Origin of the sequence: Croceitalea sp. P059 (assembly GCF_031846365.1) — a bacterium.
Taxonomy (GTDB): Bacteria; Bacteroidota; Bacteroidia; order Flavobacteriales; family Flavobacteriaceae; genus Croceitalea; species Croceitalea vernalis.
In genome coordinates, this window is the sequence record NZ_JAVRHW010000002.1 from 403,701 (window position 1) to 519,043 (window position 115,343).

Here is a 115,343-nt window from a genome sequence, read left to right on the forward strand (position 1 = left end):
GTAGTTCGTAGAACCATCTAATTCAATAACACCAACAGTACTCAATATATCATCCTCTTCTTCTGCCAAACCAAGGCCAGCACCTCCATTAGCCATTAAAATAACACCTTCATTATAGGCAGTAGCATTAGTGACTATATCACTTTCGATAACATCAGCAGGGTTAATAGTAATTGGAATATATTCTTGAAATGCACCAGTATTGATATTGTATACACCCGCACCATTTCTTCCTTCAGCTACAATAACCTTATCACCCATAATATCTAGCGTTCTTTTATCGGCTTCTCTAAAATCAGAATCTATTTGAATTTGAGAAGTTTCTTGTAAATCGGAATTTAAAATTCTAACTCCAGCACTCGCATCCAAGACTAAATACGTACCATCTTTAATAACGACTGAGCGTAAATCTTGAAAAGGAACTTCATTTACTATTTCTAAACTACTAGTATCAAATTCAGTAACATAACCGTCTCGACCACTAGTCACATAAAGACTACCATTGGCCACAAGCACATCATTAGCATTAAATCCTTCTTGATAATTATATGTCAAATCAGAAGTATCAAACCTACCATTGCTAGCTGCAACTTTAATTACTACTGAATTTGCAGAGGCTAAAGCAGATTGCTCTGCGTCTACACCACCTACAACATAGATATAGCCATTACTATAATGTATTGCATTTAAATCTTTATCATAAGAATAGGCTCTACCTGTTAACCTTGGTGCAGCAGGATCACTTACATTGACAATATCTACAGCTCCCTTATAATCGGCACCAGCAGTGTTATATGATATATAAGCGTAATCTCCATCAATATGGATATCAGTTGCCGTTAAATTTTCGGCACCACTAAACGATGGTGGGGTAACCTGAGCCACTAAAGCTAATGGATAATTACCTGCCTGTTCATTAGCAAAAATGGATTGTGCTCCGTTTTGAAAATTCTCTTCATAAATTTCCATGGCTCCACTTTTATCATAAACAATACTATTGGTTAAAACTGTGGCATTAGTTTCATTTCCAAAGCTAGCTTCTTCTTGCTCAAAAATAGTTGTGCTATCTGTACATGAGGTAATAACTATAGAAACCAAAAAGGCATAAAGTAGAACTTTTTTCATAAGAGTTGGGCTTTAATTCGTTTGGTAAATGTTAAACGATGTAAAAACCTACATCTTATGTAAAGTGTACAATAAATTCGATGAAATACACCAATTCTTTGAAATATTCTTAATAAATAAGAATATTCTTACATAAATTGATAATATATTTTAAATTTTACCTAATTTTTCTAAAACAAAAAGGATAATAATGGGCAAAGCCAACAATACTACAACTAGCGTATCCGTTGCTAATAAACTGGGATTGAATAGCAATGTAATCAAATACCCCCCAATTGCACCACCAAAATGAGCCGTATGTCCAATATTACCCAATCTCTTCTTCATTCCATAAATAGAATATAGAAGATATCCAATACCCAATACATAAGCCGGTAAGGGTATAGGAATAAAGAAAAAACCTAAGGTCATATCTGGATATAATAGTATCGCAGAATATAAAACCCCTGTAACCGCTCCACTAGCCCCAACTGCGCTATAGTAAGGTTCGTCTTTATGAAAGAACAATGCCAAAAGACTGCCCGCTAATAGGCTAATTAAGTAAATGATTAAAAACTTCGTCGGACCAAATGAAGAAATAACTACATCTGCAAAAAAATATAAGGTAAACATGTTAAAAAGTAGGTGTGAAAAATCAACATGTAAAAAGCCAGAAGTAATGGTTCTTTCTTTCTGACCAGCCTTAATACCTCCAATACTAAACTTGTAACGTTCAAAAAAACCAATGTCGTTGAACCCTCTAATAGAGACCAAAATATTTGCAGCGATTATAGCAATTGTTGCTATGTGTAAATTGTACATTACAAATAAAGTTAAGTGTCAAATATAGCTATATTTGCGCATACGTTTTTTACATGCAACTACTGGCTTTTCTATTAATTTATCCACTAATTTGGATTATTTCACGTTTACCATTTACACTTCTTTATTTTATCTCTGATGGTCTTTATTTGTTGATGTATCATGTTATTGGCTACCGGAAAAAATTAGTAAATAAAAATCTGCATTTAGCTTTTCCCAATAAGTCGGAAGAAGAAATTCTTCATATTCAAAAGAAGTTTTATGCTCATATGTGTGATAACATGTTAGAAATTATCAAAACAATGGGCATGACAGTAGCCCAGATGGATAAACGTTTTATTTTGACCAATGAGCATATCATTAATGAATATGCTGCTCAAAATAGGAGTACGGTTTTATTGGCAGGACATTATGCGAGTTGGGAATGGCTTCTAGCACTGAATACAAGGCTTAAACCCAAAGCCTTTGGTATCTATCAGAAAATTAGCAATCAATATTTTGAGAAACTCCTCAAAAAAATTCGTGGAAGATTTGGTACTACTTTAATACGAACCGTAGAATCAAGACAAATAATAGCCGACCTTGTAAAAAACAAGCAGAACTTTGTTTTAGGCATAGCAAGTGACCAGTCTCCTATGCTCAACAGACCTAGACATTGGAAAGAATTTTTAGGGGTTAACGTTCCTATTCATGTTGGTGGAGAACGTTTGTGTAAAGAACACAATCTAGTGCCTATTTTTTTACAAGTACGAAAAGTAAAACGAGGATACTATTCTGCTACTTTCAATGTCATAACTGAAAGTCCAAGAGAATTGCCGGATTATGAAATATCAGAACGTTTTATGAGCGGTCTTGAAGCGTCTATTCGTGAGGCTCCTGAATACTATTTATGGACGCACAACAGGTTTAAACATATGGGCAAAGAGCATAAAAAGTTCGATTAGTATTTTCTAGTTGCTAATTCGTTTATTTAGTATCTTCAAATCATATAACCAGCTGAAATGAATGACTTAGATATTGCTCGTAAAGTTACCCTAAAACCCATCTCAGAAATCGCTCAAAGAACAGGCATACCTCTTGATTCCATTGAGCCATACGGGAAGTATAAAGCAAAGCTTCCAATTTCACTAATTAACAAAGAAAAGGCTTCAAAAGCTAATCTGATTTTAGTGTCGGCCATATCGCCTACCCCAGCAGGTGAAGGAAAAACCACAATGTCCATAGGTTTGACTGAAGGATTAAATAGATTAGGTAAAAAGACCACGGTTGTTTTACGCGAACCTTCTTTAGGTCCTGTTTTTGGTATTAAAGGTGGGGCTACTGGAGGCGGATACTCACAGGTTTTACCAATGGAAGATATCAATCTCCATTTTACTGGAGATTTTGCGGCAATTGAAAAAGCTCATAACCTATTGTCTGCTTTGATTGATAATAATATTCAGAGTAAAACCAATTCTTTAAATTTAGACCCAAGAACCATTTCATGGAAACGTGTCGTTGATATGAATGATAGGTCTTTACGGCATATTATTGTTGGATTGGGCGGCACTGGTTCGGGTATTCCAAGAGAAACTGGTTTTGATATTACTGCAGCTTCTGAAATAATGGCCATATTATGCCTTGCGGAAAATCTTTCTGACCTTAAAAAAAGACTGGGAAACATATTTATCGGCTACACTTTCGATAAATCACCAATATATGCCAGAGATTTGAAAGCTGAAGGCGCAATGACAGCCTTATTAAAAGATGCAATACAACCAAATCTAGTTCAAACTATTGAGGGAAATGCTGCTATAATCCACGGTGGACCATTTGCAAATATTGCGCAAGGAACGAATTCAGTAATCGCTACAAGAATGGGGATGACGTTTTCAGACTATGTAGTTACTGAGGCCGGTTTCGGTTTTGATTTAGGAGCGGAAAAGTTCTTTGACATCAAGTGTCAAAGCGCAGGTTTGTCTCCGAAAGCTGTAGTATTAACTACAACCGTTCGTGCTTTAAAATATCATGGTGGCGCTCCTTTAAGCGACTTGAAAACCACGAATACCGAGGCGCTTTTAAAAGGCATTCCGAATTTAGAAAAGCACGTAGAAAATATTAAACAATTTAATGTAAGTCCGGTAATTTCAATTAATAGGTTTCTAAGTGATGCTGATGAAGAAATTGAAATCATTAAAAACACTGCTAAAAAGCTCGGTGTACAAGTAGCTATCGCCAATGTCTGGGAAAAAGGCGGTGAAGGCGCTTTAGATTTAGCAGAGAAAGTAATTGCTATTGCTGAAAAGACTACTTCTGATTTTACTCCAATGTATCAATGGAAATCTTCCGTTACGGATAAAATTGAAACTATTGCGACAAAAATTTATGGTGCAAAACATGTGGATTATTCTGCACAAGCAAAAAGAGATCTGAAAAAGATTAGTGATTTAGGTCTAGATCACTTAGCTATTTGTATTGCAAAAACGCAAAAATCATTATCAGACAACCCTAAACTTTTAGGTAGGCCGAAAGACTTTATTATTACAGTTCGGGAGATTGAAATAGCTGCCGGTGCCGGATTTTTAGTCCCAATTACCGGTAACATTATGCGTATGCCTGGGCTACCGACTCATCCTTCTTCAGAAAATATTGATATCGATGAAAACGGGGTTATTAGCGGCCTTTTTTGATTAATGTTTAAAGTGTATAGTTCATCTAAGTTGTTATTAAACTTATCATATTTGTGCACAGAGCAAATTTATGTGGGATTCTTCACTAAGGTCAAAATGAAAAAAGAAATTAAACCGAATTAATACCATGCTAAGGCACAAAGCATCTCATGTAAAAGGGAATAAAATTCTACTTGAATATTTGGGTTATAATCCAGCAACAGCTTTAATCTCTGCAATAATTTTATCGGCCAAAGCATTAGCATCGTCTTGGCTTTTAGCTTCGGTATAGATTCTAATGATAGGCTCCGTATTTGATTTACGAAGATGAACCCAGTTTTCAGCAAAGTCTACTTTTACACCATCAATGGTAGATAAATCTTCATTTTCATATTTTTTAGCCATTGTACTTAAAATACCATCCACATCTAATTCAGGAGTGAGTTGAATTTTCTTTTTGCTCATAAAATAACTTGGATAGCTTGCTCGTAATTCAGCAACAGTACCTCCTTTTTCAGCCATCAGCATTAAAAACAAAGCAGTACCGACTAAAGAATCTCTTCCATAATGACTTTCAGGATATATAATTCCTCCATTTCCTTCTCCACCAATAACTGCGTTGTTAGCCTTCATCTTTGTCACCACATTGACTTCACCAACGGCTGCTGCCTCATAAGTACCACCGTGTTTTTGGGTAATATCTCTTAAGGCTCTAGATGATGATAAATTTGAAACTGTGTTGCCTTTTGTTTTACTCAAAACATAATCTGCACAAGCGACAAGCGTATATTCCTCTCCAAACATTTCGCCATCATTGCTTATAAAAGCCAAACGGTCCACGTCTGGGTCAACTACAATACCAAAATCCGCTTTCTCTTTTACCACCAAATCACATATATCACCCAAATGTTCTTTTAAAGGTTCTGGATTATGCGGAAAATGCCCTGTTGGGTCACAATACAATTCTACCACTTCAACACCAAGCTCTTTTAATAATTTAGGGATAGCAATACCTCCCGTAGAATTTACGCCATCTACTACCACCTTAAATTTCTTTGCTCTTATAATGTCGGCGTCAACTAGTGATAAATTAAGTACTTCATCAATATGAACATCGATATAAGCGTCATTCTTTGTTATATTACCTAAATCATCAACTTCTGCAAAATCAAAATCTTCTTTTTCGGCTAATTCTAAAATGATAGCTCCCTGAGCAGCATCTAAAAACTCACCTTTCTCGTTCAATAATTTTAGCGCATTCCATTGCTTGGGATTGTGACTTGCAGTTAAGATAATACCTCCATCAGCTTGCTCTAATGGAACAGCAATTTCAACAGTAGGAGTGGTCGACAAGTCTAAATCAACAACATCAATACCTAATCCAACTAGAGTAGAAACTACTAAATTCTGTATCATTTCACCAGATAATCTAGCGTCACGTCCGATCACAACTTTTAGGTCGTCTTTACCAGCATAGCTTCTAAGCCAAGTACCGTATGAGGCTGCAAACTTTACTGCATCAATTGGTGTTAAGTTATCACCAGTGTTACCTCCTATTGTACCTCGAATCCCTGATATTGATTTGATTAGTGTCATATTGTTTAAAAAGTTTTTGCAAATATAAATTGATGGTTCTTAAATCGTGTTTCGAATTTGTAAATTCAACCAATGAATTTTTTAGCTCATATTTATCTTTCTTTTGATAATCCAGAAATTACGCTCGGTAATTTTTTTGCAGATCATATAAGAGCGAATAAATACAAGCATTTACCTAATACCGTTCAAAAAGGCATTTTATTGCATCGTGAGATTGATACTTTTACAGATTCACATGCCATTCCTAAAATAAGTAGTAAAAGGCTTCATAAAAACTATAGTCATTATAGCCGCGTGATTGTTGATATTTTCTATGATCATTTTTTAGCTAAGAACTGGAAAAACTACTCCAAAACGCCTTTAGATAGTTATGTAGAGTCTTTTTATGATTTACTTGAAGATAACTTTGATATACTTCCCTTGGGCACCCAGCGCATGATGCCTTATATGATTGCCGATAATTGGTTATACAATTACTCGAATTTAACTGGTATTTCAAGGGTGTTAGATGGGATGAATAGGCGCACCAAGAATAAATCTAAAATGAACTTTGCCATTTTAGACCTTGAAGAGCATTATTCAGATTTTGAAACCGAGTTTACTTCTTTTTTTGAAGAATTGATTACCTTTTCCAAACATAAATACAACTCACTATGCGAAAATTAATACTGTTTTTATTCCTACTCCCCTTAATCAACTGTAAAAAGGCACCAGTACTGCCAACCGGTGAAATTGCGGAAAAGGCCATGGTGGTTTCGGCAAGAGAAGAAGCATCTAAAATTGGTGTTGAGATTATGAAAAAAGGAGGTAACGCTTTTGACGCTATGGTTGCTACAGAAATGGCGTTAGCAGTTTCTTTTCCTTTTGCTGGTAACCTTGGTGGTGGTGGTTTTATGGTATATCGTAAAGCTGAGGGAGATATTGGCGGATTGGATTATCGTGAAAAAGCGCCGTTAGCCGCACATCGAGATATGTATCTGGATTCATTGGGTAATGTAATTCCTAATATGAGTACAGTTGGTGCTACTGCTGTTGGAGTTCCTGGCACCGTGGCTGGAATTATAGAAGTACATAAAAAATATGGTTCTCTTTCACTAGAAGAGACTTTACAACCCGTGATAGATTTAGCCTATAGAGGTGTTGTTGTGACGGAGAAGCAAGCAAAAAGATTGGAAGGCTACAAAGAACGATTTATCGAGGTGAACGGAGATAGCACTAAGTTTGCGCAAGGTTTCAAAGCTGGAGATACGATTAAATACCCTCAATTAGCCAAGACCCTAACCAAAATAATGAATGAAGGTCGAGACGGGTTTTATAAAGGAGAAACAGCACGAAAATTAGCTTCTTTTATTCAGGAAAATGGAGGCTTTATTACTGAAGAAGATTTAGAAAAGTATGAAGCAAAATGGCGTTACCCTGTAACTTTTAATTATAAAGATTTAAAAATTATATCTATGAGCCCGCCAAGTAGCGGTGGGGTAACAATGAATCAGATATTTAAAATGATGGAGCCTTATGATTTGGCGTCCTTTGGACATAATTCTGAAAAAACAATCCAATTATTTACTGAAGCTGCTCGCCGTGCCTATGCGGATAGAAACTATTTTCTTGGTGATCCGGACTTTACAGATATACCTTTAGACGTGATTTTAACTGACGATTACTTACTGCAACGAATGGAAGGCTTTTCTTTTGACAAAGCCACACCATCTTCAGAAGTGAGCCATGGTGAAGTAGAAATCGTTGAAAGTATGCAAACTACCCACTACTCTATTGTTGATAGTCAAGGTAATGCAATTTCAGCAACGACAACACTTAATGGTGGTTATGGGTCTAAATTATATTCTGAAGAATTAGGTATCTTTTTGAACAATGAAATGGATGATTTTAGCTCTAAAATGGGTGTTCCGAATATGTTTGGATTAATTGGTGCTGAAGCCAATAGTATTGAGCCAGAAAAAAGAATGTTAAGCTCCATGACTCCTACCATTGTAGAAAAGGATGGAACGCTCTATATGGTCGTTGGAACCCCTGGTGGATCAACAATAATCAACTTTGTAGCACAAACAATTTTAAATGTTTATGAATTTGACTTTAGCATGCAAGATGCTGTCAACGCTCCTCGATTTCATCATCAATGGCTACCAGATATGATATTGTTTGAAGAGGAAGGATTTTCTGATGAGTTAAAGACCAATCTTAAAGACAAGGGTTATAATCTTTTTGAAGGACCTGCTAGAATTGGAGGCAAAGTAGATGCCATTAAAATATTGCCAGATGGTCGCTTAGAAGGTGGTGCTGATAAACGTGGTGATGATAAAGCGGTTGGATATTAACATTTAACTGTAGTCATCATTAATATGTTTGACATCACCCTTCTTACTGAATCTCGATACATTAATCCAACGAAAATTAATGCTTTTAATAAGAATATTCTTTTAGAAGATGAAATCGTATTAAAAGCTCTTGAGGCGTTAAATCTTAAGGTTAATCTTGTTGCTTGGAATGATACTAGTTTTGATTGGAGCTCAACAAAAAACGCATTATTCAGAACTACATGGGATTATTTTGAACATTTTGAAACCTTTAAGCAATGGATTACAGAAACTGCGGTTAAGACTAGGTTTATCAACTCTGCATCACTTATTACTTGGAATATTGATAAACATTACCTTAAAGCGTTAAGTTTAAAAGGAATTCAAATTCCAAAAACACTATTTATTGAACCTGGTGAGAATGTAAACCTTCTTCAAGCAATTCAAAAGGCAAAAAACAACTTCAATTTTAATTCAGATGAGTTTGTTTTAAAACCATGTGTTGCTGCTGGCGCTCATCATACCTACAAATTTCATTTTTCAGAATGGGAAAAACATGATGCAGTTTTTAAAGAATTAATAACTAATGAAGCTTTGATGCTTCAAGAATTTCAAAAGAGTATTGTTCAAGATGGTGAAATTTCTATGGTGCTTTTCAATGGCCGATTCACACATGCTGTTGTTAAGAAAGCCAAACAAGGTGACTTTAGAGTTCAAGACGACTATGGCGGCACTGTTGCTTTATATGAGGCTTCCAATGAGCAAATTAAATTTGCAGAAGCTGTTATTGATGCTTGTCATGAACAACCCATCTATGCACGGGTAGATATTTTTGAAGATAATGAAGGTGAACTTGCCTTAGCTGAGCTTGAAATTTTTGAACCTGAACTTTGGTTTAGATTATACCCAAAAGCATTGCCGATAATGGCATCAGCCATAAAAGAAAAAATGAGCTTATGAAAAAATTCTTAAAAGTTACCGGTATCATTATAGGTCTTGGCTTGTTACTTCTCATACTGTTTGGATGGATAAAAAGTGAGTCTTTGCCTGAAGGAAGTAAAAGTCAAGAAGCTGATTTGTTAGCAAACAAGATGCTAACAGCACTTAATATAGAAGCCTATAAAAACACTCGTTTTTTAGAATGGACTTTTAGAAATGGAGCCAATCAGTTTGTTTGGGATAAAGAACTAGGGATTTGCGTTGTAAAATGGGATACTTATGAAGTTCGTCTTAATCTCAATAATACAAGTCAAAATAAAGTGATTGAAAATGGAGTAGCCATAAATACAAATGATAAACAAAAACTAATTAAAAAGGCCTTAAGTTATTTTAATAATGATTCCTTTTGGTTGGTGGCCCCCTATAAGATTTTCGATAAAGGAACAGAGAGAAGCATAGTTGATTTGGAAGATGGTAGTAAAGGCTTATTAATTACCTATACCACCGGAGGAGATACACCTGGTGATAGTTATTTATGGCTTTTGAATAAAAATGGTTTTCCAAACAGCTATAAAATGTGGGTCTCTGTAATTCCGATTGGTGGGTTGAAAGCAAGTTGGGATGATTGGATAATCACTGAAAGTGGTGCCTTTCTTCCAAAAACGCATGAATTTGGTCCATTGACAATGGATATGGGATCAGTAAAAGGCTATAATGAATAAAATTAGAATTACTTCAGAAGCATTAGAAGGAACTGAAATATCATGGTTCGCTCCTATTTGCAACGGGGATTTTGAATATTTAGGTCAATTTGATGACCATTTAAAAAGTGATTGGAAAAACACCTCTACTATTGTTCAAACCGCTGATCAATTGGGCTATAGAAATGTATTATGTCCAAGTTCATATCAGGTTGGACAAGATACTTTGACTTTTGCTGCCGCACTCGCACCACTAACAAAATCAATTAATCTGCTGGCTGCAATACGTTGTGGTGAAGTTCACCCCCCTATGTTAGCAAGAGCATTAGCCACTTTAGATCATATTCTTAATGGACGTTTAACCATTAACATTATCTCCTCAAACTTACCTGGTGAAGATTTGGATTCTGAGAACAGATATCAGCGCTCCAGAGAAGTGATTCAAATATTAAAACAAGCATGGACCCGAGACGAAATTGACTTTGAAGGTGAATTCTATAAAATAAAAGGCTTAAAAACAGAACCTGTACAGCCCTATCAGCAAAATGGTGGTCCCCTGCTCTACTTTGGGGGATATTCCCCAGCGGGGGTGGCACTTTGTGCAGAATATTGTGATGTTTATCTTATGTGGCCAGAGACGAAGTCTAGACTGCTAGAATTAATGCATAATATGAGTGCAAAAGCCGCTGAAAAAGGAAGAACTGTTGATTTTGGTTTGCGAATTCACATGATAGTTCGCGAGACAGAAGAGGAGGCTCGAGCACATGCAAAAAAAATAATGTCTAAGATTGATATTCAGCAGGGTGATGAAATTCGAGAAAGGGCGCAAGACGCTAAATCTTTAGGAGTTTCAAGGCAAAGTGAAATGCGAGAATTAGCAGATATGGATGGTTTTGTGGAGCCCAGCTTATGGACAGGAATTGGAAGAGCGCGATCAGGTTGTGGAGCTGCATTGGTCGGTAATCCAGATCAGATATATCATAAAATTCAAGAGTATATTGATATGGGCATACGTAGCTTTATTTTCTCTGGTTATCCGCATCATGAAGAGTGTAAGCTATTTGCTAAATATGTATTACCTAGATTAAAAACAGTCTCTTTACCTGAAGCATATGGTCGAAGACCAAAAAACCAGCCCTTAACACCTTTGGCAAAAGGGAAACGAAAATAAGCATGGACTTAATTGTAGTAGGAATCTATTTTGTTTTAGTAATGGTTATTGCTTTGCGTGGTCGACAAGATAAAGATGCCACTATTGATGATTATTTTTTGGGTTCCCGCAAATTAAAATGGTATTCCATAGCTTTTTCAACAATTGCAACAAATGTTCATGGATATCAGTTTTTAGGCATGATGGGGTCTGCATATCTATTCGGTTTGGCGCAAGCAAATTTTGAAATCAATGCCATACAAGGCCTTTGGATGGCTGCCTTCATTTTTGTTCCCTTATATCTAAAAGACCGTGTAGTTACCATCTCTCAATTCATAAAAAACAGACTTGGTAAAACGGTCTCGCTTACCTACTCTATTGCTAATATTATAATGTTCGCATTTTTAGGTATAGGTATCGCTTTAATGTGGGGAGCTTATGTTGCAGAATTGGTCTTTCAAGATGAATTACTTTTTATTAGTGAAAATCGTTTAACAAGATTAATCGTTCTAATTATTTTTTTAGGAGTGTTCTCGGCTATATATACCTATTTTGGTGGGTTAGCGGCCGTAGTACGAACTGATATTCTTCAGTTTGGTATTTTAACTCTTGGCGGAATATTGATACTTTGGGTTTCTATTAAAAAATTAGGAGGTTTCGAGCAACTCTATGAAAAAACACCAGAATTAATGCACTTGCATTTACCTATTGATCATCCACAATTACCGTGGTTAGGTATGTTAGGTCTATTTTTTTTAAATATAAATTATTGGTGTGCTAATCAATCTGTCATTCAAAGAAGTTTGGCCGCTAGGACCCTTAAAGATGCTCAAACAGGACTTATGGTTGGTGGTGTTATGAAATACTTAATGGCATTAATAGTAATTATTCCAGGTATTGCTCTTGCTGGTATTTTGGGACCCGAAGCACTGGTAGACGAACCGGATAAAGCGTTCTCGTATATTGTTACTAATTTTCTCCCCACGGGATTACGAGGTATCATGCTCTGTGCAATTTTTGCTTCTTTGATGAGTACTATCGATTCCGTTTTCAATTCTTTAGCCACATTATTTTCTATAGATATTTATAAAGGTATTTTAAGAAAAGAGGCAACCGATCAACAAGTAGTAGCTACGGGTCGTAAAACAATTTTAGTAGGTTTGATTACAGGAATTATAACCGCTATTTTTCTTATTTCATATAAAATAGCCAACGCAGAATCAGCCTTTACTCATGCTTTGAACGATTTGCGCTATATTTTTAATACAGGTTTTGTAGTTATTATATGCGTGGCCGTTTTCTTAGTCTTTCCAAAAAATAAGCTGGCATTACTGGGTTTTATAGCAACTCTTCCAATTAATTTGCTCACAAGATGGCTTTATCCTGATATGAATTATCTAATCCGAGCATTAGTTATTATAAGTGTTGCACTGTTGATTGTAGCCATACCCACAATTATTCAAAATGGTAATAAACCTGTCAAAGAATATGTTCAGTTTGGCAATAAAGGTGTGAAATGGTTTGGTTTTGGTTTGTTGATTTCTTTGTTACTGTGTCATATGATTTGGCATTAATACCATTTATAATATTTTTAAAATTTCTAAAAATGCGTAAGTTCTATATAATTTCTTTCATTGTTTTAGGCTTCATATCTAATAATGCAATGTCTCAAAAACTTAAAGTGAGTGACAACAAAAGGTTTTTGGTCACGGAAGATAACAAACCCTTCTTTTGGTTAGCGGATACGGCTTGGGAACTTTTCCATCGCTGTGATAGAAACGAGGTACAAATGTATCTTGACAAAAGAAAATCACAAGGCTTTAATGTTATACAGGCCGTTGCATTAGCTGAAATTGACGGTTTAAATACTCCTAATTCTTATGGTGAGAAACCCTTGCTAAATAATGACCCAACAACCCCGAACCAAAAATACTTTGAACATGTAGACTGGGTTATAAAAGAAGCAAAAAAGCGTGATATATATATAGCCCTACTACCAACATGGGGAGATAAGTTAGACACAAAAAGTTGGGGAGTTGGTCCTGAAATATTCACAGAAGAAAATTCCATTGTTTTTGGAGAATGGATGTCAAATCGGTATAAAGATTTTGACAATATTGTATGGGTGCTTGGAGGTGACCGTAATCCAAGGGCAAATTCAAAGGATATTGATGTCTGGAATGCCATGGCCAAGGGCATTTTATCGTCTTATAATGCCTCAAATAAAGTCTTAATCACCTATCATCCGCAACCTAAGGAAGACGGTGGTTCATCAACATGGTTTCATAATGAAGAGTGGCTCGATTTTAATATGCACCAAACAGGGCATTGTGCAAACCAAGGAACTTACAAGCATATAACACATGATTACGAACTTCAACCCACAAAACCTGTTTTAGACGCAGAACCTTTATATGAAGATCATCCTAATTGTTTTAATGCAAAAGAACTAGGGCACTCTTCTGCAAGAGATATTAGAAGAATAATGTATTGGAATGTTTTTGCTGGTGCATTCGGTCAAACTTATGGTTGTCATGCTGTTTGGCAGATGTTTGATTTAGATAAAGAGGGTATTAATCAGCCATTACGCCCATGGAAACAGGCCCTAGATTTACCTATGGCCAATCAAGTTAAACATCTTAAAAATCTTATGCTCTCGAGACCTTTTTTAAATAGAATACCAGACCAATCAATGATTATCGATAATCAAATAGATGATAACAATTACACTATAGCAACACGAGATAGTGATGGAAACTATGCTATGATCTACTTTCCAATGGGGGAGGCAATAAGTATTACTTTAAAAAATTTAAAAGGCGACAGTTTTACAACATGGTGGTACGATACAAGGACAGGGACTAGTTTTAAAGGAGAAAACATTCAAGTAAAAGAATTAAAAATCGCACCCCCATCTTCTGGCTTAGGTAATGACTGGGTTTTAATAGTAGATAATCCTTCTCGCAACTATACAAAACCTAGCCCAACAAAGTGAAATTACCTTCTTTAAAAAGACTAATTATTGAACCGTTCACTGCTAAAGACGGTGAATTTATGTTTGAACTGATGAATAGCCCAGGCTGGTTGAAATATATTGGCGATAGAACAATTAAGAATGAAACAGATGCTGAAAAGTATTTAGTAGCTAATATCATTCCTTCTTATAATAAACACGGTTTTGGACTTTATAAAATTAGTTTACGCAATAATTCAAAAGTTATTGGCATATGTGGTCTATTACAACGAAATTACTTGAAAAGCCCTGATTTAGGTTTTGCAATCCTACCAGATCATTCGGGACATGGATATACACACGAAGCTTCAAAGGCTATATTGGATTACGCTAAAAAAGACTTACTGATTGAAATCATTGAGGCTATAACTGTTGAAGATAATCATGCCTCTATTGGACTTCTTAAAAAATTAGGTTTTCAAAGACAAGAGCTTATTACAAGAGGTAATGAGCAATTACTACTGTTTAGAAAGTATTTATAGCTCGGTTAAACCAAATTCTGATAACACAACCTCCCACTCTTGTGTTTCAATTATTTCGAGTATTCGTTGTGAAATGGCCTGTTCTAGTAATACAGAATCCTTCTTTATACCAAAAGCATAAAACTGAACATCAAATTTAATTGGTAATAACTCGAGCTTGCGTAAAGAAGAATCTTTTCGAATACGGTATTGTAAAATGGGTTCGTCATAAATAAAAGCATCTATTTTTTGCGCATTTAAATCTTGTAAACCCGGTACAACCCCCTTATATAAATTAATATCTCTAAAAAAATGTGTTTTCAAAAAATCATCAGCTTCAGAACTTTTAACTGTGCCCACTGCCCTTTTCTTAAATGAATTAAAATCTTCACTGCTATTGGCTAATTGATTCACTGTTAAGCTCGAGGCAATACTTGCTGTTAATCCTGATACGAAAAGTAAACCACTAAACATCAATCCCAAGGCGGCGACCTTTCCCATTCTTGTTTTAGGCGCCTTATCTCCATAACCAACTGTTGATAGGGTCACCATTGACCACCAAAGTCCATCCCATAAACCCCGCCAGCCCGGTCGAAAATGTTCCGGATTTCCTTTATGCTCTGCCAACCAAGTTATGCAACCAAAAAATAACAACATCACTAATAAAAAAAGGAATCCACGTAAAAAATTAATGTGAAAGAACGCACTAAAAAAATGTTTTACACGCTGTAAAGAGGATTGTTGTGCTACCGCAATGGTGGAATGCGATGCAAAAAATGAGTGGGTAAACTCCATTTCTTTACTACGATCACCTGTTATGGTCAAAGGGTTAATACTAACATCTAAATTGCCTTGCTTTAATGAATCAAGCATATCAGCAAAATCTAGTTGTACCAACTCATAATTCAGTTCTAAATCATCCGCTACCTGCTTCCATAGCCATACGTTTATACCTTCTAACAATCCATCTTCTTGAATAATAAAAGGAGGTGCCGTAGTAAAACCAACCTTTAAAGTGTCTTTGGTTACCTGAGCAAATTGCGGTTGAAAGGTGCATAAAAGAAATAGAATCGTGAAAAATCTAGACATTAGATAAAAATGATTGATTTATGTCTTAAAGATAGCCTATCACTGTCAATTCTTAACCTGCCCTACCTGTCTTTTTAATTCTTCCATGGACGCTTGAAGCTGTCTTAATAGCCCTGTTTCAGTAGTAGCATCAACATTAAAGGTTAATTTACTACTAACCTCCCAAATTTCTTGAATTTGAAAAGGCTTGATATCATATGGTGGATAAGTTTCGTTTAAAGATACTAAGGTGATATTATTAGAATTGGGTGGTCTTTCAATTTTTTTGACCATTACAGAATCTTGTAAAACAACAACATACATTTTATTGGCACTTACGTGGTCAATATGTTCGATGGCTCGGGCAAGTACCCATTCTCCTGAATGTAGATTTGGTAGCATGCTATCTCCTTCTACTTGAAAACCTCGGTACGTAGCATTTCGAAATTCAGGAATCGGCATATCAAAAGCTGGTAATTGTTGGTACCAACTTGTGTCAGCAATATTTTGTGGATAACCTGCCGCAGCCTTTGCATTAACTAAAACCATATTGTCTTGATCTGAGCTATCTACAGTAACCACTTTTGGGATGACACTTGTATTCGAAGTTTCTAAATGTTTTGCTTCATTTTCACCAAAGAGCCAAAGTGGATTAATTTTAAATTGCTTCAATAACTCCATCACTACTTTACCAGAAAGTTTGGTTCTACCTCGCTCAATATCTGCCGTAGTATTTGAAACTCCTAAAAGCTCAGCAAATTCAGTTTGAGTATACCCCAAATCTCGCCTTACTTCTATAAATCGTTTTAAAGTGAGTTCATTTTCCATATTCAAATATAACTAATTTGGATTATTTCCAAAATATATTTGGATAATTTCCATTAATTGGATTATTTCCATATTTTTGATAGGAATTTATCCAAGTATGAATTTTGAAAGAGTAAAAGAAAAACTAAATATCCTTGCAGACGCCGCTAAATATGACGTATCATGTTCAAGTAGTGGTAGTGATCGTAAGAATAAAAATAAAGGCCTAGGTGATGCATCTAAAATGGGAATATGTCATAGTTATACCGAGGATGGACGCTGTGTGTCTCTTTTAAAAATATTATTGACTAATCATTGCATTTTTGATTGTGCTTATTGTGTAACACGAAAGAGTAATGACGTAAAACGAGCTGCCTTCAAAATTCAAGAGGTGGTTGATTTAACCATCAACTTTTATCGTAGAAACTATATTGAAGGGTTGTTTTTAAGTTCAGGCATATTTAAAAGTCCTGACCATACCATGGAACGGTTAATAGCTGTTGCGAAAAAATTACGTGAAGAAGAAAACTTCAATGGATATATTCATTTAAAATCCATCCCTGGTTGCAGTGATGATTTAATGTATGAGGCCGGATTGTATGCTGACCGTCTTTCGGTTAATATAGAAGTACCCACCATATCTGGCCTTAAATTACTAGCTCCTGACAAAAAGCATGAAGATTTTACCAAACCTATGCTAAAAGTTAAAAATGAGTTGATACGCTATAAAAATGAGCGTAAGATTATTAAAAGCACCCCTAAGTATGCTCCTGCCGGACAAAGCACTCAAATGATTATTGGTGCCACTGGTGAAAGTGATAAGGATATTATGTTTTCCGCTACCCACTATTATAAGAACTATAACATGAAGCGGGTTTATTATTCAGGCTATGTGCCAGTGGCTGAAGACAATAGATTACCCGCAATTGGTTCTCAAGTACCTATGCTTAGAGAAAATAGATTGTATCAGACAGATTGGCTTTTACGGTTTTATGGCTTTGCAGTTAATGAAATTGTGAATGATACACATCCAAATCTTGATGTGGATATAGACCCAAAATTATCATGGGCTTTAAGAAACATGCAATACTTTCCTGTGGATGTAAATAAAGCCGATAAGCGAATGCTAGTCAGAATACCAGGTTTGGGCCTGCGTTCTGTTGGTAAAATTTTACAAGCACGAAAATTTAGAAAACTGAACTGGGACCACCTTAAAAAAATTGGAGTGGCTCTCAACCGAGCTAAATACTTTATGATTTGTGATTCTACAAATTGGCAAGCCAAAGATTTAGAAGCGGATAAGATTAAAGGAATGATTCTGCAAACCTCGAGTGGAAAGTTTAGGAATCAGTATAGTAATCAGTTATCACTATTCACAAGCAATTAGAATACGATGAAAAGAACACTTGAAAAACAAAGCTATTTGGAGCGCAAACGCCAAGCAATTTTAGACTTAGGCTATGATTACATCAAATTCAGAAGTAGATCAAAAAAATCACTTAGAACTTTAAAGAAAATAATACAAAACAACACCTACCATTTTGAAGAGGCATACGATTAAGTAAAGTGCCTATCAAAATAATATTAAAAAAGAAGAATTATGAAAAATTTCAAAACACTTATTTACGACGGTAGCTTTAATGGCTTTTTAACTGCAGTATTCATAGCCTTTGAAGAAAAGATTGAAGTAGCCGATATTCAAAAGAATGGACAGGCCCAAAATGGATTATTTTCAGAATCTGAAACTATTTTTACCAATGTTACCAAGGCTAAAAGGGTCTGGAATGGTGTACGATCTAAAAGCCATAATGCCATCTCTAACATTTATTTTGCTTTTTTAAGTGAGGCGGAAGGTATAGAACATATGCTCTTTAACTACATTAAAATGATAATGGCTACCGCTACCAGAAAACAGTTAGACTTTTCAGATGAAACTGTTCTTTATATTTCACAATTAGCAAGAAAGGTTGGTCGAGAAAAGCATCGTATGGAGGCCTTTATACGCTTTCAGTTAACCAAAGATGACATATACTTTGCGAACATTGAACCCGATTTTGATGTGCTACCACTAGTTTCTAAGCACTTTCGTAATAGGTATGCTGACCAGCAATGGTTAATTTATGATGTTAAGCGTAAATACGGTATCTATTATAATGTAGAACGGGTTGAATTGATTTCGCTAGACCTATCTGAAATACATTTTAATAGAACTAATAAAAGTAAAACCTTTACTGAAGGAGAGTATGATTATCAAGCACTATGGAATAACTATTTTCAAAGTACCAATATTAAATCTCGAATTAATAGAAAACTACATACCCAACATGTTCCCAAGCGCTATTGGAAGTATCTTAGTGAAAAGAAAGAAGCGGTTTAGTTAATGATAGTAAGTAGGTAATAGCTTCTTATATGACTTGAAACTAATTTAATAATAAACGAACTCCTGAATTGGATTTTACAATATTTTTGCTGAATTCATCGAATTGCGTTAAGAATGTCGTTATAGTGTATACACGAATCGAAAAGTCAAAAACCGGGGCTGTATAAATTTTTAGTTGGTCACAATAATCCATTTTTTTAAACTTTCATCAATTTCAGATGAAAGTTCTAGGGTAAGTGAACGCGACATATAAATACCAGCGGCAGAACTTACACTTCCAGCTGCAAGGCAAAGATTTGTATTTTCTTCTGGATTAAACTCTCCGTTTTCAGCATTGTAAACAAACTTCTGATTAGGTGTTTCCGTATCACTTTCAACAAGGCTTAAGCTTGCCCCTTCTAGAACGCCTTCAGACATTTCTACGCAGAAACCAGTAAATTCTACTGAGCAAATTTGAAGGGTTTCTTCATTGTATGTAAACTGAACATCACCACCACTTGGCTTACAAGAATGGGTGTGCAGTACTTCATTAAATCCATTACCTCGAGTGTCAATACACCATCCAAGTTGGTCTTGTTCATCTAAATTGTCTTCAAGATGAATTAATGGTGTTGGAGTTTGAATAATTGGTGTGACCAATTCCATATCCTCAGATTCTATAATTATAATAGGTTCCTCTTCTTGACTAGAACCACAGCTCGAGATAAAAGTGAGAATAATTGCTACGAACAATCGCATATCTGTTATTTGGTTATTATTGATAGCTTTTACCTTTTGACTAACTTCTTTCATATGCTTCTTTTTGACTAATTATATTGCTAAGACTACGCTTTAGTAAAATGGTTTAATCGAAAAAAAAGAAGGTTTGCTAAACTAAACTACAATTAAGAAGATCTCTGATTAAACCTTTTACGATAAATAAAGTCATACAGCCAATTACATTAAACTAAAATTGATGAATAATAAGAAAAACAGTTTCTTTAAGAGGTTTAGAATTTGTATAAATTTCAAAATTATATTTGGTTTTTTAATTACCCTGGTTTTATTTTCATGTGATTCTGAATCCCTTGAAGATAACACTATAGTAGATGAAGTCGTGGATGATGTGGATTCCATCTATCCCATAAGTCTAGCTTATAAAGAATCTCCAGGAGAAACAATTGTACATTATGTAGGTGGTGAATTGGTTTCGAATAGTCTTGAAGATTTTAATTCAATTTTTGATGGGACTGATGGTTTAGAAATTTTTAACGAAGAAACAGATGTGTATTGTGAAAGCGCGAAAGTTACTTTTAATACTGATGATGAACTTACTTTTGAATATAATAATCTGTCTTTTGATTACAATTACTTTTTTCAAAATGACACTTTAAAACTCAACCTAAATAACCAAATAGTTGATTTGGCTATTGGTGATAAACAAACTTTAACCATATATGGCAGTTTGTACCACTTTATTACCGCTAACGAATCAGTTGGAAGTAGTGAGGCATTCCTAAAATTTAACTTTAATGATCAGTTTTTTTTTAATGCACGCGAAGATCGCTATATTCCAATAACAAACCCTCAGTTCATGGGTCCTCAGGATGAAGCAACGTTCTTCAACAAAGCCTATCGTTTAGAAGAAGTTGATTAATGTTTATTTATTTGAGATGGACTCTATTTTAGCATAGTCAATATGGCTTTTTTACACCAGTTTAAGGTAACAACTACATAAAATATTATTGACTTATTAAAGCAAATAGATACTCTTTAATTAGGTCTAAAAAACAGTGTATACAGTGACCCTGTTCCGCCAAGCCCAACTCCACCACCAAAATTTATTGCAATAGAGCCGTCTCCTTTTAAATCGCCTACATAAGATATAGAACGTGCAAAACGGTCATCGGGACCAAGAACCAAGTCAAAACCACCTTCCGTTGCACTAATTTTATCAAATGTTTTTACGGTTTTATCTTCATTTAGATAGAGGATATACCCGTTACCTTCATTTTGCTGATTGGCTCCCGTAACTAAATCTGCTATTCCATCACCATCAATATCTCCAGCTGCGCACATAGCATGCCCAAACTGCGCACCAAAAGTACCATTGGGGTTCTCTTCTAAATCAAGTGTTTCCGTAAAACCATTTAATCCTTCAGTAATTTTAAGTTTAGATTCCACATTGAACGTGGTATTATTTAGAGAAAGCATCCAAATCGCTCCTTTGCCACCATCAGAAGTGAAAGCTCCTACTGCCATTTCTAATGTTCCGTCATTATCTATGTCTCCTAGCATAGCTACTTCTCTACCTCCAAATTGATCATTGTCCTCAAGCCCTTCTCCAAAACCACTAGTACCAGATCCGATATTTACAGTGCTTCCAGGTACAACCTGTGAATCATCGTCTAAAAATAATATGTTGATAGCACCACGACTAATTCCACCCAAATCTGAACTAGGTTCACATGCCACCAAATCAATTCTACCATCATTGTTGATGTCACCAATAGCGGAAAGTCCTTGTGCAATAATGTTTGAGTTTTTTACGAAATTCTTAACTGTTCCATCGCTATTTAGATGAATAATGTACAATGCTCTGTTGGTTGAATTTGTAGCTGAAGCTGCAATATCTGGTATTCCGTCATTATCATAATCACCAATGCCTGCAACTCCATAGCCAAAGAAATTGCCTTCAAGCAGTGTTTCATTAAATCCGCCTGCTAGGTTAGATATTTTTTGATTAGATGAAACAGAACCATCACTATTCATAAACAAGATATATACCGCTCCGGCATCAATCTCTCCATCATCATCTGATCGCGCGCCTATAACGTAATCTATTACCCCATCTCCATCCACATCTCCTATCGCATCATGATCTCTCGCAAACCTGTCTCCAGCATCCAAATCAGCATCAAGTCCTCCCAAACCATTCTCTATTTTAATAAACCCTTCAACTTCATAATTGTATTCCAAAACGGGATCAATTACTTCATCATCAACTTCTTCCAATGAGTCTATTTCTGGGTCATCATTGGTATTTACAACAACATCATCACTGCTACAATTAAGGAATGTAAATGCAGATAAAACTATACTTAAAAACGAATTGAATTTTCTGAGGTTTTTAGGCTTATTTATCATGTATATATGGTTAGTTTAGAGTAAGACCTCGATAAAGACAAAAGGTTTAATTTGGAATTAAAGAAAACAGAAAGATTGATCTTAAACCTACTATTAAAAAGGAAAACAAAGCATAATGCAATAATGAATTAAGATTCTCACAGCTACAGGGTGTAGACAAATCGAAAAGTCAAAAACCGGGGCTGTATAAAAGTTTCAGAAGAGAAAACGGATAAATTATTAGCTGAATTACGTACTTGAGAATCAATATCCAAAATATTCGTTGCTTTTAATTCATACTCCCATTTAGCTTCTCGGTTTTTGCGATAACTTAAGGTAGCATCCCAATTTTGAAACGATTGCGAATTACCGTCGCCTAAGTCTTGGTTGGTATACGTATAATTAGTTCTAAACGTAACTGCTTTCCAGATATAAGCATCAAACTCTACAGAAGGTGCATTGGTCGTAAAAGTAGTTTCTCGCCCTCCTTGGTCATTATTAGTAACGCTATAACGATACCTCAGGTTAATGTTTGGCGCTACTTTAAAATTAGTTCTTAGTCCTGGAGTATAGGTTTGTGTAAAACCTTCATTTAACGACTGATTTCCTTGAATAAACTGGTTTATTTTACTGTAGTTAAAACTGGCATTAAGTGTAGCTCGTATTTTACCAAAAGTGCGTTGTACGCGACCAAAAAGGCTGGCATTTTCATCAGCAAAACTAGAGTTGAAAAAGGTACTTGTTCTAATAACATTATCAAAACTGGTTAGGCTACGTACTTGGTCGATATTACTTGAATAAGCTGCCCTAGCAAAAACGTTGGTGTAATTAAACAAGTTGAAACTACTATACAACAAGCTAAAGTTATTTGATAGGGCATTTTGTAAGTCTGGCGTACCAAATTGAATATCATTAAAATTATTTAAAACCAAACCTTCTGCAAGTCTTGTAACGTCGGTAAACTGATTTTGCATGTCATACCTGAATGTAAGTGACTCACTTTTTTTCAATTGAATTCGGGTTTCAAAATCTGGTAAAATTCTAAAGAAGTTATCTTCAAAGGTTTCACCAAACTGTATATTCTTATTACCATAAGCGTGTACTGAAAAACCTGGAGTTATAGTAAACTTACCAGTCTTTACGCGATAATGTACGCCTAAATAAACATCACTAAAGTTATACTCTGTGTCATTGACTGCAAGGCCGTCATTTATCGTAGGTGTTGGTTCAAAGCTCGAACCATCTTCTAAAAACTGAAAAATATTGGAATTGAAAACTTGTCTACTTAAAATTGTACCAAGCGTAAAGTTGATATTACTCTTAGTATTCAGAATATTGTAGTAATCTAATTTAGCGTCTACTTGATTACTCTTTATTCTTCTGTTTTGAGCTAGGTTGTAGGTATTTAGGGTGTTGTCCAAACCTAAGGCATCTGCAGTATCATCAAAAGCATCATTACCAGCCGGATCATTAGCTAGAATAGCATTGTAAAAAGGATCTTCATTCTTCAATAAGTGTTGCGCTTCAAAGGCAAAAATATTATCCTCGTTTAAGGTATAATAGTAATTAATATTTTGATTAATACTATATGGTGTAACTTCATCTAACTGTGTGGTATTGCCTATCACTGAAGAAAACAAATTTTGATTTTGTCTATCATTAGAAACACGGGCCAGTACATCATAATCTAATTGATTGCTAAAATTTGGTTGGAATGAAGCGCTTAGTTTAAGTAGTGCTTGATTAGAACGTTCTCTACTTGATTGTTCTGTAAGCTCATCTGGTATGCCCAAACTAGAGTCAGTATACTGTATAAAACTCGTTTCTCTAGACAATATTCGACTACTATTGTAGATTAAAAAACCACTAAAATCAATAGTTTCTTTTGGTGAATAGCTAAAGTTTCCTGTTGCTAATTTGTTTTCAATTTCAAGGGCATTTGCCTGCGTCGTTAAAAAGTTAAGACTATTATCACCTAAATTAATATTAGTACCACTATTTCTGCTTGGCGACCGAAAACCGCCTCCAAAACTTCTAATATCTCTTCTTGTTAAGGCAGCTTCTCCGGTATTATTTAAGTCACCTATAAAATTTAAACTGTATTTGGGAGTGTAATAGAATAATTTTGGTTGTAGAATATAAAGTTCTTTATCCGGCGCAACTCCTCCCCCAGCAGTGATATTTCCGAACCAAAAATTTTCTTTTCCTTCTTTCAATTTAATATTCAATGCAAAGTTATCTTGATTATTAGTAACCCCACTTAATTGACCAACTTCTGAGTAATTTCTAAGCACTTGAATTTTATCAACTGCTTTAGATGGAATGTTCTTAGTTGCGAGTTTTGTATCACCATCAAAAAAGTCTTTTCCATTGACCATCAACTTATTAACAACCTTGCCTTCTACTTCTACCTGACCATCTTCATTAATCTCAACACCAGGTAACTTCTCTAAAACATCTTCTAATTTTCGTTCGCTTCCGTTCTGAAAAGAATCAGCATTATAACTAATGGTATCACCCTTAATAGTAACAGGCATTTCATAAATCAACTCAACTTCATCAAGCTGATTTTCTGACTGCATGGTATAGTTTTTAAATATATCAGCCTCCTGTGTTGTTAATACTTCTTTCAGCATTTTCATGCCGACATAACTGATTTGTATTTCGTAGTTACCGTTCTTGCCTAGCTCTAATTTAAACTTACCTTCATCATTTGTTATTCCGTAAGATTCTAAGCCGCTAGTTTCTTGGTTTATAGCGATAACATTAGCCAGTTCGAGAACACCACCAAGACTATCTTTTACAACACCTTCAAATTTAATTTGGCCACTAGTTGTTGTAGCCACTAATAGCAGCACTATAAAAAATACGTTCTTCATATTATTTGGAATACTTGGCGCTTAGTAATTGCAAAAAAAACTTACCTACTTCTTCTTCTACCTCTATTATCGCGCATTTCTTTCATTTTGCCAGTGATGGTTTCTTGATAGGCCATTTTAGTAATCTCCTTACCCTTACTTGGTGCTTCAAGGTCTAGATTTCCTTTCGGATTCATTACTATTTTGGTACAAAGCATTGTGGTGTTGCCTGCGTTTACTTCTAGAATCAAACCTGGAAGTCCCCAATATTCTGCAGGACCATGTGAAACAGGTATTTGCGGTGTATACCAAGCTTCTATAGTGGTCATCTGAATTTCAGGTGTAGTTCCATCTTCTTTAGGGGCAGCATTTCTAAGGCTTCCCCATGAAAAATCATACCAATTTAACTCTGTTGTTGGGACTATCGTTGAGGCTTTAAAACACATGTACTGTCCTATCTGCTTGGACTCTTTTCCCATTACCCAATTGAATTTTTGTAGCTCGTCCTTCACTAAAAATTGTTTGCCATAAAATTCTTGGTTTTGCACTAAGGCATTATCCTTTACATTCTTATATTGTTCGCCACGAGCGAAATTCTTTCCCCAAGAATCAGTAGCTCCAGACATGGCGTCTAATTTGTCTTCTTCATTAAATAAAGATTCTTCTTTATTAAAGTTTAACACGTAGGTTTTTTCAAGTCTATTCTTTAGTCTAGCTGCAACTTGCTTTTTTTGAGCTTCACTCATTCGCGCGCCCCAGCTTCCTAACTCCATTGATGACTTACTTGAATAAAATGCTTGTCCTTGAAATTCCTGAACATCAGGTTTGTTTGAAAGCAACAGAAAGACAGCTAAAAAGCAAATTTTAAAGAGAATAGATTTCATGATTGGCTGTTTAAGATATTAATGTTTAACGAATTTAAATAAACATTGAACATTCATATCGTGTTTATCAAAACATTAACACGCGATTGAAGTGGTATAACCACTTCAGCTACATATTAGACTTCCTATTTTATGAATGGTTTAATATGAGATGAAGTTATTTGCTACGCTCGCCTACAAAATGGTCACTTTTAGCTTTAAATAATACGTTAAAACTAGTTAGAGAGCCATAAATTCGTGTAATATATTGCTGTAAGTCTATTTTTTCTTGGTCATCCAAGTTTTTGCTGCTGTTTATTTTTTGTTCCATTACACGGATACGGTCACGGACCATTACTATTTTATGGAAAAAAGTATCAATGGGCATTTCTTTATTTGCCGTAGTATCTCCAGGTTCTAAAATCAGTTTGCCCTTACGCCATTTATCGGCTATAGCAACCTTTTCATGGGTGTCGCTCCACTTTTCCAATATTTTGACCAATGAGCTTTCAACATCAAAAAAGCTTACGGCATCAACATCATCTTCTAAGGCCTCAATTACTTCAAAATCATCGTCAATTTCTATAGTTTCTAATCCCTTATCCATGAAAGTAACCCAGTAATGAATAGACGTTACATTGGTTATTACTCCTTTTCCAAATTCAGGATGATCAATTCTTGAACCTATACCTAGTATTTTCATATCGCATCTTATTAATAATTATGAAATCAAAAATAAAGCTTCACTTAACAAAAATGCAACAAAACCTAGCTTCATTTTTAAAGTCCAATTGCGTACTTTAGCAGCTTGTGCTATGATTAACTACGAAGAAAATATTGAGGTGCGTGGAGCGCGTGTTCACAACCTTAAAGACATTGATGTTACTATACCAAGAGAGAAACTTGTTGTAATAACTGGCTTATCAGGTAGTGGTAAATCGTCTTTAGCTTTTGACACAATTTATGCTGAAGGACAACGACGTTACATTGAAACCTTTTCAGCATATGCACGACAGTTTTTAGGCGGATTAGAACGACCAGATGTTGATAAAATTGATGGATTATCGCCAGTAATTGCCATTGAACAAAAAACCACTTCAAAATCTCCTCGTTCTACGGTTGGTACCATTACAGAGGTCTATGATTTTCTGCGCTTACTGTTTGCAAGAGCAGGAGATGCATACAGTTATAATACTGGTGAAAAAATGGTCAGTTATAGCGATGAACAAATCAAAGCTCTAATTGTTGATTCATATGACGGTAAAAAAATCAATGTTTTAGCTCCAGTTATTAAATCAAGAAAAGGCCATTACAGAGAACTATTTGAACAAATAGGTAAACAAGGTTTTGTAAAAGTTCGCGTTGACGGAGTGGTAGTTGATATTACTAAAGGTATGAAGGTAGATCGGTACAAGGTTCATGATATAGAAATTGTGATCGATCGTCTTAAAGTAGGCTCAGGTGAAGATTTTGATAAAAGACTAAGCGAAACCATTAATACAGCGATGTATAGCGGTAATAATGTGTTAATGGTATTAGAAGAAGGTGAAAAAACCCCACGTTATTTCAGCAGAGATTTAATGTGTCCTTCCTCTGGTATCTCCTATCCTACTCCAGAGCCCAATACCTTTTCTTTTAATTCTCCGAAAGGAATGTGTCCTAATTGTAATGGCCTTGGGCATGTTTATGAAGTAAACGAAGATAAAATATTCCCAAATAAAAAGTTATCCATTAAAACAGGCGGTATTGCTCCTCTAGGTGAACATAAAAAATCTTGGGCTTTTAAACAATTAGAAACCATAGGGCAACGCTATAATTTTACCATTGAAACCCCAATTGATAAAATCTCTAAAGAAGCAATAGAGGTCATACTTAAAGGTGGGAAAGATAGCTTTACCGTTGATTCTAAGACCTTAGGGGTTAAACGCGAATATCGCATTGATTACGAAGGGATAGCAAACTTTATCAAATCACAATTTGAAGAAGCCAATTCAACCTCCATCAAACGATGGGCTAAAGAATATATGGACAAGATTGAATGTCCGGAATGTGATGGAGCACGTTTAAGAAAAGAGTCACTTTACTTTAAAATTGACGAAAAGAATATTGCTGAACTTGCCCATATAGATATTGGTGAACTTGCTGAGTTTTTTAATGAGCTTAATGAGAAGTTGGAAGGGAATCAAAAGAAAATTGCTGAAGAAATAGTAAAAGAAATAAGTACAAGAGTTCAATTTCTATTAGATGTTGGTCTTGATTACCTATCGCTTAATAGGAGTTCAAAATCATTATCAGGTGGTGAAGCACAACGCATTCGTCTAGCGACGCAAATTGGATCACAATTGGTTGGAGTGCTTTACATATTAGATGAGCCAAGTATAGGTCTACATCAACGTGACAATGAGCGGTTAATTAATTCCTTATCGTCTCTTCGCGATATTGGTAATTCAGTGATAGTTGTGGAACATGACCGCGATATGATTGAAGCCGCAGACCATGTAATTGATATTGGTCCTAAAGCTGGTAAACATGGTGGCACTATTATTTCAGAAGGTCATCCATCTTTATTAAAAGACTTTGATACGCTCACAGCGGACTATATTACTGGAGATAGAGAAATCGAAGTTCCAAAAACAAGACGAAAAGGAACTGGTAAAAAAATAGTTTTGTCAGGGTGCGAGGGAAACAATCTTAAACAAATTACAGCTGAATTTCCTCTTGGTAAAATGATTGGGGTTACAGGCGTTTCTGGTAGTGGAAAGTCCACTTTAATAAATGAAACATTATATCCTATAATGAATGCTCATTATTTTAATGGTGTTAAAAAGCCAATGCCTTATAGAAAGATAAAAGGCTTAGAACATATTGATAAGGTGATTGATATCAACCAATCCCCTATTGGGCGTACTCCTAGATCCAATCCGGCTACCTATACTGGTGCCTTCAGCGAAATTCGCTCTTTATTTTCAAAAACTACTGAAGCGACCATCCGTGGTTATAAACCTGGTCGTTTTAGTTTCAATGTACAAGGTGGAAGATGTGAAACTTGCCAAGGTGGTGGTTTAAAAGTTATTGAAATGAACTTTTTACCGGATGTTTATGTAGAGTGTGAAACTTGCAACGGAAAACGTTTTAATAGAGAAACCTTAGAAATAAGATATAAAGGTAAATCCATTGCTGACGTTTTGGAAATGACGATGAATGAAGCCGTTGATTTTTTTGAGAATATTCCTAAAATTCATCGTAAGCTTAAAACAATTGTAGATGTTGGTTTAGGCTATATATCGCTCGGACAACAATCTACTACCCTATCTGGTGGCGAAGCCCAGCGCGTTAAGTTGGCAACTGAACTTTCAAAAAGAGATACTGGTAACACCTTTTATATTTTAGATGAACCTACAACTGGGCTTCATTTTGAAGATATTCGAGTTTTGATGGAAGTATTGAACAAATTAGTTGACAAAGGCAATACCGTATTAGTGATAGAGCACAATATGGACGTTATTAAAATGGTAGACTATATTATCGATATTGGCTATGAGGGTGGTCGTGGTGGAGGTATGATTGTAGCTAAGGGCACACCAGAGCAAGTAGCGAAAGACGTTAAAAGTTATACGGCTAAATTTTTAAAGAAAGAATTAACCCCAAGAGCAAAAAACATAGCCAAAGCAGTTTAAATTTAAATTATGGGCAAAAAGCAACATCACAAAGGCTGGAACGAGATTAAAACAAATGATTCATGGGCCATATTTAAAATCATGGGTGAGTTTGTTAATGGTTTTGAAAGAATGAGTCAAATTGGACCTTGCGTGTCCATTTTTGGTTCGGCTAGAACAAAACCCGGTGAGAAGTATTATGATTTGGCAGTAGCAGTAGCTGAAGCAATTGCAAAAGCTGGTTATGGTGTCATTACAGGTGGTGGACCCGGTATTATGGAAGCAGGTAATAAGGGAGCGAACCTCGCTGGTGGAACCTCCGTAGGTTTAAATATAGAATTACCTTTTGAGCAGCATGACAATCCATATATAGATCCAGATAAAAGTCTTGATTTTGATTATTTCTTTGTGAGAAAAGTAATGTTTGTTAAATACTCACAAGGTTTTGTGGTTATGCCTGGGGGTTTTGGTACGCTTGACGAACTATTTGAAGCAATAACATTAATTCAGACCAATAAAATTGGAACTTTTCCGATAATACTAGTAGGTTCGGAGTTTTGGGGTGGATTATTTGATTGGATTAAGAATACCATGCTAGATGCTGGTAATATTAGTCCTGAAGATCTTGACCTAATTAAACTGGTTGATTCAGAAGATGAAGTAGTTGAAATTATTGATGCGTTCTACAAAGGACGCATTATGAGTCCGAATTTTTAAATTAAGTTAAAAGTATTGAGAAAAGCCCAACTTCTTTTTTTATGTACCAATCTCGCATTGGTTTTATTTGCATTTTCTAGTTATGGGCAGCATATTAATGAGCTTACAGCAACTCTCGATAGTACATCACACCAAATTGAAATTAAACAACGGTTTGTTTATGTAAACAATTCAAAGACAAACTTGAGTACTTTGTATTTCAATGACTGGAACAATGCTTATGCAAACAATACCACACCGCTATCTAAGCATTTTAGTGAAGATTTTGATCGGAGTTTACATCTTGCTAAAAATAAAGAAAGAGGTTTTACAATTATAAAAAGTATTGTAAATAAAGAATATCAAGGGCTTGATTGGGAAAGAACCAATATGCAAGACCTGATTAAGATTACCTTAGAAGAACCACTCTTAGCTGGTGAAAGTATTGAGTTATTTTTATCATATACAGTACAATTGCCAGATGCAAAATTCACAAAATACGGCCATCGTTCAGATGGTAGTTACAATCTAAAAGATTGGTATTTAAGTCCAGCTGTTTTTGATAATGAATGGAAATTATATTCCAATAAAGGCTTGGATGATATATATACAGGTATCGCCAATACGAAAATCAATTTTATTTTTCCAGAAGGGTTCTTCCTTGCTTCAAACTTTGACTACAATTTGGTGACAAGTTTTCCTGATGGACAACAAATAAGTTTGAGTGGTTCAAATAGAAAAAATTGCGACATACTTTTAACTATTGAAAAACAATTTACGAAGCACGTGACTGGTGTTCTTACCGTTACAACTGATATCGAATCGTCTAAATATAATGAAATTTCCCAAGGTATTTCTATTAACAAAGTTGCTCACTTCTTAGATGAGAATCTGGGTAGGTATCCTCATCAAAACTTATTAGTTAGTGAATTAGAATATAGTAAGAATCCGCTTTACGGTTTAAATCAGCTACCCTCTTTCGTAAGGCCTTATCAAGAAAAATTTCAGTTTGAAATGATGTTTTTGAAGACTACCTTAAATAGTTTTTTACAAGAGACCCTATTTTTAAACCCAAGAAAAGAACGTTGGGTAAATGATGCCATTGCAAACTATTTAATGATTAAATATGTTGAAATTAACTATCCAAATCAAAAGCTAATAGGCAAACTTGCCAATGTTTGGGGTGTTCGTGGATTTCATTTGGCAAAAATGGATTTTAATGAGCAGTATAACCTTTTACAAATGTTACCTGCCAGAAGAAATATTGATCAATCACTAATAACATCTAATGATTCTTTAACACGGTTGAATCAAAAAATAGCCAATAGATACAAAGCCGGTCTTGGGTTAGCCTATCTAGCAGATTATATTGGAGAGGAAAGAGTAGACAGTACTATTATAGATTTTTACGATGTTCATAAATTACAAGCAAAAACTAAGGTTTCTGATTTTAAACAAGTTTTAAAACAATGTTCTGATGATGAGATAGATTGGTTTTTTAATGAATATGTTAGTACACGTAAAAAAATTGATTTTAAAATCAAAAAACTAGAAAAGACTGAAGATTCAATCACTTTTACCTTAAAGAATAAGCGAAAAACTAATGTGCCAATTTCGCTATTCGGGCTTAAAAAAGATTCCGTTGTATCGAAATATTGGTTCTCTGATATAGATAGCTCTAAAACCTTTACAATTCCAAGATTAGGAGAAGATAGATTGGTTTTGAACTATGATCAAAAAATACCTGAGTTCAATCAAAGAGACAATTGGAAAACCCTTAATGGTTTTTTCTCAAGTAATAAAAAACTGCAGTTCCGATTTTTTAAAGATACCGAAGACCCCTACTATACCCAGGTTTTTTATGTTCCAATAGCCAATTTTAATATCTATGATGGAATTACACCAGGTTTAAGAATTTATAATAAAACTTTTTTAGAGCGACAATTCACTTATGATATTGCTCCGCAATACTCTTTTTTAGAGCGTACTATGGTTGGTAATGCCAGTTTAAGGTATCGAAAATATCATGGCGATAGTAAACTTTTTGTTTCAAATTACTCTATAAGCGGTGGTACAAATCATTTTCAAACAAATTCAAGATTTACAACTATTACACCTGCTATTAGTTTTGGTTGGCGACCGAGTGATTTGAGGTCTAATAGAAGACAATCATTACTTTTTAGGCATCGCAATGTATTCAGAAGTATTGATGAAGGTGTGCTTTTAGATGATGGTATCGATTTGGACTTAGAAAATAATCCTGATTACAGTGTTTTTAATATTCGGTACAGAAACCTGGACAATAACATCGTCAATTATAAATCTTCTTTAATCGATTTTCAGCATTCTAGCGAATTTACCAAGTTGGCAGTTGAATTAGAATATAGAAAGCTATATGAAAGTAACAGGCAGTTAAATTTAAGATTCTATGCCGGTAAGTTTTTAAGAAATAAATCAGACTCTGATTTTTTTAGTTTTGCTCTAGATAGACCTACAGATTATATGTTTGATTTAGGCTATTTAGGTCGTTCAGAAGATAGTGGACTAACGAGTCAGCAAATAATTATTGCTGAAGGTGGGTTTAAATCACAGTTTGAAGATCAATTTGGGAGTGATTGGATAGCTACTACAAATGCAAGTTTTAATTTATGGCGCTGGATTGAATTATATGGAGACGTTGGTTTCATCGGAGATAAAGACGAACGTGCTCGATTTGTTTATGACTCAGGGGTAAGGTTAAATCTTGTTACTGATTATTTTGAATTATACTTTCCTATTTATTCAAATAATGGTTGGGAAATTGCACAACCAAATTATGCAAATACGATAAGATTCGTTGTAACTATTAGCCCAAGAACACTTACAGGGCTTTTTACCAGACGTTGGTTTTAATTGTTGAATTGATAAAATACCTCTCATTTTTAGGTATTATTTTTTAATATTCTCGTTATTTATAACAATATTTTGTGATTTTATGAATAAAATGGATTGAACTTGATTAGCATAAAAGCACTCTTTTTTGTAATTTTGCACAAATTCTTCAAAGTTTAATGAAAACTGACCCAAATACAAGTACCGACATTTCGTTTGATGACTTTCAAGCTCAAATCTTAGGTGATTATAGGCTTGCTGTTTTAAGCAGAGAATGTAGCATATTGGGAAGAAGAGAAGTACTCACTGGGAAAGCTAAATTTGGAATTTTTGGTGATGGAAAAGAGTTGCCGCAACTAGCTATGGCTAAGGCATTTCAAAAGGGCGACTTTAGAAGTGGTTACTATCGGGACCAGACTTTTATGATGGCATTAGGACATTTGAACCCAAAAGCATTTTTTCATGGACTTTACGCCACTACGGATATCAGTAAAGAACCAATGAGTGCCGGTAGACAAATGGGCGGGCATTTTATGACTCATAGTATCAATGAAGACGGTACTTGGAAGAACTTAACCAAACAAAAAAATAGCAGTGCCGATATTTCCTGTACCGCTGGTCAAATGCCTAGATTATTGGGCTTAGCTCAAGCTTCTCAATTCTATCGTAATGTTGAGGGTATTGATCAAGATAAATTTTCAAATAAAGGAAATGAAGTAGCTTGGGGTACCATAGGTAATGCTAGCACAAGTGAAGGTCATTTCTTTGAAACCTTTAATGCTGCTGGTGTTATGCAGGTTCCAATGGTTATAAGTATTTGGGATGATGCATATGGGATATCAGTACCTGCTAAGTTTCATACAACCAAAAGCGATATTTCTGAAATTCTAAAAGGTTTTCAACGTGATGAAGAAAACAAAGGGTTTGAAATATTAAAGGTACCAGGATGGGATTATACCGCACTTATTCATGCTTATGAAAACGCATCAGATATTGCTCGTGAAGAGCATGTTCCAGTAATGATACATGTTACTGAACTTACCCAGCCACAAGGGCATTCTACTTCTGGATCTCATGAAAGATATAAAGATGCTGAAAGATTAGAATGGGAACGCGAAAATGATTGTAATAAACGCTTTAGGGAGTGGATATTAGATAAAAACATAGCTACTGAAGAACAATTAAATGAGATTGAAAAATCTTGTAAACAAGAAGTCCGAAATGCAAAACAAGAAGCTTGGTCAGAGTTTCTTATTCCTCATAGGGAAAACAAAAAAGCTTTAGTTCAGCTCCTAAATAATGCTGCAAGTAAAAGCCCGAATAGAGTATTTATTACTAAAATACTTAATGATTTAATTGCACTAAAAGAACCTTTAAAAAAGGATTTAGCTTCACATGCGCGAAAGGCATTACGCTATTTAATAGGGGAAAGTACGAATGCCAAATTAGAGTTACAAAATTGGATTAATCAGTTTGTTAATCAAAGTCAGATAAAATTCAGTTCAGAACTTTTTAGTGAATTACCTAATAAGGCAACCAATATCAAGGAAGTTAAGGCCATATATGATTCAGAACCTGAAAAGATAGATGGCCGAATGGTATTAAGGGATAATTTTGATGCGTTGTTTTCAAAATACCCAGAAGCCTTAGTTTTTGGTGAAGACACCGGAAATATTGGTGATGTTAATCAAGGTCTTGAAGGATTGCAAAAAAAATATGGCAAATACAGAATTGCCGATACTGGTATTAGAGAAACAACGATAATTGGTCAAGGTATTGGTTTAGCGATGCGGGGTCTAAGACCAATTGCTGAAATACAATACCTAGATTATATCTTATACGCTATCCAAACTTTAAGTGATGATTTGGCTACCTTACGATATAGAACGGTTGGAAAACAAATAGCACCACTTATTATTAGAACTAGAGGGCACAGATTAGAGGGTATTTGGCATTCTGGATCGCAGATGGGTGGTTTAATACACTTATTAAGAGGTATTTATATTCTTACCCCTCGTAACATGACACAAGCAGCAGGTTTTTATAACACTTTAATGAAAAGTAATGAGCCTGCAATAGTTATTGAAAGTCTTAACGGTTATCGTTTAAAAGAGCCTAAACCAAATAACCTAGGTGAGTTTTGTACTCCAATTGGCGTTGTAGAAACAATGAAGGAAGGTACAGATATCACTATATTATCATATGGTTCTACCTTGCGTATTGTTCAAAAGGTCGCTAAGGATTTACAGGAGGTTGGTATTGATTCTGAGGTAATTGATGCGCAATCTTTACTCCCTTTCGATTTGAATCATGATGTCGTCAAAAGCTTACAAAAAACAAATCGTTTGTTGGTTGTTGATGAAGATGTACCAGGCGGGTGTTCTGCTTATTTAGTGCAGCACATTATGGAAAATCAAAAAGGTTATCAATATTTGGATAGTGCTCCACAAACCTTAACAGCTAAAGCACATAGACCGGCCTATGCAACGGATGGTGATTATTTTTCTAAACCTAATGAAGAAGATATTTTCGAAAAGGTTTATGAAATTATGAATGAGTCAGATCCGAATAATTATCCCAAACTTCGATAAAAAAAGCGGGGCAAATGCCCCGCATATATTTTAATTTTTTATCTCAGTATCTGTTTTTACTGCTGGCACAATTGGTTTGCCATCTGCATCAATTTCTATGATATTATCAAAGCCTAATTGATCAAGTTTACTTGCGATTTTAGCTCTATCACCTACCATAAACCAATTTACAGCTTCAGGTTTTATAACTTGTTTACTGACTTTTCTAACATCTTCTACAGAAAGTTCCCGTACATTTTTATCATAGTTTTGATAATAATCATCAGGTAGATTATAACGAATCATATTCCTAACCGAAGCATTGACAGAGCTGTTCGTTTCCCATTGTCCAGGTAATTTCAAAACTTGATTTGTTTTTACCTTCTCAACTTCTTCCATGGTAGCCGGTCGTGTACTAACAAATTCAGAAACTTCCTTTCTGATTTCAGTTACCGATTCTGCCGTTTTATCAGTTTGAACTGAGGTATATACAATAAACGGTCTTTCTTCCTTAGAGCCCAGGACAAGTCCTCCAGCTCCGTAAGACCAGTGCTTATCTTCTCTTAAATTCATATTTATTCTGGAAGTAAAGTCTCCCCCAATAATACTAACCATTTGATCCATTGCAACTTCAGAAAGTCCACCGTATTTTTCGGTTAAATGACCTGCAATAATAATGGATTGCTCCGATTCAGGTCTATTCATTAAATACAAAGTATTTTTTGAATTAGTCTGGGGGGCTTCAAAAGAAACAGAAGGAACGGCTCCTTTCTTCCATTTACCAAAAGCCTTCTGTAACATTGGTTTTAAATCATTCATATCGATATCACCAGTAACTAAAATGGTAGCATTGTTTGGTTTAATCCAAGTATCATAAAACTTAACGGCATCTTCCCTAGTCAGTTTTTCTACCGTTTCTTCATAACCTGTACCTGTATATGGGTTGCTATATGGATGATTTTCACCATACATATATTTGTTCATTACTCGTAAGGCCATTGAAAAGGGTTGTGATTTTTCTCTTTTTATATTATTAATCTGTTCAGCACGTAAACGACTAAATTCACTTTCTGGAAAAATAGGATTTAAAATTACATCTGCAAATAAGTCTAAACTTGAATTAAAACTTTGTTTTAAAGTCGTCATGTCGACATTTGATAAATCTTGATTCGAAAACGTACTTAATGATGCACCTAGCAATTGTAATTTCTCATTAATCTGCAAAGAAGACATGGATTTAGTGCCTTCATCTAATAAATTCATTGCTAAAGCAGCACTACCTGGACTAGACAAATAGTCTGTTTTATATCCTGCATCAACAATAAGACTCATTACTACTGTTGGCACCCCTGTTCTTTTTGCAAGAACAATATCTAAACCGTTCGACAATTCAGCTCTTTGTAGCTCTGGAAATCTTGAATTTTTCTGTGGTCCTAGTTCAGGTAGTTTTGAGCGGTCAACAGTCGTTTTCTCCACAGTGAATTCTGGAAAAGGATTACAAACTAATATATGTTTACCTCTAGTTAACCATTTTTTAGCAGTATTCTTTAGATCTTCAGCTGTTGCTTCTTCAATAAACTTTAGTTGTGTTTTATAATAAGCGGCATCACCATGATATGTAGCGTTAGAGGCCAGAATATCAGAAACACCACCAAAGCCACCGATTCGCTCAAGCCCTTTAATAAATCCTGAAAAATAAGCTGCTTTGACCCTTTTTAATTCTTGCTCTGTTGGTCCATTAGCAATGAACTTATTGATTTCGGCCTCTAACTCAGTTTTTAATTTATCGGCATCTTGGCCAGGTTTGACATTTAAATAAGTGACAAAATTACTAGCTATTTCAGATGAAGCCTGAAAAGCTACTGCACTACTTGCAGTTTGATCTTCGTATACAAACTTCTTATAAAGTCTAGAATTCTTGCCACTTGAAAGTACCGAAGAAATTAAATCAAAATGTAAATCTTCTTTAGCTCCAAATTCTGGTGTATTCCAAGCAAACAATACCCTAGTTTCTGGCACTCTATCTTGGTATACTTGATATGTATCGCCATTATGGATGGGAATATTCACTTCTTGTCTTTCAATGGTTGGCCCGGCAGGTATATCACCAAAATAATTTAAAACCTTTTGATATACTTCATCTGGATTGATGTCTCCAGCGACAGCTACCACAGCATTTGCCGCACCATAATAGGCTTTAAACCACTCTTGAACATCTTCTAAAGAAGCAGCATTCAAATCTTCCATTTCACCAATTACTGTCCAAGAGTATGGATGTCCTTTAGGGTACATGGCTTTCGTAAGATAATCCCATTGCATTCCATAAGGCTGATTTTCACCTTGCCTTTTCTCATTTTGCACGACTCCGCGCTGTTCATCTAAACGTTCTTGGTCTATAGCACCTAGTAAATGCCCCATTCTATCAGATTCTAGAAACAAAACTTGATCCAAAGCAGATACAGGTACGTTTTGAAAATAGTTCGTACGGTCATTATTGGTTGTTCCGTTTAAATCCGTACCACCAATACTTTCTAAGGCTTGAAAATAATCTTTATTATAATTTTCACTTCCATTAAACATCAAATGCTCAAATAAATGAGCAAACCCACTTTTACCAGGCTTTTCATTCTTAGAACCAACATGATACCATACATTCACAGCCGCAATAGGTGCTTTATGATCTTCATGAACCAATAAGGTTAACCCATTTGGTAAAATAAATTTTTCATAAGCAATTTCAATGTCACTGGCTTTAAACTCAAAGTCTTGACTTAAACCTAATTGAACAATCGATAGAAGGACTATCGAAAAGGAAATAATTTTTTTCATTTTTAAAATATTTGATTGATAATTATGATTTCTACAAGATAACTAATTGTTCAGTTCTTAGCAAAGCTTACATTTCACAGTATTTTCTATTGTAAAAAGAAATGGAATTATTACATTAGAAATAAGTCAACAAATTATTGTGTTTTTAGCTTTTCCAGATTTTAATATTCGTAGTACTCCTCTACTAATTCTATCGCTTCAGGGCTTAATATTTGCCTTTCTTCTATTGAATAGATATTTCAAAAAGAGGAATCTGTCTGACTTCTTTTTATTTTTAATTCTGTTTATCACTTGCTATCAACAAACCTGCTATACTGTTGGATTTATGGGATGGTATAATACTTTTAGAAATACTAAAATCAATTATTTTTTAATACCTATGTCGGTAGCTATATTGCCATTAATATATCTATACTTGAAATCAATAACGATGACTGCTTTCAAGTTTCGGAAAAAAGATTGGCTCCACTTTACACCAGCAATAGCTATCATAATTTACCGGCTTGTTATTTATGTTTATGATTCAAGTTTATCAGGATTTAATGATACTCAAAATGGCTATTTAAAAATTAATTTAGATGAGCTTTATGTTCAATCCATTTATGGCATATTTAGTTATTTTCAAAATCTCTTGTATTTGGCGTTTACATTTCAATTATTTTATATCTACCGGAAAAAAATTAAAGAGTTCTTTTCTAATACCTATAAGCTTGAATTAAACTGGATTTTGAGCTTCTTGATTTTATATGCGATCCTCTTTTTGTATGATTTTATACAAACAATCATTAATGAGTATATTGTTGAATTAAGTTATTTGCAGCAATGGTGGATGAATTTTTACATGGCACTTATAATAATTTATGTCGGCGTAAAAGGTTTTTTTACAGATACCACTAAGCTTCAAAAGCTTAACTTTTCTTTTGCGCCTAATAGAGTTAGTATTCCTGAAATATCTGATAAGGAAAAACCCTTTTCAAAGGAGGCCATAACCGATCTTCATACGTTGATGATTGATCAAAAGCCATACTTAAACCCCGATTTAAATCTTGCCGATTTAGCAAAGCAGACAAATATGACCAGAGCTCAGTTATCAGAAACTATCAATTCTGGCTTTGGCATTAATTTTAATGACTTCATTAATAAATACCGCGTAGATGAGTTTAAGCAATTATTAAAAGAAGATAAACATCAAAAGCTTTCATTATTAGGTTTGGCTTTTGAATGTGGTTTTAATAGTAAGGCTACATTTAATAGGGTGTTTAAAAAAATAACTGACTTCTCTCCAACCGATTATTTGAAAAGCAAAAATGTAGTCTAAAAAAATAATTTAAGACGTCTCAAATCGTATTTGAGACCTACTATTTTTATTTGAGTCGCAAGACTCCCTTTCAATCATGACATTTGACTCATCAAAATAATAATAGTCATGAAAAATATTCTTAAAACTTTAATCACCCCTATTTTACAAAAGCATTGGTTTGCAGATTTAACATTTGGCATCATCAGATTCATATCTGGCATTTTACTTGCCATAGATTTTGGAGCAAGTAAATTTGGGATGCCGTGGACTCCAGATGGTCAAAATCTGAACTTATTTGAAGTTGCAGCTTGGTTTCCTAAAGACGTAGCAGCCTATGGGGGTATATTCGCTTTAATGCCAGTTTTCTTTGCATGGATGGGAGCCTTTAGTGAAGCCGTTGGAGGATTGTTCTTGGCATTCGGATTAAAAACTAGATTAGCTTCGTTTCTAATTATGTGCACAATGCTGGTAGCTATTTTTATGCAAAAATGGGGACAAGGAACATGGAGCATGTTACCAGCCATGAGCTTTTTATGGCTCGCTATTTACAATCTGTACTTTGGTTCTGGCCGCTTTGGTTTTGATTATTTAATTGCTAAAAAAATTAATAAGTCTTAACTCATGAAAAAACTAATAATTCTAAGTATTTGGGCTTTAAGCAATGTTCTTTTATCACAATCAAATATACTTACCATTCAAGATTTCAACTTTTTAAATAACAGTAATTGGCAGGGTAGTTTAATGTATGTAAACTATAGTGACAATAAAGAAGTTTTTATACCAACTTCGCTTACTATTTCAATCAAAAACAACACTGTAAATCTACTCACAACTTACCCAAACGAACCTAAAGCCAATAGTAAGAGTGTAATCAAATTACGCAAAAAAGGAACCTATTTTGGTAACGAAAAGGTTGATAATATAGAAAGAAGACAAGACGGAAGCCTTCTAGTGAAAACGAGTTATAATGGAAGGGATAATGGACAGAAAGCTATTTTTTACAAATTTTACGAACTGGGGGTATCGTCAGTAATAATAACTAAAGAAGTTCAATTAATTGGAACCCATCAAACTTTTATAAGAAACAAAATAACATTAAAAAAGATTAAACTATGAAAACAAAAATTGCAATTTTGAAGATATTCTTAATAGTCTTAATGCTCACCAGTTGTGTTCAGAAAGAGCACTTAAAAGAAGTCACATTTGAGGTTGACATGAATGAAACTACTCATAATAATCAAGTTGGGTTAAAAGGTGAATTCACGAGTCCACCTTGGTCAGAAGTTGTACCTATGGAAGACAACAATGGAGATGGTATTTTTGAAGTTACACTATCACAAAAAACTGCTCAAAATAGTGTAGAATTCAAGTTTGTGAATAATGGCGAAGAGATTGAATTAAATGGTCAACCCAACCGAAGAATACGCTTTGAATATAAACCAGAACGTATTACTTACTCGGGTATTTTTAACAAGGAAAATGGAAAGCAAATTATAAATTAAACTATCATGAAAGCAATCACATATTTACTTTTTTTTATTTCAATAAGTGGCCTTGGTCAAGTAAAAGGAAACAAAAAAATTGATACAAGATTTTTTCATGTAGAGAATCTTGAAGAACTTGAGATAGGTTTATACGCCAACATTATAGTGGATGTTGCAGGCAAAGAAGGAATGACCATTACGGCAGACAATAACCTTTTTAAACATATTGATGCTGAAGTTGTAGATGGAAAACTAAACTTAAGCCAACTAAAATGGATTCAGCCTTCGGTAGAAATGATTATTAAAATAGGTGCCCCAAATCTAAATTGGATTCAAAATGGCACCAATAACGACATCGAAATAAATAATGTATCAAAAAATAATTTTGCTGTTTCGGCATTAAACGGAACGATACGCCTAAATGGTAAAGTTGAAACATTAAATGTAAATGCTGAAAATGGAACTGTTGATGCTTCAAAAGTAAAGTGTAATACTGTTAATTTAAATATCTGGGGAGATGGAAAAGGTATAGTAGCCCCTATAGAATTACTAAATGCCAAATTAAGTAACTCCGCCGTTCTTGAATTAAAAAGTAAACCAAATAAAATTAAAGGAAACATTAAAGAAGCTCTTAGCAATAATTCAGCTGTTTCGGAGATCCGATACATTAATTTTAAAATTAAAAACAATAGTAATAATCGTTATAATTTTTATGTGGTTGGCCCTAAACCCAATGGGAGAAAATTTAGCTACGGATTTCCGATGATGCCTGGTAGTACACGAAAAGAGAGCTGGACCACCGGAACTAAAATTTATAAAGTTGGAACGCTAGGCATGAAAACACTCATCAGAAAGATTAAATTTTCTGATGAAAATAAAATAGTAAACCTTTTTTAACGCTTTTAATTCCTTAGAATATCTATAATGCAATGAATTTCTAGGGTTTAATAAAAAAAAATATATTTGTAACATCAAATCCCCCCGATTAGATGAAATCAAAAGATTTACAGCACATAGGTTTTGCACTCTTAAGAATTGTTCCTTCAGCTATGATGCTGTTCGTTCACGGTATTGGTAAGTTTCAAAAATTAATAGCAGGAGATTTTGCTTTTGCAGATCCAATAGGCATTGGACAGGCTCCTTCTCTGTTCTTAGCAGTGATTGGAGAGGTGGTTGCACCAATTTTAATTATTGTTGGATTTAAAACAAGATTTGCTGCGATACCAGCCTTTATAACCATGTTTGTGGCAGCTTTTGTACAACATGGTGCAGATCCTTTTACAAAAAAAGAATTAGCTATTTTATATGCGGTGATTTTTCTTGTAATTGGATTGATAGGTCCAGGAAAATATAGCCTAGACAGAAAATAATTAAAATAAAACAGTCAAGAGTTCTTTCAATAAATCTTGCTGCGACATATTTTGTGAACCTACCCCTTTGCCTTTTAAATCAAGCTTTCTTAAACCAGATACGATACCGCTTACACTTCGCATGGGATAATTCTTTGCAGCCGTTTGATATTCTCCAACAAAATAAGGACTCACTCTAAGCACTTGAGCAACAGCTTTGGGTGAATGGTCATTCATTCCATGATATTGCAATAATTGGGTGAAAAAACTATTTAAAAGAGTAATAGTTACAACAAAAGGATTGTCTTTCGGGTTTTGGGCAAAATAATTAATGATTCGAGTTGCTTTTTTTATATCTTTTTTCCCAACTGCTTTTTTTAATTCAAAATTATTAAAGTCTTTACTTATTCCAATATGTTGTTCAATATGGCTTGGCGTAATTTCTGTTTGTTTTTCAATAACCAAGAATAGTTTTTCAAGTTCATTGCTGATTTTACTTAAGTCTGTTCCCAAAAACTCAACTAATAATGCTGCTGCTTTGGGTGTTATTTGATAGCCTTTAGCAGTTAATAATCGCTTTATCCAATCAGCCACTTGATTCTCATATAATTTTTTGCTTTCAAAAACAACTCCGTTCTTTGATAAAATCTTATACGCGGCTTTTCTCTTATCTAACTTTTTATATTTGTAACACATCACCAAGATAGTAGTTGCTTGAGGTTTTTCAGCGTAACTAGCCAGTTGCTCAATGGTTCTTGACAAGTGCTGTGCTTCTTTAATAATTAAAACCTGATAATCTGCCATCATTGGGTAGCGCTTTGCATTTGAAACGATTTCATTTACACTTGTATCTTTCCCATATAAAACCATTTGATTAAAACCTTGTTCAGCTTCAGTCAATACTTTTTTAGCGATAAAATTTGAAATTGCATCAATATAAAAGGGCTCATCACCCATCAAAAAATATATTGGTTTTAGATTTCTATTTTTAATATCGTTTAGAATGCGCTTAGCTTCTTCCATTTAAAAAAAATCATCAATTTTGTGATATGCAGGGGCTCAATTTTCCATCATATCATTTCCGCCTTAAAAATACCGAAAATAGCACCTATATTTTTGATGTTATCCGTAAAAAATTTGTGGTACTGCAACCCGAAGAATGGGTCAGACAACATGTTATTCATTTCTTAATAGAAACCAAAAGGTATCCAAGGAGCTTAATAAATATTGAAAAGCAGCTTACTATCAATGGATTAAAAAAAAGATACGATGTAATAGTATTCCATGCCCAAGGTGATATAAATATACTTATTGAATGCAAAGCTCCTGAAGTTGAAATTTCTCAAAAGGTTTTTGATCAAATTGCAATTTATAATGTAAAATTAAAGGCAGACTATTTAATGGTTACTAATGGTCTGAATCATTATTATTGCCAAATGAATCATGAAGAAGAAAAATATACATTTCTAAAGGAATTTCCTGATTTTAGCCGTTAATTTGCTCACGTTTTGAGACTAGCAATTGTTATATTGAATTGGAACGGTGTAGAGCTGTTAAAAGAATATCTTCCTAAAGTATTGGAATATTCTTCTAATGCTTCAATTTATGTGATTGATAATGCTTCCACTGATACTTCTGTGAAACTTCTCTCAAACAATTTTCCTGAGGTATCAATTATTCAGAACAAAGAAAATCTAGGTTTTGCAGGAGGTTACAATGAAGGCCTTAAACATGTAGATAGCGATATCTTTTGTTTATTGAATTCAGATGTAGAGGTTTCCGAAGATTGGACTCAAGCTGTTATGGAACTCTTTACAACCAATAAGAAAGTCGCAATTGCCCAACCTAAGATTTTAGATTTAAAAAATAGAGAATATTTTGAGTATGCGGGAGCTGCCGGAGGATTCATAGATAAACTCGGCTACCCTTTTTGTAGGGGGCGTATTTTTCAATCCTTAGAAAAAGACACTGGACAATACGATGATATTACTGAAGTGTTTTGGGCAACAGGTGCTTGCATGTTCATTAGAAAAAATGTTTTTGAGGCATTAAATGGTTTTGATGCATCCTACTTTGCTCATCAAGAAGAGATAGATTTATGTTGGAGGGCTAAAAATATAGGTCATAAGATCTATTACACGGGTAAAAGTCATGTTTATCATTTAGGAGGATCAACTCTAAAAAACTCAAACCCTAATAAAACCTTTTTAAATTTTAGAAATTCTTTGTACTCTATTACTAAAAATTTACCCACAAAGAATGCTTTTAAGCTCATTTTCATTCGTTTATTGCTTGACGGAGTAGCAGCATTACATTTTGCTTTTCAACTAAAACCAAGGCATAGTTTTGCGATTTTAAGAGCCCACTTCAGCTTTTATAGAAATTTCTCTAGAGTCTTTAAGCAACGTGAAAAAGCTAATTTTGTATTAAATTATCATGTTACGAAGTCCATTGTGTGGTCTCATTTCGTACATCAAGTGAAGAATTTTAACATTTTAGTAAAAGATTAACGGTGTTGAAAACTTGACAATTTGCAATTGTTATAATTTTGAACCTTATTGAAATTAAAGTGTATTTAATTAACCAGTATAATATTATTCATTTATGAAAAAATTAGTTTTAGGTACTCTAGGTGCAGCAGTCTTACTGACATCTTGTGTGTCACAGAAAAAATATGCAGAACTAGAAGCTCAGCATAAAGAAGCTCAAGATTTGTTAAATTCAGCAACAGTAAAACTGAATGATTGTTTAGAAGAAAAGGCATCAGCAACTTCGAAAATGGAAGCATTAGAAGATCAAAATGCATTCTTACGTGCTAACAATCAAGAGTTGATTAATAACATGGGAGATTTAACTACCTTAACAGCAAAAGGTGCTGAAAACTTAGAAAAATCTTTAGAAAGTCTTCAAGAGAAAGATTTGACCATACGTAGATTACAAGATGCGGTAACGAGAAGAGATTCAGTAAACCTTTCTTTAGTTCAAAGTTTAAAAGGTGTTTTAGGAAATCTTGATGACGAAGACATTGAAGTAAGCGTTGAAAAGGGTGTTGTTTTTGTTTCTATCTCAGATAAATTATTGTTTAGTAGTGGTAGTTATAACATCACAGCTGCTGCAAAAAATGTCTTAGGAAAAGTGGCTAAGGTAGTTAACAATAAGCCTGATTTTGAGTTCATGGTTGAAGGCCATACTGATGATGTACCTTACAGAAAAGGTGTGTTACTAGACAACTGGGATTTAAGTGCAAAAAGAGCAACTGCCATCGTTCGTATTTTACAAAATGATTATGGTGTTGACCCTAAGCGTATGACCGCTGCTGGTCGTGCAGAATTTGTTCCTGTTTCAACTACAGACAAGTCTAAAAATAGAAGAACACGTATTGTTGTACTTCCAAAAATTGACCAATTCTATAGTATGATTGAAGAAGGTATGAAAGACCCCGCTATCAACGAATAGACCTTTAATTATAATACATGTAAAGAGCGACCTAACAGTCGCTCTTTTTTTTTGATAATTTTTTAAATAGAATCATAGAATATCTAAAGAACCCTTGCCTTCTCTTACAACTTCAGGTTCATCTGTTGATAAATCGATAATTGTTGAAGCTGTATTATCACCGTAACCTCCGTCAATTACAATATCAACCAAATGTTGCCATTTTTCAAAAATCAATTCAGGATCAGTAGTATATTCCAAAACATCATCTTCATCATGAATTGATGTAGATACTATCGGATTACCTAGTTCCCGCACCATGGTTTGAGCTATAGTGTTGTCTGGAACACGAATACCAACAGTATTTTTCTTTTTAAAATCTTTAGGTAAATTATTATTACCTGGGAGAATAAAAGTATAAGGTCCAGGTAAAGCTCTTTTAAGAATTTTAAATGTTGCTGTGTCAATTTGCTTTACATAATCAGAAAGATTACTTAAATCTGCACAAATAAAAGACCAGTTGGCCTTGTGAAGTTTGATTCCTTTTATTCTGGCTATTTTTTCTAAAGCCCTTGACTTGGTGATATCACAGCCAAGGCCATAAACTGTATCCGTTGGGTATATCACTAGACCACCACCCCTAAGCACCTTGACCACTTTATCTATCTGATTAGTACTAGGGTTGTTTTCATATATTTTAATGAAGTCTGCCAAGCTTTTTCAATTGAATAAAACAGTCGTGAAAGTAATCATTCTTGATTATAAAATGGTCAGTGTAATTCTGATGTAATGACCTAACGTTTTATATTCATTAAATCTCCGGACTCTTGCAGCATTTTTATATTATCCGGAGTTAAAACATAATAAAGACTATCAATATAATTTTCAGTTTTGTCAATATCTCTTACTCCTGTTAGCTTGTTTGTTTCTAAACTATTATAGTTTACGTAAATACTGTCATCAAACACTTCAAGTACTTTAAAAGTTGAATAGTAATTTTGTTCAGTTCTGAAGGTATATACATCAAACATAGCGGGCTGTTCCAAATATTCAGCAGTTCGTGCTTTATCCTGTGAGTTGGAATAAAAAGCAAAAGCAATAACAATAGCTATCAAAGCTAATCCCGAATATTTCCAAATTGGTGTTTTTACCGAGCCTTTGAAATTCTTGTAAGCCATTTTGCCATCATCGTTCAATTCTTTCTTTTTGAACCCTTTATGACAATGTTGACATTCAAAAACCCCCGTTTTACCAGCCGGAAATAAAGGTATCCAGAAAATATGGACATGACGACCATAAACACTGGCTGTCATTTGATTTGGCGTTTCACAATTTGGGCATTTTGTATTTGGTAATGGAGCACTCTTAAGGTGTGTAGAACGATATCCGTATACTATCATTTGGTTAGGTTTTTAGTTTAAACGTGATAATTAAATATTTGTTTTGAATAACCAATCAGCAAAGTTCAATTATTTAGATACATCTAAATTCCCTGAAATCTGATAAAATAAAGTTGACTGAAACTCTACGATACTTAAGTAATTGGCTTTAACTTTTAATCACCCCGTCCTAAATAGGCTCTGATAGAAACAATTTTGGAACTAGAATTAAAAGAAATTACATCTACAACATAAAGTTCCTCTTTTTTATCTATTGTTATTTTAAGCTCGGCTACAATTGTATTGGAGCTTTCATACATTGATAATACCTCAATGGTAATGGAATCAACATTGTTAAAGTTTTTCTGTGTTTCTTTTAAAGCTTCGTCTTTACCAACAACGCTAATTTTCCAATCACGCAAAACGATGGTATCATCAAAAAGGGCTGCTACTCCATTAATATCTTTTTTCGCATACTTTTTTAAATAGAAAATGCACAATTCTTTGTTAGAAAGACTTTTCATTTAAAACAAGACTATTGACGATTAGTATATAATTCGAGAGCCTGTAAATACTTTGAAGCTCCTTCCTCTGTTTGATCATAAATAAAACCTTTAAGTTCTGGTTGGTTTTCATCCATCCAGTTTAAAAGATTAGTTCTGTTTTTCACAAATAATGAATCATTGAATACTATATACTTAGTGGTTTCAATGCTTGTAATCTTATCTTTATCAAATCGGATGACTTGATTGGTAACAATTGGTTCTTCGTGAAGAAACAAAATTCTTTTGTCAGTCTTTGAAATCTGAGCTTTTACGATATCACCTTCAGAAACAATATCAATAATTTCATATTTGGGTTCAAACATTGCGTCCCATTTAAGCCAATCCTTATACTGCGCTAAAGAAAATGTTTGCTCGTAATCGTATTCTGTTTCTTTAGTCAAAAGACTATCTGTTAATAATGAAGCAATCTTCGAATCGTCAGAATTACTCAAAACCTTATAGTACTGTTTGGCAATTTGAAGTTTACTTAGCTTTTGATTTTCACTTTTACATGAAATAAATATGATTGCTATGAATAGAAAAACTAATTTTTTATGCATTGGAGTATATTTAATTCAATATTCCGATTTAAAATTTAGCTTTCCTTTTGAACTAAAAAATACAGGTTTAAGAAAGCACTTCTAATTTAGCAAAACGAAGTAATAATTTTTTTATATCACCACGTTCAAACTTAATTTCAGCTTTTTTGTCATTGCCTACACCTTCAATTTTTAATACTTGACCCTTTCCAAACCTTGTATGATTTACTAATGATCCTTCTTCTAAATTCGGGTCAATGACATTGGTGCTTTTTGAAGGTTTACTTAATTCAGGCTTTAGCTTACGAAGTTTTCGTAGTTGATTTGCATTAGGGGATCCTACTGGTGGTGGTGTTCCGTTCTGTGGTTTGACTTGACGCAGTTTACTTTTATCAACTTCACCAAAAATATTTGCATCAATCATTGATTTATACCTGTAACCATCATTTACAGGGGTTAAATTATCCACATATTGTTCGTCAATTTCTTCTAAAAATCGACTAGGTTCCGCATCTATTAATTTACCCCATCTATATCGGTTCTGAGTATAGGTGAGGTAGGCTTGTTTTTCTGCTCTAGTTAAAGCAACATAAAATAATCTTCGTTCTTCTTCTAACTCACTTCGAGTGTTCATGCTCATAGCAGAAGGGAATAAATCTTCTTCCATCCCAACGATATATACGTAAGGAAACTCTAGGCCTTTTGCTAAGTGAATTGTCATTAATGCCACTCGATCATCATCACCAGTATCTTTATCTAAATCGGTAGCAAGAGCAACATCTTCTAAAAATTCTGAAATGTTACCAGTAGCATCAGCAAGTTCTTTTTGTCCCTCAACAAAATCTTTAATTCCATTCAATAACTCTTCAATATTCTCCATGCGGCCAATGCCTTCAGGAGTTCCATCTTTTTTAAATTCTAATAATAGGCCGGTTTTTTTAGAAACATGCTCAGCCAAGGTAAAAGCATCTGAACCTTCATTCATAATTTGAAAGCTCTTAATCATGGTTACGAAATCTTCGAGTTTTCTTTGCGTACCTGAGTTGATTTTAAGATTCAACTTAGGTAAATTATCCATTACTTCAAATATGGAACGACCGTAATGATTAGCGGCTACAACCAATTTGTCAATGGTCGTCTGTCCTATTCCCCTTGCTGGAAAATTTACCACCCGTTTTAGTGCCTCCTCATCTTTGGGGTTGATGACTAAACGCAAATAAGCTAAGACATCTTTAATCTCCTTTCTTTGATAAAACGAAAGTCCCCCATAAATTCGGTAGGGAATATCTCGTTTACGAAGAGCATCTTCAATAGCCCTTGATTGAGAATTGGTTCGGTATAAAACTGCAAACTCACCATTCCCCATTTGATGATTCATTCGATTGTCCCAAATGGAAGAAGCTACATACCTACCCTCTTCAGCATCAGTAATACTACGATGGATAATGATTTTGTTTCCTTCATCATTCGCAGTCCAAACAACTTTTTCAAGTTGATTTTTATTATTGGAGATTATAGAATTTGCCGCATTAACGATGTTCTTAGTGGATCTGTAATTTTGTTCTAAACGATACATGCCCACATCTTCATAATCTCTTTGAAAATTGAGAATATTACTAATATTGGCCCCTCGGAAAGAGTATATACTTTGAGCATCGTCGCCTACAACGCAAATATTCTGATACCTGTCAGCCAAAGCTTTTACTATCAAATACTGAGAGTGATTGGTATCTTGATACTCATCAACCAAAATATACCTGAACCGGTCTTGATATTTCATTAAAACCTCTGGAAAACGAGTTAATAGCTCATTGGTTCTAAGCAATAAATCGTCAAAATCCATGGCTCCAGCTTTAAAACATCGGTCCACATAGTTTTGATAGATTTCTCCAAGCCTGGGACGCTTAGCCATGGCATCAGCCTCTACTAATTCAGGGTTTTGGTAATAGGCTTTTACAGTAATTAAACTGTTTTTATATGAGGAAATTCTGTTTTGAACTTGTTTGTACTTGTAAATATCTTTATCCAAGCCCATTTCTTTAATAATGGACGCGATTAATCTTTGAGAATCTTGAGTATCATAAATGGTGAAATTACTTGGGTAACCTAATTTGCTGCCATCAAAACGCAAGAGTTTGGCAAAAACTGAATGAAAAGTTCCCATCCATAGGTTCTTGGCCTCAGAACTACCTACAATATCAGCAATACGTTTCTTCATTTCGCGTGCTGCTTTATTCGTAAATGTTAAAGCTAAAATATTGAATGAATCTACTCCTTGCGCCATTAAATGTGCAATTCGATAAGTTAAAACACGCGTTTTACCAGATCCTGCTCCCGCAATGACCATTAAGGCACCGTCTTTATGTAAAACCGGCTCGCGTTGAGCATCGTTCAATCCTTTTAAATATGCTATTTCTTCTTCCACAAATAAAAACTCAATAAATTAACTACTTCAAATATAATTCAAGTAGTATTTGATAGCATACAATTTTAGACTCACAAAGAAAGTCTGGTAGCATTCTAATCACCATCATCGAGTGAAATTAGCCAATCTGTTCCGTTTCCAAAAACTAAGCTTTAAATACTTTTAAACAGGAATGGTTTTTCCTTAATATTTAAATATATTTAGACCTTATGATAAAATCACTGCCAGTATTTCTAACATTTTTTCTTACGTTTTTTCTTTTTAGCCAAGAAAAGAAAATGGGACCTATCATTAAAGATTATGGTAAAGTTTGGAGTATTAAAAACCTTGATTATCAAGTAAAATTAGATTCGGAGTTTAAGGTTGTTTTTGATATTATGAATAGTCCAAAAGATGTCAATCAACGAAATGCAAGTATTGAAACTGCTGCTCGTTTTTTAAATATGCATGGGCAAAGTGGAGTTTCAAAAGAAAATATGAAGGTTGCTCTTGTGGTGCATAACAAAGCGTCGAAAGATATTATTACCAATGAGGCTTATAAAGCTCGTTACGGAACCGACAATCCGAATGCTGAAATGGTACAGCAGCTAATAGAGGCTGGAGTAGAGTTTGTATTTTGTGGGCAGTCATCACTTTCAAGAAATTTTCCAATAGAAGAAACAGTCCCGGGAGTGCAATTATCCCTGTCAGCAATGACTGCATTAATACAATTACAAAATGACGGTTATCGTCTTATAAAATTTTAAATCCAACAGTTATGAATAAATTAGTACTAATCGGCATTTGTCTTTTAACATCAGGTTTGTTTGCCCAAGGACCTAACCTTGAAAAAGACTATGAACAAATTGAAAATAAAGTTATAGAATGGCGTCATGACATTCATCAAAACCCAGAGCTCGGAAATAGAGAGTTTAAAACAGCTGAAAAAATTGCTAATCACCTTAAGTCTTTAGGGATTGAAATTCAAACCGGAGTTGCTTATACTGGCGTTGTTGGTTTACTAAAAGGTGACAACCCAGGACAAGTAGTTGCCTTAAGGGCTGATATTGATGCTTTGCCAGTTACAGAAAGAAATAATTTGCCATACAAGTCTAATGTTACGTCTGAATTTTTAGGAGAAAAAGTTGGTGTTATGCATGCCTGTGGTCATGATACACATACTGCTATTTTAATGGGTGTTGCCGAAGTTTTGTCTAAGAATAAAGATAAGATTAATGGTACCGTAAAGTTCATTTTTCAGCCAGCAGAAGAAGGACCTCCGCCAGGAGAAGAAGGTGGTGCTTTATTAATGGTAAAGGAAGGTGTGATGGAAAACCCTAAGGTAGACGCCATTTTTGGCTTGCATATTAATTCACAAACTCCTGTGAATATGATTCGCTATAAGTCAGGCGGAACAATGGCCGCTGCTCAAAGCTTTACAATTAAGGTGAACGGCAAACAGAGTCATGGTTCGCAACCATGGGGTGGCGTTGACCCTATTTTAATTAGTGCTAAGATTATTGACGGTTTACAAACCATAATCAGTCGTGAAACAGAACTGACTAATGAAGCTGCTGTAATAACCGTTGGAAAAATAAAAAGTGGAGTTCGTTTCAATATAATCCCTGAAAGTGCAGAAATGATTGGAACTATTAGAACATTGGATTATGATATGAAAGATAAGCTGAACAAACGAATGATTGAAATGGTAGAAACTATTGCCAAAGCTTATGGTGGAACAGCAACTTGTGAAATTAATGATGCTACGGATATTACCTACAATGACCCAGCATTAGTGACTCAAATGTTACCAACTTTAGAACGTGTTGCTGGTAAAGAAATGGTTGTTACTCAAAAAGCAATTACTGGGGCAGAAGATTTTTCTTATTTTCAAAGAGAAGCTCCTGGTTTCTTTTTCTTTTTAGGTGGAATGACCCCAGGTACAACAGAATCTTTTCCTCATCATACTCCGGATTTTTTGATTGATGATGCCGGAATGCAATTAGGAGTAAAAGCAATGACGGAATTAACGTTAGATTATTTATCTGCTGGAAAGTAGCTTATAATTTATTCGTATTAAAAAATTGAATCTGTTTATTGGAATTGTATATGGATAGTATTGGAACCTTAATTACTAGTATCCCTTGGTGGCTTTGGGTTATTGCCTTCATTGTTTTAGTAGCTATTTGGGATATTTTTTTTCAACGTTCTCATACCATTAAGCATAATTTTCCAGTAGTAGGTCATTTACGGTATTGGTTAGAGAGTATTGGGCCAGAAATGCGACAATATTTTGTTGCTAATAATCGCGAAGAGCTTCCTTTTAATCGTATCGAGCGCGGGTGGATTTATGCCTCAGCTAAAAAGGAAAACAATTACGAAGGCTTTGGAACCGATCGAGATATCTATGCACACCAACATATTTTCGTAAAGAACGCTATGATTGGTTATCAAATTCCGAAAGACCATCCGAATATTAATAATCCATACTTTTTACCATGCGCAAAGGTAATTGGTGGCTATAACAAAAGAGAAAAACCTTTTCGACCTGCATCCGTAATAAACGTCTCTGCCATGAGTTTTGGTTCGCTATCGGCAGCAGCTGTTGAGGCCATGAATAAAGGAGTACACAAGGCAAATGCCTATCACAACACTGGTGAAGGTGGTCTTTCACCGTATCACAAGCAAGGTGGTGATGTAGTTTTTCATTTTGGAACAGGTTATTTCGGGGTGCGTTCAAAAGAAGGTAACTTCTCTATGGAGAAAATGAAAAAGTTAGTTCATGAGAACCCTTGTATTAAGGCTATTGAAATAAAACTATCTCAAGGGGCCAAACCAGGCAAAGGTGGCGTACTTCCTGGCGCAAAAATAACCAAGGAAATTGCAAACATTAGAGGTGTTGAAGTTGGAAAAGATGTGTTATCCCCAGCAACCCATAAGGCTTTTAATTCTATATCAGAGTTATTGCAATTAATTGAGGCTATCGCAAAAGAAACAGGACTTCCTGTTGGTATCAAGGCAGCCATAGGTAAACTACAACAATGGGAAGAACTTGCTGATTTAATGGTCAAAACAGGAAAAGGACCTGATTTTATTACAGTAGATGGTGGTGAAGGCGGAACTGGTGCAGCTCCCCCAAGTTTTGCTGATCATGTATCACTTCCCTGGGTTTACGGTTTTGCTAGTTTGTATAAAATTTTTAAGAATAAAAATCTTACGGAACGAATTGTATTTGTTGGTAGTGGAAAATTAGGGTTTCCCGCTAAAGCGGCCATGGCATTTGCAATGGGCATTGATTGTATAAATGTTGCTCGAGAAGCAATGATGAGTATTGGATGCATTCAGGCACAAATTTGTCATACAAATAGATGCCCTGCTGGTGTGGCTACACAAAGTAAATGGTTGCAAAATGGTATTAACGTTCCTTTAAAATCAGACAGGCTTGCGCAATACTTTAAAACATTTAGAAAAGAGTTTTTAGAGATTACCAGAGCCGCTGGTTATGAACATCCTTCTCAATTTACCATGCAAGATATTCAAGTAAACGTAGATGATGACTATCTTAGTAGTGATTTAAGAACTGTTTACGGTTATGAAAAAACACCAGTACCTTTTACAGATATACAAGCCTTAATGGAGTGTGCGTATTTAGGAGGCCAATAATAAAAACCATTAGAGCATGAAAAGACTATTACCCCTTGTTATCTTATTAGTATTTACCAGTATATCGGCACAAAAAAAGAGTGAACTTATCGCTGAAATCGGAGAACTCGAAAAGACAATTATGTCATTAAATGATTCCGTGTCATTAGCGCAAAGACAAATAAACAAATCAAACTCAAAAGCCGAGCTATTTGAAAAAGAGAATGAAGATTTGCGGGCTGCTAATGCTACTTTATTACAAAATTTGACCAATTTTTCTAAAATTTCTAAGCAAAACACAGAATCAGTTGGTAATGCACTTAATAGCTTAAAGAAAAAAGAAGAACAACTTAGGGTAATTACAGATACATTTTCGCAAAACGATTCTATCGCTATTGCCATATTTACGCAAATAAAACAAACTATGGGTCCTGACGCGAAAGCCGGTGTTTCTAATGGCAGTGTGCTTATTTCAAATTCTTTAGATAATTTATTCGGATCAGATTCAGGTGCAACGCTAACTGAAATTGGACTGACTTGGGCCTCTAAAATTAGTGAGATTATAAAGGCAAACCCTGACCGTTCTATAATTGTGGAAGGTTTAAATATTACAGGAGAATTTGACGTCACTTATGCTCAAGCTAGTGCTATGGCAAATGCGCTGACTAAAACGGATGGTGTTGGTTCTGAAAGAATACAAGTTCTAGTTAAAGACGGTAATTTTAAAGAAGGTATTTCTATAAGAATTGCCCCAAATCATGCCGCATTTTATGAAATGGTAAAAAAAGAATTTCAATAGAATTCAATATACTTTTAGCCTAAAATTGGCGTTCTATTTTCATTAAAACCAAAATGAACCATGAGCGGAGATCAAGTTTTCCAACTATTTGCCTATTTATTGCCTTCAATTGTTACTGGTGCAATAGCTTTTTATTTCTTTAGAATGCATACGAATAATGAAGAAGGACGAAGAAGATTCTTACTTCATAAAGATTCACAAAAAGATACCTTACCTGTTAGGTTACAAGCTTATGAACGTATGGCTCTATTTTTAGAGCGTATTTCAATTAATAGTTTGGTCGTTCGTGTTGCTCCACAAAGTCAAGATAAAGCCAAATATGAAAACCTGCTTATAAAACAGGTGGAAAATGAGTTTGACCATAATTTGCCTCAACAAATTTATATGACTGACGAATGTTGGAATGTTATAAAAGCTGCTAAAAATGCAACTATTCAAATTATTCGTTCAGCAGGAATGAGCGAATCTGATTCAGCAGATAAACTTCGTGAAGATATTTTGAACAAAACTATGGAAAAACAATCACCTTCCGCTACGGCACTCTCTTTTGTAAAGAAAGAGATTGGTGAACTATGGTAAGCTTAAGTTTATAGATTATTCTTTTAAATCAGGAATGATTGGCATACTCTCTATATTTTTATTCTTAGCATAGAGATACCCTTTTTTCCACCAAAGCGTCATTTTTTTCTTATTGAAAATCAGGGAATTAACAGTTAATATTGTTGGTGTATAGTAGAGGTTAATTATAGCGTTTTTTTGATTTGCCACTAATTTGCCAATCCTAATGTTTTGGTGTTCAATTCTATCTAAAATAAAACTCAACATACTGGTCAAAAGCTCAAAAGGATTTCTAGATGGTACTCTATTCATATAATTTACCTCAGTATGCAATACGACAACATCAACTTCGGTTGCTCCTCTTCTAATTGCTTCTTCGATAGGCACTATACTGCCTAATCCGCCATCTGCATATTCACAACCATTTTTTCGAACCAAACTCATAAAGGGTATATAATTGGCAGAAACCCAGATCCAATCACAGAAATCATCATAATCACATTCCTTTATTGATTTATACTCTACTTGATTTAGAGATAAATTAGAAACTGTAATCACAACATCGGGACTATTAGCTTGTAATTGCTGAAACTCTTCAAAAGTTAAACTCTCTTCAATCAGGTTTCTAAGATTCTCACTTTCTCCAAATGTTTTTTTACCCTGAAAAAAATTTCGCACTACGTTCCAATGATTGATAGAAATTTCATCAATACCATATTTCTTTTTCACTACAAATGGGCAGCTATTAAAAATACTTTTCTGATTGACATTACTATATATTTCCTTGATTTTGTCAAGCTTGCCTAATGCTAAATGTGAAATCAAAAGACTACCAGTAGAAGTGCCCACAAAAATATCGTACTCCTTACCCAATCCTTCAATAAGGTATTGTGCGACGCCTCCTGCAAAAGCACCTTTGCTACCACCACCTGAAATCACCAATGCCCTCATGGATTTATTAATTTTTTAAGTTTAAACTGTTCCTCTTCTGCCATTGAATAAGAAACATTCAAAAGTCGTGTTTTCATCTCATTATTTTGGGCTAATTGTTTCAATAAATTTCTTGAAGACTTTTTAAACTGCCAAACATGATGATTCGTTGCAATAATAAGGTTCCTTAACGATTCATCACTAAATGCTTGGATTTGACTTAAATAACGAAAGGCTATTTGACGTACCTCAAAATGATAATGAGGAGCAGTATAACCATTTAATTCATTGTAATACTCCAGTTTCTGAGCAGATTGATATTCCGATGTTATTAAGGCCAAGGTCAACCAAAGCAATCGAATATTTTTATTAGGTAATCCTATATTCTCTTTCGTTTTTTCGAGGTAATCAATTCTATCATCTGGGAAAGATGTCCAAAGTTTGTATAAGGATAATTCTCTAGTTAAATAACTGGAATCATTTAATAAAGATTCAGCATCTTCTTTAAGAAGGTCTGACAAATTATCAAGAAGTTCAAGAGCTTTTAACCTAATTTTTGGCTCTTTATTTCTTAGTAATAACATATAATTCGCCTCAAGATACTTATCAAAATGTTCATTTATCAAATTCAATTTATACTGAATTGGTTCTTCGGTTTTGAGAAATTCAAAGGATACTAACTCCCGATTTTTTTCTATAAAAAACATGCGAATTGAGGAGCTTTTTGTCATCAAATATGTTTTTACTTCTTCCCATGGAAATTCCTCCGATTCTAACCATTTCTTCCTATAACCTGATAAATTTTGACCACTTGAAGATTCTAATTCACTTAGAAAATTGGCAATCGTCACATTTTCAAATTGGTGTTTCTCCAAATAGGCCTTTGTGCCATTTTTAAAAGCTTCCTCCCCTACTTCATCTTTTAGCATTACCAAAGCCCAAGCACCTCTTTCATAGAAAGTTAGACTATTGGCATTGGGGTTGGTTAATGCTTCACCATCACCATTTTCAGATAAATTATGAAGGGTTTTGGCCGTTTCATAAAGCTTCCAGTAAAAATGATCATCTCCAAACAAATGCTTTTCAGCTAAATACGCATAATAGGTTGCAAAACCTTCATGCAACCAATGATGCTCGCCACTTTCTTCTGTTACCAAATTACCAAACCATTGGTGTGCTAGTTCATGCGCATTAACATTAACATAGTTCTTATCTATGAAAGCAGTGGAGTCAATCATATATTGATTTGAGAAAATGGTGGTTCCAGTATTTTCCATTCCAGCATACATAAAATCTTGAACTGGGACCTGCTTGTAATTTTGCCAGGGGTACGGAAACCCAATCTCTTCCTCTAAAAAATCAAAAATTTGTTTAGTGTAACGATACGTTGGTTCGACTCTTAAGCTGTCTTTTGGTTCATAATACAGTTCAATTGGAATCCCCGAATTTGACTTTATGACTTTCTTCTCAAAATTTCCAATTACAAATGCGACCAAGTAGCTGCTCATGGGTTTCTTCATATTAAACTTCCATGTTTTCAAGCCACCAGTTATTTTCGAACTTGTTAATCTGCCATTAGCTATGACATTATAATTTGGATTAGAATAAATGGTCAAATCAAATTCAACCTTTTCATTCATATCATCAAAACTAGGTAGCCAATGGCTTGTATATTTCCCTTGGCCTTGGGTCCAAATTTGCTGATTATCATTTATTTCATCATCAAATCCTAAAAAATAAAGAGTCTGTCTAGGTTTCGCTGCAAAACCAAACTTAACTACATAGTTTCCTTGAATCAACTTTAGCTTAAGAGTTAGTTTCTTTTTATCATATTCTAAAAACTCGCTAACTTCTTTCTTATCAAGGTAAAATTGGGCGAATTCCATATCGATAGCGTCAAAAGAAATACTATCAATAGTCGAGTTAACAATAAAATCATATTTCACAATACCAGAAATACCATCTGAGTAGAGTTTTATCTCTGCATCAACATGAGTAAAATCCACATCAGGCTGCTTTTGAGCCAAAAGAGTTGATGTAAAAACGAAAATAAATACAAACTGGAAAAACCTCATAAAAGCAAAGTAGCAAAAGTCAATCCAAATTACATATTTTAGTTCTATGAATCCTAATTTCCTTCAAACCCCTTTGGTTTACTTAAAAGGTGTTGGTCCTAATCGGGCTGAAACCTTAAAAGTCGAATTAGGTTTGGAGACCTTTGGAGACCTACTTCAATTATATCCTAATAGATATTTAGATAAAACCCAATACTATAAAATTGGACAATTAAAAGATAGTGGTGCGGATGTTCAGATCTTAGGAAAAATAGTTCACTTAAAAACGGTAGAACAAAAAAGAGGAAAGCGTTTGGTGGCCTCTTTTGTTGATGATACGGGTCAAATGGATTTAGTTTGGTTTAGAAGCCATAAATGGATTCGAGAAAATATTAAGCTTAACGAACCTTATGTCGTTTTTGGAAGAGTAAATAGATATGGTAGTATTTTTTCAATGCCGCATCCTGAAATGGAATTACTTAAAGTACATCAAGCTGGGCTAAAAATTAGCATGCAACCTATTTATCCATCAACAGAAAAATTGAGTAATTCAGGTATTACCAATAAAGTTATCTCTAAACTAATTCAACAACTTTTTATAGAAACTAAAGCGGACTTTGATGAAACACTTTCACAATCCTTGCTTGAAGAATTAAAACTCATTGCAAGGGCTGATGCCTTATTAAATATCCATTTTCCAAAAAGTCAAGAGCTTTTGGCTAGAGCACAATTCCGTTTAAAATTTGAAGAATTATTCTTTGTGCAAATGCAATTACTTAATAAAAAAGCGGTTCGTAAGCACAAGATAAAGGGGCTTCCATTTGACCAAGTTGGAGAAAAATTTAAATTTTTCTTTACAAATCATTTGCCTTTTGAGTTAACCAATGCTCAAAAAAGGGTCATCAAAGAAATAAGAAACGATATGGGTAGTAGTGCTCAGATGAATCGTTTGTTACAAGGTGACGTGGGCTCAGGAAAAACAATTGTTGCACTAATGTGTATGCTTTTAGCAATCGACAATGATTATCAAGCTTGTTTGATGGCACCTACGGAAATATTGGCCAATCAACATTATAATGGTTTGAAAGAACTATTGGCTGATATGGAGATTACAGTTGCAATCTTAACTGGTTCTGTTAAAAAATCAGCTCGAAGAACAATTCATGAACAATTGGAAAGCGGAGAACTTAATATTTTGGTGGGAACACATGCTGTTTTAGAAGATAAAGTACAATTCAAAAACTTAGGTTTAGCGGTTATAGATGAACAGCATCGTTTTGGAGTAGCACAACGTTCCAAACTCTGGAGGAAAAATTCCCTTCCTCCCCATATTCTTGTAATGACTGCTACCCCTATTCCTCGCACACTTGCTATGAGTCTTTATGGAGATTTAGATATCTCTGTAATTGATGAATTACCTCCAGGTCGTAAAGCAATCAAAACGGTACATCGTTACGATGCCAACAGGCTAAAGGTATTTCGATTTATCAAAGATGAAATAAAAAAAGGGCGTCAAGTTTATGTGGTATATCCCTTAATTCAAGAGTCTGAGGCTATGGATTATAAAGATTTAATGGATGGCTATGAGAGTATTGCAAGGGAATTTCCGCTTCCAGATTTTCAAATATCTATTGTTCATGGTCAAATGAAACCGCAAGACAAAGACTATGAAATGGAACGTTTTGTAAAAGGCGAAACTCAGATAATGGTTGCCACCACAGTTATCGAAGTTGGTGTCAACGTACCAAATGCTTCGGTAATGATTATTGAAAGCGCTGAACGTTTTGGTTTATCACAATTACATCAGCTTCGCGGACGAGTCGGTCGTGGAGCTGAACAAAGTTTCTGTATATTAATGACCAGTCATAAGTTATCAAGCGATGCAAAAACTCGATTAGAAACCATGGTCCGAACTAATGATGGTTTTGATATTGCCGAAGTAGATTTAAAGCTACGTGGCCCTGGTGATTTGATGGGTACCCAGCAAAGCGGACTTTTAAATTTGAAAATAGCAGATATTGTTAAAGATAATCAGATTCTAAAATCAGCTCGCTATTATGCGATGCAATTATTAAAGGCAGATCCAAAATTAGAAAAAAATGAACATTTGGTCATAAGAAAGGCTTACGCCACTTTAGTAAAGGATAAAGCCATTTGGGGATATATTAGTTAAAGCATTCGATAATGCTCTTTGAGTAAGTAAAAAAACCTATGAACATATGAATTTATCTTTTAACCATAACTTGTTCTAACCAAGGTTTTCGTTCGAATTCATATTCATAGATAATTTCTCCTTCAAAATTCATAAAGATTAGACCAATAAAATCAGGATTGTCTTCCTGAATAATCCCTTGCGTAAAACCATGGTATAACACGGCAAAAGTTTGAGATTCTATATCAAATATATGTTGCTTTGGTTGTCTTATGGGGTTAGGAACAGGAATACCACTACTTCTGAAATATTCTCTATAGGCTTCGGAATCAAAACTTATCGAACTATTCGATTCAAAATCATATATTCCCGGAAAAATCTTTAATTCTTCTAAATTGAAAATCATTAACCCAACTTTGTTCCCTAAAATTTGGGCATTACCAATTGTTTCACCAATAATTAATCCTTCCGAAATGGAAACTTCATTTGAAAATAATGTTCGTCTACTTTCTAAATCAACTAAATCGAAAAGAGTAGATCCTTTTTTGACAATCATATTTTGATTATCTATGATAGGAATTTTTTTTTCTGATGTTCTATCCTCATAAATAATTTCATTAGATCTCGAATCATATACTATCAAACCATCTTGGTCCGTAGACTGACCTTGTGAATCTAGATTATCAAAATGAAAAAAGTAGTGAGTATCAGTGGCCCAGTTTAGATTAAAAGAATCTCCTATTCTGGCTTCAACTATTTTAGGTAAGATTTCGCTCTCATTAGTTGTGTAGTTTCTTATTATTGGAATTATACCTTCTATCTGCTCACAGTAATCGTTATTAAAGGAAATTATACTTGTAGAATTTGCTCTAAATTGCGAACCGATTGAGATACAATTTTCTTCGGATATCAATAAATCAGATCTTAACACAGAAGAAATTTCCCCATTATCCAAATTGTATGTAATAATTTCTTGTTGTTCAAATGTTGAACCTTGAATAAAACTTAGCACATTATCTTGTCCATTTTCTATAATAGATGCATTCAAATCCAAACTTGCTAAAGAGGTTAAATTTGTTTCGAAACTTGGATTATTTCTTGTTTCAATAAAATCAATATAAATAAATTCGCCTTCTCGAATTGAAGGGTTAGAGAAATTCTTGAGTACAATTGATAATGAAAAAGGAAATGAAAATGATTCTTCCTCATTTTCTTCAATAACTATTTCATCATCAGTTTGTTGTTCAACTTCAGGCTCAGTTACTGTTGAATCAGAACTACAAGAAATTAAAAGTGAAATCAGAAAAAGTGTTGAAATTTTTCTCATATTATAGCTAAGTTACCTAGTGTACAACGTGGAAAATACTAAAATAATATTAAGAAATCTATAGGCCTTGAGTTAACTGTCATATTTTTCTATTTCGTATTTGAACATCGTAATTTCTATAAGACCCCATACTGTTCAAAAGGCCTACAATTTTTATCTTAGCAAGTCAAAATTGAAAAGATTTTATAATGAGTAATACCCTCTTTGATAAGGTTTGGGATTCCCACGTAGTAAAGAAAATAGAAAATGGCCCAGATGTCTTCTTTATTGACCGTCACTTGGTTCATGAAGTAACAAGTCCGGTTGCTTTTTTAGGTTTAAAAAATAGAAATATTCCTGTTTTATATCCTGAAAGAACTTTTGCAACTGCAGATCATAATACACCAACAATTAATCAACACTTACCAGTCGCTGACCCATTATCTGCAAATCAATTAGAAGCATTAGAAAAAAATGCAGCTGAACATGGTATTCCTTATTGGGGCTTAGGTCATGAAAAGAATGGTATAGTGCACGTAATTGGCCCAGAAAATGGTATTACATTACCTGGTGCTACCATCGTTTGTGGAGACTCGCATACATCTACACATGGTGCTTTTGGAGCTATTGCTTTTGGTATTGGTACTTCAGAAGTTGAAATGGTTTTGTCTACGCAATGTATCATGCAGCCTAAGCCAAAAAGTATGCGTATTAATATCAATGGCAACTTAAACTTTGCAGTAACTCCAAAAGATGTTGCCTTATATATTATTTCAAAATTAACTACTTCTGGCGCCACTGGTTATTTTGTGGAATATGCTGGCGATGTATTTAAAAATATGAGTATGGAAGGTCGTATGACCGTCTGTAACTTGAGTATTGAGATGGGTGCTCGTGGTGGAATGATTGCTCCTGATGAAAAGACTTTTGAGTACGTAAAAGGAAAAGAATTTGCACCTAAAGGAGAAGCTTGGGACAAAGCAATGACCTATTGGGAAACATTGTATACCGAGGAGGATGCCACATTTGACAAAGAATTGACTTTTGATGCCGCTGATATTGAACCAATGATTACTTATGGTACCAATCCTGGTATGGGTACAGGTATTAGTAATGGCATACCAATGGCAGAAAGTCTTGAAGGTGGCGTTGCTACTTATAAGAAATCCTTAGCATATATGGATTTTAATGAAGGTGAAGACATTAAAGGAAAACAAATTGACTTTGTTTTCTTAGGTAGCTGCACCAATGGTAGAATAGAAGATTTTAGAGCGTTTGCCTCTATCGTAAAAGGCAGAAAAAAAGCAGATAATGTTACAGCATGGTTAGTCCCTGGTTCTCATAAAGTAGAAGATGCGATTAAAGAAGAAGGTATTCTTGATGTGTTACATGAGTCCGGTTTTGAGCTACGCGAGCCTGGTTGTTCTGCATGTTTGGCAATGAATGATGATAAGATTCCTACTGGCAAGTACGCTGTTAGCACCTCCAACAGAAATTTTGAAGGCCGTCAAGGCCCTGGAGCCAGAACTTTATTGGCTAGTCCTTTAGTTGCGGCTGCGGCTGCGGTTACGGGTAAAGTTACTGATCCTCGAGAATTAATGGAAATGGAAACTGCATAAGGCTTTCAAATTAACAACTACAATATTTAAACATGGCATACGATAAATTCAATATACTTAAAAGTTCAGCTGTTCCTTTACCAATTGAAAATGTTGACACGGATCAAATAATTCCTGCACGTTTTCTTAAGGCAACAGAAAGAAAAGGTTTTGGGGACAATTTGTTTCGTGATTGGAGATACAACGCTGATAATACACCTAAAGAACAGTTTGTTTTAAATAATCCTATTTATAGTGGAAAAATCTTAGTTGGTGGTAAAAACTTTGGGTCAGGTTCATCTCGTGAACACGCTGCTTGGGCGGTTTATGATTATGGATTCAGATGTGTTATTTCAAGTTTTTTTGCTGATATTTTTAGAGGGAATTGTCTAAATATAGGGGTTTTACCTGTTCAGGTGAGTCCAGAATTTCTTGATAAAATCTTTAAAGCTATCGAAGCGGAACCTAATACGGAACTTGAAGTCAATTTGCCAGAAGAAACTATTACTATTTTAGCCACAGGTGAAAAAGAAATTTTCGCAATCAACGAGTACAAAAAAGACAACATGACAAATGGCTTTGATGACATTGATTATTTGTTGAATGTAAAAGAAGACATCAAAACTTTTGCTGAGAGTAGACCTTTTTAAATTCTAGTAATGGCGAGAACCATTGAAATTATGGATACCACCCTTAGGGATGGAGAGCAAACCTCAGGTGTATCTTTTACGGCTTCCGAAAAACTAACGCTTGCAAAGCTTTTGTTAGGTGAACTTAAAGTGGATCGAATTGAAATAGCCTCAGCAAGGGTTTCGGAAGGGGAATTCAATGCTGTAAAGCAAATTACGGACTGGGCAATAGAAAATAATTGTATTTCTAAAATTGAAGTGTTGACTTTTGTTGATGGTGGAACTTCAATCAAATGGATGGAAAAAGCGGGTGCTAAAGTTCAGAACTTACTGACTAAGGGATCGCTTAATCATTTAACGCATCAACTCAAAAAAACTCCTGAACAACACTTTACAGAGATTGCTAAGGTCATTGAACTAGGAAATAAATCTGGTATTGATACGAATGTTTACCTTGAAGATTGGAGCAATGGAATGCGTAACTCACAAGATTATGTATTACAGTTTCTTGATTTTCTTACCGAGCAACCCATTAAAAGAGTCTTATTGCCAGATACATTAGGGGTATTGACGCATACAGAAACTTCTGAATTTCTAACAAAAATTGTAAAGAAATATCCGAATACTCATTTTGACTTTCACGGACATAATGACTATGATTTAGGTGTTGCTAATGTAATGGAAGCAGTTAAAGCCGGATGTCACGGACTCCATCTAACGGTAAACGGCATGGGTGAGCGTGCGGGTAATGCTCCTTTAGCAAGCGCAATTGCTGTAATCAATGATTTTTTACCTGAAGTTACCACAGCTGTAAACGAATCTTCCCTTTATAAAGTGAGCAAACTTGTTTCTGCATTTACTGGATTCGGAATACCTGCAAATAAACCTATAGTTGGCGATAATGTATTTACTCAAACTGCTGGAATTCATGCAGATGGAGATAGTAAGCACAATCTTTACTTTAGCGACTTAATGCCTGAACGTTTTGGTAGAAAACGTAAATATGCCTTAGGTAAAATGTCAGGTAAAGCAAATATTCAAAAGAACTTACAAGAATTAGGATTGAGTTTGAATGATGAAGAGCTTAAAAAAGTAACAACGCGTATTATTGAACTAGGTGATAAAAAAGAGCGGGTAACTAAAGAGGACCTTCCATATATTATTTCTGATGTATTAGATAGTAGTTCTTTTCAACAAAAGGTATTTGTTAAGTCTTATGTGTTGACACATGCAAAAGGATTACAACCTTCCACTACCCTATCTATGGAGGTTGATGGAAAGCTATATGAAGAAAATGCACAAGGTGATGGGCAGTTTGATGCCTTTATGAATGCTTTACATAAAGTATATGGTAAACTAAAGGTGAAATTACCCGAATTGGTTGATTACGCCGTTAGAATTCCCCCAGGTAGTAATTCAGACGCTTTATGTGAAACTATGATTACTTGGAAAACAACAAAGAATGATTTTGTTACTACCGGTCTAGACTCTGACCAAACAGTATCAGCAATTAAAGCAACTGAAAAGATGCTCAATATAATTTAAATAACACTCAAGACATTTTTATGAAAATGAATATCGCCTTATTGGCAGGAGATGGTATAGGACCAGAAGTAATAGATCAAGCTGTAAAAGTATGTGATACTATAGCGAGTAAATTTAAGCATGAAATCTCATGGAAACCTGCCCTTACAGGAGCGGCTGCGATTGATGCTGTTGGGGAACCTTATCCGAATGAAACCCATGCCATTTGCGAGGCTGCGGATGCAGTTTTATTTGGTGCGATTGGTCACCCTCGTTTTGATAATGACCCTTCTGCAAAGGTTCGACCTGAGCAAGGTCTATTAAAAATGCGCCAAAAATTGGGCCTGTTCGCCAATGTACGGCCAACCTTTACATTTCCTTCATTAATTGATAAATCTCCGCTAAAGCGTGAGCGCATCGAAGGTACCGATTTAGTGTTTTTTCGTGAATTGACAAGTGGTGTTTACTTTGGCGAAAGAGGTAGAAAGGACAATGGAGATACTGCATTTGATACCATGACCTATCAGCGTTTTGAAATTCAGCGTTTAGCTAAAAAAGGTTTCGAGGCAGCAATGACGAGGGGTAAGAAGCTTTGCTGTGTAGATAAAGCCAATGTATTGGAATCTTCTCGTTTGTGGAGGGAAACTGTACAAGCGATGGAAAAAGACTATCCTGAAGTTGAAGTTTCTTATGAGTTTGTTGATGCTGTTGCTATGCGTTTGGTTCAATGGCCCAATGAATATGATGTTTTGATTACAGAAAACCTTTTCGGTGATATTCTTACTGATGAGGCTTCAGTTATATCAGGTTCAATGGGATTAATGCCTTCCGCATCTTTAGGAGAAAAAACATCATTATTTGAACCTATACATGGTTCTTACCCACAAGCTGCAGGTAAAGACATTGCAAATCCATTAGCAACTGTTTTATCAGCTGCAATGATGTTTGAGACAGCTTTTAATTTACACGACGAGGCCAAAGCCATAAGAGATGTTGTCAATAAATCATTGGCGGAAGGCTATGTTACTGAAGATTTAGCTGAAGGAGGCAAAGCTTATAAAACAAGTGAAGTTGGAGATTGGTTGGCTAAAAATATGTAAGATTAAACCGCTTACAAATAAAAAACCCTGTGAAATTCACAGGGTTTTTTATTTAAACTATTATAATATATAATCTGTACTTAAAAAGTTGCTCACTTTAGCTTCTAATAACTGCTCAATCGTTTCGTTATTTAACTCATTATCTTTAAAAGCCACAAAGGTTCTTATTGAAAATGAACGTAAAGCATCATGAACGCTTAGGGTCGCTTGGGCAGAATCTTTCCGTCCAGTGAAAGGATAAACATCCGGTCCACGTTGGCATGAGCTGTTCAAATTTACTCTACAAACCAAATTTGCTAGTGTATCAATAAGTGGAGAAAGACTGTACACATCTTTTCCAAAAAGACTTACTTGCTGCCCGTAATTAGATTCCGCCATATCGTCGAGCGGCTCTGAAATGTCAGAAAACGAAAGTACCGGAATGATGGGTCCAAATTGCTCTTCCTCATATACTCGCATATCCTTTGAAACCGGATATAAGACGGCAGGCCAAATATAATTATCAGAATGCTCCCCTCCTTTTTCATTTTGAACACTAGCTCCTTTAGCTAAAGCATCATCTAAGAGTTCCTGAATGTAAGCCGGTTTTCCTGGCTCTGGCAGTGGTGTTAATTTTGCGCCATCATCCCAAGGATTTCCAAACTTCATTGCATCTACTTTAGCCGAGAAACGTTTTAAAAACTCTTCCTTAATATCATCATGAACATAAACTACTTTTAATGCAGTACATCGCTGTCCATTAAAAGAAGTGGTACCCGCTATCACTTCATTAATCGTAAGGTCTAAATCGGCATCTGGTAAAATAATTGCTGGGTTTTTAGCCTCTAACCCTAACACCAGTCGTAGTCGGTTACTTTTTGGATGCTGCTCTTGCAAGGCATTTGCAGATTTACTGTTTCCTATTAAAGCTAAAACATCAACCTTCCCAGTTTGCATAATTGGTGCTGCCACAGCTCTACCTCTTCCAAATAGAATATTCACTACTCCTTTTGGAAAACAAGACTGAAAAGCTTCTAACAAAGGAGTAATCAATAGTACTCCATACTTTGCAGGTTTAAAAATGGTTGTATTCCCCATTATAATTGCCGGAATCAATAATGCAAACGTTTCATTCAGTGGGTAGTTATAAGGACCGAGACATAAAACAACGCCGAGTGGTCCTCTTCTAATATGAGCATAAACATCACCCGATTTATGAAATTTTGCTGCATCCCGATCTAGTTGTTTATAGTCCTCTATAGTATCATAAATATATTCAACCGTTCTGTCAAATTCTTTTTGTGAATCAGGAAGTGATTTGCCAATTTCCCACATCAATAGTTTTACAATCTCTTCTCGTTTTGTCTCCATTTGCTTGACAAAGTTTTCCATGCACTCTACACGATCTTTGACTTTCATCGTGGGCCATATACCTTTTCCTTTGTCATATGCATTTAAAGCAGCTTCTAAAGCATCTATAGCTTCTGGTTCGCCCATATCTGGTATATTACCTAAAAGTGTTGGCTTGTAATCATCTGTAGAAGAAATTGTAGAATACACCGCTGTTGAATTACCTGACCATGATTTCAATTGACCATTGACTAAATAATGTCTTTGATCAATAGTTTCTTTTATTTGGAATTCTTCTGGTATGTTTTCTCTAGTGCTCATTGTTTTTAATTTTAATGGAACAAAAAATCCCTAATTACTTAGGGATTTAGTCGTTAAACAATCGGTTTCATTGCAGTCATCGATTCTCGCAATCTCGTTCCGACAATTTCAACCGGATGTTCTCTTAGTTCTTTGTTTATAGCTATCAATTTAGCATTGTCTACTCCATTACCCTCACTTGAGGTATACGGCGTACCTATAATATCCGTATCAACTGTTTTCATAAAGTCAGTTAATAAGGGTTTACAAGCATGATCAAATAAATAACAACCATATTCGGCAGTGTCAGAAATAACCCGATTCATTTCAAATAATTTCTTTCTTGCTATGGTATTAGCAATAAGAGGTGTCTCATGTAATGATTCATAGTAGGCAGATTCAGCTATAATTCCTGATTCCGTCATTGACTCAAATGCCAACTCAACCCCTGCTCTAACCATAGCGATCATCAATACGCCATTGTCGTAAAACTCTTGCTCTGAAATCTCCATTTTACCTGCTGGCGTCTTTTCAAATGCCGTTTCTCCAGTTGCAGCCCTCCATGAGTGCAGGTTTTTATCGTCATTAGCCCAATCTTCCATCATTGTTTTTGAGAAATGACCGGTCATGATATCATCCATATGTTTTTGAAATAATGGACGCATAATATCCTTTAACTCTTCTGCTAATTCAAATGCTTTTATTTTCGCTGGATTACTTAATCTGTCAAACATATTGGTAATACCTCCGTATTTCATTCCCTCTGTAATGGTCTCCCATCCATATTGAATTAATTTAGAAGCATATCCAGCATCAATTCCCTTCTCAATCATTTTATCAAAGCAAAGAATAGATCCTGTTTGTAACAATCCACAAAGGATTGTTTGTTCTCCCATTAAATCAGACTTAACTTCAGCTACAAAAGAAGACTCTAAAACACCTGCCCTATGGCCACCTGTTCCAGCAGCATAGGCTTTTGCTTGGGCTAAACCATGACCTTGAGGGTCATTATCTGGGTGTACAGCAATTAATGTAGGCACCCCAAATCCTCTTTTATACTCTTCTCTAACCTCAGAACCTGGACATTTAGGTGCTACCATAATAACCGTAAGGTCTTCCCGGATTTGCATACCTTCCTCAACAATATTAAAGCCATGAGAGTAAGAAAGTGTTGCACCTTTTTTCATCATTGGCATCACAGTGCTAACTACATTAGTATGTTGTTTATCAGGAGTCAAATTAATTACCACATCGGCATTAGGGATAAGCTCTTCATAGGTTCCAACATTGAAATTGTTTTCAGAAGCATTTTTAAATGATTGTCGTTGCTCTTTAATCGCTGCTTCTCTAAGTGTATATGAAATATCTAAACCAGAATCACGCATATTTAGACCTTGATTAAGACCTTGAGCTCCACAACCAATTATTACAATTTTCTTTCCTTTTAATGCACTAACACCATCTGAAAACTCAGAAGATTCCATGAATCTACATTTGCCCAATTGGGTCAATTTGTCTCTTAATGCTAATGTGTTAAAGTAATTTGCCATTTATTAAAAATTTAAATTTTTTTTCTCCACCGCAAGATGGAAATGTATTTATGTTCTATCTATTTATTTGAACTTTCTAAACAGAAATCTGCTGAAAGGTTATTTATCAATTAATTCGTCAAATGAAATTCTTTCAACATTGCTGTTATTTTCATTTCATCTTTAGTTACAGAAATACGTCCTGAACGAACAAACTGCATAATGCCAAATGGTTTTAATTGGTCGTGCATCTCGTCAATTTCGTGTCTTCGACCTGACTTTGCAAGAACAAAAAATTCTCTGGCTACCGTGACTATTTGTGAATTACTTTCTTTAATAATATTTTGAATTTGTCTTTCATCAAACAGTAAATCTGAGTTGATTTTAAATAAAGCAGATTCTTGATAAATGGTTTCATCATCAGTATGATAAAATGCTTTTATCACCTCTATTTGCTTTTCTAGCTGCCCAACAATATTATGCACCCACTTCTCTGTTGTATTTACTACAATAGTAAATTTAGAGACTTCATCTATCTCAGATTTTGAAACATTTAAACTCTCAATATTAATATGTCTTTTTAAGAAAATACCAGATATTCTGTTAAGTAATCCAACATTATTTTCAGAATAAACCGATATGGTAAACCATTCTTTTTCCATACGCTTTATTTTATTCTAACTGCTATTATCACACCAGTTGACCAATTCATTTTAGTAATATTAAAGTCTTGTCGTTCTTCTAAATATGAAACAAGTTTTTCTACATTTTTATCATGACCTTCAGGCCAATTAGGTTGGGCAGTCATATCATCAATAACATAAAAACCTCCGAGTTTTATTAAATCTAATACTTCATCTAGCTCACTGTACTTTCCAGGCCAGGCATCAGCAAAAATCAAATCAAATTTTGAATCCTTATAATTCTGAATCCAATCACTACCGTCCTCACAACTAATTTTAACTCGATTATCATTTCCAAAATATTGATTGGCAATGGTTATCAATTCTGGGTCATTATCAACAGTAATTAAACTTGATTCCGAATCCATTCCATCAATCATCCACGATAAAGAAAGACCAATACCAGTACCCAACTCCAAAAAGTGCCCTTTTGGCTTACTAGATATTAGTGTTTTCAATAGTGTTCCAATAAATAAATCTGAAGGCATCGTAAATCCAATTTCTTTGGATTTTTGAGCTATCTTATGATGTATAATCGGAATGTCTTGAATATTCGAATCGTTCATTTGGTTTATTTCAATCGTATATCTGAAACCGATGCTCCCGATGGTATCATCGGAAATACATTATCTTCTTTTTCAACTTTAACTTCCAAGAAATACGGCTTATCAGAAGCAATCATTTCTTGAATGGTAGCTTTTAAATTTTTACGTTCGCTAACTCTTTTTGACTCAATATGATATCCTTCTGCTATTTTCACAAAATCAGGATTAACCATTACAGTAGATGCATATCTCTTATCAAAAAATAATTCTTGCCATTGGCGCACCATTCCCAAATGGTCATTATTTAAGACCACAATTTTTACAGGAATTTGATGCTGAAAAATAACTCCTAATTCCTGTATGGTCATCTGATAACCACCATCACCAATTATTGCCACAACTTCTCTATCCATAGCACCTTGCTTAGCACCAATTGCTGCTGGAAGTGCAAAGCCCATGGTACCTAAGCCTCCAGATGTGATATTGCTTTTTGACTGTTCAAATTTTGCATAACGACAAGCAATCATTTGATGTTGTCCAACATCAGTAACAATTACTGCCTTATTCTTTGAAGCGATATTTATTTCTTCAATAACTTCACCCATTGTTAATCCCTCTTTGGTCGGATGAATATCGTTTTTGATTACGGTATCAAATTCAATCTGTGCTTTTTGTTTGAATTCGTCATGCCAAGCGTCATGTTTATTGTTCTTAACAAAAGGAAGTAATTTTGCCAAAGTAACCTTAGAATTTCCCAAAACAGCAACATCCGCCTTTACATTTTTATTGATTTCGGCAGGGTCTATTTCAAAATGAACCACTTTGGCTTGTTTGGCATAGGTATCTAAACTACCCGTAACGCGGTCATCAAATCGCATACCAATAGCCAAAAGTAAATCACATTCATTGGTCAATACATTTGGGCCATAATTACCATGCATACCAACCATACCAACATTCAACGGATGGCTTGTTGGAATTGCAGATTCTCCCATGATGGTCCACGCAGCTGGAATACCTGCTTTTTCAATCAATGCTTTGAGTTCTTCCTCAGCTTTACCGAGAATAACTCCTTGACCACATACAATAAAAGGTTTTTTGGCATTATTAATGAGCTCTGCAGCAGCTTCTATTGCAGTTACATCAGGTTTAGGTTCAGGATTATAACTACGAACACCAGTACATTTTTCATAGCTAAACTCAAATTCTTCAAATTGCGCATTTTTAGTAATATCAACCAATACCGGTCCTGGTCTACCCGATTTAGCAATATAAAATGCCTTGGCCATTACTTCAGGGATTTCTGAAGCTTTGGTGATTTGATGATTCCATTTTGTAACAGGAGTAGAGATACCTATAATATCAGTTTCTTGAAAAGCATCCGAACCTAAAAGATGTCTTGGAACCTGCCCCGTAATGCAAACTATTGGTGTTGAATCTATTTGGGCATCTGCCAAACCGGTCACCAAGTTCGTAGCACCTGGTCCTGAAGTTGCCATAGCAACACCTACCCTACCTGAAACTCTTGCATAGCCCTGAGCAGAATGTGTCGCACCTTGTTCATGTCTGGTTAATATATGAGTCAATTTATCTTGAAACTTATATAGTTCATCATAAACTGGCATGATTGCACCTCCTGGATAACCATAAAGTAAATCAACACCCTCAGCTAATAAGCAATGGATTATTGCTTCAGCGCCAGTTATTTTTATTTTGGTAACTGTTTCCGACTTGTCTTTTTTCACTTTTAGTATTTCCATAGCTTCACGGATTATATTTCATCAGTAACGCAACCTTGAGAGGCCGACGAAACCATTTTTGCATATTTATATAAGCTCCCTTTTCTTACTTTAAGTTCAGGTTGCTCCCAATTTCTTCTTCTATTGGCCAATTCTTCTTCAGTCAAATCAACCGAAATTGTATTATCTTCAGCATTAAGCGTGATGATATCACCATCTTCTAATAATGCAATATTTCCTCCATCTTGCGCTTCCGGTGCAATATGACCGACCACAAAACCATGTGTGCCTCCGGAAAAACGGCCATCCGTAATTAAGGCGACATCTTTACCTAAACCTGCACCCATAATTGCGGCGGTCGGTTTTAACATTTCTGGCATTCCTGGCCCACCTTTAGGACCTTCATAGCGGATGACGACAACATCTCCTTTTTTTACCTTACCATCTCTAATACCATCATTGGCTAGAAATTCACCTTCGAAAACCTTAGCAGGTCCAGAAAAATGTAATCCTTCTTTTCCTGTAATTTTTGCAACAGAACCTTCACTAGCTAAATTTCCAAAAAGGATTCTAATATGCCCTGTTTCTTTTATTGGATTATCTAAATCTTTAATTACTTTTTGACCCTCAACTAAATTAGGTACGTCCGCTAAATTCTCTGCAACTGTTTTCCCTGTTACCGTTAAACAATCACCATGTAACATACCCTTTTCCAGCATAAACTTCATTACTGCAGGTATACCTCCTACTCGATGAACATCTTCCATTAAAAATTTACCACTAGGTTTTAAATCTGCTAAGAATGGCGTCGTATCACTAATATGTTGAAAATCGTCTAGACCAAATTCAATCTCGGCGGCTTTTGCAATCGCTAAAAAGTGGAGAACTGCGTTCGTACTACCACCTAAAACAGTGATTAAGCGTACTGCATTCTCTAAAGATTTTCTAGTGATAATATCTAAAGGCTTGATGTCCTTTTCAATTAGTTGTTTTAATGCACGACCTGAAGCTATACAATCTTCTTTCTTCTCACCGCCTGTAGCAGGATTAGAAGAATTATAAGGCATAGCCATACCTAAAGCCTCAATGGCGGAAGCCATGGTATTAGCTGTATACATTCCACCACATGCGCCTGCACCTGGACAAGCATTTTGTATAACAGCCTTGTAGTCTTCTTCATTTAAAGTGCCTGCGACTTTTTCACCCCAAGCTTCAAAAGCTGAAACAACATCTAATTTTTTATCCTTTAAACATCCTGATGCAATGGTACCGCCATATACTAATACAGAAGGTCTATTTAATCTAATCATTGCCATTAAAGCTCCTGGCATATTTTTATCACATCCTACAACTGTAGCCAAACCATCATAGTTCATTGCCTGCACCACTGTTTCCATTGAATCTGCTATAATATCTCTTGAAGGGAGCGAATATCTCATACCGTACGTACCCATTGAAATACCATCACTAACACCAATTGTATTGAAAATTAGACCTACTAAATCAGAAGAATTTATACCTTCCTTGACATATTCAGAAAGGTCATTTAAATGCATATTACAAGGGTTACCCTCATAACCGGTGCTACCAATACCAATCAAAGGTTTTTTTAAATCTTCCTCAGTTAAACCAATAGCATATAACATAGCTTGTGCTGCCGGTTGTGTTGGGTCTTGGGTAACGTTTTTGCTGTATTTATTCAGTTCCATTAAAGTCTTCTTTCAAATTATAGTTTGTTCTAATACATACTACAACATTCAAAAATAATTTTTTCAAACATCCTGTAATTTTAACAGTCGGTGAACCGCTAAATTCATTTAAATTCTAAACCTTTTATATAATTGATTTTCAATTATTTAACTCATTTTAAAATACCATATTCATTCCTTTTGGAAAATTCATAAAAACATGTCTTTAGAGTTTTAGAACCATCTCAATTTTATACTTTTGAAATCTATGGAAAAAACGGTTAGTGAAGCAATCAATTACCGAAGGTCAGTTCGTATTTTTAAAGAAGATGAAGAACTTAATTCTGATAAGGTAAAACAATGTATACAGCAAGCGACTTTAGCAGCGACCAGCAGTAACCTCCAACTTTGGGAATTTTATCATATTACCGATAAGGCTATTCTTAAGCAAATGACTAAGGCTTGCTTAGGGCAAAATGCTGCTAAATACTCCAAGGAGATGTTGGTAGTAGTGGCTCGTAAAGATTTATGGAGAAAACGTGCCAAATCAAATTTTTTATTTTTAAAAGCAGGGATTGGAAATAAGCCTGAATCTGAATACTCTAAAAGAGAAAAGTTTGCATTGTCTTATTACTCTAAACTCATACCCACGGTTTATTTTGATGTTTTTGGCATTTTGGGCTGGTTAAAATATATCATATTTCAAATAATTGGCTTATTCAAACCAATCTATAGACAAGTAAGAAATTCAGATATGCGTATTGTCGCGCATAAAAGTGCTGGTTTGGCTGCACAAAATTTTATGATTAGTATGGCGGCTATCGGATATGATACATGTCCTATGGAAGGCAGTGACACCTTATTAGTCAAAAGAATTCTAAATTTAAGTAGTGGTGCTGAAATAAATATGGTTATTGGTTGCGGTATTAGGGATGAAAAGGGTATTTACGGAGAACGATTTAGAGTTCCGTTTCAAGATGTTTACCGTAAAATTTAATAAAGATTAAAACTGAAACTATCTCCAAACTTTTTTTGAGCTAATACACAAATAGCTTCTTGATTAAGCTGTAATATTCTTGGGTAACCTCCAGTGGTCTGTCCGTCTTTCATTAGTATTATCAATTTACCATTTGGTGTTAATTGAACTGTACCTGGTAGGGTGCCAGAAGTTAGCATAGTTACATTATGACCATCTATTAATTCATTTATTTGATATGCCATTCTATTATTCTCTTTGGCTATTGAAAACTCCTTGGTGAATAAAGATTCTAGTTGATCATCACTAAGCATGTCAAATTCTGGTCCTTTACTTACCTTTAGATCCTTCTCTTTATAATAAAAATCAATTTTTAACTCCGTAATTTTAGGCTCAAAATGTAAGATAGGGTCAAATGAAATCTGATCGCCATCTGAAATACATTTTCTAGAAGTTAACGGAAAATACTGCGAAGAACTACCTAAAACACTATTAGATTCTAACCCATTTTTTACAGCTAAATAGGCCCTAAAACCATTGGTAAGTCTACCATAAGATATGATGTCGCCTTTCTTTACTTTATAAACCTTATAATTATCTATTGGTAAATTATTTAACGTTGCTGACATTTCAGCTCCTGATAAACTGACATAAGTCTCCTCTTCAAATAATAATGTTGGACCAGTCATTGTTATTTCTAATAATGCTGCCTTGGGAGAGTTTTCTAATAAAGAATTTGCCTTACGTAAGGCGTTAGTATCCATAGCACCAGAGACAGGAACGCCTTTATTTCTAAAGCCAAAACGCCCTATATCTTGAATAGAAGTAAAAAAACCTGATTTTAAAACTTTAATCATTTAAAAGCACCTTTTTAGGTTTATAAATACCAACTTCAGCCTCAATTTTATGTAAGTCATAAGTTGCCCTAGAAATCGCTTCAAACTTAATTTTATCACCAACGCTTACAAAACACGGTTCTTCAGTATTTACATTAAATATGGCTACAGGACAACTACCAATTATGTTCCATCCACCAGGAGATTCTTGAGGATAAATCCCTGTTTGTTTTCCAGCTAAACCAACTGCTCCCTTAGCTACTTTTAATCGTGGAGTTTCTTTTCGAGTTGTTTCTAAGTTTTTAGGTAATCCACCCAGGTACATAAACCCAGGAAGAAAACCGATACCATATACAGTATATTCGTTTTCTGAATGACTTTGAATCAATTCGGAAACTGTCATATTCAAATTCTGAGATACTTCATCTAAATCAAGTCCAAATTCTGAATCATAACAAACCGGTAGAGTCCATAAATATCGTACTGGTTTTTCAGTATAATCTAGAGCTTTATAAAAAGCTATTATACTTTTTCTTATTTCAATCAAATTTAGATTGTTTGCTTCACCAATAATAGTTAAAGAATTATAAGATGGAACCAACTCCCATTTACCCTCTAACTTTCTTTTTAAGAAGTTGGTAAACTGTATGATATCTTCTAAAATGGAATCATTAACCTCGCTTGGCCACTGAACTAAAATAGCTTGTTCACCAAAGGCTTTTATAGTAATGGGGTAACTACTCACTTGCTAATTTCGATTTGGTTTTTTGGTAATTCTTGAGAAAGATACATCAATATTTGCAAAGCTGTAGGCGTGTCTCCATGAACACAAAATGTATGGGCTTTTATTTTTCTTGATAAGCCTTCAATAGTATCTACCGCTTCTTCCCTAATCATTTTCACCAAATGTTGTAGAACCAATTTTGGCTCATGTATTACAGCGTTTTCTAACGAACGAGAAACTAATTTTAAAGATGAAGTATAGTTGCGGTCTGCAAAAGCTTCTAAGTGAAACTTAAACCCTCTTTTAATAGCTAGTTGATGAATTTGTGATTGGTAAGGTAAATAAATAGGGATGTTTTTATAATTCTCAATAGCATCTAGAAATATATTGGCTAAATTTTCATCTTCAGCAATTTTATTATACAATGCTCCATGAGGCTTAATATGATTCAAAACACCTTTGTGCTGTTCAAGAATTTTCACAAAAATCGAAAGCTGTTCGTTTAAACTTAAAATAAGTTCCCTTGAAGAAATATTCATGACCACTCTTCCAAAGTTTTCTTTATCGGGATAACTAGGATGAGCTCCGATTTTAACCTGGTTATTCATCGCTAAACGAATTACATCAGCCATACTCTTTTTATCACCAGCGTGGCCGCCACATGCAATGTTACATGAACTAATTAAAGGAAGTAAATCAATCTCATTACCTACACCCTCCCCTACATCGCAATTAATATCAACAATTATTTTTTTCATTAATACAAACCCATAACCTTAAAAATACTTTTCAATCCTAAAAACAAAGAAAATAAAACGATTGCGTATCCAATCACATTTTGTGCTATTGAGTTCTTATTTGTTCCCATTACTGAAGCTTTGTTAACTATCCAAACCAAAAGTATAGCAATTGCGGGTAATAAAATACCATTGGCGATTTGAGCAAACTTAATTACCTCAATGGGTTTGATGCCAAAGGATAGAAATACCACACCTATACTTAAAATAGAAATCCAAACCATTCTAAATTTCCAATCTTTCAAACTCGCATTCCACCCAAAACAACTGTTAGCTACATATGCAGCTGCCAATGGCGCAGTAATAGATGATGTTATACCTGCGGCAAAAAGTCCTATTCCCATAAAATAACGAGCCATATCACCAAATAAAGGTTCTAAACCTAAGGCTAAGTCGCCTGCGCCAGTTACTTCATTCGATGGGATGGAAGCTGCTGCAATAATCACACACATGGATACTAAACCTCCCAAAGCGATTGAAATTATAGTATCCCAACGGGCAACCTTTAAATCAGTTTTTGATTTCCATTTTTCATTAACCAATGAGGCATGTAAAAACAAGTTATAGGGAACGACTGTTGTACCAACCAAAGCAATAACGGTTAGTAAACTATCAGATGGCATTGATGGTATAAATAAACCTGATACAATTCCACCCAAATCTGGTTTGGTTAAAATTGCTGTAATTATAAAGGAAAGACTCATTAATGCAATCAGAGCAAAAAAGATCTTCTCTAATGATTTATATGTCCCTAGCCATAGCAAAACAAAAGATACTATTCCTATAATAATAGGGTAAAACTCAACATAAGCTTTACCAAAAATTGCAGCTAAACCTAAAGAAGCACCTCCTATATTACCAGCTTCGTATGCAGCATTACCTATTAATATGGCCCCTAACACTATCGCAATGATTGTGCCTTTCACCCATTTATTTCTAAGCTCCTGTTTTATAACATCGGCTAAACCTTTTTGAGCTATGATACCCAATCGTGCGGCCATCTCTTGTAATACCATTGTGGCTATTATAGATAATAGCATTGCCCACAACAAAGCATAACCAAAACTTACACCGGCAATGGTACAAGCTGTAATTGTACCAGGACCAATAAAAGCAGCTGCAACTAAAACTCCGGGGCCTATTTTTTTAAACATGTTGAAAATTTACACCACACAAATTAATGGTTTCGCAACAAGCCACCTTGCATTTCATCTAAAAAAATGCATTTCATCTAAAAAGAAGGTGTCATACGTCGAATCGATATACGAATTAAATTTTGTCAAAGTTATAATAGTCCCAAATCGAAAAATTGACCAAACTTACCTACTTAAATGGCATGTATAGATTGTAACAAAAATATCGGCTATGAAACGTTCAAAAAATCAACCGAAGCCTTAGGTGTTGAATTATGTGAACGACATATCCGACTTATTGAAAAAGTAATATTAGAGAATGACACCCCCATTGAGGCCGTACAACTGTTTTACGCGCTTAAAGAGGCAGGTGCTAACCCTATGCTTGAATGGTGGGATGGAAATAAATCTGTCGATATCGCTATTTCAAGGGTTAAACTAAATATTGAAGTTGATACCGACTATCAATTAATAACCCACGAGCAAGCAATTCAAGACCTGGAAGAAGCTATGCATTCTTTTAAGAATGGATTTACAACAATCCGAATTCCTCATATTGTTGTCAAGTACTATTTAAAAGACACTGTCAATAATATTCTCGGAATTATTCAAGGGCTTAAAGCTAATATTAAAGTTATTTAGCATAAATACTATACATTGAGAATTTGTATCTTTTCTTCATAAATTTTATTTATGAAGACTTTAGACAGGAGACAATGGCTCAAAACGGCAGGATTATCAGGCGGTTTCGCACTTTTAGGTGGTGTAAACTCTTATGCTGGTAATTACCAATTTTCTTCAATTGCAAAAGAAAACGAGCCTTTTGCAAAACTAAATTCGAATGAAAATCCTTTTGGTCCTTCTAAAAGAGTTCGCGAAGCAATTACAAATTCTTTTGATGTTGCCTGTAGGTATCCTTCTATGGTTTTCCGACCTTTATTGGAGCAAATAGCAGAAACAGAGGGCGTTTCAATTGATCATATTGTTATAACAGGTGGTTCAACCGAAGGCTTAAAAGCAACAGGGATAACTTACGGAATTGACGGCGGTGAAATTATTGCTGCTGATCCAACTTTTCAGGCAATGTTACGATATGCAGAAAATTTTGGAGCCTATGTTCATCGTGTTCCTGTAGATGAATATATGAATCATGATTTGGAGGCCATGGCCAATAGAATCAATACCAAAACAACACTCATCTTTCTTTGTAATCCGAATAACCCTACAGGAACGTTACTTGATAAAATCAAATTACGAGACTTCTGTAGCTCTGTGAGCAAAAAAACTATGGTATTTAGTGATGAAGCCTATTACGATTTTATTACAGAACCGGACTATCCTTCTATGGTAGAACTCGTTAAAGAAGGTATGAATGTTATAGTATCTAAAACTTTTTCTAAAGTTTATGGCTTGGCTGGTATGCGTATTGGATATCTAGTCGCTCGGCCTGATGTTGCTCAAAGATTGAGAAGTAATATTATGGCTATGACCAATGTCTTAGCCATTGAAGCGGCAAAAACAGCACTTTTAGACGATGACTTTTACAAGTTTAGTTTAGCAAAAAATGTAGAGGCTAAAAATTTTATCTATAAAACGTTAGATGATTTAAACTTAGAATACATTAAATCACATACTAATTTTGTTTTCTTTAAAACTGGGCATCCAATTTCTAAAATGATTGCTGAAATGAAAAAAGAAAATGTGCTTATTGGTCGTCCCTTTCCTCCTTTTAACGAATGGGCAAGAATTAGCACCGGCACCATAGATAATATGAAGCTTTTTGACAGAGCCTTGAAAAAAGTCATCAGCTAATACAAATTAAAACCAACCAATAGTTACAGAATGAAAAAAATACTCTACGCCTTATTAGCAATTTTAATTGTAATTGCTGCAATACTGTTATTCAATACTTTTTCGTTAAAATCCAAACAGGTTTCATCAATACCAATAGAAAAAATTACAATTCCTGATTCAGTTTTTCAAAACCTTTCTGAAGCTATTAAGTTTGAAACAATATCTTTTAGTGAAGATGCCATACCTGACTCAACTGCATTCAATGGATTTCATCAGTTTTTAAAAAAAACCTACCCCCTTATTCATCAAAACTTGAACCTTGAAATGATAAGTGAGTATAGTCTTTTGTATACATGGAAGGGAACCGATGCTTCAAAAAAGCCAATCATTCTAATGTCACATCAAGATGTTGTTCCAGTTGATGAACCGACTTTAAATGATTGGGAAGCCGGACCATTTGAAGGTAAGATAACTGATACACACATAATTGGTAGAGGTACCATGGATGATAAGAATACCTTAATAGCAATTATGGAATCAGTAGAAAGACTGCTTAGTGAATCATTTAACCCGCAACAAACTATTTATCTTGCTTTTGGTCATGATGAAGAAGTTGGCGGAGGAAAAGGAGCTTCTAAAATTGCAGATTATTTAAAAGCAAAAGGTGTCAATGCAGCAATGACTATTGATGAAGGTGGGTTTCTCGCTGATGGAATGATACCCGGTATTGACAAACAAGTTGCGATTGTAAACCTTTCTGAGAAGGGGTTTGCTTCGTTTAGACTTATAGTTGAAACGACCGGCGGGCACAGTTCAGCACCACCACGTGAAAATACCATTGGTATGCTTGCTCAAGCTATTGTTGATTTAGAGAATAATCAATTACCATATAAATTGGTTAAGCCAATTGATTATCAATTAGAATACATGGGTGCGGAGCTCCCTTTTATGAAAAAACTGGCTTTCGCTAACCCATGGCTCTTTAAAAAACCAATTCTTGAAGCATTAAATGCCCATACAACCACGGCTCCTACTATAATTGACGGCGGTATAAAAAATAATGTAATTCCGACCGTAGCTGAGGCTACTATCAATTTTAGGATTTTACCTGGAGAAACTATTGAATCTACAAAACAACACATCATTGAAACTGTAAGTGACAAAATTAAAGTTGAGCCCGTTGGGTTTTTAACTAATCCATCGCCGGTGTCAAGCATAGATTCTGAAGCTTTTAAAAATTTAGAACGTACCATCAGGTCCACTTTTCCCGATGCAGTCGTTGTTCCCGGACTTGTTGGCGGAGGCACTGATGCACGGTATTTTTATGAAATCTCCGATGATGTTTTTCGATTTTATCCATTACGAATCAATCCTGATAATATGACCGGATTTCATGGTATAGACGAAAAAATTACCAAAGAGAATTATAAAGAAATTATTCAATTTACCTACCAGTTGATCAAGGGATATGACTAGGTTCTTTTGATGTTTTATTTCATCAAACTTTTATTTTAAATTAAAATTTCAACAAAAGCCTTATGCGATTACCTAGTGCAGTTTTCTATCAACTATTAGTAGTTTTCTTATTCATGTTTTCTTGTTCAACAACACCAAAAGAGGAAGCGACATTGCTTATTTATGGTGGTCCAATTTATACAGTAGATTCTGTTCAAAGTACTGTTGAAGCAGTAGCAGTAAAAGATAATATCATACTTTTTGCCGGAAGTTTAGATGAAGCAGAAAAATTCAAAACAAAGGAAACAAAACTCGTTGACCTTGAGGGTAAAACAATGACACCAGGTTTAATTGAAGGTCACGGTCATTTCATGGGGCTCGGTTATAATGAACTAAATCTTGATTTAATAAATACAACCAGCTATCAAGAAATTATAGATGCCGTTGCTGAGAAAGTAAAAACTGTTGAACCCGGCGAATGGATATTAGGCAGAGGATGGCATCAAAGTAAATGGACAGTAATGCCAAACCAAATGGTAGATGGATTTCAAACGCATGATTTGTTAAGTGAAGTTTCACCTGACAACCCTGTCTACCTGAGTCATGCCAGTGGTCATGCTGGTTTTGCTAATGCGAAAGCCATGGAAATTGCTGGACTTTCAATTCTTTCTAAAGAAGGTATCGATAAATTTAAAGTAGAAGGTGGCGAGGTAATGCGAGATGATTTTGGTCGTCCGACTGGTATTTTTAATGAGCGAGCTCAAACTTTAATAACGAAACATATTCCAGAAACTACTGCGCAAAGAGAACGGAAAGCTTTTGAATTAGCTGTAGCTGCATGCCAAAGAAATGGAATTACAGGTTTTCATGATGCTGGTATTGGTCGTGAAACGATTGCATTATATGAAGATATGAAGACCGCTAATAAAATGAATGTTAGACTCTACTGTATGCTAACAGGTTGGGATGAGGATTTGTTAACCGAGTGGTATGAAAAGGGCCCGCTAGTTGATCCTGACCACACCCTAACAATACGGTCTGTTAAACTCAATTGTGATGGCGCTTTAGGCTCACGAGGAGCTTGGCTTTTGGAGGAATATACAGATAGACCCGGTCATTTTGGTCATGAAACGCTACCGATGCCATTTGTAAAAGAAACCGCTTTAAATGGACTAAGAAATGGATTTCAGGTTTGTTCCCACGCCATTGGGGATAGAGCTAATAAAGAAATATTAGACCGTTATGAGTATGCCTTTGAACAATTACCGGATTTGACAGAAAACCATCGTTTTAGAATAGAGCATGCCCAACACCTTCACCCAGACGATATTCCACGTTTTGCTGAACTCGGTGTTATTCCAGCTATGCAAGCGGTTCATTTATCATCTGACCGTTCTTGGGCAATAGACCGTTTAGGCGAAAAAAGAATAAAAGAAGGGGCTTACATGTGGCAAACCCTTCTTAAGAGTGGAATACCCATTGTAAATGGTACAGATGTGCCTGTTGAACCTTTAAACCCAATCGCAAGCTTATACGCTAGTTTTACAAGAAAATCACTGAACGGTATGCCTGACGAAGGCTATGAACCTGAAGAGCGAATGACACGGGAGCAAGCGCTAAAGTCTTATACACTCGATGCAGCTTATGGTGCTTTTGAAGAAGAAATTAAAGGGTCTATTACTGCAGGGAAACTAGCAGATTTCACCATTTTTAATCAAGATTTAATGGCAATAGCTGAGGATGAGTTTTTAGAAACTAAAGTCCTCATGACCATTTATAATGGCGAAATCGTCTATGATAAAAACTAATTTAATTTAATTGGACTCCTTAACACAAATAGTTCTAGGCGCTGCAGTTGGAGAAGCAGTTCTAGGAAAAAAGGTTGGCAATAAAGCTATGTTATGGGGTACCGTTGCCGGAACCATTCCTGATTTAGATGTTTTGGCCAATTTTTTTGTGGATACCGTAACCGCAGTTGAATTTCATAGAGGCTTTAGCCATTCTATTTTCTTCTCTGTGCTATTTGCTCCTATTTTTGGTTGGGTTGTTTGGATGATTTACAAGAAAAAACAAGCTAATTGGCGTGCTTGGTCCTGGCTATTTTTCTGGGGACTGTTTACACATCCAATTCTTGATGCTTTTACAACTTGGGGAACCCAATTATTTTGGCCTCTCAAATTACGACTAGCATTTCAAAATATCTTTGTGATTGACCCCTTCTACACCCTACCCTTTTTAACATTCTTGATATTGGCTATGACTCAAGCAAGAGGAAGTCAGAAAAGGAGAAGATTCAATCGACTTGGGCTCACAATTAGTTCTTTGTATTTGTTATTTACCTTAATATTTAAAGGCATGGCTTATCAAAGTTTTGAATCGAATTTGAAAGAACAAAATATCAGTTATTCACAAATGGATATAAGGCCATCACCTTTTAACACAATCCTTTGGATGGCCAATATAGATACTAAAGATGCCTATTTAATTGGTGAATATTCTTTTTTTGATTCGCAGCCCATTACTTTTCGCGGTATCCCTAAAAATCACAACCTTTTAGAAGGAATTCAACAAAAAGACAAAATTCAAAGACTTATCCAAATTAGTGAAGGTTGGTTTGCTATCACTAAAAAGGATGGCCACTTGTTTTTTAATGATTTACGTTTTGGATTACTCAGTTTAGATCCCACAGAAACTCAATTTGCTTTTTCCTACAAATTAAATGATATGGCTGATGGACTTGAAGTCTCCGAAGTTCCAAAGAATCGTAGTGATGCCAAAAAATTGGTTACTGCATTATGGGATAGGATTTTGGGGAATTAATTACCCCAACCAACCCTCTCTATCCAAACTTCTATATTGGATAGCCTCTGAAATATGATTACCGATTACTTCTTGGGAATTTTCTAAATCTGCAATAGTTCGCGCAACTTTTAGGATACGATCATAGGCCCGCGCCGAAAGATTAAGTCTTTCCATTGCATTTTTAAGTAAGGTTTTTGAAGCATCGTCTAATTTGCAATATGCACGAATTTGTTTTGTGTTCATCTGTGCATTATAATGTACGTTTTCCAATTTATTAAAACGTTGAGTTTGTATTTCTCTGGCTGCCGTAACTCTTTTTCTGATTTTAACACTACTCTCACCTTTGCGCTCTTCAGAAAGTTTATCAAATGGCACTGGGGTCACCTCAATATGAATATCAATACGGTCCAATAAAGGTCCTGAAATCTTGCTCAGATATCTTTGCATCTCAGCCGGAGAAGATGTTACTGGGGCATCTGGGTCGTTAAAATAACCTCCTGGACTTGGATTCATGCTTGCTACCAGCATAAAACTACTTGGGTAGGTTACTGTAAATCTCGCTCTTGAAATAGTCACCTCTCGGTCTTCCAATGGTTGGCGCATCACCTCTAAAACTCCTCTTTTAAATTCAGGTAATTCGTCTAAAAACAAAACCCCGTTATGTGATAATGAGATTTCTCCAGGCTGTGGATAGGCCCCTCCACCTACGAGTGCAACGTCTGAAATGGTATGATGAGGACTTCTAAACGGGCGCTGACTCATCAAGCCCATATTCTTAACTTTACCAACTACACTATGAATCTTAGTAGTTTCTAAGGCTTCATGCAAAGTCATTGGAGGTAAAATAGAGGGAAGTCTTTTTGCTAGCATGGTCTTACCTGCACCTGGTGGACCAATTAAAATAATATTATGCCCTCCCGCCGCTGCAATTTCCATACATCTTTTAATACTCTCTTGTCCTTTGACATCCGAAAAGTCAAACTCTGGAAAATCTAAACTCTTATAAAACTCAGCGCGCGTATCAATAATAGTTTGCTCTAATGGTGTTCCCTTATCAAAAAAATCAATGACCTGTTTTATATTTTCTACACCGTAAACTTTTAAATCACTAACAATGGCCGCTTCTTTAGCGTTTTGAAGAGGTAAGATAAAACCCTTATAACCTTCTTCTTTTGCTTTAATAGCTATTGGCAAAGCTCCTTTAATGGGTTGTACGCTACCATCTAATGACAGTTCTCCCATTATCAAATACTTACCTATATTTTCTGATTTTATTTGACTAGAAGCTGCTAAAATACCAAGTGCTAAAGTTAAATCGTACGACGAACCTTCTTTTCGAAGATCAGCAGGAGCCATATTGATAGTTATCTTTTTGCCAGGTATTTTATAACCATTGTTTTGAAGCGCAGCGGCAATTCTGTAGTTACTCTCTTTAATAGCATTATCTGGAAGACCAACAAGATGGTAGCCAATACCTTTATCTATATTTACTTCAACGACAATAGTAGTGGCTTCAACGCCAAAAACGGCGCTGCCAAAAACTTTAATAAGCATAGTTAATGTTTGCCACTAAAAGTAACATTTTTAGTCAACCCTTAAAAATCAAGGAGTACTGCGGCTTACCACAAACTCTTTTTTAATTGTTAAAGGCTTACCATAGGTAGTAAAGCCATTAAAAGTTATTTCATAAGTTCCTTCAACATCAGAAGTGAAAAAGTCTAAAGCATAACTACTTCCTTCAACCACCAATTGTGGTTTCCAGTACAATAATGTTCTGTAATCAGGTACTCTTGAAAAAGCCATTTCATTTGGAGCATATGTTTGTTGGTAGTAATTCTTTTTAGTAATTGGTTTATCCAAATCAACCAATAGGCTATTTTGATTAGAATAATCAACTAAAAAATCACTTTCGAAAGTTTCTACGGAAACAATGCCCTGATAGTCCTTACCACCTAATCTAAATTGATCGCGAATCAAGCTTATTTTTTCTATACGTCTTGCATCAAATTTTCTAATTTTCTCATGATTAGGAATAAAAACCCCATCAATTAAAACTATAGCTGGAAAACTATTAAAATCTTCATTGAAGGTTTCAAAGTCTTGTGCCACCTTGACGTAGTCATTTTCTTTACCTCCATTTCGATAACCAGCATTTGTGATGACTTCCACAAGTGTTTCTTCAAATGTTGGAAAACGAGTATACTCATCTAAGAGCACTACCTCAGGAATACCGCCATCAAATGGATCAATGGGGTCTCCTTGTAAAATAGAATCTGGTTTTGCAGTAAAAAATTGATTCTCAATTTGATTTAATATACTTCGTTTTTTAATACTTTCTGCATGGTCTTTTGATAGGGTAAAATCAGAAAAACTTAAGTCTTTAGTATTCAATTTGGATATAGTTCCTTTTTTTATGCTGTACGTTTTTGACTCATCTTCAATTTGAATAACCGCTATAGGATTCTTATAGTCTTTTCGTAGATAGGAATAAAAATTTCCATTCTCATCGGTTTGAGAAAATTTTAATAAAAATTCTTTCCCTGGTATGGAAAGCACGATAGGCATATCTGTTACGACCTCTCCGGTATTGGCATCACTAACTTGTCCATAAAAAAGTTCTCCTCGTTGCTCGGGTAAAAACAAGCTATCTCCCACCCTTTGTGAAATTTGTTTATCAACATTGAAATATTCAGTAGCATATGCAATAGCATTAACTGCACTTTTAACCGGTATTTCGTCTTTCTTTTGAACTTTAATAGTATAAGAACCATTACCCAAATATCCTTTATAATTGGTGACAGCAAGATTGATTTTTTCACGTGGTTCAAATTGAAGTTTATCTAAAGAAAGAGTAATCATTGAAGAGTCTAAAACTACTTTATCCCTGCTTAAATTGGAGCTTATTTGTACGCTATCAACAGTTGAAACTATAATACTAGACTGATCAACCATATATGGGTTAACAATAATGATGTCATCTTTAAATACTTGGCTTAATCCTGAATTTTTCATCCATTGGGTATAGCCTAATAATTTATACTTTCCTGAAGGAATATCAGTGCTAATAAAAAAATCACCTTGCCCAAGGCCCTTTGTTAATTTAATTTTATGTTCAAATACATAATTCTGATTTTCATCTACTAATGCAACATAAGCCACTTTGCTAATATTAGTGAGTTTATTACTTTGAGCATTAAAGCAATAAAAGGCATAGTACAAATATTCACCAGAAAAATGTAAAGGACCCGTATGATCTATGTAAGCCTTTTCTTGAGGTAATTTTTGAAGATTCAATAATTCACTACCATCTTTTATTACATATTGTGCTTTAAGGCTAAAACCCAAGCCAATTAATAGGCCAACAAATACAATTAATTTCTTCATAATTTAAATTTTATTCTGTCCAAAAATCAGGTACTATATTACTTCCTAAAGCGGTACAATCACCACATGCTCGTTGCGTCACAAAATATGGGCCTTGACATAAACCTGGTGGATTAGCATTTCCTAATAAAAATTCTATTTCTTCAGCTTGTAAATAACTAATCAAAGAACGCGGGATTCCGCACTCATCCAATGGAATTTCTCCATCTCTTGAAGGGTTATAAAGCGGCGGAGCAAAAACATTATTACAGTTTAAATCATTAAAATAAGGAGGCAAAGCTTCCTCTGGGAAAAAGTCTTCGTAATTAAAAAATAAACGTTCCGTTGTTACGCTAGCGACTTCAAAATAACCAATTACGATATTCTCAGCATTACTAGTTGATTTTATATTACCCTCAATCAGCCCTGGTTGGATTTCGCTAAATAAGCTTTCACTTTGAGAAAATTGAAAAAGGGTATTGTAAAAATTAGCAGCATCAGGAGATTGTAAAAATTGCTTTACCAAAATGCTGTAGCGATGCGATAGAATTGGATTATTCCTATTAATAAACCGAACTTGATTTTTGTCAATACTATTTTCATTAAGAATTAATCCATCAGAAAGTATAATACTATTTGAGACTACCGTATTGTAACATATTTCTTCTTCTTGAGTTCTTGGAACTAAGCTAACATCAGGGTATAAAACTTCTATCAGTTCACCAGTATTTTCATCAAATACTTGCTCAAATTCCGCTTGAATTATTTCAAATTCACTTGAAGTCCAATTAGGGGCAATAATTTTATAAGTTTCTTCATAAGTGTATCGGTAATTATTAAAATCACCCGAAGGGTTTGAACTATCTACAAAAATGGCCATTCCCTCAACCTCATTATTACTAATAATACGCTCGGCAAAAACATTATCAATAGTTGAAACACCTGCACTTACAACAGATTCTGATTCGTATTTTTCACCGTCATTAGTTGTGATAAAAAGAGCATACGAACGCCCATTTTGAGCGGCGAATGGCTCTGAAGAAAGGTATTTTCCATTTTCGCTACCGGTAAACGAAAATGTGGTTCCGATGTCATCAATTATAGTAACGACTGCATTATTTTCATAATTAACAAGACTATCATTTGCAAAATTAGAGCCTCTAGACAAAATGACCTCTTGATGTATTAATTCATCGGTTATTGTTGCCTCTACAATCAAAATGCTTTCAATAACAACCTCTGCTTGCAACTGAGTATCTATAGCAACCTCTTCTATACAAGAGAAATTGCATATAAGCATAACAAAAATGTAGATTACTTTTTTCATTCTTCTATCCAAAATTCAGGTACAACATTGCTACCTAAAGCTGTACAATCTCCACAGGCTCTTCTTGCAACAAAGTATGGTCCACCATCTTCTACGGTACCATTTGTATCTCTAACATAAACGAAATCTCCACTTTCAATAATATCTTTTAAAGGAGAGGTGTTAGCCGGGGTAATAGTAGGCGGAGCACTTAAAAAACTGCAGGTAATGGCATATGGAGGCAAATCTTCATCAGGAAATAAATCTTCATAATTGAAAAACAATCGAGTTTCACTAACATTCGCAACTTCAAAAAATCCGATTACCTTTTCACTAGAATCGGCCATATTTGATATATTCCCTTGAATAAACCCGGGCTGAATATCAGTAAATACACTTTCATCACTTGAAAAATCATTCAAGGTCTGATAAAATGCAAATGCATCTGGCGATTGCACAAATTGCTTTACTAGAATACTATAGCGATGTGAAATTATAAAGTCATCTCTTGAAATAAACCGAACCAAAACATTGTTAAGGGTATTACCGTTAACATCAATACCTTCACTTTGAATGATATCGTTTGAAACTCGAGTACCATAACAAACGCGCTCTTCTTGTTCCCTTGGTATCAAATCAAAAGCAAAAGGCGGATTAGGGTCCGTTACAATCATATCAAATGGCGACCAAAGAGGCGCTATAATTTTATAGGTTTCCTCATATTGATAGCGTAAAAAAGGAGTCCCAATATCATCAAAATTTGCATCAATATATATGGCAACACCTTCCGCATTAAGGTCAGTTGTTATTCTTTCAGCTTTTATATTCTCTATGGTAGCGCTATTCGGCAAACTTGTCGGTGCTGCTTCATAATTTTTTCCAGCAGATGTAATGAACAATTGGTACTCAACATCAGAAACAGCTTGAAAAGCTATTTGTGATTGATAATGACCAGGAGCTATTTCAGAAAAACGTATGGTATTGCCAAGGTCGTCGTTAATAAATACTTCAGCATTTTGAACAAATTGAATACCTTCACTTTCAAAGCTACTACCGCTACTCAAAAAGACATCATGTTGTTTCAATTCATTAGTTATCGTTGCTTCAACGACTAATAATTTTTCGATTGCTGGTTCGCCCTGACCCTCAACAAAAGGAATATCAAAAGGTTCTACGCATGAGAAAAAGCAAAGCACCATAAAAAAGGCATATATTTTAATTGTCTTACTCATTATTCTATCCAAAATTCAGGTTCAACATTATCACCCAACAACCGGCAATCTCCGCAAATATTGGTGGTTACCACATATGGGCCTGGGCAGGTACTGTTTGGTGCCAATTCGGGTTCATCACCAGCATAATACGTATAAAAATTTCCGACTATTCCCTCAATCGCCCCAGGTGGACATCCATCTCTTAATTGCTCTGGTGCACCACGTGGACACCATAAAATACGTTCTGGAACAGATAAGAGTTGGCAATTAAAAGGGTAATCAGGTAATTCCTCTTCTGGGAATAAGTCCTCAAAATCAAAAAATATCCGCTGCTGTGCTACACTAACTGCCTCAAACCAACCTAAAACAGGTTCCGTGTTTCCATCTTTTCTTGAGATATTGGCTAATAGTTCACCTGGTTGTATTTGAGAAAATAAACTCTCTGAGCTAGAGAACTTGCGTAAAGTTTCGTAAAATGTATACGATTCTAATGATTGCACATATTGCTTTACCAAAATGCTATATCTATGGGTTATAATAAAGTTGTCTTTTTCTATAAACCGTACCATAAATCGCTCTATATTATCAGTAGTATTATTGAAGGTACTCGTTTGAATAACAGTATTAGAATCAATAGTATTATAACAAACTCTATTCTGCACCTCACGGTCAACTACCTCTAAAGTATACTCCGATTCTGGGCATAAAGTGTAGTTCGTTAATTTAAATTCTTGGTTATCCCATAATGGCGCAATTACCTTGTAGGTTTCTACATAATCATATCTATAATTCTCTGTTACACCTTCGATTGGTTGACTGTCTACAAATATTGCTACACCGTCTGCCCCTGATTCACTGACTGCCCTTTCAGTATAAACATTTTCAATAGCGGCTTTTCCTTGAATCTCCATCGTTTTTGAAATATATTCGTTACCGTCCCTTGTTGTAATATCTAATTGATATGTAGTCCCCATTTGTAATGCAAAAACTTCATTAGAATTATATACTCCTCCTCTAGACTCAGTGAAAGCAAATTCACGTCCTTCGTTATCTAATAATTTAATTATCGCTCCCTCTTCTACGCTTACAGTATCTCTTGGACGTAAACCAGGAGTGAGAAAAGGGATAAAAGTAGTATCACGCTCTAAGTCGGATCTATTATCACTTCGACTTAGGTACACCACTTGATTCTTTAATTCATCTGTGAGGATCGCTTCAACAACTAATAAACCATTACCATCACTATTGGTAATATCCTCAATATCTAAAACATCAACACAAGACATAAAACAAGCCGCCACTAAAACGAGTGATTTGAATGCAATTAGTTTTATAATCTTTGACAGCTTCATTCTTCAATCCAAAAATCAGGAGGCGTATTATTACCATAAACTCGACAATCAACACAGCCAAGTGCTTTTGTTAAAAAGGGAGACCCATCAGCCTCACCGGCTTCATCAACTTCTAAGTAATTTTCATTATCCCCGACATAGCCCAATAAACCCGCTAAAATACCATCAATCAACGGAGAGTTTGATGTTCCGTCAATAACGACCTTCCCATCTATAACGGTAGCATGAAATCCTTCGGGATATAATTCAGGTCCACTTGTGAAATCACAATTAATAATGTATGGAGGTAAAGGTTCATTTGGAAAAAAATCTTCATAATTGAAGAACAGTCGTTTTTCGCTGTACGAGCTCAATTCAAAATATCCGAATACTATGGCTACATCTGAATTTTCCACATTTATATTTCCTTCTAATTGCCCTGTTTGAACGTTACTGAAAATACTCTCCGAACTAGAAAAATCATTGAGACTATTAAAAAAAGAAGCGGCATTAATATCATGATGATATTGCTTCACTAGAATGCTATAGCGATGTGATATGGCATAATTATCAGTACCCAAGAAACGAACCTCATAATCGTCTAAATTATTTGATGTTAAGTTCGCAGTGGAGGCAAGAATAATATCATTTGATTTTTCATTTGCGAAACAAATATTGGCGTCTTCTCCGCGAGGGGCAACAGTTACCTCCCACCCATCGTCATCTTCACAGAAAAAATCATAATCAATAACGTCCCAAGTAAAAGGATTAAAATCAGGTGCCACTACCTTATAGGTCTCATCATATTCATATCTGAAGTAGTTAGGTTGTGAGGCTTTATCTTGATTATCAACTAAAATAGCTATGCCCTCTGTTTCTGAACTGTTGACTCTTCTTTCAGCATGAACTTCTGCCACTTCAACCCTACTGGGCATGGCCTCAGCATTGGAACTATATCTTACGCCGTCAACGGTAGTAATTTCAAGAGTATAAGCTCTATTATGTTGTAATGTTATAGCAGAACTAGTATTATAAGTACCAGGTGCTGTTTCTAAAAAATTAATACTATTTCCTAAATCATCTAGAATATTAACCTGCGCTCCGCTCTCTTGTATAGGCATAGCGGCCTCAAAAGGAAAGGTTCTAGTTAAAAAAATAGTGTGTTGCATATTTTGATCAGAAATTCTGGCATCAACCACTAGCGCTCCCTCTAAAACTTCCGTTATGTTTTCTGGTTCAAATTCTTCAACACAACCAAAAAAAACGGGTGATAAGCATAAAAGAGAGAGCCATTTAATTTTCTTTTTCATCTTTTTCTTTTTTAGCAATCTTAAAACTTAAAATTATAGGTGATAGAAGGAATTGGAATTGCAAAAATTGAACTCTGCAATGCTTTAACCTCACCATCTTCAGTTACAAAAAACACGGAATATGGATTATTTCTACCTAATACATTGTACACTGAAATAGTAACAAAACTGTGTGCTAATTTTTGCTTTTTATGATTACCCTCAATGTTTACCCCAAGATCTAATCTGAAAAAATCTGGTATTCTGAATTCATTACGATTACTAAAAGCTACAAAATCGGCATTATTGAATCGAAATGTACCTATGGGGTAAGTAACTGGTCGTCCTGTTTGGTAAACAAAATTGGCAGAAACACTATATCTTCTTGTAAAGCGATAATTAGCTATTAAACTTACATCATGGGGTTTATCAAAATTTGAAGGGAAGAACTCACCGTTATTTACACGTTCTTCACTGAACTCACTGGCAAAACGGTATAAAGACCTTGAATAAGTATAGCCTAACCACCCATTTAAACGTCCTTTATTTTTCTTTAATAAAAACTCTACGCCATAAGCCTTACCATCTCCTTGCAATACCTCGGTCTCTACATTTTCGTTTAAGAATAAATCAGCACCAGTTTTAAAGTCTAAAACATTATCCATGAGTTTATAATACCCTTCAAGACTAACCTCATATTCATTCTCTTTAAAGTTTTTATACAGTCCTAAAGAAGCTTGGTAACCCGTTTGAGGTTTAATATTTAAATCAGATAATTTCCAAGTATCAATGGGTGAAACAGTAGTATTATTGGATAACGTATGTAAAAATTGATACGAATTATTAAAACTTGCCTTAATCGAAAAGTCAGGAGTGAACAAATACCTAGCTGAAACACGAGCCTCTGGGCCACCGTAAGTTTCTATTACTTCACCCCCACCATAACTTATGGTATCTTGAACTGTAGATTCATTTCGAGGAAGGCCATCTTGATATGTTCTTTGAGTACCAGAGCCTAGCGCAGCAAAAAATGCATATCGAACACCTAAATCTACTAAGAGTTTATCACTAAGCTTAATTTCATCTCCAAGATATAAAGCTCCTTCAATAGCTTGTTCATCATCAATAAAAATGGGACTAATATTAGATTCATTCCCATCCGGTTGAATACTACCTGGGTTAACAGAATAATATTTGGCTGATATACCGTAATCTAAACTATTCTTATCATTTAAAATTGTTCTTAGTTTGTATTTAAGCTCAGTTTCATTTATACTATAATCTAAATTGAAATCGGTATTGGCCTCACCATCAAAATCAATTCCGAAACCGTAATTGCTATTACCTAATACAAGAGCACCAGTAGTTTTTTCATTAAAACGATGATCCCATCGTGTTGAAAACAATCTATTACTGTAATTATATAATGAGTCAGAGGTGATACTAAAAGCATCGCGACTATAATACGCAGTAGCCTTCACCTCATTATTATCATTTATCTTATTATGATATTTCATAATACCGTCAAAAAAGGATGCATTACTATTGTTTAAAGATTCATCATCTAAAGATCTTAAAATCCAGTCCGCATAGGCACCTCTTGCGCCTATTACGAGTGAAGAGTGGTCTTTCTTTAAAGGAAGCTCTAAAGCTAAATTTCCGGTAACTGGTCCAATTGAACCTTCACCTGCAATTTCTTCTACATTTCCATTCTTAGTTCTTATATCAAATACTGAAGAAAGCCTTCCTCCAAATTCAACCGGGATTGCTCCTTTATAAATATCTACGCCTTTTGTTGTAAAAGGATTTAAAGCTTGAAAAATCCCAAAAAAGTGTTGTGGATTGTAGATTACCGCATCATCAAGTAAAACCAAATTTTGGTCTGTTTTACCACCCCTTACATTCAAACCTGTAGCACCCTCGCCAGCAGAAGAAATACCTGGTAATGCTTTGGCAACTTGTAAAATATCCCGTTCTCCTAAAACTAATGGAATATTTTTAGACTCTTCAGAATCGATTTGCTCACTGCCAGTAATAGCCTCTTCCACATTTTTTGCAGCGTCAGCTTCAACCACAACTTCATCTAACTGTTGTAAACCCTCTTCCAATACTAAATCAAGGCTGCCATCATTATACATAATAACTTCACGTTCAGAGGCCGCAATACCCATTGCTCTAACACTAATAACATTGTACCCAGCTGGTAACTCAAGTTCGTAATTACCAGACTCATTAGTAACTGTAATTATTGAGCTACCTTTAATTCTTATGGCCAAATCTTGAACAGCTTCACCAGTTCTTGCGTTTATTGCCCTACCCTTTAAATTATAGGTCTCTCTTAAATTGTTTGGGTCGCTTTTTCCAACTCGCGCAACTGCATATTTACGTTTGGTTTTTCGAGTGTTTTCATTATAAAATGTCGGAGGTGGAGCATTTGTTCTAACAGCGACGCTATTTGGATTCGAAGAAGTTTCTTCTCTACCAAAAAACCCTCTTGGCAATTCATCATATACTATTGTATTCTCAAGAAGAAATATGCGTTTCTCGTCTTCTTTAACGTAGTAATTTAAAGTCGTTTCTTCAAGAATCTTATTCAAGGCATCTACCAACTCTAAATTTTGAAAAGAAACCGAAATGGAATCATTTGAAACCCATTCGTCAATAAAATAGATTTGATAAGCTGTTTCAGATTCAATTTTCAAAATAACCTCTTTAAGAGAAGTATTTAAATAATCACCTGATAATTTTACTTCAGTTTGTGCTCTTGTTGCAATTATAGTGAATAAAGCGACTAGGAGAATGAAGAAAAAACGACTCGATTTCACTGCTAGAAACGGTGAATACCCTATAAAAATAATAGGTTTTGTAGAATTAGACATACAATTGTTTGAATTAGCTGTATGTAAAATACAAAACCAATGTAAGAAAAGCTAATCTTAGAATGTTATATCTACTCTTTTGGAGTAAACTTTAAAATGTCGGGTGAATTATTAATGATATCATTTTTATTCATCATCATTTTTCGGAATTCACCATTGACGTACATTTCTGCCTGATCTTTGTAGTGTTTGCTTAATGGATTTCCTGATTGCCCAGTAGGTAAAATGCTAATACTATTTTCTACATCAGAAAAATCAACAATGCGTCTAGTCGATGGAATACTACTTACCTTATAACGTCCATCGTCTTGGGTCCTAAAACCCTGATTATTGAGTGTTCCGGAAGTGCCAGATGAAGGGAAAGGACCAACCGTAAAATACTTTTTTAACGAAGGTACTCGACCTATGGGGTGATCATGTTCTAAATAATGCACCCTATCCCATGTCCAAGTCTTATAATCTTGGCCTAACTCTAATTTTAGTTGCTGCCAAGTATCTTTAAATGCTTTATTAATTATTTGTTTTCTAGTCTCTTTTTGTTCATTTGTTCTTACATCGTCCCACCAAAGAGACAAAGGGTTGTCGAAAACTTTATCAAGTTTTAATTGGGCACCATAAGAGTTATATTCCTCGTTGGTTGAAAATTCATCTGAAAAAAGGTTTAGGTGCACATTAGCTTCCATCTTTTCAAAGAAAACAGCACCTAGACTCGTTAAGCCAAACTTACCATCCCAAGATTTCATAATATCTAAATAAGCAACTTGCTCATCGGATAATCCTTTTAATTCCAATTCAATTAAACAAGAATTCATAAAATCAGAGCCTGTTCTTAATGTAATATCATTGGCCATTTTAGCCATATCATCTTTTGTCCAACCTTCCTTTTTGGCCTCTAATAAATCTATAATTCTACCAGCTCTTCGGGAAGAATTAGCAAAATAGCCAGGTACATACATGCCTGAAGTAGAATCAGGTTGATTATTTGCAGAATACACGTAATTAATTGATGGATTTATTGATCTCGGATTTTTGTCAAAACTCAAATATTCAATGGGGTCATCTTCACCGCTTGCACCATTTAATATAAACTTTGTACTAGTACTGTTTGGCATTCTATACAATTTTGCTGTACCCCACCAGGCCACATTACCTTCATTATCGCCATACATCACATTTAGACCAGGTGCATGAATGTAGGGTAAAGATTGACTAAACTCATCAATGTTAGAAGCATGATTTATTCCGTAAAGTCCCTGAATTAATTTATTCTCAAACTGCGTGAATAACCAATGGATACTTACTAAACGCTCCCCTTCAACTCTTGTTCTATTTGCGTAATTTGCATTCACTAAGGGTCCACGATGTGTTCTTTTAATTTGAAAGCTAACAGCTTCCATATCTTTAACAAGAATAGATTTCGTTACATATTCAAATTTTCTCCATTCCTCTTTATAACGATAAAGTGTAGTATCCGTAGGATGTTGCTCTTCGTAATAAAAGTTGGTGTCATCATTAGCCAGCATGGTAAAACCATGAACCATTGTTCTATCATGTGACAATAATGGAAATGGAACTCCAGCAAGGTAATATCCGTATTTTTCATAAGTTGGAGTTACTAGATGTGCTTCATACCAAACAGCTGGTTGTGCTTGAGCAATGTGCGGATCATTTTCAAAAAGTACTTTTCCATTAGCAGTTTTTTCTGGTGCCAAAACCCAACTATTACTGCCATAAATTTCAGGGATAGGTAAATTTTCTAAAGCCTGTTTAATTTTATGTTGAATGGCTACTAAATCTGAAATAGAAGAATCTCTATGTACTGGTATATTGATTTCATCTGCTGGATTATTTTTGAAAAGCTCATTAGTGTGAGCAGTATCAAGTACTTGAAGAAGATTAGTGTTTACAATATCTCTTGCCCCTTTATTAAATGTAAAACCCATGTAGGCAACTGCATTGTAAACATCTTTTAAAACAAATTTTTGCTTTTTTAAGCCGGTTAGATAAAATTCAACGGGTGTGGGCCCTTCATCAATAAATTGATTTATTCCGTCTAAATATGCATTAGACAAAGCAATACTTGGATGCGATGTATCTAAATTGGCTAGAGCCTCTTTATTATGCTCATCAATACCTAAGGATAAGAAAAACTTATCCGTTTCTAAAGTAAGCTCTCCGAAAATCTCTGACAATCTGCCTGAACCCGCCCTTCTGAGTAATTCCATTTGCCAAAGTCTATCTTGGGCATGAACATAACCTAAAGTACGTAGCGCATCTTCTTCATTATCAGCATAAATATGAGGAACTCCATATTGATCAAAATAAACCGTAGCTTCTTGAGCGAGACCGGCTAAGTCTTTTTCACCTGAATAAGTAGGCGTTAGTGTGTTTATAAATATAAACCCCGCTAATAGAATTACAAAAAGTAAAAGGCCTAGAGAAAGGAGAAGTTTTTTAATTTTTCGCATAAGGAGGAAACTAAAATTAGTCTGCCTAAAATAGCGAAAAACTAAGACTTATTTTATAGAATTCTTATATCTGCTTAACCCATCTTTCAACCAAGCTTCATAGGTAATCGCATCAACATACTGAACACCAGAATTTAACACTTCAAAATCAGGTGTCAATAAAGCATAATAAGGCTGAGAAGCCGAATTAAAATTAATGGTTTGAAAAGTTCCCCATTTTTGACCAATGGTTTTAATTTTTTTAATCCGCCCAGAATCATACTGAAAATCAAACTGTTCTTCTTTCTTAAGTTCTTTTCTATCATCTACATACAACGAGATGAGCACATAATCATCTTTTAGCATTTGAAAAATACTTGGTTGGCTCCATACATTTTCTTCCATTCTACGACAATTAACACAAGCCCAACCCGTAAAATCTATTAAAATTGGTTTGTTTTCAGATTTTGCAAAGGCCACGCCTTCATCAAAATCTTTAAAACAGTTTAAGCCCAGAGGGCAGTCAGAAACATTTTCATTAATACTATAAAATTCAGGTGGAGGAAAACCACTTAAAACCTTTAGACCAGTAAGGTTTAAAGTCCCAAACAATAAATAAATGGTTGTTATTAAACTAACGACACCCAAGCCTTTTCTTGCTAATGATAGCTTTTGCTTTGGACCATCATGTTTAAAGCGAAAAACCCCTAATAAATACAAGGTCATTAAAGCAAAAATAATAATCCAAATGCTTAAGAAAATCTCGCGTTTAAGAATACCCCAATTACCTACTAAATCAGCATTAGATAAAAACTTAAATGCTAAAGCAAGCTCTAAAAAGCCAAGTACAACTTTAACAGTGGTCATCCATCCACCAGACTTTGGTAAGGAATTTAACCATGCAGGAAAAAGCGCAAAAAGCGCAAAAGGCAAGGCTAAAGCTAGTCCAAAACCAGTCATTCCGAAAGTAAGATTAGTCGCTACACTACCTTCAGCTAAGGTGGTACTACCTAATAAACCCCCTAAAATTGGCCCTGTGCAAGAGAAAGAAACTATTGCTAAAGTCAATGCCATAAAAAAGATGCCTAAAACACCACCAACCTTGGTTGATGCAGCATCCATTCTATTTGCCCATGAATTTGGCAAGGTGAGTTCATAATATCCAAAGAAAGAAAAAGCGAAAAACACAAAAATGATAAAGAAGAATACATTCAACCAAATATTGGTTGCAATGGTATTTAATATTTGAGAATCTACTGAGTCAAATAAATGAAAAGGCAGACTTAATAAAAAATAAATTAGCACTATAAAAAGACCATATAAAATCGCGTTTACAATACCCTTGGATTTATTATCCGATTGTTTTGTAAAAAATGAAACTGTTAGCGGAATTAATGGAAATACACAGGGTGTAAATAAGGCTATTAAACCTCCAAGAAAACCCAGTCCGAAAACCATCCAAAGTGCTGAACTTCCTTCGACTGAATTGAGTTCTGTTTGTTTTAAAAGCTCAGAATTTTTTAAATCAAGCTTTAAATTGTTGGTCAAGGCTGCACTCCGCTCATCAATGGTTTTTTCTTCTGTAACAAAAGTCGTTCCGTCTAATGAAACTTCAAAAACTTGTTCTTTAAGAATACATACCTCTTTACAAATTTGATAATATAAATTAACCGTAATTTGTTTTAAATCAGGCTTTAAAAGCTTTATTTTCTGTTTGAAAAGAGCTTCTTCTTTATGAAAAGTTTCATCTAAATCAAATACTTCAGTGTACTTAGTATATGTTTTTCCTTCTTCCGTTTTACCAATCAATTCATAATCAACACCAGCCCCAACAAATTCAAATTCACTAGGCATTGAACCTCCTTCAGCAGTGTATAAAGAATAAATATACCAGTCTTTATCTATATCTGCCTTAAAGAATAATTCATATTGATTATCAGAAATTTTATTTGCTTCATAGTTCCAAACGGCAGGTTCTTTCCGAATACTGATGGTAAACACTTGCTCTTTAAGAATACATACTTCTTTGCAAATTTGATAATATAAAATAACCTCAATTTGTTTTAAATCAGAGTTTAAAAGCTTTATCTGTTGCTTAAAAAGAGCTTCTTCTTTATGAAAAGTTTCGTCTAAATCAAATACTTCAGTATACTTAGTATATGTTTTTCCTTCTTCTGTTTTACCAATCAATTCATAATCAATACCAGCCCCAACAAATTCAAATTCACTAGGCATTGAACCACCTTCAGCGGTGTATAAAGAATAAATGTACCAGTCTTTAAAAATCTTAGCAGTGAATTCAATATTATAAACGGAATCAGAAACTTTCTGAACTTTATGTGTCCAAGTTGCGGGATCATTATCAGATTGTGAATGACCTGTGAAAAAACATAAGAATAAAAGAAGAGTTGTAGCTAAATACTTTTTCAATGTAATTCGAATTTTAAAATTTTATCTGTTTTTGGCGTAACCTTAAATCGCTCATCTGCTCTTTTACCAATTATCCAAACAATATCATTACCAGAACATAGCAGCCATATATTCTTCTTTGAAAGAATATCCACTTTTTCGTCTTTGAAAAATTTGGAGAGCTTTTTCTTCCCCTTCATACCTAACGGATAAAAATAGTCGCCATTGTTCCATTTTCTTAACAATAAGGGAAACTTTAACTTTTCGGCATCTACAAATAAATCGTCAGCACACGACTTCGAAATTTCACTTACCATTTTTATTTTCAAAGAAATAGGACTATTAATTTCAGTGTCTTTTTCAAATAAAGTATAACTATGGTCATCGATTTTATCTAACTCTGTCAGTAATAAAAAATCTCTATCCTTGACTAACTTATGGGTTTTTGAAAATACTTGTTTTCCACTTGGAGCTTCTAAAAGATTTTCTATATCTAGCCATTGAGTAAATCCGTACTCTTCAAATATTAAATACAGATGCTCTTTTAAAGGTAATTTAGATTTTAATGCTTCAATCTCAATTCTAACAACTAGGTCGTCTTTACGAAAAAGACTATTCTTCATTTCGTTTTTATATACACCAAGTAAGGTCGTTGCTTCGTTTAAATATTCTTGAGTCTTCTTGAAGTTATCCAAAAAATTAGCATTCAATTCCTTCAATTGTGGAATAATATTATGCCTTATTTTATTGCGAAGATATTTTGTTTCATTGTTACTACTATCTTCTCTCCAAGTCATTTTCTTTGTAGTTGCGAACGCTAAAATCTCTGAACGTTTGAACGGTAATAATGGCCGAATAATAGTACCATTCTTTTTTGGTATTCCTGTTAAACCTTTGATACCTGTTCCTCTAGAAAGGTTTATGATATGCGTTTCTAAATCATCATCTGCATGATGGGCCGTTAAAACAAAATCGTAGCCCCACTGCTCTTCTAAAGCATTAAACCATTCATAACGAAGTTGACGGGCGCTTGCTTGAATTGAACTATTTTCATTTTTTTTAAAATCGTCCATGTTAAATGAGGTTGTATGTACTTCACAACCAAATTTTAAAGCCAAATCAACCACAAAATTCTCATCGCCATCACTTTGTTTACCACGTAAATTATAATTGCAATGTGCTAAACTAAAGTTATACCCAGCATCCTTAGATAAATTTGCAAGTACAACGCTATCTAACCCTCCACTACAGGCAATCAGAAGTTTGGCATCTTCTAAAAAGTGAAAATTTGTTTTGATATGTTTTTTGAAGGCCTCCAACATAATACAAAATTACTGATATCATTTTTGTTCTAAAACACTTCTCATCGCCTTAGCTTTTAATAAACACTCTTGATACTCGTTTTGTGGATTTGATTGCGCAGTTATTGCACTTCCCACGGAATAAGAAACGAATTTCTTCTTTGAATTATAAAGTATACTTCGGATAATAACATTAAAATCGAAATTATGGCTTGCATCGAAGTAGCCAACAGCACCGCTATACAAACCACGTTTGGTCTCCTCAAATTCTTCAATAATTTTCATTGCTGAAACTTTAGGAGCTCCAGTCATACTACCCATGGGAAAACTGTCTTTTATTAAATCAATAGGGTCAGCCTCAGTTTGAGCACTTACAGTAGAAATCATTTGATGAACTTGTTTGAACGAATATACCTTGCATAACTCTTCGACCTTAACCGAACCTTTTAAAGCATTTTTTGAAAGGTCATTACGAACCAAATCTGTTATCATAATGTTCTCTGATAATTCTTTGGGATCATTTGCCAAACCAGCTTTGAACATGGAGTCTTCCATAGCATTACTTGATCTTGCCGCCGTACCTTTTATCGGTTGTGCGATGAGCTTAGTATTCTTCTTTTTCAAAAAGCGTTCGGGTGAAGCACATAAAGCATAATTGTTATCAAGTTTTAAATACGTAGCGAAGGGAGCTTTTGAAATTGAATTTAGCTTTTCATAAGTACTCAAAGGATCTATTCTAGTTTCTTCAGCGTAAAACTCTTGACAAATATTAACTTCATAAATAGCACCTTTTTGAATTCGTTTTAAGACTTGGCAAATTTTATTTAGGTAAGCATCTTTGTGAATACGTAAACTAATTTTTGGTTTTTCAAAAATTGTAATTGGATTATTTTTTAACTTTGTTTCACAAATTTCTTTAAAGTCAGTTGAAATGGTTTCTTGATTGCAGTTAAGGTATTGAAATTCAGCTAAATTTCCCTTAAGAAAAATAAGCTTTTGAGGTTGAAAAAAATGTAAGGAGTAAAATCCAAGTCCATCAAAATTACTTGAAGTGAGGTCTTCTAACTCGTTTTTTAAATCATAAGATAAATATCCAAAAATCCAATCTTTAGTCTCATTCTTATACTGTGATAATCGTTCAAATGAATTGGTGGCATTTGTTTTTAAACAAGAAACAGAATTAGCAGCCAAAACAGCATTAAAAGAACTGTATTTATTGTCATGATTATTGCTATCTAGAAAAACGATTTCTTGATGAGATTGAGCCCAATTAAGCATTCTCTTTTTAAAGTTATCAGGCTGCTCAACCCTAAAGGACTTAACTATTCTTGACAATACTTATAACGAATTTAAAAAAGTCTTTAATGCAATGTCGTGCGCTTTTGATAAATCAGCATCTAAAATTCCATTAGAACCCGAAAAATTATTAGAAAAGCTAGGAAGTGAAAAAGTGCTTTGAATTTTAGCGCCAAATCTTGGTAACATTGAATTAGCAAATTCTAATGCGCCCACTCCACCTCTACCACCTGGTGAAGTTGACATAAGTAAGATATTAGTTTCAGCCAAAAAATTTCTTTCTAAACGTGAAAGCCAATCGAGAACATTTTTAAAATAAGCCGATAAATTTCCATTATGTTCATTTACAGATAAAATGATTCCATCTGCCTTCTGAATATCATTCTTAAGCTCTATCAAGGAGTTTGAATACCCCTCTTTTTGTTCGACATCTGAACTATACATGGCAAAGGGGTATTTCGCTAAATCAAGCATTGTAATACTATGATTATCAACTAAACCCGCTGTATATTTCACTAACTGATAGTTAATTGAAGAAGATGAATTACTTCCTGCAAATGCTAAAATCTGAGCCATTTTGAAAAAAAATTGATTATTCAACGAAAATACCTCAAAAAGTGATCTTCTCTCTTAATTTTATCTAATTTTGCCTCAACAAACATTCAAAGGGCCTAGTGCACAAGTATATAGGTTGAATATTAAAAAATGAAACCAAGTTCAAATCGACTCTTTTTTATAGACGCTATGCGCGCATGGGCGATTCTCATGATGTTGCAAGGTCATTTTATAGATGGTTTACTTGACCCTATTTTTCGTAATCCGGAAAATATGATCTATACCACTTGGCTTTATTTTAGAGGTATTACCGCTCCTGTTTTTTTTACAGTTTCTGGTTTCATTTTCACCTACCTGTTGGTAAAGGTTTCAAAAAAAGGATTGGAAAATCCTAGAGTAAAGAAAGGGATACGAAGAGGTCTTCAATTATTACTTATTGGTTACTTACTTAGAATCAATCTTTTAGGGCTCATTACCGGTAAAATATATGATAGTTTTTATGTTGTAGATGTTCTGCATTGTATTGGAATTTCCATTTTAACAATAATTGGAATTTATCTATTAACCAAATCAAAAAGAAATTGGCTATTCCCAACAGTATTGCTTAGTTTATCTCTTTTGCTATTTTTATTTGAACCTGTTTATAAAGACTGGTCTTTCGGCTTTTTACCAATGTCAGTTGCAAATTATTTCACCAAAGCAAACGGTTCTGTGTTTACAATAATACCTTGGGTAGGCTATGCCAGCATCGGTGGATTTTTATCTATTCTATTTCATAGATTTAAAGATTATAAATATTTATATAACATTGCAATTAGCATAGGTTTAATTATTGGACTGAGCCTTATATTTTTCTCTTCAGATTTGTTTTTATATTTATTTGAAAGCACGAATATTGATTTATTCAATCTTATTCAATTAAACAATTATTTATTCATAAGGTTAGGTGATGTTTTCCTTGTTTTTACAGTCTTTATGTTATTAAGAAGTATAATGAAAAATAAAACTGTTTTACAGATTGGTGCTACCACGCTTGCAATTTATGTGATTCACTTTGTTATTCTTTATGGTAGTTTTACTGGGTTGGGTCTGTATCGCTTTTTCAATCATAAATTATCACCAAATGTTGCCATATTTGGAGCACTTTTATTTATGATTACATGCACTTTTTTAGCATTACAATATGGTAAACACGAAGAGCCCATTAAATTAAAAATCAACACGCTGCTAGTTGGTTCAAAAACCGGTTTTGAACTACTATTTAAAAAATTAACTCCTATACTTTTAGATGCCCTACTTAGAGTAAGACTATTTTTGAATAGATTGCTAGGAAGAGTAAGAAACTAAACTAACAAGAAACTTAAGCAATAAAAAGGACAAGAATACACTTGTCCTTTTTATTATGTTATTCTAGTATTACTAAGAGTTATCTTCGACACTAGCATCTGGTGCATTTGTAGCAACAGAACTAATACCATTTTCCATACCAGACGTATCTGCATACATTTGACTACTGCCTATAACTTGACCATTTCCTGCTTTTAAATTGAAATGATGTTTTCCATTTTTAGCTACTTTACGTTCAAATTTTGCATCATCTTGCGAATTCTTTCGAACAGATTCAATTCCGTTATCGCATGCTGCTTTTGTGGTGTAACCTTCGCTGCTAAGAATAACTTGTCCATTAGCTGCTTTTAAATTGAATCGTAATTCACCAGAATTGTCCTTATTAATTTCAAATTTTCCCATGTTAATTTAATTTATTGATGCTTAAAGTTATTAAAAATTAGAATAGCTCATGAAGATTATAAATTGAAAATCAAAAGAACTGTCTGTACATTTAGAAGTACTATAGAAAACGTTCATCTATACTTTTCAGTTATTGACCTTAATCCACAAAAAAAAATTAGGGAAGGGTCGTAGTTTTACAGCGTAGAATCAAAACAAACCCAAATCTTGATTCCCCCGGACCTAACAAATCCATACTAAACACCTACTTAACTAAAAAAAGGATGCCTAAACAGCATCCTTTTTTAGTTTAAAATAAATTTCTTAATCCTATATATGCAATGGTCTATTATCTGTTGCTGCTAAAGCTGCTTCTTTAACCGCCTCGGCATATGTTGGATGTGCGTGACTCATTCTTGATAAATCCTCCGCAGAAGCTCTAAACTCCATAGCTGTTACTGCTTCTGTAATCAAATCTGCGCAACGAGCTCCTATCATATGTACTCCCAAAATTTCATCTGTTGATGCATCTGCAAGAATTTTTACAAAGCCGTCAATATCCATACTAGCGCGTGCACGTCCTAGGGCTCGCATCGGAAATTGCCCTACTTTATAAGCCACTCCTGATTCCTTAAGCTCTTCTTCTGTTTTACCAACAGCGGCCACTTCTGGCCAAGTATAAACTACTCCAGGGATTAAATTGTAGTCAATATGTGGTTTTTGACCAGCTAATATTTCAGCCACCATAGTACCTTCTTCTTCAGCTTTATGTGCTAACATCGCTCCTTTAACGACATCACCAATTGCATAAATATTTGATGCGCTCGTCTGTAGATGTGAATTAACTTCTACTCTACCACGCTCATCTATATTTACACCTGCAGCTACTGCGTTTAAACCGTCAGTATATGGCCGTCTGCCAACCGACACTAAACAATAATCACCTACAAACTCAACTTCTTGACCTTTCTTATCGTCAGCCTTTACAATGACCTGATCTCCTTTACGTTCAACAGATTTTACCTTATGAGAGAGATTAAATTTTACTTTTTGCTTCTTTAACACTTTCATTAACTCCTTAGAAAGTGCACCATCCATGCCAGGCACAATTCTATCCATATATTCAACAACTGTGACATCGGCACCTAACCTTTTGTATACTTGACCAAGTTCTAATCCAATAACACCGCCACCAATCACAATCATATGTTTTGGTATCTCCATTAATTTTAAAGCTTCGGTTGAAGTGATAATTCTTTCCTTATCAACTTTAATGAAAGGTAAGCTAGCAGGTTTAGAACCTGTTGCGATTATAATGTTTTTCGCTTCAAGAGTTTCTGTTGTGCCATCAGTTTTCAAAACATTTACGTGTGTTGCGTCTTTGAAGCTACCAATACCCTGATGAACATCAATTTTGTTTTTATTCATCAAAAACTCGATTCCCTTTGTAGTTTGGTCGACAACTGCCTGCTTTCTGCCAATCATTTTCTCTAAATTGACCTTGATATCACCAGGTATTTCAATACCATGTTCTTCAAAATGCTTTACCGCATCTTCATAATGGTGAGAAGAATCAAGAAGTGCTTTTGATGGTATACAACCAACATTTAGGCATGTACCGCCTAAAGTTGCATACTTTTCTACAATTGCAGTTTTCATACCTAATTGTGCACACCTAATTGCAGCAACATATCCGCCAGGACCAGACCCTATTACTACCACATCGTATTGACTCATATTTTTATTTTAAAAGAAAATTGGATACAAAAATACGAATGTTTTTCGGTAAAAAAGATAAGTTATATCGGCGCTAATGGAAATTTTAAAGCAGTATAATTTCCTATCCAAAGCCCAAAAATTAAACTAATATTGAGACCAATTTCTAAACCAATTTGTGCCCACTGTTCGCAATTAGATATAAAAAACATTTGACCTATAAGAAACGCTGACATAACTAAATGAGGAATAAAATTATCTCTCATGACTACAATAGATGCCATAAAACCCGCTAAAAGTGATGAAGTAAATAAGGTTAAAACTCCTAATCCAATATCTATAGAAGTTGAAGAGCACATACTTAAGCCATCAAAAATAATATCTCTAGAAATTTTACTAAACACAACAAGTGAAAAACCACCAAGAAGAATTGAAGATATAGTTAGTATAGAACGGTTTCTTGAAGTCATGATTGAAGTTTGTCTCTTAATTAAACATCAAATTAGAAACATCATTGCATGACAACTATCTATTTAACAACAAATTAGGTTAAATTTTATATAAAAACAGCTGTTGACTTTTTCACTGTATTCATTACAAAAGAGCTTTGGGTACTACCTATTTGATCAATTGCAGTTAATTTATGCACCATAAATTCACGATAAGCTTCCATGTCTTTTACATGAATGGTCAAAATATAATCATAATCTCCACTAACGTGAATACATTCAGCTACTTCATTCAATTGTTGCACTTGCTTTTCAAATCGCAGTACATTCTCCTTAGTATGTTGAATTAGCTTAATATGGCAAAGAACAGTAAAATTTCTATTAACTTTTTCTTTATCTACCAACGCAACATAGTTCGTAATGACTTTTTCACGATCTAATCTTTTAATTCGTTCATAAACTGCGGTTGTGGAAAGGCCCAAACTTAAAGCATATTGTTTAGTTGTCTTCTTACAATCTTCTTGTAAAAGTGTAAGTAACTTTTGATCAGTTGTATCAAGTATCATACTGAATATATATCATGAATCACAACTGCAAGTTAGTAAAACAAGTTTTTTATTCTAATATTTCTAATTTTTATAGCATTAAAAACTATAATTATAATTATTAATTGATTTTATACAATACTAAATATATTTTTACAGTAAAATTTATAGCATTATGAGTCAACCAACGGATAAAATTCAAAAACTACAGTATTTTGGAGAGTTTGGGGGAGTAAACCCTTCAATATCAGATTCTTCAACATATACTTTTTTATCAGCGAAGACAATGTTTGATACATTTGAAGGAAATACTGAAGGGTGTTATTTATACAGCAGACATTCTTCACCTTCAAATCTATATTTAGGAGAGGCGCTGGCAGCTCTTGAGGGAACAGAAAGCGCTAACGTTTACGCTAGTGGCATGGGTGCTATAAGTTCAGTAATTATGCAATTATGTGATTCTGATGATCATATTGTTAGCAGCAGAACCATTTATGGCGGAACTTATGCCTTCATGAAAAACTTTCTAAAGAAATTTAAAATTAACACCTCTTTTATAGATATCACAAATCTAGATATTGTAGCTAATAGCATTACATCAAAAACTAAAATGATTTATTGTGAAGCGGTTAGTAATCCACTATTGGAAGTTGCTGATATCAAAGAACTAGCCAAAATAGCCAAGCAACATAATATTCCACTAGTCGTGGATAATACATTCTCGCCATTAAGTATAAGCGCTGCGAAATTAGGAGCGGATATTGTTATTCATAGCCTCACAAAATTCATTAATGGAACCAGTGATTGTGTAGCTGGAGCTGTGTGTGCTTCAACGGACTTCTGCTTGGCTTTAAAAGATGTGAATGATGGCGCAGGCATGCTTTTTGGCAGCACACTCGATAGTTTAAGAGCTGCAGCCATTTTGAAAAACATGCGTACCCTGCATATTAGAATAAAAAAACACAGTGAAAATACACTCTATCTGGCATCAAAATTTGAAAAAGACGGTTTAAAAATAGTATATCCAGGGCTTCAATCTCATAAAAGTCATACTACTTTTAAAAATCAAATGAATACGGAATATGGTTTTGGAGGTTTGATGACTTTGGATGTTGGCTCATTAGACAAAGCAAATGCTTTTATGGAAATGATGCAAAGCGAGAGTCTGGGTTATCTTGCAGTAAGTCTTGGATTCTATAAGACGTTATTCAGTGCTCCAGGCACTTCAACTTCTTCTGAAATTCCTATGGAAGAACAAGAAGAAATGGGACTATCAGACGGATTAATTCGTTTTTCTATTGGTTTAGATAATGATATAGAAAAAACTTACATAGTTATGACCAAATGTATGATTGCCTTAGGTATTATTAACAAAGAGTCTATTCTAGCAGAAGTGTAAATTTTGTATTGTTTGCAGAACAGAGGTCAAAATCGTAATATTACCTTTCACCAAACAAGACCAAATGTCTGAAAATACCAAAGAGCCAAAATACCGCGAAGACGAACAAATCATTGAGAACAAAGAACTAAACATTTGGGAAGCCTTACTGCCAGTTTTTGTTTTAGTAGCAATGTTGGCTTACAATGTTTATGTTTTTGGAGATGACGCTCTTAGCGGGTCAAATCAATTCATTTTACTACTTGGTGGTGCCGTTGCTGCAATCGTTGGTTTTTTTAACAAAGTTTCTTACAAACAAATGTTGGCTGAGGTAGCTGAAAACGTTCGGTCTACCACCGGTGCGCTTCTAATTCTTTTAATGGTAGGCGCCTTATCTGGTACTTGGTTGGTTAGCGGTATCATACCCGCTATGATTTATTACGGTTTGCAAATTCTTAATCCAACTATCTTTTTAGCGGCATGTGTAATCATATGTGCTATTATTTCAATAGCAACTGGAAGTAGTTGGACAACATCGGCAACTGTAGGTATTGCCTTGGTTGGTATAGGAGAGGCCTTAGGTATTTCCTTAGGGATGACGGCAGGTGCTGTATTGTCTGGAGCTTATTTTGGAGATAAATTATCACCATTAAGTGATACTACAAATCTTGCACCAGCGATGGCTGGAGGTGAACTTTTTTCACATATTAAATACATGACTTGGACTACTATACCAACTATTTCAGTTACCCTTCTTGTATTCATTATTCTTGGTTTTACTATTGATACATCTGGTGTTGCGGATACAGATACTATTCTTGCAACAATTGATAACACTTTTAATATTAACGGTTGGTTATTTTTGGTGCCTTTGGCTGTTATTTTTATGATAGTAAAAAAGGCTCCACCTCTACTGGCTCTATTAATCGGGACGTTACTTGGGGCGATTTTCGCTGTAATTTTTCAGCCAGAAATTATAACGACCATTGGTGGTGGTTCAAGTTTGAATTTTGAATCAACGTACAAAGGAATTTTAAATGCAATTACAGTTGATACTGCAATAGCCACCTCAGATCCAGCACTTAATGATTTATTTTCTTCAGGTGGTATGTCGGGAATGTTAGGTACTATATGGCTAATTGTTTGTGCTATGGTTTTTGGTGGTATCATGGACGGTATCGGGGCCTTAGAAAGAATCACAAAGTCTTTATTAAACATGGTTACCTCAGATACTGGACTTTTTGCTAGTACTGGTTTAAGTTGTATCGTTTTAAACGGTACCGCTTCCGACCAATATTTGGCCTTAGTAGTACCAGGAAAAATGTTTGCAAAAGCTTATGAAGAACGTGGTTTAGCTCCAGAAAACTTAAGTAGAACCTTGGAGGACACCGGTACCGTTACATCAGTTTTAGTGCCTTGGAATACCTGTGGTGCTTATCATAGTGGGGTGCTCGGAGTCGGAGTCGGAGAATATGCCTTTTATGCAATTTTCAATTGGCTAAGTCCGATTATGACGATGATTTTTGCAGCCTTCAAAATAAAAATAAAGAAATTAGTAGGTCCGTCAGTAGTTTAAATTTTCAACTTGATCTTATTGGTTTTGGCTTTCTGGTTTCATAACTTCACAGCAAATTAAAACAATAACAAATGGCATCAATATCTTTAGGCGGAACTCCAGTAACAACAATTGGTGAATTGCCTGCAATAGCATCTAGCGCTCCAAATTTCAACTTAACAAAAACTGATTTATCAACAGCTACTCTAGCTGACTACAAAGGTCAAAAAGTAGTAATGAATATTTTTCCAAGTGTTGATACGGGTACATGTGCCAAATCTGTTCGGCAATTTAATGAAGAAGCAGCCGAATTAGAGGGAACGAAAGTTTTATGTATATCAAGAGATTTACCGTTTGCTCAACAAAGATTTTGTGGAGCTGAAGGAATCGAAAATGTTGAAATGTTATCAGATTTTAAAGATGGAAGTTTTGGAAAATCTTACGGCTTAGAATTTTCTGCTGGTGGTTTTAGCGGTCTTCATTCTAGGTGTATTGTTGTCTTAGACGCCAATGGTAAAGTTTTATTTACAGAACAAGTTCAAGAAACTGCAGACGAACCTAACTATAAAGCTGCCCTTGAAGCCCTGATGGATGCCTAAAGAGTCCTTTCTAGTAAATAGAATTAAAAGTGTAGGTTTTGCATTTAAGGGTCTTTTTTTACTTGTTAGAACAGAAGCAAGTATCAAAGTCCAATTGATCATTGCAATAGTAATGACATTACTGGGTTTTTATTTTGGTATTTCTACCACTGAATGGATATTCCAATGTATCTGTATTGGTTTGGTTATGGGTATTGAAGGTATGAATACTGCGATTGAGAAATTATCTGATTTTGTGCAACCTGATTTCGATAAAAAAATTGGATTTATTAAAGATATTTCCGCAGGAGCAGTAATGCTTGTTTCCATTATTTCAGTGATAGTTGGTTTGCTTATTTATTTACCCAAAATTCTATAACTAACAACCTAATCGCCCATAAGCTTCGTAAATTTGTAAATTAGTTTTCAATTACACCTATTTAATGGCTAAAAAGCGCAGAAAATCTAAACCTACAACTAAAAAAAAGAGTGTCTCACTCAAGCCTTCCAAACAGAATAAGGTCATTTTAGGAAGTTTGTTGATTGTGCTTAGTATCGCGCTATTCTTTTCTTTTATTTCATTCTATTTTTCTTGGCAAGAAGATCAAAGCCTTCTTTCCGAATTCTCCAACCGTAATGCCGAGGCTTCTAACTTATTAAACAAGTTTGGTGCAACAATAAGCCACTTTTTCATGTATCAAGGTTTTGGTCTAGCCTCCTTTGCCTTTCCTGTATTATTAGCGATTAGCGGTTTATACCTTTTTCTAGGACTTGAAACTAAAAACCTATGGTCAAAATGGATATGGGGAATTGTAGGGGTTATTTGGATTTCTATTGCCTTAGGATTTTTTGCTATAAATCAACCACTTTTAGGCGGGTTGATTGGCTATGAAATGAATGACTTTCTTCAAGATTATATTGGGAAGATTGGTGTTTTTTTAGTTTTAATATTTACTCTAATTGTAATTTTAGTTAGGTGGTTCAATTTTTCCCCTGAAGCTATTGGAAAATACTTTAAGGAGAAAAAGTCCTCAATTAAAGAAGAATTCAAGCCTACTACTGAAAAGACTACAACAGGTGAAATGGAGTTAAATTTAGAAGCTGACCTGGAACCAGAATTAAAAATTGATACTTATACGCATAAAAAAGATATCCCCCCCTTAGATACTGGGGCCGGTCTTGACGTCAATCTTCCAGAAGAAGAACCTAAAATAGATTTAGAGGTTAGTACCGTTGCTGTTGAGAAAGAAGAAAAAGATATTAAGGCTGATAAATTAGTCAAAGATTTTGGCGAATTTGACCCAAAACTAGAGTTGGGTAATTATAAGTTTCCTGTTCTTGATTTGTTGGATCAACATGGTGTCACAGGAGGAATTACGATAAATCAAGAAGAGCTTGAAGAGAACAAAAATAAAATTGTAAATACCCTTAAGAATTATAAAATAGGAATAGCACAAATTAAAGCTACCATAGGCCCAACTGTGACCTTATATGAAATTGTGCCAGAAGCAGGAGTTCGCATTTCAAAAATCAAAAATCTAGAAGATGATATTGCCCTTTCATTGGCCGCTTTAGGTATTCGTATTATAGCTCCCATCCCTGGTAAGGGTACAATAGGTATTGAAGTACCAAATAAAAATTCAACGATTGTTTCAATGCGTTCGGTAATTGCATCAAAAAAGTTTCAAGAAGCTGAAATGCAACTACCTATTGCTTTTGGAAAAACAATTAGTAATGAAACTTTCGTTGTTGATTTAGCTAAAATGCCACACCTTTTAATGGCAGGTGCCACGGGCCAAGGTAAATCAGTTGGACTGAATGCTGTAATCACCTCTTTGCTTTATAAAAAGCACCCAGCAGAAATCAAATTTGTTCTAGTTGATCCTAAAAAGGTAGAATTAACCTTATTCAATAAGATAGAGCGTCACTTTTTAGCAAAATTGCCTGATTCTGAAGAGGCGATTATTACTGATAATACCAAAGTAATAAATACCCTCAATTCACTCTGTATTGAAATGGATAATAGGTATGAACTATTGAAATTAGCGATGGTTCGTAATATAAAGGAGTATAATACCAAGTTTAAATCTCGGAAGCTTAATCCGAATGATGGTCATAAATTTTTGCCCTATATCATTCTAGTCGTTGATGAATTTGCAGATTTGATTATGACTGCCGGCAAAGAGGTTGAAACTCCAATAGCAAGGTTAGCGCAATTAGCTAGAGCTATCGGAATACATTTAATTATTGCCACCCAGAGACCTTCAGTTAATGTTATTACAGGTATTATTAAAGCTAACTTTCCAGCACGTATTGCGTTTAGAGTAACTTCAAAAATTGATTCAAGAACAATTCTTGACGCACAAGGCGCGGATCAACTCATTGGCCGTGGTGATATGCTATATACCCAAGGTAATGATGTTACACGAATTCAATGTGCTTTTGTAGATACTCCAGAGGTTGCAAAAATTACTGAATATATTGGGTCACAAAGA

95 protein-coding genes (2 of these 95 cut by a window edge) are annotated in these 115,343 nt (G+C 34.8%); 49 read left to right on the forward strand and 46 right to left on the reverse strand.

What is annotated here, in order from left to right; all coding sequences use genetic code 11:
- Both RM542_RS08145 and RM542_RS08150 read right to left on the reverse strand, forming a co-directional pair.
- Window positions 1–1,125, reverse strand: the 5' portion of a protein-coding gene (locus RM542_RS08145; RefSeq protein ID WP_311385243.1) for a hypothetical protein. Its footprint begins 510 nt before the window's first position; 1,125 of the gene's 1,635 nt are visible here — the first part of the coding sequence; it begins with the start codon at window positions 1,123–1,125; its stop codon lies off the left edge, out of view.
- Between the two features lie 150 nt (window positions 1,126–1,275).
- Window positions 1,276–1,926, reverse strand: a complete 651-nt coding sequence (locus RM542_RS08150; RefSeq protein WP_311385244.1) for a rhomboid family intramembrane serine protease — start codon at window positions 1,924–1,926, stop codon at window positions 1,276–1,278.
- A gap of 53 nt (window positions 1,927–1,979) precedes the next feature.
- On the opposite strand from RM542_RS08150, the gene RM542_RS08155 reads away from it, so the two are divergent.
- Together RM542_RS08155 and RM542_RS08160 are read left to right on the forward strand one after the other, a co-directional pair.
- Window positions 1,980–2,870: a lysophospholipid acyltransferase family protein gene (locus RM542_RS08155; RefSeq protein WP_311385245.1), complete on the forward strand. Its 891-nt coding sequence runs from the start codon at window positions 1,980–1,982 to the stop codon at window positions 2,868–2,870.
- Window positions 2,871–2,927: 57 nt separating this feature from the next.
- Entirely contained in the window at window positions 2,928–4,595 is a 1,668-nt protein-coding gene (locus RM542_RS08160) for a formate--tetrahydrofolate ligase (RefSeq protein ID WP_311385246.1), read from the forward strand.
- Between the two features lie 186 nt (window positions 4,596–4,781).
- Here the strand turns inward: RM542_RS08160 and glmM are convergent, their stop codons facing one another.
- The gene (gene glmM, locus RM542_RS08165) at window positions 4,782–6,170 is read right to left on the reverse strand and encodes a phosphoglucosamine mutase (RefSeq protein ID WP_311385247.1); all 1,389 of its coding nucleotides are present in this window, start codon (window positions 6,168–6,170) and stop codon (window positions 4,782–4,784) included.
- Between the two features lie 72 nt (window positions 6,171–6,242).
- On the opposite strand from glmM, the gene RM542_RS08170 reads away from it, so the two are divergent.
- Genes RM542_RS08170 through RM542_RS08205 form a run of 8 tightly spaced genes read left to right on the forward strand, consistent with a single transcriptional unit; the run spans window position 6,243 to window position 14,770 of the window.
- Window positions 6,243–6,836 (forward strand): acyl carrier protein phosphodiesterase, encoded by a 594-nt coding sequence (locus tag RM542_RS08170; RefSeq protein ID WP_311385248.1) that lies wholly within the window; start codon window positions 6,243–6,245, stop codon window positions 6,834–6,836.
- Window positions 6,824–8,506: a gamma-glutamyltransferase gene (gene ggt, locus RM542_RS08175; RefSeq protein ID WP_311385249.1), complete on the forward strand. Its 1,683-nt coding sequence runs from the start codon at window positions 6,824–6,826 to the stop codon at window positions 8,504–8,506. Before RM542_RS08170 ends, ggt begins: the two co-directional genes overlap by 13 nt.
- 24 nt (window positions 8,507–8,530) lie before the next feature.
- Window positions 8,531–9,445 carry a hypothetical protein gene (locus RM542_RS08180; protein ID WP_311385250.1) on the forward strand — a complete coding sequence of 305 codons (915 nt, stop codon included), beginning with the start codon at window positions 8,531–8,533 and terminating at the stop codon, window positions 9,443–9,445.
- On the forward strand, window positions 9,442–10,146 hold the full coding sequence (locus RM542_RS08185) for a hypothetical protein (RefSeq protein ID WP_311385251.1): 705 nt from the start codon (window positions 9,442–9,444) through the stop codon (window positions 10,144–10,146). The genes RM542_RS08180 and RM542_RS08185 overlap by 4 nt, the downstream gene beginning before the upstream one ends.
- A complete protein-coding gene (locus RM542_RS08190) occupies window positions 10,139–11,296 on the forward strand; it encodes an LLM class flavin-dependent oxidoreductase (RefSeq protein ID WP_311385252.1) in 1,158 nt (385 codons plus the stop codon). The genes RM542_RS08185 and RM542_RS08190 overlap by 8 nt, the downstream gene beginning before the upstream one ends.
- Before the next feature lie 2 nt (window positions 11,297–11,298).
- Window positions 11,299–12,849, forward strand: coding sequence for a sodium:solute symporter family transporter (locus tag RM542_RS08195; protein ID WP_311385253.1), 1,551 nt, complete (start codon window positions 11,299–11,301; stop codon window positions 12,847–12,849).
- A gap of 32 nt (window positions 12,850–12,881) precedes the next feature.
- The gene (locus RM542_RS08200) at window positions 12,882–14,270 is read left to right on the forward strand and encodes a glycoside hydrolase family 140 protein (RefSeq protein ID WP_311385254.1); all 1,389 of its coding nucleotides are present in this window, start codon (window positions 12,882–12,884) and stop codon (window positions 14,268–14,270) included.
- Entirely contained in the window at window positions 14,267–14,770 is a 504-nt protein-coding gene (locus RM542_RS08205) for a GNAT family N-acetyltransferase (protein WP_311385255.1), read from the forward strand. The genes RM542_RS08200 and RM542_RS08205 overlap by 4 nt, the downstream gene beginning before the upstream one ends.
- Here the strand turns inward: RM542_RS08205 and RM542_RS08210 are convergent.
- Complete coding sequence (locus RM542_RS08210; RefSeq protein ID WP_311385256.1) at window positions 14,765–15,838, reverse strand: transporter substrate-binding domain-containing protein; 1,074 nt, start codon at window positions 15,836–15,838, stop codon at window positions 14,765–14,767. The two genes, RM542_RS08205 and RM542_RS08210, sit on opposite strands and share 6 nt — an antisense overlap.
- Before the next feature lie 45 nt (window positions 15,839–15,883).
- Window positions 15,884–16,645, reverse strand: coding sequence for a LexA family transcriptional regulator (locus RM542_RS08215; protein ID WP_311385257.1), 762 nt, complete (start codon window positions 16,643–16,645; stop codon window positions 15,884–15,886).
- Between the two features lie 97 nt (window positions 16,646–16,742).
- Between RM542_RS08215 and RM542_RS08220 the strand changes: the two genes are divergently transcribed.
- The 3 genes from RM542_RS08220 to RM542_RS08230 are packed head-to-tail and all read left to right on the forward strand — an operon-like array spanning window position 16,743 to window position 19,001.
- Window positions 16,743–18,011: a putative DNA modification/repair radical SAM protein gene (locus RM542_RS08220; RefSeq protein ID WP_311385258.1), complete on the forward strand. Its 1,269-nt coding sequence runs from the start codon at window positions 16,743–16,745 to the stop codon at window positions 18,009–18,011.
- 6 nt (window positions 18,012–18,017) lie between these two features.
- Entirely contained in the window at window positions 18,018–18,185 is a 168-nt protein-coding gene (locus RM542_RS08225; RefSeq protein WP_311385259.1) for a hypothetical protein, read from the forward strand.
- A 39-nt stretch (window positions 18,186–18,224) separates the two neighbouring features.
- Window positions 18,225–19,001 carry a TIGR03915 family putative DNA repair protein gene (locus tag RM542_RS08230; RefSeq protein WP_311385260.1) on the forward strand — a complete coding sequence of 259 codons (777 nt, stop codon included), beginning with the start codon at window positions 18,225–18,227 and terminating at the stop codon, window positions 18,999–19,001.
- A 174-nt stretch (window positions 19,002–19,175) separates the two neighbouring features.
- On the opposite strand, the gene RM542_RS08235 is transcribed toward RM542_RS08230, so the two are convergent.
- A complete protein-coding gene (locus RM542_RS08235; protein WP_311385261.1) occupies window positions 19,176–19,796 on the reverse strand; it encodes a ricin-type beta-trefoil lectin domain protein in 621 nt (206 codons plus the stop codon).
- Window positions 19,797–19,959: 163 nt separating this feature from the next.
- Between RM542_RS08235 and RM542_RS08240 the strand changes: the two genes are divergently transcribed.
- Window positions 19,960–20,640, forward strand: coding sequence for a hypothetical protein (locus tag RM542_RS08240; protein WP_311385262.1), 681 nt, complete (start codon window positions 19,960–19,962; stop codon window positions 20,638–20,640).
- Between the two features lie 116 nt (window positions 20,641–20,756).
- On the opposite strand, the gene RM542_RS08245 is transcribed toward RM542_RS08240, so the two are convergent.
- The 4 genes from RM542_RS08245 to RM542_RS08260 all read right to left on the reverse strand — a co-directional run bounded on the left by RM542_RS08245 (window position 20,757) and on the right by RM542_RS08260 (window position 26,533).
- Window positions 20,757–22,130 (reverse strand): FG-GAP-like repeat-containing protein, encoded by a 1,374-nt coding sequence (locus RM542_RS08245; protein ID WP_311385263.1) that lies wholly within the window; start codon window positions 22,128–22,130, stop codon window positions 20,757–20,759.
- A 143-nt stretch (window positions 22,131–22,273) separates the two neighbouring features.
- Window positions 22,274–24,988 (reverse strand): carboxypeptidase regulatory-like domain-containing protein, encoded by a 2,715-nt coding sequence (locus RM542_RS08250; protein WP_311385264.1) that lies wholly within the window; start codon window positions 24,986–24,988, stop codon window positions 22,274–22,276.
- A 41-nt stretch (window positions 24,989–25,029) separates the two neighbouring features.
- Window positions 25,030–25,851 carry a GLPGLI family protein gene (locus RM542_RS08255; protein ID WP_311385265.1) on the reverse strand — a complete coding sequence of 274 codons (822 nt, stop codon included), beginning with the start codon at window positions 25,849–25,851 and terminating at the stop codon, window positions 25,030–25,032.
- Window positions 25,852–26,008: 157 nt separating this feature from the next.
- Window positions 26,009–26,533 carry a hypothetical protein gene (locus tag RM542_RS08260; protein ID WP_311385266.1) on the reverse strand — a complete coding sequence of 175 codons (525 nt, stop codon included), beginning with the start codon at window positions 26,531–26,533 and terminating at the stop codon, window positions 26,009–26,011.
- A gap of 112 nt (window positions 26,534–26,645) precedes the next feature.
- On the opposite strand from RM542_RS08260, the gene uvrA reads away from it, so the two are divergent.
- From uvrA to RM542_RS08280, 4 genes are all read left to right on the forward strand, one after another.
- The gene (gene uvrA / locus RM542_RS08265; RefSeq protein WP_311385267.1) at window positions 26,646–29,507 is read left to right on the forward strand and encodes an excinuclease ABC subunit UvrA; all 2,862 of its coding nucleotides are present in this window, start codon (window positions 26,646–26,648) and stop codon (window positions 29,505–29,507) included.
- 9 nt (window positions 29,508–29,516) lie between these two features.
- On the forward strand, window positions 29,517–30,203 hold the full coding sequence (locus RM542_RS08270) for a TIGR00730 family Rossman fold protein (protein ID WP_311385268.1): 687 nt from the start codon (window positions 29,517–29,519) through the stop codon (window positions 30,201–30,203).
- A gap of 15 nt (window positions 30,204–30,218) precedes the next feature.
- Window positions 30,219–33,074, forward strand: a complete 2,856-nt coding sequence (locus RM542_RS08275) for a metalloprotease (RefSeq protein ID WP_311385269.1) — start codon at window positions 30,219–30,221, stop codon at window positions 33,072–33,074.
- A gap of 158 nt (window positions 33,075–33,232) precedes the next feature.
- A complete protein-coding gene (locus RM542_RS08280) occupies window positions 33,233–35,644 on the forward strand; it encodes a thiamine pyrophosphate-dependent enzyme (protein WP_311385270.1) in 2,412 nt (803 codons plus the stop codon).
- 30 nt (window positions 35,645–35,674) lie between these two features.
- On the opposite strand, the gene RM542_RS08285 is transcribed toward RM542_RS08280, so the two are convergent.
- Window positions 35,675–38,452, reverse strand: coding sequence for a pitrilysin family protein (locus tag RM542_RS08285; protein ID WP_311385271.1), 2,778 nt, complete (start codon window positions 38,450–38,452; stop codon window positions 35,675–35,677).
- 430 nt (window positions 38,453–38,882) lie between these two features.
- Between RM542_RS08285 and RM542_RS08290 the strand changes: the two genes are divergently transcribed.
- The 6 genes from RM542_RS08290 (at window position 38,883) to RM542_RS08315 (ending at window position 42,606) form a co-directional block, all read left to right on the forward strand.
- Window positions 38,883–39,770 carry a helix-turn-helix domain-containing protein gene (locus RM542_RS08290; protein WP_311385272.1) on the forward strand — a complete coding sequence of 296 codons (888 nt, stop codon included), beginning with the start codon at window positions 38,883–38,885 and terminating at the stop codon, window positions 39,768–39,770.
- Window positions 39,771–39,878: 108 nt separating this feature from the next.
- Entirely contained in the window at window positions 39,879–40,370 is a 492-nt protein-coding gene (locus RM542_RS08295; RefSeq protein ID WP_311385273.1) for a DoxX family protein, read from the forward strand.
- A 3-nt stretch (window positions 40,371–40,373) separates the two neighbouring features.
- Window positions 40,374–40,868, forward strand: a complete 495-nt coding sequence (locus RM542_RS08300; RefSeq protein WP_311385274.1) for a hypothetical protein — start codon at window positions 40,374–40,376, stop codon at window positions 40,866–40,868.
- Window positions 40,865–41,254 carry a hypothetical protein gene (locus tag RM542_RS08305; RefSeq protein ID WP_311385275.1) on the forward strand — a complete coding sequence of 130 codons (390 nt, stop codon included), beginning with the start codon at window positions 40,865–40,867 and terminating at the stop codon, window positions 41,252–41,254. The genes RM542_RS08300 and RM542_RS08305 overlap by 4 nt, the downstream gene beginning before the upstream one ends.
- Before the next feature lie 6 nt (window positions 41,255–41,260).
- Window positions 41,261–42,133 (forward strand): GIN domain-containing protein, encoded by an 873-nt coding sequence (locus RM542_RS08310; protein WP_311385276.1) that lies wholly within the window; start codon window positions 41,261–41,263, stop codon window positions 42,131–42,133.
- A gap of 92 nt (window positions 42,134–42,225) precedes the next feature.
- Window positions 42,226–42,606, forward strand: coding sequence for a DoxX family protein (locus tag RM542_RS08315; RefSeq protein ID WP_311385277.1), 381 nt, complete (start codon window positions 42,226–42,228; stop codon window positions 42,604–42,606).
- Here the strand turns inward: RM542_RS08315 and holA are convergent, their stop codons facing one another.
- Window positions 42,607–43,608: a DNA polymerase III subunit delta gene (holA, locus tag RM542_RS08320; protein WP_311385278.1), complete on the reverse strand. Its 1,002-nt coding sequence runs from the start codon at window positions 43,606–43,608 to the stop codon at window positions 42,607–42,609.
- A 26-nt stretch (window positions 43,609–43,634) separates the two neighbouring features.
- Between holA and RM542_RS08325 the strand changes: the two genes are divergently transcribed.
- From RM542_RS08325 to RM542_RS08335, 3 genes are all read left to right on the forward strand, one after another.
- Window positions 43,635–44,081, forward strand: coding sequence for a type I restriction enzyme HsdR N-terminal domain-containing protein (locus RM542_RS08325; RefSeq protein ID WP_311385279.1), 447 nt, complete (start codon window positions 43,635–43,637; stop codon window positions 44,079–44,081).
- A 12-nt stretch (window positions 44,082–44,093) separates the two neighbouring features.
- Complete coding sequence (locus RM542_RS08330) at window positions 44,094–45,095, forward strand: glycosyltransferase family 2 protein (RefSeq protein ID WP_311385280.1); 1,002 nt, start codon at window positions 44,094–44,096, stop codon at window positions 45,093–45,095.
- A gap of 94 nt (window positions 45,096–45,189) precedes the next feature.
- Window positions 45,190–46,041, forward strand: a complete 852-nt coding sequence (locus RM542_RS08335; protein WP_311385281.1) for an OmpA family protein — start codon at window positions 45,190–45,192, stop codon at window positions 46,039–46,041.
- 72 nt (window positions 46,042–46,113) lie between these two features.
- Here RM542_RS08335 and RM542_RS08340 read toward each other — a convergent pair whose 3' ends face one another.
- The 5 genes from RM542_RS08340 to RM542_RS08360 form a co-directional block, all read right to left on the reverse strand.
- Window positions 46,114–46,734, reverse strand: coding sequence for an L-threonylcarbamoyladenylate synthase (locus RM542_RS08340; RefSeq protein WP_311385282.1), 621 nt, complete (start codon window positions 46,732–46,734; stop codon window positions 46,114–46,116).
- Between the two features lie 80 nt (window positions 46,735–46,814).
- Complete coding sequence (locus RM542_RS08345; protein WP_311385283.1) at window positions 46,815–47,420, reverse strand: hypothetical protein; 606 nt, start codon at window positions 47,418–47,420, stop codon at window positions 46,815–46,817.
- Window positions 47,421–47,575: 155 nt separating this feature from the next.
- On the reverse strand, window positions 47,576–47,923 hold the full coding sequence (locus tag RM542_RS08350; RefSeq protein ID WP_311385284.1) for a nuclear transport factor 2 family protein: 348 nt from the start codon (window positions 47,921–47,923) through the stop codon (window positions 47,576–47,578).
- 11 nt (window positions 47,924–47,934) lie between these two features.
- On the reverse strand, window positions 47,935–48,504 hold the full coding sequence (locus RM542_RS08355; protein WP_311385285.1) for a hypothetical protein: 570 nt from the start codon (window positions 48,502–48,504) through the stop codon (window positions 47,935–47,937).
- A gap of 67 nt (window positions 48,505–48,571) precedes the next feature.
- Window positions 48,572–50,908, reverse strand: a complete 2,337-nt coding sequence (locus RM542_RS08360) for a UvrD-helicase domain-containing protein (protein ID WP_311385286.1) — start codon at window positions 50,906–50,908, stop codon at window positions 48,572–48,574.
- A 209-nt stretch (window positions 50,909–51,117) separates the two neighbouring features.
- Between RM542_RS08360 and RM542_RS08365 the strand changes: the two genes are divergently transcribed.
- The 5 genes from RM542_RS08365 to RM542_RS08385 are packed head-to-tail and all read left to right on the forward strand — an operon-like array spanning window position 51,118 to window position 55,907.
- A complete protein-coding gene (locus tag RM542_RS08365; protein ID WP_311385287.1) occupies window positions 51,118–51,654 on the forward strand; it encodes a DsrE family protein in 537 nt (178 codons plus the stop codon).
- Between the two features lie 11 nt (window positions 51,655–51,665).
- Window positions 51,666–52,946, forward strand: coding sequence for an amidohydrolase (locus RM542_RS08370; protein WP_311385288.1), 1,281 nt, complete (start codon window positions 51,666–51,668; stop codon window positions 52,944–52,946).
- Window positions 52,947–52,996: 50 nt separating this feature from the next.
- Complete coding sequence (locus tag RM542_RS08375) at window positions 52,997–54,550, forward strand: FMN-binding glutamate synthase family protein (RefSeq protein ID WP_311385289.1); 1,554 nt, start codon at window positions 52,997–52,999, stop codon at window positions 54,548–54,550.
- Between the two features lie 16 nt (window positions 54,551–54,566).
- Window positions 54,567–55,328: a hypothetical protein gene (locus RM542_RS08380; protein ID WP_311385290.1), complete on the forward strand. Its 762-nt coding sequence runs from the start codon at window positions 54,567–54,569 to the stop codon at window positions 55,326–55,328.
- A 60-nt stretch (window positions 55,329–55,388) separates the two neighbouring features.
- Entirely contained in the window at window positions 55,389–55,907 is a 519-nt protein-coding gene (locus RM542_RS08385; RefSeq protein WP_311385291.1) for a hypothetical protein, read from the forward strand.
- A gap of 15 nt (window positions 55,908–55,922) precedes the next feature.
- Here RM542_RS08385 and RM542_RS08390 read toward each other — a convergent pair whose 3' ends face one another.
- Entirely contained in the window at window positions 55,923–56,837 is a 915-nt protein-coding gene (locus RM542_RS08390) for a patatin-like phospholipase family protein (RefSeq protein ID WP_311385292.1), read from the reverse strand.
- On the reverse strand, window positions 56,834–58,843 hold the full coding sequence (locus RM542_RS08395; protein WP_311385293.1) for a M1 family metallopeptidase: 2,010 nt from the start codon (window positions 58,841–58,843) through the stop codon (window positions 56,834–56,836). Before RM542_RS08395 ends, RM542_RS08390 begins: the two co-directional genes overlap by 4 nt.
- Before the next feature lie 94 nt (window positions 58,844–58,937).
- Between RM542_RS08395 and recG the strand changes: the two genes are divergently transcribed.
- Entirely contained in the window at window positions 58,938–61,043 is a 2,106-nt protein-coding gene (gene recG, locus RM542_RS08400; RefSeq protein ID WP_311385294.1) for an ATP-dependent DNA helicase RecG, read from the forward strand.
- 52 nt (window positions 61,044–61,095) lie between these two features.
- On the opposite strand, the gene RM542_RS08405 is transcribed toward recG, so the two are convergent.
- A complete protein-coding gene (locus RM542_RS08405) occupies window positions 61,096–62,349 on the reverse strand; it encodes a hypothetical protein (RefSeq protein ID WP_311385295.1) in 1,254 nt (417 codons plus the stop codon).
- Between the two features lie 188 nt (window positions 62,350–62,537).
- Here RM542_RS08405 and leuC point away from each other — a divergent pair, with 188 nt between their 5' ends.
- The 4 genes from leuC to leuB are packed head-to-tail and all read left to right on the forward strand — an operon-like array spanning window position 62,538 to window position 67,179.
- A complete protein-coding gene (leuC, locus tag RM542_RS08410) occupies window positions 62,538–63,947 on the forward strand; it encodes a 3-isopropylmalate dehydratase large subunit (protein ID WP_311385296.1) in 1,410 nt (469 codons plus the stop codon).
- Window positions 63,948–63,979: 32 nt separating this feature from the next.
- Window positions 63,980–64,576, forward strand: a complete 597-nt coding sequence (gene leuD, locus RM542_RS08415; RefSeq protein ID WP_311385297.1) for a 3-isopropylmalate dehydratase small subunit — start codon at window positions 63,980–63,982, stop codon at window positions 64,574–64,576.
- A 9-nt stretch (window positions 64,577–64,585) separates the two neighbouring features.
- Window positions 64,586–66,100, forward strand: coding sequence for an alpha-isopropylmalate synthase regulatory domain-containing protein (locus RM542_RS08420; protein WP_311385298.1), 1,515 nt, complete (start codon window positions 64,586–64,588; stop codon window positions 66,098–66,100).
- A 20-nt stretch (window positions 66,101–66,120) separates the two neighbouring features.
- Complete coding sequence (gene leuB, locus RM542_RS08425; protein WP_311385299.1) at window positions 66,121–67,179, forward strand: 3-isopropylmalate dehydrogenase; 1,059 nt, start codon at window positions 66,121–66,123, stop codon at window positions 67,177–67,179.
- Window positions 67,180–67,239: 60 nt separating this feature from the next.
- On the opposite strand, the gene RM542_RS08430 is transcribed toward leuB, so the two are convergent.
- From RM542_RS08430 to ilvD, 6 genes are all read right to left on the reverse strand, one after another.
- On the reverse strand, window positions 67,240–68,829 hold the full coding sequence (locus tag RM542_RS08430) for an NADP-dependent glyceraldehyde-3-phosphate dehydrogenase (RefSeq protein WP_311385300.1): 1,590 nt from the start codon (window positions 68,827–68,829) through the stop codon (window positions 67,240–67,242).
- A 53-nt stretch (window positions 68,830–68,882) separates the two neighbouring features.
- Window positions 68,883–70,358, reverse strand: coding sequence for a ketol-acid reductoisomerase (ilvC, locus tag RM542_RS08435; protein WP_311385301.1), 1,476 nt, complete (start codon window positions 70,356–70,358; stop codon window positions 68,883–68,885).
- Between the two features lie 110 nt (window positions 70,359–70,468).
- Window positions 70,469–70,999 (reverse strand): acetolactate synthase small subunit, encoded by a 531-nt coding sequence (gene ilvN, locus RM542_RS08440; protein WP_311385302.1) that lies wholly within the window; start codon window positions 70,997–70,999, stop codon window positions 70,469–70,471.
- A gap of 5 nt (window positions 71,000–71,004) precedes the next feature.
- On the reverse strand, window positions 71,005–71,586 hold the full coding sequence (locus RM542_RS08445) for a class I SAM-dependent methyltransferase (protein WP_311385303.1): 582 nt from the start codon (window positions 71,584–71,586) through the stop codon (window positions 71,005–71,007).
- 5 nt (window positions 71,587–71,591) lie between these two features.
- Window positions 71,592–73,325 (reverse strand): biosynthetic-type acetolactate synthase large subunit, encoded by a 1,734-nt coding sequence (gene ilvB, locus RM542_RS08450; RefSeq protein WP_311385304.1) that lies wholly within the window; start codon window positions 73,323–73,325, stop codon window positions 71,592–71,594.
- 11 nt (window positions 73,326–73,336) lie between these two features.
- Window positions 73,337–75,013 carry a dihydroxy-acid dehydratase gene (ilvD, locus tag RM542_RS08455; protein ID WP_311385305.1) on the reverse strand — a complete coding sequence of 559 codons (1,677 nt, stop codon included), beginning with the start codon at window positions 75,011–75,013 and terminating at the stop codon, window positions 73,337–73,339.
- A 247-nt stretch (window positions 75,014–75,260) separates the two neighbouring features.
- Here ilvD and RM542_RS08460 point away from each other — a divergent pair, with 247 nt between their 5' ends.
- Window positions 75,261–75,989, forward strand: a complete 729-nt coding sequence (locus RM542_RS08460; RefSeq protein ID WP_311385306.1) for a nitroreductase family protein — start codon at window positions 75,261–75,263, stop codon at window positions 75,987–75,989.
- Here the strand turns inward: RM542_RS08460 and RM542_RS08465 are convergent.
- From RM542_RS08465 to RM542_RS08480, 4 genes are read right to left on the reverse strand one after another with little or no spacing between them, the layout of a single operon-like run.
- Window positions 75,986–76,825, reverse strand: coding sequence for a biotin-dependent carboxyltransferase family protein (locus tag RM542_RS08465; protein ID WP_311385307.1), 840 nt, complete (start codon window positions 76,823–76,825; stop codon window positions 75,986–75,988). The two genes, RM542_RS08460 and RM542_RS08465, sit on opposite strands and share 4 nt — an antisense overlap.
- Window positions 76,818–77,549, reverse strand: a complete 732-nt coding sequence (gene pxpB, locus RM542_RS08470; protein WP_311385308.1) for a 5-oxoprolinase subunit PxpB — start codon at window positions 77,547–77,549, stop codon at window positions 76,818–76,820. The genes RM542_RS08465 and pxpB overlap by 8 nt, the downstream gene beginning before the upstream one ends.
- On the reverse strand, window positions 77,546–78,286 hold the full coding sequence (pxpA, locus tag RM542_RS08475) for a 5-oxoprolinase subunit PxpA (RefSeq protein ID WP_311385309.1): 741 nt from the start codon (window positions 78,284–78,286) through the stop codon (window positions 77,546–77,548). Before pxpA ends, pxpB begins: the two co-directional genes overlap by 4 nt.
- Window positions 78,286–79,479, reverse strand: a complete 1,194-nt coding sequence (locus RM542_RS08480) for an Nramp family divalent metal transporter (RefSeq protein WP_311385310.1) — start codon at window positions 79,477–79,479, stop codon at window positions 78,286–78,288. Before RM542_RS08480 ends, pxpA begins: the two co-directional genes overlap by 1 nt.
- Before the next feature lie 177 nt (window positions 79,480–79,656).
- On the opposite strand from RM542_RS08480, the gene RM542_RS08485 reads away from it, so the two are divergent.
- From RM542_RS08485 to RM542_RS08505, 5 genes are all read left to right on the forward strand, one after another.
- Window positions 79,657–80,100, forward strand: coding sequence for a hypothetical protein (locus RM542_RS08485; protein WP_311385311.1), 444 nt, complete (start codon window positions 79,657–79,659; stop codon window positions 80,098–80,100).
- A gap of 51 nt (window positions 80,101–80,151) precedes the next feature.
- Entirely contained in the window at window positions 80,152–81,270 is a 1,119-nt protein-coding gene (locus tag RM542_RS08490; RefSeq protein ID WP_311385312.1) for a histidinol-phosphate transaminase, read from the forward strand.
- A 30-nt stretch (window positions 81,271–81,300) separates the two neighbouring features.
- Window positions 81,301–82,728 (forward strand): M20 family peptidase, encoded by a 1,428-nt coding sequence (locus RM542_RS08495; protein WP_311385313.1) that lies wholly within the window; start codon window positions 81,301–81,303, stop codon window positions 82,726–82,728.
- Between the two features lie 62 nt (window positions 82,729–82,790).
- Entirely contained in the window at window positions 82,791–84,515 is a 1,725-nt protein-coding gene (locus tag RM542_RS08500; protein ID WP_311385314.1) for an amidohydrolase, read from the forward strand.
- A gap of 10 nt (window positions 84,516–84,525) precedes the next feature.
- Complete coding sequence (locus tag RM542_RS08505) at window positions 84,526–85,527, forward strand: metal-dependent hydrolase (RefSeq protein ID WP_311385315.1); 1,002 nt, start codon at window positions 84,526–84,528, stop codon at window positions 85,525–85,527.
- Here RM542_RS08505 and RM542_RS08510 read toward each other — a convergent pair whose 3' ends face one another.
- The 12 genes from RM542_RS08510 to RM542_RS08565 all read right to left on the reverse strand — a co-directional run bounded on the left by RM542_RS08510 (window position 85,528) and on the right by RM542_RS08565 (window position 104,920).
- Window positions 85,528–87,063, reverse strand: coding sequence for a YifB family Mg chelatase-like AAA ATPase (locus RM542_RS08510; RefSeq protein WP_311385316.1), 1,536 nt, complete (start codon window positions 87,061–87,063; stop codon window positions 85,528–85,530).
- 48 nt (window positions 87,064–87,111) lie between these two features.
- The gene (locus RM542_RS08515) at window positions 87,112–88,893 is read right to left on the reverse strand and encodes a hypothetical protein (RefSeq protein ID WP_311385317.1); all 1,782 of its coding nucleotides are present in this window, start codon (window positions 88,891–88,893) and stop codon (window positions 87,112–87,114) included.
- A 10-nt stretch (window positions 88,894–88,903) separates the two neighbouring features.
- Window positions 88,904–90,199: a DUF4249 domain-containing protein gene (locus RM542_RS08520; RefSeq protein ID WP_311385318.1), complete on the reverse strand. Its 1,296-nt coding sequence runs from the start codon at window positions 90,197–90,199 to the stop codon at window positions 88,904–88,906.
- On the reverse strand, window positions 90,196–91,410 hold the full coding sequence (locus RM542_RS08525; protein WP_311385319.1) for a DUF4249 domain-containing protein: 1,215 nt from the start codon (window positions 91,408–91,410) through the stop codon (window positions 90,196–90,198). The genes RM542_RS08520 and RM542_RS08525 overlap by 4 nt, the downstream gene beginning before the upstream one ends.
- Entirely contained in the window at window positions 91,410–92,744 is a 1,335-nt protein-coding gene (locus RM542_RS08530; protein ID WP_311385320.1) for a DUF4249 domain-containing protein, read from the reverse strand. Before RM542_RS08530 ends, RM542_RS08525 begins: the two co-directional genes overlap by 1 nt.
- Window positions 92,741–94,033 carry a DUF4249 domain-containing protein gene (locus RM542_RS08535; protein WP_311385321.1) on the reverse strand — a complete coding sequence of 431 codons (1,293 nt, stop codon included), beginning with the start codon at window positions 94,031–94,033 and terminating at the stop codon, window positions 92,741–92,743. The genes RM542_RS08530 and RM542_RS08535 overlap by 4 nt, the downstream gene beginning before the upstream one ends.
- 20 nt (window positions 94,034–94,053) lie before the next feature.
- The gene (locus RM542_RS08540) at window positions 94,054–96,891 is read right to left on the reverse strand and encodes a TonB-dependent receptor domain-containing protein (RefSeq protein WP_311385322.1); all 2,838 of its coding nucleotides are present in this window, start codon (window positions 96,889–96,891) and stop codon (window positions 94,054–94,056) included.
- A gap of 71 nt (window positions 96,892–96,962) precedes the next feature.
- Window positions 96,963–99,359 carry a penicillin acylase family protein gene (locus RM542_RS08545; protein ID WP_311385323.1) on the reverse strand — a complete coding sequence of 799 codons (2,397 nt, stop codon included), beginning with the start codon at window positions 99,357–99,359 and terminating at the stop codon, window positions 96,963–96,965.
- A 48-nt stretch (window positions 99,360–99,407) separates the two neighbouring features.
- Entirely contained in the window at window positions 99,408–101,768 is a 2,361-nt protein-coding gene (locus tag RM542_RS08550; protein WP_311385324.1) for a cytochrome c biogenesis protein CcdA, read from the reverse strand.
- Entirely contained in the window at window positions 101,765–103,069 is a 1,305-nt protein-coding gene (tilS, locus tag RM542_RS08555; RefSeq protein WP_311385325.1) for a tRNA lysidine(34) synthetase TilS, read from the reverse strand. Before tilS ends, RM542_RS08550 begins: the two co-directional genes overlap by 4 nt.
- A gap of 18 nt (window positions 103,070–103,087) precedes the next feature.
- A complete protein-coding gene (locus tag RM542_RS08560) occupies window positions 103,088–104,383 on the reverse strand; it encodes an anthranilate synthase component I family protein (protein WP_311385326.1) in 1,296 nt (431 codons plus the stop codon).
- A gap of 3 nt (window positions 104,384–104,386) precedes the next feature.
- On the reverse strand, window positions 104,387–104,920 hold the full coding sequence (locus tag RM542_RS08565; protein ID WP_311385327.1) for an NAD(P)H-dependent oxidoreductase: 534 nt from the start codon (window positions 104,918–104,920) through the stop codon (window positions 104,387–104,389).
- A gap of 129 nt (window positions 104,921–105,049) precedes the next feature.
- Here RM542_RS08565 and RM542_RS08570 point away from each other — a divergent pair, with 129 nt between their 5' ends.
- The gene (locus RM542_RS08570; protein ID WP_311385328.1) at window positions 105,050–106,246 is read left to right on the forward strand and encodes an acyltransferase family protein; all 1,197 of its coding nucleotides are present in this window, start codon (window positions 105,050–105,052) and stop codon (window positions 106,244–106,246) included.
- A 72-nt stretch (window positions 106,247–106,318) separates the two neighbouring features.
- Here the strand turns inward: RM542_RS08570 and RM542_RS08575 are convergent, their stop codons facing one another.
- The 4 genes from RM542_RS08575 to RM542_RS08590 form a co-directional block, all read right to left on the reverse strand.
- Window positions 106,319–106,648 (reverse strand): YegP family protein, encoded by a 330-nt coding sequence (locus RM542_RS08575; RefSeq protein ID WP_311385329.1) that lies wholly within the window; start codon window positions 106,646–106,648, stop codon window positions 106,319–106,321.
- A gap of 309 nt (window positions 106,649–106,957) precedes the next feature.
- Window positions 106,958–108,364: a dihydrolipoyl dehydrogenase gene (lpdA, locus tag RM542_RS08580; protein WP_311385330.1), complete on the reverse strand. Its 1,407-nt coding sequence runs from the start codon at window positions 108,362–108,364 to the stop codon at window positions 106,958–106,960.
- A gap of 62 nt (window positions 108,365–108,426) precedes the next feature.
- Entirely contained in the window at window positions 108,427–108,813 is a 387-nt protein-coding gene (locus RM542_RS08585; protein WP_311385331.1) for a hypothetical protein, read from the reverse strand.
- An 86-nt stretch (window positions 108,814–108,899) separates the two neighbouring features.
- Window positions 108,900–109,358 carry an Lrp/AsnC family transcriptional regulator gene (locus RM542_RS08590; protein WP_311385332.1) on the reverse strand — a complete coding sequence of 153 codons (459 nt, stop codon included), beginning with the start codon at window positions 109,356–109,358 and terminating at the stop codon, window positions 108,900–108,902.
- A 154-nt stretch (window positions 109,359–109,512) separates the two neighbouring features.
- On the opposite strand from RM542_RS08590, the gene RM542_RS08595 reads away from it, so the two are divergent.
- The 5 genes from RM542_RS08595 to RM542_RS08615 form a co-directional block, all read left to right on the forward strand.
- Window positions 109,513–110,736 (forward strand): aminotransferase class I/II-fold pyridoxal phosphate-dependent enzyme, encoded by a 1,224-nt coding sequence (locus tag RM542_RS08595; protein ID WP_311385333.1) that lies wholly within the window; start codon window positions 109,513–109,515, stop codon window positions 110,734–110,736.
- Between the two features lie 64 nt (window positions 110,737–110,800).
- Complete coding sequence (gene nhaC, locus RM542_RS08600) at window positions 110,801–112,291, forward strand: Na+/H+ antiporter NhaC (protein WP_311385334.1); 1,491 nt, start codon at window positions 110,801–110,803, stop codon at window positions 112,289–112,291.
- A 71-nt stretch (window positions 112,292–112,362) separates the two neighbouring features.
- Window positions 112,363–112,869, forward strand: coding sequence for a thiol peroxidase (tpx, locus tag RM542_RS08605; RefSeq protein ID WP_311385335.1), 507 nt, complete (start codon window positions 112,363–112,365; stop codon window positions 112,867–112,869).
- Window positions 112,862–113,227, forward strand: coding sequence for a diacylglycerol kinase family protein (locus tag RM542_RS08610; protein ID WP_311385336.1), 366 nt, complete (start codon window positions 112,862–112,864; stop codon window positions 113,225–113,227). Before tpx ends, RM542_RS08610 begins: the two co-directional genes overlap by 8 nt.
- A gap of 64 nt (window positions 113,228–113,291) precedes the next feature.
- On the forward strand, window positions 113,292–115,343 hold the 5' portion of the coding sequence (locus RM542_RS08615; RefSeq protein ID WP_311385337.1) for a DNA translocase FtsK. It continues 306 nt past the right edge of the window; 2,052 of the gene's 2,358 nt are visible here — the first part of the coding sequence; it begins with the start codon at window positions 113,292–113,294; its stop codon lies off the right edge, out of view.

Excerpts from the sequence above, each read along its gene's own strand:
- RM542_RS08150 (WP_311385244.1), bottom strand. The coding sequence starts at position 1,926 with ATGTACAATTTACACATAGCAACAATTGCTATAATCGCTGCAAATATT.
- RM542_RS08155 (WP_311385245.1), top strand. The coding sequence starts at position 1,980 with ATGCAACTACTGGCTTTTCTATTAATTTATCCACTAATTTGGATTATT.
- RM542_RS08160 (WP_311385246.1), top strand. The coding sequence starts at position 2,928 with ATGAATGACTTAGATATTGCTCGTAAAGTTACCCTAAAACCCATCTCA.
- glmM (WP_311385247.1), bottom strand. The coding sequence starts at position 6,170 with ATGACACTAATCAAATCAATATCAGGGATTCGAGGTACAATAGGAGGT.
- RM542_RS08170 (WP_311385248.1), top strand. The coding sequence starts at position 6,243 with ATGAATTTTTTAGCTCATATTTATCTTTCTTTTGATAATCCAGAAATT.
- ggt (WP_311385249.1), top strand. The coding sequence starts at position 6,824 with ATGCGAAAATTAATACTGTTTTTATTCCTACTCCCCTTAATCAACTGT.
- RM542_RS08180 (WP_311385250.1), top strand. The coding sequence starts at position 8,531 with ATGTTTGACATCACCCTTCTTACTGAATCTCGATACATTAATCCAACG.
- RM542_RS08185 (WP_311385251.1), top strand. The coding sequence starts at position 9,442 with ATGAAAAAATTCTTAAAAGTTACCGGTATCATTATAGGTCTTGGCTTG.
- RM542_RS08190 (WP_311385252.1), top strand. The coding sequence starts at position 10,139 with ATGAATAAAATTAGAATTACTTCAGAAGCATTAGAAGGAACTGAAATA.
- RM542_RS08195 (WP_311385253.1), top strand. The coding sequence starts at position 11,299 with ATGGACTTAATTGTAGTAGGAATCTATTTTGTTTTAGTAATGGTTATT.
- RM542_RS08200 (WP_311385254.1), top strand. The coding sequence starts at position 12,882 with ATGCGTAAGTTCTATATAATTTCTTTCATTGTTTTAGGCTTCATATCT.
- RM542_RS08210 (WP_311385256.1), bottom strand. The coding sequence starts at position 15,838 with ATGTCTAGATTTTTCACGATTCTATTTCTTTTATGCACCTTTCAACCG.
- RM542_RS08215 (WP_311385257.1), bottom strand. The coding sequence starts at position 16,645 with ATGGAAAATGAACTCACTTTAAAACGATTTATAGAAGTAAGGCGAGAT.
- RM542_RS08220 (WP_311385258.1), top strand. The coding sequence starts at position 16,743 with ATGAATTTTGAAAGAGTAAAAGAAAAACTAAATATCCTTGCAGACGCC.
- RM542_RS08225 (WP_311385259.1), top strand. The coding sequence starts at position 18,018 with ATGAAAAGAACACTTGAAAAACAAAGCTATTTGGAGCGCAAACGCCAA.
- RM542_RS08230 (WP_311385260.1), top strand. The coding sequence starts at position 18,225 with ATGAAAAATTTCAAAACACTTATTTACGACGGTAGCTTTAATGGCTTT.
- RM542_RS08235 (WP_311385261.1), bottom strand. The coding sequence starts at position 19,796 with ATGAAAGAAGTTAGTCAAAAGGTAAAAGCTATCAATAATAACCAAATA.
- RM542_RS08240 (WP_311385262.1), top strand. The coding sequence starts at position 19,960 with ATGAATAATAAGAAAAACAGTTTCTTTAAGAGGTTTAGAATTTGTATA.
- RM542_RS08245 (WP_311385263.1), bottom strand. The coding sequence starts at position 22,130 with ATGATAAATAAGCCTAAAAACCTCAGAAAATTCAATTCGTTTTTAAGT.
- RM542_RS08250 (WP_311385264.1), bottom strand. The coding sequence starts at position 24,988 with ATGAAGAACGTATTTTTTATAGTGCTGCTATTAGTGGCTACAACAACT.
- RM542_RS08255 (WP_311385265.1), bottom strand. The coding sequence starts at position 25,851 with ATGAAATCTATTCTCTTTAAAATTTGCTTTTTAGCTGTCTTTCTGTTG.
- RM542_RS08260 (WP_311385266.1), bottom strand. The coding sequence starts at position 26,533 with ATGAAAATACTAGGTATAGGTTCAAGAATTGATCATCCTGAATTTGGA.
- uvrA (WP_311385267.1), top strand. The coding sequence starts at position 26,646 with ATGATTAACTACGAAGAAAATATTGAGGTGCGTGGAGCGCGTGTTCAC.
- RM542_RS08270 (WP_311385268.1), top strand. The coding sequence starts at position 29,517 with ATGGGCAAAAAGCAACATCACAAAGGCTGGAACGAGATTAAAACAAAT.
- RM542_RS08280 (WP_311385270.1), top strand. The coding sequence starts at position 33,233 with ATGAAAACTGACCCAAATACAAGTACCGACATTTCGTTTGATGACTTT.
- RM542_RS08285 (WP_311385271.1), bottom strand. The coding sequence starts at position 38,452 with ATGAAAAAAATTATTTCCTTTTCGATAGTCCTTCTATCGATTGTTCAA.
- RM542_RS08290 (WP_311385272.1), top strand. The coding sequence starts at position 38,883 with ATGACTGCTTTCAAGTTTCGGAAAAAAGATTGGCTCCACTTTACACCA.
- RM542_RS08295 (WP_311385273.1), top strand. The coding sequence starts at position 39,879 with ATGAAAAATATTCTTAAAACTTTAATCACCCCTATTTTACAAAAGCAT.
- RM542_RS08300 (WP_311385274.1), top strand. The coding sequence starts at position 40,374 with ATGAAAAAACTAATAATTCTAAGTATTTGGGCTTTAAGCAATGTTCTT.
- RM542_RS08305 (WP_311385275.1), top strand. The coding sequence starts at position 40,865 with ATGAAAACAAAAATTGCAATTTTGAAGATATTCTTAATAGTCTTAATG.
- RM542_RS08310 (WP_311385276.1), top strand. The coding sequence starts at position 41,261 with ATGAAAGCAATCACATATTTACTTTTTTTTATTTCAATAAGTGGCCTT.
- RM542_RS08315 (WP_311385277.1), top strand. The coding sequence starts at position 42,226 with ATGAAATCAAAAGATTTACAGCACATAGGTTTTGCACTCTTAAGAATT.
- holA (WP_311385278.1), bottom strand. The coding sequence starts at position 43,608 with ATGGAAGAAGCTAAGCGCATTCTAAACGATATTAAAAATAGAAATCTA.
- RM542_RS08325 (WP_311385279.1), top strand. The coding sequence starts at position 43,635 with ATGCAGGGGCTCAATTTTCCATCATATCATTTCCGCCTTAAAAATACC.
- RM542_RS08335 (WP_311385281.1), top strand. The coding sequence starts at position 45,190 with ATGAAAAAATTAGTTTTAGGTACTCTAGGTGCAGCAGTCTTACTGACA.
- RM542_RS08345 (WP_311385283.1), bottom strand. The coding sequence starts at position 47,420 with ATGATAGTATACGGATATCGTTCTACACACCTTAAGAGTGCTCCATTA.
- RM542_RS08350 (WP_311385284.1), bottom strand. The coding sequence starts at position 47,923 with ATGAAAAGTCTTTCTAACAAAGAATTGTGCATTTTCTATTTAAAAAAG.
- RM542_RS08355 (WP_311385285.1), bottom strand. The coding sequence starts at position 48,504 with ATGCATAAAAAATTAGTTTTTCTATTCATAGCAATCATATTTATTTCA.
- RM542_RS08365 (WP_311385287.1), top strand. The coding sequence starts at position 51,118 with ATGATAAAATCACTGCCAGTATTTCTAACATTTTTTCTTACGTTTTTT.
- RM542_RS08370 (WP_311385288.1), top strand. The coding sequence starts at position 51,666 with ATGAATAAATTAGTACTAATCGGCATTTGTCTTTTAACATCAGGTTTG.
- RM542_RS08375 (WP_311385289.1), top strand. The coding sequence starts at position 52,997 with ATGGATAGTATTGGAACCTTAATTACTAGTATCCCTTGGTGGCTTTGG.
- RM542_RS08380 (WP_311385290.1), top strand. The coding sequence starts at position 54,567 with ATGAAAAGACTATTACCCCTTGTTATCTTATTAGTATTTACCAGTATA.
- RM542_RS08385 (WP_311385291.1), top strand. The coding sequence starts at position 55,389 with ATGAGCGGAGATCAAGTTTTCCAACTATTTGCCTATTTATTGCCTTCA.
- RM542_RS08390 (WP_311385292.1), bottom strand. The coding sequence starts at position 56,837 with ATGAGGGCATTGGTGATTTCAGGTGGTGGTAGCAAAGGTGCTTTTGCA.
- recG (WP_311385294.1), top strand. The coding sequence starts at position 58,938 with ATGAATCCTAATTTCCTTCAAACCCCTTTGGTTTACTTAAAAGGTGTT.
- RM542_RS08405 (WP_311385295.1), bottom strand. The coding sequence starts at position 62,349 with ATGAGAAAAATTTCAACACTTTTTCTGATTTCACTTTTAATTTCTTGT.
- leuC (WP_311385296.1), top strand. The coding sequence starts at position 62,538 with ATGAGTAATACCCTCTTTGATAAGGTTTGGGATTCCCACGTAGTAAAG.
- leuD (WP_311385297.1), top strand. The coding sequence starts at position 63,980 with ATGGCATACGATAAATTCAATATACTTAAAAGTTCAGCTGTTCCTTTA.
- RM542_RS08420 (WP_311385298.1), top strand. The coding sequence starts at position 64,586 with ATGGCGAGAACCATTGAAATTATGGATACCACCCTTAGGGATGGAGAG.
- leuB (WP_311385299.1), top strand. The coding sequence starts at position 66,121 with ATGAAAATGAATATCGCCTTATTGGCAGGAGATGGTATAGGACCAGAA.
- RM542_RS08430 (WP_311385300.1), bottom strand. The coding sequence starts at position 68,829 with ATGAGCACTAGAGAAAACATACCAGAAGAATTCCAAATAAAAGAAACT.
- ilvC (WP_311385301.1), bottom strand. The coding sequence starts at position 70,358 with ATGGCAAATTACTTTAACACATTAGCATTAAGAGACAAATTGACCCAA.
- ilvN (WP_311385302.1), bottom strand. The coding sequence starts at position 70,999 with ATGGAAAAAGAATGGTTTACCATATCGGTTTATTCTGAAAATAATGTT.
- RM542_RS08445 (WP_311385303.1), bottom strand. The coding sequence starts at position 71,586 with ATGAACGATTCGAATATTCAAGACATTCCGATTATACATCATAAGATA.
- ilvB (WP_311385304.1), bottom strand. The coding sequence starts at position 73,325 with ATGGAAATACTAAAAGTGAAAAAAGACAAGTCGGAAACAGTTACCAAA.
- ilvD (WP_311385305.1), bottom strand. The coding sequence starts at position 75,013 with ATGGAACTGAATAAATACAGCAAAAACGTTACCCAAGACCCAACACAA.
- RM542_RS08460 (WP_311385306.1), top strand. The coding sequence starts at position 75,261 with ATGGAAAAAACGGTTAGTGAAGCAATCAATTACCGAAGGTCAGTTCGT.
- RM542_RS08465 (WP_311385307.1), bottom strand. The coding sequence starts at position 76,825 with ATGATTAAAGTTTTAAAATCAGGTTTTTTTACTTCTATTCAAGATATA.
- pxpA (WP_311385309.1), bottom strand. The coding sequence starts at position 78,286 with ATGAAAAAAATAATTGTTGATATTAATTGCGATGTAGGGGAGGGTGTA.
- RM542_RS08480 (WP_311385310.1), bottom strand. The coding sequence starts at position 79,479 with ATGTTTAAAAAAATAGGCCCCGGAGTTTTAGTTGCAGCTGCTTTTATT.
- RM542_RS08485 (WP_311385311.1), top strand. The coding sequence starts at position 79,657 with ATGGCATGTATAGATTGTAACAAAAATATCGGCTATGAAACGTTCAAA.
- RM542_RS08490 (WP_311385312.1), top strand. The coding sequence starts at position 80,152 with ATGAAGACTTTAGACAGGAGACAATGGCTCAAAACGGCAGGATTATCA.
- RM542_RS08495 (WP_311385313.1), top strand. The coding sequence starts at position 81,301 with ATGAAAAAAATACTCTACGCCTTATTAGCAATTTTAATTGTAATTGCT.
- RM542_RS08500 (WP_311385314.1), top strand. The coding sequence starts at position 82,791 with ATGCGATTACCTAGTGCAGTTTTCTATCAACTATTAGTAGTTTTCTTA.
- RM542_RS08510 (WP_311385316.1), bottom strand. The coding sequence starts at position 87,063 with ATGCTTATTAAAGTTTTTGGCAGCGCCGTTTTTGGCGTTGAAGCCACT.
- RM542_RS08515 (WP_311385317.1), bottom strand. The coding sequence starts at position 88,893 with ATGAAGAAATTAATTGTATTTGTTGGCCTATTAATTGGCTTGGGTTTT.
- RM542_RS08520 (WP_311385318.1), bottom strand. The coding sequence starts at position 90,199 with ATGAAAAAAGTAATCTACATTTTTGTTATGCTTATATGCAATTTCTCT.
- RM542_RS08525 (WP_311385319.1), bottom strand. The coding sequence starts at position 91,410 with ATGAGTAAGACAATTAAAATATATGCCTTTTTTATGGTGCTTTGCTTT.
- RM542_RS08530 (WP_311385320.1), bottom strand. The coding sequence starts at position 92,744 with ATGAAGCTGTCAAAGATTATAAAACTAATTGCATTCAAATCACTCGTT.
- RM542_RS08535 (WP_311385321.1), bottom strand. The coding sequence starts at position 94,033 with ATGAAAAAGAAAATTAAATGGCTCTCTCTTTTATGCTTATCACCCGTT.
- RM542_RS08540 (WP_311385322.1), bottom strand. The coding sequence starts at position 96,891 with ATGTCTAATTCTACAAAACCTATTATTTTTATAGGGTATTCACCGTTT.
- RM542_RS08545 (WP_311385323.1), bottom strand. The coding sequence starts at position 99,359 with ATGCGAAAAATTAAAAAACTTCTCCTTTCTCTAGGCCTTTTACTTTTT.
- tilS (WP_311385325.1), bottom strand. The coding sequence starts at position 103,069 with ATGTTGGAGGCCTTCAAAAAACATATCAAAACAAATTTTCACTTTTTA.
- RM542_RS08565 (WP_311385327.1), bottom strand. The coding sequence starts at position 104,920 with ATGGCTCAGATTTTAGCATTTGCAGGAAGTAATTCATCTTCTTCAATT.
- RM542_RS08570 (WP_311385328.1), top strand. The coding sequence starts at position 105,050 with ATGAAACCAAGTTCAAATCGACTCTTTTTTATAGACGCTATGCGCGCA.
- RM542_RS08575 (WP_311385329.1), bottom strand. The coding sequence starts at position 106,648 with ATGGGAAAATTTGAAATTAATAAGGACAATTCTGGTGAATTACGATTC.
- lpdA (WP_311385330.1), bottom strand. The coding sequence starts at position 108,364 with ATGAGTCAATACGATGTGGTAGTAATAGGGTCTGGTCCTGGCGGATAT.
- RM542_RS08585 (WP_311385331.1), bottom strand. The coding sequence starts at position 108,813 with ATGACTTCAAGAAACCGTTCTATACTAACTATATCTTCAATTCTTCTT.
- RM542_RS08590 (WP_311385332.1), bottom strand. The coding sequence starts at position 109,358 with ATGATACTTGATACAACTGATCAAAAGTTACTTACACTTTTACAAGAA.
- RM542_RS08595 (WP_311385333.1), top strand. The coding sequence starts at position 109,513 with ATGAGTCAACCAACGGATAAAATTCAAAAACTACAGTATTTTGGAGAG.
- nhaC (WP_311385334.1), top strand. The coding sequence starts at position 110,801 with ATGTCTGAAAATACCAAAGAGCCAAAATACCGCGAAGACGAACAAATC.
- tpx (WP_311385335.1), top strand. The coding sequence starts at position 112,363 with ATGGCATCAATATCTTTAGGCGGAACTCCAGTAACAACAATTGGTGAA.
- RM542_RS08610 (WP_311385336.1), top strand. The coding sequence starts at position 112,862 with ATGCCTAAAGAGTCCTTTCTAGTAAATAGAATTAAAAGTGTAGGTTTT.